Raw genomic sequence first — 112,399 nt, forward strand, 5'->3', positions numbered from 1 at the left:
CCAGACCATGGAAGGCGTGAGCCCCGAGGCCGTGTTCCTGCTGGGCAAGGACTTGAACTCGTTCAAGGAAATCGCCCAGGGCCTGCTCGACGGCAGCCCCGAACTGCGCCTGGCCGCCACCAAGGACGCGCAGACGCGCGAGCAGCTTGACGGCCTCGTGAAGCTGTACGAGCAGACCCGTACGCAGGCCAGCGCCATTCTGGGCAACCTGCAAGGCCTGGTGTCCGCCCGTGAAGCGCAATCCGCCATCATTGCCGACAGCGAACCGCTGCGCCGCCAGCTCGAAGGCCTGCAGACCAAGCTGTCCGCCCAGACCGGCCTGGGTGCCGGCCAGATCGCTGCCCTGGGCCTCGCCGGTCTGTTCGTGCTGCTGTGCGGTATCGGTATTTCGCGCGTTCAGCTGCTCGACAGCCGTGGCCGCCAGGTCGCTGCCGAATCGCAGCAAAAGGACGCCAAGCGCCAGGAGCAGGAAGCCAAGCGCGTCAACGACGCCAACCAGGCCGCCATTTTGCGTTTGATGAACGAACTGCAGTCGGTTGCTGAAGGCGATCTGACCCAGGAAGCCACCGTGACCGAGGACATCACCGGCGCCATTGCCGACTCGGTGAACTACACGGTGGAAGAGCTGCGCCAACTGGTGGGCAGCGTGCAGAACACCGCGACCCGCGTGGCGCAGACGACGGCCCAGGTGGACTCCACCTCGACCGAACTGCTCGCGGCCTCGACCGAGCAACTGCGCGAAATTCGCGAAACCGGCCGCTCCGTTCTGGACATGGCGACCCGAATCAACGAAGTGTCCACGCAAGCGCAAGAGTCGGCCACTGTGGCCCGCCAATCGCTGCAAGCTGCCGACTCCGGTCTGCAGGCCGTGCAGAACGCCATCGGCGGTATGAACTCCATCCGCGACCAGATCCAGGACACCTCCAAGCGCATCAAGCGCCTGGGCGAATCCTCGCAGGAGATCGGTGAAATCACCGAACTGATCTCGGACATTACCGAGCAGACGAACGTGCTGGCCCTGAACGCCGCCATCCAGGCCGCATCCGCTGGTGAAGCCGGCCGCGGCTTCTCGGTGGTGGCGGAAGAAGTGCAGCGCCTCGCTGAACGCTCCGCAGACGCCACGCGCCAGATCTCGGCACTCGTGAAGGCCATTCAGACCGACACGCAGGATGCCGTGGCCGCTATGGAACGCTCCACGCAGGGTGTGGTGGAAGGGGCCCGCCTCTCCGACTCCGCCGGTACCGCACTGACCGAAATCGACCGCGTGTCGCGCCGCCTTGCCGAGCTGATCGAGCAGATCTCCTCCTCCACCTCGCGTGAAGCCGTTCTGGCCAACGAAGTGGCCGACAACATCCAGCACATTTTTGCCGTGACGGAGCAGACCGGAGAAGGTACCCGTACCACGGCCCAACAGGTGCGCGAACTGTCGCACATGGCCGAAGAACTGCGCCAGTCTGTCGCCCGTTTCAAGATCGCCTGAGGCGATCCGTAGTCATCAACCAGCTGGCTCATTGCAGCCGGGGACGAACCCATGCCATCTATTGATGTCAAAAATGCACCGGCCGCAGACTGGACCCAGGGAGATCAGGACCTGGGTCCTTTGGCTTGGGTGCTCGACGAACTGCGCAAATCCCTGGGCGGTGCCGTCAAATCCATGCGCCGTTTTGTGCGCGACACGGAAACCGCGAGCGAATCCGATCTGGCGGCCCTCGATGCCGGCGCCCTGCGCATCGCGCGCCAGCAACTGCACCAGTCCAGCGGTGCGCTCGAAATGGTGGGCATGGGCCCACCGGCCCTGGTGCTGCGCGCCATGGAAGCCGCTGTCCAGCGCTTCGTGCAGCGCCCCGAGTTGTGCACCGACGAGGCCACCAACACCATTGAAAAAGCCAGCTTCGGCCTGATCGAATACCTGGAGAGCGTGCTGGCGGGCAAGGGTGTCTCGGCCGTCGCGCTGTTTCCCCAGTACCGCGATGCCCAGGCCCTGGCCGGTGCCGAGCGCGTGCACCCGGCCGATCTGTGGCCCGTGGAACGCCGTTTCCGCGAGCCCGAAGTCACCATCCCGGCCGAACCGCTGCCCTATGGCCCGCAGGCGCGCGCGCTGCTGGATGCCGCCGTGCTGCGCATCGTCAAGACAGGTGATGCCAAGGCCGCCCGCAGCATGTACGAGACCTGCCTGGGCTTCGTGGCCGCCCAGCAGGACCGCCAGTCGCGTGCGTTCTGGAAGATCTGCGCCGCCTTCTTCGAGGCCTTTGCCGGCGGCCTGCTGCCGCCCGACGTGTATGTGAAGCGCGTGGCCTCCCGCGTGCTCATGCAGTACGCCACCCTGGCCAAGGGCGACAACACCATCGCCGACCGCCTGGTGCAGGACCTGCTGTTCTTCTGCTCGCAGACCACAGTGCCCGCAGGCGCCGCCGACAAGTTCCCCGCGCTGATGACCGTGCGCCATGCGTTCAGCCTGGACCGCTTCAAGCCCGTGGAGTACGAAGTGGCGCGCTTTGGCCGCTTCGACCCGGCCGTGCTGGCCCAGGCCAGGAAGCGCATCGCTGCCGCCACCGAAACCTGGTCGGCCCTGGCCGGCGGTGACCGCAACAAGATCAAGCCCGCAGCCGACCAGTTCAGCCTGGTCTGCGATTCGCTGCGCAAGCTCAGCCCCGGCAGCGAGAAGCTGGCGGTGGCGCTCACGCAGGTGATGGATGCCACCATCAAGTCCGGCGAGCCGCCATCGGCCGAGTTGGCCATGGAAGTGGCGACCTCGGTGCTGTACCTGCAAGCCGCCTTCGAAGAACTCGATTCGGCCGAAGAGCAGATGGCCGAGCGCGCCGCCCGCCTGTCCGAGCGGCTTGCTGCGGTGGGTGCCGGCGCCGAGCCCGAGCCCCTGGAAGCCTGGATGGAAGAGCTGTACCGCCGTGTCAGCGACAACCAGACCATGGGCAGCGTGGTGGACGAGTTGCGTGCCACCCTGGCCGAGGCCGAGAAGTGCCTGGACCTGTTCTTCCGCGACCCCAAGGACGTCTCCGTGCTGGCACCGGTTCCGGGCCACATGGCGCAGATGCGCGGCGTGCTGTCCGTGCTGGGGCTGGACCAGGCCTCGATGGCCGTGGTGCGCATGCGCGACACCGTCGACCGCCTGCTGATCAACGACATTCCCGAGGAAGAACGCCAGCCCGCGTTCGAGAAACTGGGCAGCAGCATGGGAGCCCTGGGCTTCCTGATCGACATGCTGAGCTACCAGCGCGCCATGGCGCGCAAGCTCTTTGTCTACGACGAAGAGCAGGGCGAGCTGCGCATCCTCACGGGCCGCACCCGTTCCCGTGCCACCGACAACACCCAGGAAGCCACGCCCGCCAAGCTCGAAGAGCGCGCGGCCGTTCCGCTGCCCGACGTGGTGCCGCGCTTCCCGGTCGAAGAGCCGGAGAGCGCCCCGACCGACTTCTCGCCCCTGCCCGGCGAATTTGCGGAACCTGCCCCCGCGCCTGCGCCGGTGGAACAGCTGGCTCCCGATATCGGCTTCGGCCATCTGGGCGCGGCCCCTGCCGCTCCCGTGGCCCCTGCCCAGGCCGCCCCGGCACCGGTACCGGTGGCGGTGACTTCGGGCCCGGTGGTGCGCCCGCCCGTCGAGGTCGAAGACGAGCTGCTCGAGATCTTCCTCGAAGAAGCGCGCGAAGTCGTGGCCACCGGCCTGGCGGCCATCGCCACGCTGCGCCATGAACCCGGTGAGCTCAGCGAGCAGACCACGCTGCGCCGTGCCTTCCACACCCTGAAGGGCAGCTCGCGCATGGTGGGCCTCAACGACTTCGGCGAAGCCGCCTGGTCGATGGAGCAGGTGCTCAACGCCTGGCTGGCCGAGCAAAAGCCCATGAAGGCGCCGCTGCTGCAGCTGTCCACCGACACCCTGAACGCCTTTGGCGACTGGGCCGACAGCCTGGCAACCGGCAGCCCCACGCACTGGCAGCCCGAGGCCTTCCGCAAGGCCGCAGAAGCCATGCGCCAGGACGGCACCCTGCTGCCCCTGACCTCGGCCGCTGCCGAGCCCGCTGCAGCTCCTGCACCGGCACCGGCCGAAGAAGTGCCGGCCCTGATCGACGTGCCTGCCGACATCGTGGCCGAGGTGCCTGCCGAGCTGCCCGAGGCCGTGCCCCAGCCGGTGGAGGTGCCGGAGCTGATCGAGATTCCCGCCCTGGCCGAGCCGGTGGCCGAAGCCCTGCCGCTGGAAGAAGAAGAGATCGTCCACGTCGACTTCGAATCCACCGAAGTCCCGGAAGACGCCATCGAGCCCGAAATCGTCGCGCTCGAAGCACCCCAGGAAGTGCCCGACACCAGCTCCACGGTCACCGAAGAGATCGACTTCGCGGTGTTTGCCGACGCGGTCGCCCAGGTGCCCGAGATTCCCGAAGTGCCCCAGGCCATCGAGCTCCCCCCGGTGGCCGAGCCCGTCGCCGCCGCTCCTGCGGTGGACTTCGACCTGCCGATGCTCGACAGTTTCGAGGCCGCGGCAGAGCCGGCCCCAGCACCCGTGCCCGAGCCCGTGGTGCCGGCCGTGGTCGACACGCCGTTCGAGTTCCAGCTCGACGACCAGTTGCTGGAAGCCGGTGCCCCGGCCCCTGCACAGCCCGAGGCCGTGCCCGAACCCGAAGCCCTGCTGGCCGCCTTTACCCCCGAACCTGATCTGCCGCCCGCGGCCGTGGTGGACGCGCCTGCGCCCATGGCCCCAGCCGCACCAGAGCCGCTGCCCGAAGTGCTGCCCGAGCCCGTGGCCAGCCCCGTGGCTCCTGCGGTCGCTGCCGTGCCCGAAGAGCCACCGTTCGACGAGGCCGTCAAGGTCATCGAGACGCTGCGCATCGGCATCCCGCTGTACAACGTCTACCTGAACGAAGCCGACGAATGGTCGCGCCGCCTGGCCACCTGCCTGCAGGAATGGTCGCTGGAACTGCACGAACCCCTGCCGGACACGGCCGTAGCGCTGGCCCACTCGCTGGCGGGCAGTTCCGCCACGGTGGGCTTCACGGCCCTGTCCGAGCTGGCGCGCGTGCTCGAGCACGCCCTGCAGCATGTGCAGCTGCAGACGCGCGGCACCAAGGAGCAGGCCCAGGTCTTCCTGGATGCGTCCGAAGACATCCGCCGCCTGCTGCACCAGTTCGCCGCCGGCTTCCTCAAGGAGCCGAGTCCCGACGTTCTGGCCGCGCTGCGCCAGATCCTCGAGACCGAGGTCGACAACACCCTCACACCCGCCGAGGACGAAGTCGACGCTGAAGTCGAAGTCGAAGCGGTGGCCGAGCCTGAGCCCGAACCCCAGGCCGAACCGGAGCCCGAATCCGTGCCGGAGCCCGAGGCCGTGGTGGCCCCGGTGGTGGTGCCCACGGGCCATGTGGCGCCCGCGCTCTCGCCGGTGGTGCACGACGACGACCACGACTACGCGCATGAGCAGCAGGTGGACGATGCCATCGCCCGCGCGGTGGAGCACGCCTCCGACATCGATGACGACATCGACGCCATCGACGTGATCGACCCCGACCTCTTCCCGATCTTCGAGGAAGAGGCCCAGGAACTGCTGCCCCAGCTGGGCGGCGCCTTGCGCCAGTGGGCGTCGCGCCCCGACAACCTGGGTGCCCGCAGCGAAGTGCTGCGCGCCCTGCACACCTTGAAGGGCAGCTCGCGCCTGGCCGGTGCCATGCGCCTGGGTGAAATGGCCCACCGCCTGGAATCCGCCATCGAGCAGCTCGATGTGGAAACCGTCACCAGCGCCGAGATCGAGCCGCTGCAGGCCAGTTTCGACGGCCTGGAGGCCAACTTCACGGCCCTGAGTGCCATTGGCCAGAGCCCGGCCGATGCGGTCGTGCCCCTGCCCGTGCCGGCCCGTGCCGAAGCCGCTCCGGTCGCTGCGGCGCCCGCCCCCGCTGCAGCCCCGGCCGCTGCCGCTGCTGTACCCACCGAGCAGCGCGCTGCGCCTGCCGCCCTCGTGGCCCCGGCCGTGCGCCTGCCCGGCCCATCGCAACTGGCCCCGCTGCGCGTGGCGGCCAACCAGTCGGTGCGTGTGCGCGCCCAACTGCTCGACCGCCTGGTCAACCAGGCCGGCGAGGTCATGATCAGCCGCTCGCGCCTGGACGTGCGCCTGTCGCAGTTCCGCTCCTCGCTGACCGACCTGTCGGGCAACCTGGACCGCCTGCGCCTGCAGCTGCGCGACATCGAGGTGCAGGCCGAATCGCAGATGCAATCGCGCCTGGCCCTGTCCAAGGACTCGGCGGCCGGCTTCGACCCGCTGGAGTTCGACCGCTTCACCCGCGTGCAGGAACTCACGCGCATGATGGCCGAGTCGGTCAACGACGTGGCCACCGTGCAGCGCAACCTGCAGCGCACCATGGAAGGTGCCGAAGACGACCTGATCGCCCAGGGCCGCCAGGCGCGTGAACTGCAGCGCGACCTGCTGCGCACCCGCATGGTGGAGTTCGAAGGCATTGCCGAGCGCCTGTACGCCGTGGTGCGCCAGGCCTCCAAGGAAACCGGCAAGCAGATCAAGCTCGACATCACCGGGGGTTCCATCGAAATGGACCGCGGCGTGCTGGACCGCATGACCCCGGCCTTCGAGCACCTGCTGCGCAACTGCGTGGCCCACGGCATCGAGAACCCCGAAACCCGCGTGGCCGCCGGCAAGCCGGCATCGGGCACCATCCTCGTGGACCTGCACCACGAAGGCAACGACGTGTCGGTGGAGTTCCGCGACGACGGTGCCGGCCTGAACCTGCCGCGCATCCGCGAGAAAGCCATTGCCCAGGGCCTGATCGAGCCCGGCCTGGAGCTCAGCGACGCCGACGCCGCCAACCTGATCTTCACGCCCGGCTTCAGTACCGCCAGCGAAGTGACCGGCCTGGCCGGCCGCGGCATCGGCATGGACGTGGTGCGCTCCGAGATCAACGCCCTGGGGGGCCGCATCGAGACCACCACCGAAACTGGCAAGGGCGCGGCCTTCCGCATGGTGCTGCCGCTGACCACCGCCGTGACGCAGGTGGTGATGCTGCGTGCCGGCGAGCTGTCCATCGGCGTGCCCGCCAACCTGGTGGAAATCGTGCGCCGCACCTCGGTGCCCGACCTGCAGGAAGCCTACAAGGCCGGCCACTTCGACGACGGCATGGAGCAACTGCCCTTCTTCTGGGCCGGTGCCCTGCTGCAGGCCTCGGCCCGCAGCCACGAGACGGTCGGCAAGACACGCCCCGTGGTGATCTTCCGAAGCGCTTCGCAGCGCATCGCCATGCACGTGGACGAAGTGCTGGGCAACCAGGAAGTCGTGGTGAAGAACCTCGGGCCGCAGCTGTCGCGCCTGCCCGGCCTGGCCGGCATGTCCGTGCTGGCTTCGGGTGCCGTGGTGCTGATCTACAACCCGGTGGCCCTGTCCACCGTGTACGGCGACCAGGTGCGTGCGGCCAGCGAAAACCTGCCCATGGTCACCGACAAGGTGGAGGCGGGCGGCCCGAGCAGTACGCCGGTGCCGGCCGGTGTCAACCAGGTGCCGCTGATCCTGGTGGTGGACGACTCCATCACCGTGCGCCGCGTCACGCAGCGCCTGCTGCAGCGCGAAGGCTACCGCGTGGCCCTGGCGGCCGACGGCCTGCAGGCGCTGGAGCGGCTGCAGGAAGAGCGCCCCACGGTGGTCCTGTCGGACATCGAAATGCCGCGCATGGATGGCTTCGACCTGGCGCGCAACATCCGCGCTGGCGGGGCCCTGCGCGACCTGCCCATCATCATGATCACCTCGCGGATCGCTGAAAAGCACCGCGAGCATGCGATGGAGCTCGGGGTGAACCACTACCTGGGCAAGCCTTACTCGGACGAGGAGCTGCTCAGCCTGATCCAGCACTACGCCCGCATCGCCGCTGCCGCCGAAGCCTGATCCCACCGCCGAACGCCTGCATCCTCACCGGTGCAGGCGTTGGTGTTTGGGGGCCTGGCAAAGCGGCTTTTTCGTGTCCCACTGCCTAACCAGAGATACCGATGGAGCCGACTTCCTCCGCTGCCGACAGCCGCCTGCTTGCCTGCCTGGCCCTCGTGGCGCGCGAAGGCGCGTCCGATCTGTTCCTGCTCGCGGGCGCGTCGCCCACAGTCAAGCGCCAGGGCCTGTACGTGCCCATCTCGCGCCAGGTCATGGGAGCCGACGACATCCGCGTGATGGCCTACTCGGTGATGCGCAAGGCCCAGCGCGAAGAGTTCGAGGCCACCATGGAGTGCGACCTGTCGTACACCACGCCCGACGGTGAGCGCTTTCGCTTCAACATCCACATGCAGCGCGGGCAGGTCGGCATTGTGGTGCGGCATGTGGTCTCCAACATCCCGCAGCTCGAGCAGCTCGGCCTGCCTCCGGTGCTCAAGCAGTTGGCTTTTCTCAACGGCGGGCTCATCCTCACCGTGGGTGCGGCCGGCTCGGGCAAGACCACCACGCTTGCGGCCATGCTGGACCACCGCAACGAGCACGCCAACGGCCACATCCTCACCATCGAGGACCCCATCGAGTACCTGCACAACCACAAGAAGTCGCTGGTGACCCAGCGCGAGGTGGGCCTCGATACCCTGTCCTACGACGAAGCGCTGCGCCGCGCCATGCGTGAGGCGCCCAGCGTGATCCTGATCGGCGAGATCCGTGACCGCGCCACCATGCAGCATGCGCTGCACTACGCGCAATCGGGCCACCTGTGCGTGTCCACCCTGCACGCACACAACGCCAGCCAGTCGGTGCAGCGCATCCTCAACTTCTTCCCCGAGACGGCGCACCAGCAGCTGCTCATGGACCTGTCGCTGTGCCTCAAGGCCGTGGTCGCGCAGCGCCTGATCAAGGGCGTCAAGGGCCACCTGGTGCCCGCCACCGAGGTCATGCTGCTCACCCCTTTCGTGGCCGATCTGATCCAGAAGGGCCAGATCGACGAGCTCAAGACCGCCATCATCCGCGGCAGCGAGCAGGGCATGGGCAGCTTCGACCAGTCGCTGCTGGCCTTGGTGGAAGCCGGCTCCATCACCCCGGCCGAGGCCGTGGCCAATGCCGACAACCGTACCGACGTGACCCTGCGCCTGCGCCTGGCATCGGGCGGCAATGCCATGGCCATTGACGATGGCGGCATGCAGATGGCCGAGAAGCCGCGCGACCCGATTTCGAAGTTTTGACCGCGGCCTGCGCGAGCGGGTGTGCAGTCAGTCGGCGGCGGTCTTCACCACCGCATAGCGCTGCAGCGTGCGCTCGCGCGCCTCGTCGTGCGCCACGATGGGGTGGGGGTAGTTCTCGCCCAGCACCACGCCGGCCGCCTGCAGCTCCATGGGGGCGGCCTTCCAGGGCGCGTGCAGGGCCGCATCGGGCAGGCCGGCCAGTTGCGGCAGGTACTTGCGAATGAACTGGCCCCGGGCGTCGAACTTCTCGCTCTGGCTCACCGGGTTGAAAATGCGGAAATAGGGCTGCGCATCGCAGCCGCTGGAGCTGGCCCATTGCCAGCCGCCGTTGTTGGCCGCCAGGTCGAAGTCGTTGAGGTGGGTGGCGAAGTACTGTTCGCCCCAGCGCCAGTCGATCCCGAGGTCCTTCACCAGAAAGCTCGCCACCACCATGCGCAGGCGGTTGTGCATGTAGCCCGTCTGGTTGATCTGGGCCATGGCCGCATCCACCAGCGGGTAGCCGGTGCGGCCTTCGCACCAGGCGGCGAACAGTTCCTGGGCTGCGGGGCCGCTTTCCCAGCGAATAGCGTCGTAGGCCGGCTTGAAGCTGTGCTCCACCACATGCGGGTGGTGCGCCAGGATCTGGTGGTAGAAGTCGCGCCAGATCAGCTCGCCCAGCCAGGTGGCCGCACCCGCGTTGCCCTGCAGCATCAGCGCATGCGCCGTGCGCGCCAGCAGGCGCGGCGAGATGGTGCCAAAGCGCAGGTGCACGCTCAGGTAGCTCGGGCCCTTCACGGCCGGAAAATCGCGCGCCTCGCCATAGCGCGCGATGCGCTGGCAAAAGTCGTCAAACAGCCGCTGCGCTCCGCTGGCCCCCGTGGGCAGCGCCTGCTGGTTCAGTCCTGCAGGCTCGAAACCCAGGGCCTTCAGCGTGGGCACGGCAAGCGTGTGCGCCTTGGGCCGGGCCGCCAGGCGGGCGGCGTAGCGCTCCACCGGGTAGCTCTTGAGGTAGAAGGCGTCGATCTTCCGGAGCCAGGCGTTCTTGTAGGGCGTGAACACGCTGTAGGGCTTGCCGGTCTGGGTCAGCACCTCGCTGCGCTCGAAGAGGGTGTGGTCCTTGGATGTGTGAAAGGCCAGCCCGGCGGCCGCCAGCCGCGTGCGCACCTGGCTGTCGCGTGCCAGGGCCTGGGGCTCGTCGTCGTGGTTGGTGTAGACGGCCTGCACGCCCAGCTCCCGGGCCAGGGCCGGGATGGCATCGCTGGCCACCGCGTGCAGCACGATCAGCCCGCCCGTGGCATGGCCCGACAGGGTGCGCAGCCGTTCGTCGAGCTCGACCAGCGACTCGCGGATGAACTCCACGCGGCGGTCCTTGCGCGGCAGCGCATCCAGGATCTCCGTGTCGAAGACGAAGGCGCAGTGCACCTGGCGGCATTCGGTCAGCGCGTGGTAGAGGGCCGCGTGGTCGGTGGCGCGCAGGTCGCGCCGGAACCAGACGAGTCCGGTGGAATAAGAGGGCTCCATGTTCACCGTTAAAATTGGGCAATATGCCTATCGATTCTGCGCCCATCAACCTGACGCACCATTTCCTGATCGCCATGCCCGGTCTGGAGGATGCCTCTTTCGCGCGCAGTGTGGTCTACCTGTGCGAGCACAGCGAGCGTGGCGCGCTGGGGCTCATCATCAACAAGCCCACGGACATCACCTTGAAGGGCCTGTTCGACAAGGTGGACCTGTCCCTGCGCCGCGAAGACCTGCGTGCCGAACCTGTCTTCTCGGGCGGCCCGGTACAGACCGAGCGCGGCTTCGTGCTGCACGAGCCCATGCTCATGGACTCGGCCGAGACCGAGGAATCGGCCTACGCCTCCACCATGACCATCCCCGGCGGCCTGGAGATGACCACCTCCAAGGATGTGCTCGAAGCCCTGTCCACGGGGGCCGGCCCGCGCCGCGTGCTCATCACCCTGGGCTACTCGTCCTGGGGCGAGGGCCAGCTCGAATCCGAGCTGGCCGAGAACGCCTGGCTCACCGTGGGGGCCGACCTGTCGGTGATCTTCGACACCCCCGTGACCGAGCGTTACGACCGCGCACTGGCCCTCCTGGGCCTGCAGGCCTGGATGCTTTCGCCCGAGGCGGGGCACGCATGACCGGCTTGCCCGTTCAGCCGGCCGTTCCTGCGCATTTCCAGACTTTTCTTGCATTCGATTTCGGACTCAAGCGCACGGGGGTGGCCACGGGCAACCGCATGCTGCGCAGCGCCAGCCCGCAGCAGACCATCCAGGCCGAGGGCGCCGACGCCCGCTTTGCGCAGGTGGCGCAGCGCATCAAGGAATGGCAGCCCGACGCCCTGGTGATCGGCGTGCCCTACCACCCCGACGGCGCGAGCCACGAGAACACCGAGCGTGCCCTGAAGTTCGGGCGCCAGCTGCGCGGCCGCTTCGGCCTGCCGGTGTTCGAGGTCGACGAGCGCTACAGCACCACCGAGGCCATCGCCGGTGGTGCCAAGGATGCCGATGCCGCCTCGGCCTGCATCATCCTGGAACAGTTTTTGAGGAATCTCCCATGACCACGCCCACCCCACCGTCACCGTCCGGCAGCCTGGTGCTCGACGCCGAGGCCCTGTACCGCGAGCTGCTGCGCGGCGTGCGCAGCATGATGACCAACCCCGGCACCACCTACCTGGCGGGCATCGCCTCGGGCGGCGCCTGGCTGGCCGAGCGCCTGCAGAAGGACTTGGGCCTTGATGGCGCGCCCGGCGTGCTCTCGTCGGTCATGCACCGCGACGATTTCGCCCAGCGCGGCCTGGCCGCGGGTGCGCAGACCTCGCTGCCCTTCGACGTGAACGGCGCCGACATCATCGTGCTCGACGACGTGCTCTACACCGGCCGCACCATCCGTGCCGTGCTCAACGAGCTGTTCGACTATGGCCGCCCCGCCAGCGTGCGTCTGGCCGTGCTGGTGGACCGCGGCGGGCGCGAGCTGCCGGTGCACGCCGAGTTCGCTGCGGCCCGCGTGGCGCTGCCGGCCACGCAATCGCTGGCCCTGGCGCGTGACGCGCAAGGCGGCTTCCAGTTCCAAGTCCACCAAGCCCGGGAGGCCTGACCGTGCTGCACAAGCGCAACCCCCAACTCAACAGCCACGGCGAGCTGGTCCACCTGCTGTCCATCGAAGGCCTGCCGCGCGACATCGTCACGCACATCCTCGACACCGCCGCCAACTTCGTGAGCGTGAACGACCGCGAGGTCAAGAAGGTGCCCCTCTTGCGCGGCAAGAGCGTGTTCAACCTGTTCTTCGAGAACAGCACGCGCACCCGCACCACCTTCGAGATCGCGGCCAAGCGCCTGTCGGCCGACGTCATCAACCTCGACATCGCGCGCAGCTCGGCCAGCAAGGGCGAGTCGCTGCTCGACACCATTGCCAACCTCTCGGCCATGGCGGCCGACCTGTTCGTGGTGCGGCACAGTGAATCGGGCGCGCCCTACCTGATCGCCCAGCATGTGGCGCCCCATGTGCACGTGATCAACGCGGGCGACGGCCGGCATGCCCACCCCACGCAGGGGCTGCTGGACATGTACACCATCCGCCACTACAAGAAGGACTTCAGCAACCTCACGGTGGCCATCGTGGGCGACGTGCTGCACTCGCGCGTGGCGCGCTCCGACATCCACGGCCTGACCACCCTGGGCTGCGCCGAAGTGCGCGTGGTGGGCCCGCGCACCCTGGTGCCGTCCGACATGTCGCACATGGGTGTGCGCGTGTGCCACACGCTCGAAGAAGGCATCAAGGACGCCGACGTCGTCATCATGCTGCGCCTGCAGAACGAGCGCATGAGCGGCGCGCTGCTGCCCTCGAGCCAGGAGTATTTCAAGAGCTTCGGCCTCACGCAGGAGAAACTGCAGCTGGCCAAACCCGACGCCATCGTCATGCACCCCGGCCCCATCAACCGCGGCGTGGAGATCGACTCCGCCGTGGTCGACGGCAAGCAGAGCGTGATCCTGCCGCAGGTCACTTTCGGCATCGCGGTGCGCATGGCCGTCATGTCCATCGTTGCAGGAAATGAGGCGTGACCCCCCTGAGCCGCTTCGCGTCATCCCCCCAAGGGGGGACGCCACCCCTGGCCCGGCAAAGCCGGTTCCACGGTGGCACTGGCATGGCGCCTGCTGCGGTGCAGGCCGCGCTGGGGCTAGTCGCCTTGAAGTCTTGTTCTGTTTTTATCACTGCGGGTGGGGCTTGCCCAACCGGCAGTTTTCTTGGTTTTGCATCATGAAGATATTGATCCAGAACGGTCGTGTCATTGACCCCGCATCCGGCTTCGACCAGACCTGTGACATCGCCCTGGCCGCGGGCCGCATCGTCGGCATCAACCGCGTGCCGCCGGACTTCGCGCCCAACCGCGTGGTCAATGCCGCCGGCTGCTACGTGCTGCCCGGCCTGGTGGACCTCGCCGCGCGCCTGCGCGAGCCCGGCCACGAGCACGAAGGCATGCTCGAATCCGAAATGGCCGCCGCCGTGGCCGGCGGCGTGACCAGTCTGGTCTGCCCGCCTGACACCGACCCCGTGCTCGACGAGCCTGGCCTGGTGGAGATGCTCAAGTTCCGCGCCGAAAAGCTGCACCAGAGCCGATTGTTCCCGCTGGGCGCGCTCACGCGCAACCTGGCCGGCGAGGTGCTCACCGAAATGGCCGAGCTCACCGAGTCCGGCTGCGTGGGCTTCAGCCAGGCCGAGGTGCCGCTGGCCAGCACCCAGGTCACCCAGCGCGCGCTGCAGTACGCCTCTACCTTCGGCTACACCGTGTGGCTGCGCCCGCAAGAGCTGCACCTGGGCAAGGGCGTGGCCGCCAGCGGCCCGCTGGCCACGCGCCTGGGCCTCTCGGGCGTGCCCGTGGCGGCCGAGACCATTGCCCTGCACACCATCTTCGAGCTGCAGCGCAGCACCGGCGCCCACGTGCACCTGTGCCGCATCAGCAGCGCCGCGGGGGTGGACCTGGTGCGCCGCGCCAAAGCCGAGGGCCTCAAGGTCACGGCCGACGTGAGCATCAACTCCCTGCACCTCACCGACGTGGACATCGGCTTCTTCGACAGCCGTGCCCGCCTGTCGCCCCCACTGCGCCAGCAGCGCGACCGCGATGCACTCAACGCCGCGCTGGCCGACGGCACCATCGACGTGCTGGTGAGCGACCACACCCCCGTGGACGAAGACGCCAAGACCCTGCCGTTCGCCGAGGCCGAGCCCGGTGCCACGGGCCTGGAGCTGCTGCTCAGCCTGGCCCTCAAGTGGTCGCAGGACAGCGGCGTGCCGCTCCAACGCGCGCTGGCCGTCGTCACCAGCGAGCCCGCACGCGTGCTTGGTGCGGCCCTGGGCACGCTGCAGGCCAGCGTGGGCAAGATCGTCGAGGGCGGCGTGGGCGACCTGTGCATCTTCGACCCCGCCGCCGCGTGGACCGTGCAGGGCGACGCCCTGCGCAGCCAGGGCAAGCACACGCCCTTCCTGGGCTATGAGCTGCCCGGCCGCGTGCGCACCACCCTGGTCGGCGGGCAGATCGCCTTCGACCGCGGCGGCTGAGCCGCACAGCAGAATGCGGACCTTGCCGTCACCATGAAAGCGCTGCGCGCCGCCTGGCGCTTGTGGCGCATGCTCGGCCATATCCTCAAGGGCATGGCCATCGTGGCGCTGCGCTTTCCCGCGCTCTCGCCCGACCAGCAGCACGCGCGCGTGCAGGCCTGGTCCATGGAGCTCCTGGCCAAGGCCGGCATCACGCTGCGCCTGCTGGGCCAACCCCCGGTGGCCGGCCCGGTCATGCTGGTGGCCAACCACATCTCCTGGCTCGACATCCCGGTCATGCACGCGGCGCGCCACTGCCGCTTTGTCTCCAAGTCCGACGTCAAGGCCTGGCCCCTCATCGGCGGCCTGGCCACTGCCGCCGGCACCCTGTACATCGAACGCGCCTCGCGCCGCGACGCCCTGCGCATGGTGCACACCATGCAGGCGTCGCTGGAGCGCGGCGAGGTGCTCGGCGTCTTCCCCGAAGGCACCACGGGCGACGGTCGCGAGATCCTGCCCTTCCACGCCAACCTCATCCAGGCCGCCGTGGCCGCCAATGCCCCGGTGCAGCCCGTGGGCCTGCGCTTTGTCGACCGCAGCACCGGCGAGTTGAGCTTCGCCCCCAGCTACATCGGCGACGAAACCCTGGTCGGCTCCATCTGGCGCACCCTCAGCGCCCCGGCCATCGAGGCCGTGGTGCACTATGGCGAGCCGCAGCTGCCCGCAGGGCGGGACCGGCGCGTGTTCACGCAGGATTTGCAGGGGGCGGTGGATCGGTTGCGGCGGGGGTGACGCGCCCTGGCACCCTTCTGCAGGAACTCCCCGGGTGCCTCGAAAAGGGTTGTTGTCCGACTTCGAGCGGGGTCCACGAGTGCGACACTCGGCGCATCCTTGATGGAGGCAGCCTCTATGCAATTCGTTCAACACCTGAGCGTGTGGGCCGTCCTGACCCTCAGTTCCATGGCCGCCGTGGCCCAAGGCGTCAACACGCCCGCCATCGTGCCCGGGCTGCGGCCGTCCATGCCTGCATCCTCGCCCTACCAGTCCCCGGTGCCCCCCACCAGCACCACGCCGCAGCAGACCCCTGCGCCCCCGCCCAGCCAGACGCCGGCCCAGACGCCGGAGCCACCGCCTGCCCAATCGCCTTCCGAGACGCCACGCGAGCCGGTGGCTGCGCCGCCCGTGCAGGGTGAGTGACAGACAGGGGGTGCGAGGGCCGCGTCACCCTGCCGCCTGAACCCTTTTGCGCGTGCTGGCTGCGGCGCGCACACCGTGTTTGGTGCGCGAGCAATGGCTGCATTAGAGTGCGGTGATGCTGCTGATCTTCTTGCGCACATGCACCCGGGCGATGGCGGTGCTGGCGGTGGCGCTGGTGCCGTCGTTTGGTTGGGCCTTCAAGATTGTGGGCGATGTCTATTTTGATCCGGGCTCGTCCGTCCTCTCGGGCGAGCAAATCGACTATCTCGACCAGCAGAAATGCAAGGCGGGGTCGGAACCGCTGAAGGAGATGGTGGTCATTGGACATGCATCGCCACGGGAGCGGAATGCGAAAGACTTGTCTTTGGCCAGGGCGCTCGCCGTGAAGGAATGGTTGGTGGCCAATACAGGGTGGGACGCGAACAGCATCCACGCCGAGGGCAAGGGCGCACGCCAGCCTGTGGCGGACGATGCCACTGACGTTGGCAGTGCGAAGAATCGCCGGGTAGAGCTGGAGTCGATCTCCGACGGAAGGTATCGCTACTCGCCCCCTTCCCCGCAGTGTCGCCTTGTCAGGTGGGAAGCCGCCTTCCTCGCAACGGAAGGCGACTCTGCAATGGTGGTGGCCCGGTCGCTGGCCCGAACGGGCTGGGTACGGGCTCCTACCCTGTACCGTTCAGCGCTGCAGCACCGGCGCGACGACCTGTTCACCCGGTTGCCCCATGCAGGCATCGCCACCACCCGCATGCAGCGGATCGAGATTGCCGGGATGGCCCTGGCCTTCGGCAAGTTCGATTACTTCACGGACTGGCTGCGCCGCGAGGGCCGGGTCCTTGACGTAAAGCAACGGGACGCGCTGCTGCAGGCCGCATGCAAGGGGGAGGGTAGTGCGGCCGGGCGCGCTGAGGTCATCCGGTTGCTGCACGCGGCGGGGGCGGAGTCCCGCACGCCGGCGGGGCTTCAATGTGCGGTGGCCGGAATCGATCAGGCCCAGGTGGTCGACGCCTATCTCGCGGGTGGGGCCCAGCGGTTCATCGATGCGGACATGGTGGTCGCCGCTGGCCGAAGCCCCGCCGTGCTGGAACGCCTGCTGGCCTGGGGCGGCAATCCGGCCAGCCGCCCCGTGCAGGGCGCCACGCTGTTCCACACCTCCCGGTTGAAGACGGTTGCCGATGTGCAGCGCCTGCTCGGCTGGGGCCTGGATATCAATGCCAAGGGGCGTATCTTTCCGTCCAGCCCAGAGACCACTCCCCTGCGGGAAGCGCTGGGCTATGCCAGCGTGGAGGTCCTGGATTTCATGAAGCAGGCCGGTGCCGATATCGGCGGCGAGGAGGGCAAGGAGTTGCTGTGGGAGACCCGGATCATCGCCAACCAGCTTTGGCTCCTGCGCAACGGGGCACCGCTGCTGAACGCGGGCGATGCCGTGGTGTCCGTGGCACGGCAGGGAGATGTGGCGCTGCCCGTGCTGGAGGCTTTGCACGAACGCGGCGTGGATCTCGGTGCGACCGATGAGCGAGGGATGAGTGCACTGGGCGTCGCCATCGAACGGTACGCACCCGCCCTGGTGCGGTTTCTGGTGGCACAGGGCGTGTCCCTGCAGGTGCGCACGTGGCAAGACGCAGCGTTTCGGCCCGCCCTGGAGGTGGCAGAAGACCTGTCGGAGGTGGTTCCGCAGCTTGCCTGCATGTCCCATGGCCCATGCCATGCCGTGCCGTTTCTGTCCGTTGTGGACCCGGAGCGCCAGCGCAAGAAAAACGAGATTCTGCGGATCCTGGGCGCTGTGGCCTCGTGAGATGCCGTCGGTGATGCCTGCAGCGCAGCGCCGGCCGTTCATTCACCCGGGGCATCCACCATCGCAGCCACCAGCCGCTGCCCGAAGTGGTCGAACACATGGCGGAAATCAAGAACGCCCTCCTGGTACAGCGCCAGCACGCGGTTGTCTTCATCGGTGAGCCCTGGGCCGGACTGTGGGGCCAGCGCCGATGTCAGGTGGGCAATGTCATCGGCCCGCTTTGCCAAGGGCCGGTCGTCGAGCTGTTGTTTCACGTCGGCAACGCAGGCTTGCAATGCCAGTACCTCGGTCGGAACCAGCTTTCCCTCCGTGTCGTGGCTGAATTTCATGGCCCGCTCCCTCGGCCGCCTTCGCGGGACTGCGGGGCGGATTTTCGGTGCCACTGTATCGCTCGCCGCGATTCCTGCAAGCCGGCCCCGTTTGCCCGCTCCCAGACAGCCGGAGTAGCCTGCCTGCCCGAAACCGTGCATATTCCACATTTGCGGCGCGAGGGAGCCGGGATGGGGTGTGGAAACCCCTGCAATTGCCTTATCGTCCGCACCAGTTGACCAGCCAGCCTGCCTGCCTCCATGTCGAGGGCGCAGGCGTCCATTCACACTGCCGGGAGGGCACCGCCATGAACCTGATTGAACGCGTCAAGAACATTCTTCTCAAACCCAAGGAGGAGTGGTCCACCATCGACGCCGAGCCGGCCGATGTGGCGGGCCTGTACACCCAGTACCTGATGATCCTGGCGGTCATCCCCGCGGTCTGCGGCTTCATCGGCATGTCGCTGGTGGGCTTTGGCGGCTTCGGCTTCACCGTGCGCGTGCCCATCCTTTCGGGCTTGATGAACATGGTGGTCTCGTATGTGCTGAGCCTGGTGGGCGTGTTCGTGCTGGGCCTCATCATTGACGCGCTGGCCCCCACTTTCGGCGGGCAGAAGAACCAGATCCAGGCGCTCAAGGTGGCGGTCTACGGGAGCACGGCGGCGCTGCTGGGCGGCATCTTCAGCCTGTTGCCGGCCCTGGCCATGCTGGGCTTTGTGGCGGCGCTGTACTCCATCTACCTGGTCTACCTCGGCCTGCCGGCGCTGATGCGAAGCAACCCCGACAAGTCGATCGCCTACACGGCCGTGGTGATCGTCGCGGGCATCGTGGTGGGCATCATCATCGCTGCCGTCGGTTCGCTCTTCACGCCCCGTGGCCCCGCCCTGTTCGGCGGCGCCGATGCACCCGCGATCTCCGTGAACACCCCCGGCGGCAAGGTCACCATCGACACCGCCGGCCTCGAAGCCGCGAGCAAGAAGATGGAAGAGGCCGCACGCCAGATGGAAAAGGCCCAGAAGAGCCAGGACCCTGCCGCCATTGCCGCCGCCAACAGCGGCGCCGTGGCGGCTGCCGCCGGCATGATGGGTGGCGGCCAGGCCGTGGCGGCCCAGTCGCTCAAGGCCGCGCTGCCCGAGAAACTGGCCGACCTGCCCCGCACGGGCTTTGACGTGCAGGACGGCGCGGCCCTGGGCCTGCCCACCAGCCAGGCCAGCGCTTCGTATGGCAGCGGCGACAAGCGCGTGCGCATCGAGATCATCGACATCGGCGGCCTGGGCCAGATGGCGGCCCTCGCCATGGGCATGGGCCAGGGCGAAAAGGAAGACCAGACCAGCGCCGAGAAGACCTGGCAGGAGAATGGCCGCACCCTGCACCAGAGCTACCAGAAGGACGGCAGCCGTGCCGAATTCAAGACCGTGCTCAAGAACGGCCTGGTGGTTGGCATCGAAGGCGACGGCGTGGGCGTGAAAGACCTGCGCGGCATGCTCTCGCAGGTAGACCTCAATGCGCTTGAGGCCCTGCAGCGCAAGCCCAAAGGCTGAGGCAAACCACCCCTTTGATACGGATTTGCGTTCAATCGTATAACTAGGCGGGAAGCCGCAGACAGTGCTGTAGCACGGCAAGGCGAACCAACGACGTTAGACGGTTGAACGCAAATTCGTATGAGGCGTGCGCGGGCTCCGGCCCGCTTTTTTTGCCTGCACACCAAGGCGGGTAGACTGGGCCAACACAGGCCTTTGTCCTGGATGCAAGGTCCCATGAACGACACCATTGCCCCTGCCGCACCCGCCACGCTGTACCAGCGCGTGATGGGCGGCGATTTCGACCGGCTGTCTTCCCCTGTGGCGCGTTTCCACCGGCTGGCCGGGCCGCAGGTGCTGCATGGCCAGGTGCAGGTGCAAGCACCTGCATCGCTGCTGGGCCGGGTGCTGGCCTGGGGCCTGGGGGCGCCGCAGCAGGCGGGGCAGGGGGCGATACGCTTCGAGCTCGATGCCACGCCCAGTGCCGAGGTGTGGACGCGCATCTTCCCCACGCGCACCATGCGCTCCACCTTGCGCGAGGCGCCGGGCTTTGTGGAGGAGCACATGGGCGCTGCGCGGCTGCTGTTCGGCCTGTCGGCGGTGGAGGGCGGCCGGCTCGAGATGCGCCTGGTGCGCATGCGCTTTCTGGGCCTGCCGTGCCCGCGCTGGCTGCAGCCCGCCATCGTGGCGCGCGAGACGGGGCAGGGCGACGATGAGCTGCACTTCGAGGTGCAGGCCACCGTGCCCTGGATCGGCCGCGTGGTGGCCTACCAGGGGCATCTGCGGGTGCCGGCTTAGCCACCATGATTGCCGTCTTCGACGCTGCGCACCGATGATTGTCGTCTTTGATGGCAAGTGCCTGCTGTGCAACGGCTGGGTGCAGTTCCTGCTGCGCCATGACCGGCAGGGCCGCATCCGCTTTGCCTCCATGCAGGGCGAGCAGGGCGCGCGCCTGCTGAACGGGGCGGGCCTTTCGGCCGGTGAGGGGCTGCAGACGCTGCTGGTGGTCGAAGGCGGGCGCAGCTGGCAGCACACGGCCGCCATCCTGCGCATCCTGCACCGCCTGGGCTGGCCCTGGCGGCTGGCCTGGGTGGGCTGGCTGGTGCCCGCGCCGCTGCGCGATGCGCTGTACCGGCTGGTGGCGCGCAACCGCTACCGCATCTGGGGGCGGTCCGAGGTCTGCATGGTGCCCGCCCCGGAGCACGCGGGGCGGTTCCTCGACTAGGGGCGTTTGGGCGCGATCAGATACGTGCCTTGACGTGGAACTGGGCGGTGCGGCCTTCGGATTCCGGCGTGGAGGCAAAGCTGTATTCCAGCGGCGCGCTGGCGTCGCGCGCAATGGTCAGCAGGCCCAGGCCGGCGCCCTTGCTCAGGGTGTCGTTGGCGTTGTGGTCGGCATTGCGCAGCTGCTCGCGGTAGCTTTGCTTGATCTCTTCGAGGCTCATGGCGCGCAGCGTGTCGAGCTTGTCGGTGAGCCGCGGCACGTGGGCGATGTCTACCGCGTTGCTGCACACGATCCAGTACTGGGCGGGCGCGGCCTCGGCAGCCTCCTGGCCGTTGTCAGGCAGGTCCTTGCCCACGCCGATGGCGCCTTTGGGGCCGGGGGCCGCATCCGCCGCCAGCGGCGCAGCGCCATCGTCCTCGGGCGGCACGGCATAGTGCAGGATGTTGTGCGCCATTTCCACAAAGGTGGAGAACAGCTTGCGCTTGGCCGGGCCCGAGGCGTCCTCGGTGGCCAGGCGCTGCTTGAGCGAGTCGGCCGCTGCGGCCACCACAGCGGGCGTGAACTCCCCCGCGTAGTAGAACAGCACGCCGCAGTCCTGCGCGTTGGCCTGGAAGCGTTCGAAATCGGGGCCGTTCATGCGGCGGCTCCAGCGGGGGCGAGGTCAGGGGCGCCGCCGGCCGCCATGGCCGGGCGCGGGTCGAGGAAAGGCATGCGGGTAGAACCGATGATGCTACGAATTGCAACCGATTCTTGCCGCCCTGCATGACGGCGCCGTGACGTTTTGATGATGCAGCGGCTCTGGCAGCCGCTGCGCTGCCCGTTCAGGCCGCGCTGGCCGTGGCTGCCGTCTCGCGCGGGAAGGTCACCACATGGTCGGCCTCGGCACGGATGCCGATCCACTCGCCCACCGCATGGTCATGGTGGCTGGGCACATGGGCCAGCATGGTCTGGCCGTTGGCCAGGCGCAGGGTGTACAAAAACTCCGAGCCGCGGAAGGACTTGCGCACGATCTGCGCCTGCACCGGCGAGGCGTCGTCGTGCACGATGTCGTCGGCGCGCAGCAGCACATCGCATTCGCCGCCCGGGTAGCTCGCGGGCAGGGGGCATTCGGCCAGGTCGGTGAGCTCGCCCACGGGCGTTTGCGCCACCACGTTGCTGCCGCGCTGCACCAGCGTGGCGGGCGCGAACACGCCATGGCCGATGAAGTCCGCCACGAAGCGCGTGGCCGGGCGGTGGTACAGGGTGTAGGCATCGTCCCACTGGTGCAGCTGGCCTTCGTGCATCACGCCGATCGCGTCGCCGATGGCAAAGGCCTCCAGCTGGTCGTGCGTGACGAACAGCGCCGTGGCGCCCGCCGCCTTGAGGATGCCGCGCACCTCGTGCGCCAGGCGCTCGCGCAGGTCCACGTCGAGGTTGGAGAACGGCTCGTCCAGCAGCATCAGCTGCGGGCGCGGCGCCAGCGCACGCGCCAGCGCCACGCGCTGCTGCTGCCCGCCCGAGAGCTCGTGCGGAAAGCGCTGCTCGCTGCCTTCCAGCCCCACCAGGGCCAGCACCTCGGCCACGCGCGCGGCCTGCTCGGCGCGCGGCAGCTGGTGGATGCCAAAGGCCACGTTGCGCCCCACCGAGAGGTGCGGAAACAGCGCATAGTCCTGGAACACCATGCCGATGCGCCGCTGCTCGGGCGGCACGCTCACGCTGGCGCTGCTGACCACCTGCCCGGTCAGGCTGATCTGCCCGCCCGACACGGGCTCGAGCCCGGCCACGGCGCGCAGCAGGGTCGTCTTGCCGCAGCCCGAGGGGCCGATGAGCACGCCGATATCGCCCGCGCGCAGGCCCAGGGACACGTTCTGCACGGCGGCGCGGGGGCGGCCGGCATAGCGCACTTCGAGTTGGGTGACCTCAAGAAACATGGCCCCATTTTAGGTGGCCGGGGCCAAATGCTTAAAATTCGCATTTGCATTCCCTGGCCTGTCTGGTGCCTTGCCAGCGGCGGCAGCCGGCGTGCCCTGTCCCTACTGCCGAGTCCCCTGCCTTGCGCCGCACACCGTTTCGCCTTCACACCCTTCCCCTGGTCCTGCTTGCAGGCGTGCTGGTCCTGCCCGTGCTGGCGGTGCTGGCCTCGTGGCTGCCCTTTGGCCACACCGATGTGCAGGCCGGCGCCATCCTGCGCGAGATGGCGTCCACCGTGCTGCCCGGCTACGTGGTCACCACCCTGTGGCTGAGCGTGCTGGTGGCGCTGGGCGCGGCCATCGTGGGCACGGGCGCGGCGGCGGCCGTGACGCTGTTCGACTTTCCGGGCCGGCGCACCTTTGAATGGCTGCTGCTGCTGCCCCTGGCCATGCCCGCCTATGTCACGGCCTATGCGTACACCGACTTCCTGCAGTTCAGCGGCCCGCTGCAGGTGTGGCTGCGCGCCAGCTTCGGGCTTGAAGGCCGGCTGCTGCCCGAGGTGCGCAGCCTGGGCGGCGCGGTCTGGGTGTTCATCTTCTCGCTCTACCCCTATGTCTACCTGCTGGCACGCACCGCGCTGGGCGAGCGCGCCGCGCACCTCATGGAGGCCGCGCGCCTGCTCGGTGCGCCGCTGCCGCGCCGCATCCGCACCGTGGCCCTGCCGCTGGCGCGCCCGGCCGTGGCCGCGGGCGTGGCCCTGGTGCTCATGGAAACGCTGGCCGACTTCGGCGTGGCCAGCTACTTCGGCATCCAGACCTTCACCACCGGCATCTACAAGGCCTGGCTGTCCATGGACAACCGGCTCGCCGCCGCGCAGCTGGCCACCATCCTGCTGGTGGTGGTGATGGCCCTCTTGCACCTGGAGCAGCGCGCGCAAAAGCGCATGCGCTTTGCCGCCGGCCTGGGCCGCGCGGGTTCGGCCGAGGCCCAGCCCATGGTGCTGCGCGGCAGCGCGCGGCTGCTGGCCTGGGCCGTGTGCGGGCTGCCGGTGCTCATGGGCTTCGTCGCGCCCGTGGTCTTCATGCTGCGCCCGCTGGCGGCCGACTGGTCGGTGCTGCCCTGGGCGCGCTTCATCGAATGGGCCGGCAACAGCGTGCGCCTGGGCGCCATCACCGCCGTGCTGGCCGTCATCGTGGCGCTGGCCCTGGCCTTTGCCGTGCGCCGCAGCGCCGACGCGGTGGCGCGCGGCGTGGTGCAACTGGTGAGCCTGGGCTATGCCGTGCCCGGCGCCGTCATCGTCGTGGGCCTGCTGCTGCCCGTGGGCTGGCTGCAGGCGGCCATGCCCCAGTGGGGCCTGGGCGCCCTGGTCACCGCTACTGCCACCGGCATCGTCTGGGCCTACCTGGTGCGCTTTTGCGCGGTGGCGCTGCAGTCCATGCAAAGCGGCTATGCGCGCATCCCGCAAAGCCTCGATGACTCGGCGCGCATGCTGGGCACCGGCGGCGCGGGCCTGCTGGCGCGTGTGCACTGGCCGCTGCTCAAGCGCTCCACCGCGGCCGCGGCGCTGCTGGTCTTTGTGGACGTGATGAAGGAGCTGCCCGCCACCATGGTGCTGCGCCCCTTCAACAGCGACACCCTGGCCGTGGTGGCCTACCAGCTCGCGCGCGACGAGCGCCTGGGCGAGGCCGCGCTGCCCTCGCTGGCCCTGGTGGCCGTGGGGCTGGTGCCGGTGATACTGCTCAGCCGCACCCTGCGCTCCGGCAAGCGCTGAGAGCGGCTCAAAAAACTCTTCTGGCGTCGTTGCCGCGTCTTGTCGTACTGCTCGTACTGCCTGCGACGCGGCGCCTAGCCAGAACCGCTTCGCTGAGTTTTGTGAGCCGCTTGAAGCCGTGCATCTGCAGCACTTGGCGGCAAACCGGGTAACCTGCGCCCCATGCACGCCCGAGTTCTCCGCTACCTCGACGAAGTGGTGCGCCGCGGTTCCATCCGCAAGGCGGCCGAGCACCTGCACGTGGCGCCCACTGCGGTCAACCGCCAGATCCTGGACCTGGAGGCGGAGCTGGGTGCGCCGCTGTTCGACCGCATCCACAACCGCCTGCGCCTCACGCCGCTGGGCGAGATGGTGCTGGCCCATGTGCGCAGCACCCTGCGCGAGCATGCCGCGCTGCGCGAGCGCATTGCCGAGTTCAAGGACGAGCGCCGCGGCGAGATCACCGTGGCCACCACGGCGGGCCTGGCGGGCTCGCTGCTGCCCTCGCTGGTGCATGCGTTTCGCCAGCGCTACCCGGGCATCGCGGTGCGCGCCATCGACCTGCCCATCACCGAGATCCCGGCCGCCGTGGAGCGTGGCGACGCCGAGCTGGGCCTGGGCTACGACCTCTCGCTCAAGCCCGCGCTGCGCACCCTGTCGGCCAGCGAATGGCCCATCGGCGCCGTGGTGCCGCCCAGGCACGCGCTGGCGCGCCAGTCCTCGGTGCTGCTCAGCGACTGCATCGGCCACGCGCTCATCCTGCCGGCGCCGCAGCTCACCATCCGCACCTTGCTCGACGAGGCCTTTGCGCGCAACGCCATCACAGTGACGCCCGTGGCCGAGTCGACCTCGATGGCGCTCATCTTGCGCCTGGTGGTGCTGGGCGAGGGCATTGCCCTGCTCAACCCGCTCGATGTGATGGAAGAGCGTGCGCGCAATGCCCTGGTCTTCGTGCCGCTGCGCGACCCCCACCTGGCGCGCCAGACCCTGGTGCTGGCGGCGCGTGCCAAGGGGCAGCTCAGTCCCGCGGCCGAGCTCATGGCGGCCAACATCACGGATGCGCTGGCGCGGCTGTTCGCCACGGCACGCTGAAACCAGGGCATCTTGGGTGTCCACATTTTGTGGACACCGCAAGCGCAATTCGGCGCTATCGCCAAGGCGCCAGCGTTCCTAGACTGGCGGCATTGAATTTGCCAAGAATGAGAAGCCGCCCCATGAGCACCCTGATCGCCCTGAACGCCGATGTCCTCGTCACCATGGACGCGCAACGCCGCGAGATCCGCGATGGCGCCCTGGTGGCCGAGGGCCCCGCCGTGCAGTGGGTGGGCCCCACGGCCGAGCTGCCGCACGAGTACCGCCGCATGGCCGACGAGGGCCGGGCCCAGGTGCTCGACATGCGCGGCCGCGTGCTGCTGCCCGGCCTGGTCAACACCCACCACCACATGTACCAGAGCCTCACGCGCGCCGTGCCCGCAGCGCAGGATGCCGAGCTGTTCTCGTGGCTGACCAACCTCTACATGCTGTGGTCGCACCTCACACCCGAGATGGTGTACGTGTCCACCCAGACGGCCATGGCCGAACTCATGCTCTCGGGCTGCACCACCACCAGCGACCACCTGTACCTCTACCCCAACGGTGCGCGGCTCGACGATGCCATTGCCGCCGCGCAGCAGATGGGCATGCGCTTCCATGCCGCGCGCGGCTCCATGAGCCTGGGGCGCAGCAAGGGCGGCCTGCCGCCCGATGCGGTGGTCGAAGAAGAAGAGGCCATCCTGCGCGACAGCCTGCGCCTCATCCAGCAGTACCACGACGCCTCGCGCCACGCCATGCTGCGCGTGGTGCTGGCGCCCTGCTCGCCGTTCTCGGTGACGCGCGGGCTGATGCGCGAGTCGGCCCTGCTGGCGCGCGCGCACGGCGTGTCGCTGCACACCCACCTGGCCGAGAACGACAACGACGTGGCCTTCTCGCGCGAGAAGTTCGACATGACCCCCGCGCAGTACGCCGAAAGCCTGGGCTGGGTCGGCCGCGATGTGTGGCATGCGCACTGCGTCAAGCTCGACCCCGAGGGCATCGCCCTGTTCGCGCGCACCGGCACCGGCGTGGCGCACTGCCCCTGCTCCAACATGCGCCTGGCCTCGGGCATCGCGCCCGTGCGCAGCATGCGCGATGCCGGCGTGCCCGTGGGCCTGGGGGTGGACGGCAGTGCATCGAACGACGGCGCGCACATGCTGGGCGAGGCGCGCCAGGCCCTGCTGCTGCAGCGCGTGGGCCACGGCCCGGCCGCCATGGGTGCGCGCGAGGCGCTGGAGATCGCCACCCTGGGCGGCGCGCGCGTGCTCAACCGCGACGACATCGGTGCGCTGGCACCCGGCATGTCGGCCGACTTCGTGGCCTTCGACATGGCGGCCGTGGGCTATGCCGGCGCGGGCCATGACCCGGTGGCGGCCCTGGTGTTCTGCACCCCCGCCAACGTGGACACCAGCGTCATCAACGGCCGCGTGGTGGTCGAGCGCGGCCGCCTGCTCACGGCCGACCTGCCCGTGGTGCTGGGGCGGCACAACGCGCTGGCGCAAACGCTGTTCGAGCGGGCCTCGGCCGGCCACTGAGCGTTCGATTCACCCATCCTCCACCGGGCTGCCCCTTTGCGGCCGGCCCGGTTCACCCTGGGCGCATGCCGCCCGCCACCGTACCCAAGGAGCTGCTGCCAGACACCCGACGACCCCGTACCGCGCATCCCTCACATGACGACAAGTGCCCGCAAAAAAAGGGCCAACGGACAAGGAGACAAGACATGGAACAACAACTGCTCTACCAGGTGGAGGACCGGCCCCCGGTGCTCGCCACCGCGGTGCTGCTCTCGCTGCAGCACCTGCTGGCCGCGCTCGGCGGCATCATCGCCGTGCCCCTGGTGGTGGGCGGCGCGCTCAAGCTGCCGGCCGACCAGATCGTGGCGCTGGTGAACGCCGCGCTGCTGGGCTCGGGCATCGTCACCATCATCCAGTGCAAGGGCGTGGGGCCGGTGGGCATACGCCTGCCCTGCGTCATGGGCACCAGCTTCGCCTTTGTCGGCGCGGGCATCAGCGTGGGCCTGGAGCATGGCGTGGCCGGCATCCTGGGCTCCTCGCTCGTGGGCTCGCTGGTGATGATCTTGGGCAGCTTCTTCATGCCGGTGATACGCCGCTTCTTCCCGCACACCGTGACCAGCGTGGTCGTGACCCTGATCGGCCTGTCGCTCACCCCCGTGGCGGTGGACTGGGCGGCCGGCGGCGTGGGCGCGCGCGACTACGGCGCCGTGGGCCACCTGGCCATCGCGGGCTTTGTGCTGGCCCTGGTCATCGCCTTCGTGCAGTGGGGCAAGGGCATCGTCTCGGCCAGTGCCGTGGTGCTGGGCATCGCCAGTGGCTATGTGCTGTGCCTGGCGCTCGGGCTCATCGACTTCACCCAGGTGCGCGAGGCACCCGTGTTCGCCATCCCGCAGCCGCTGCACTTCGGCATGGCCTTCCCGGTGTCGGGCATCGTCGCCATGTCCATCGCCTTTCTGGTCACCATCGTCGAGACCACGGGCACCTTCATGGCGCTGGGCGCGGCCACGCAGACGCGCATCCCGGGCAAGCGCCTGGCCAGCGGCATCCTGTGCGACGGCGTGGGCTCGGCCTTCGCGGCCGTGATGTCCAGCCCGCCGCTGTCCACCTTTGCGCAGAACGTGGGCGTGGTCTCGCTCACCGGCGTGGCCAGCCGCCATGTGGTCACGCTCACGGGCGTGCTGCTGTTGCTGGCCGGGCTGTTCCCGGTGCTGGGCGCGCTGGTGGTGACCATTCCGCAGCCCGTGCTGGGCGGCGCGGGGCTCATGATGTTCGCGATGATCGTTGCGGCCGGCATCCGCATGCTGGCCGGCACCGCGCCCTCGCGCCGCAACACGCTGATCATCGCCGTGTCGTTGGGCTGCGGCCTGGCCGTCACCGTGCGGCCCGACCTGCTGGCGCGCATGCCGGCCTTTGTGCGCGAGGTCTTCGGCTCGGGCATCACCGTGGGCGCGCTGGTGGCCGTGGCGCTGAACCTGCTGCTGCCCGGGCGCGAGCACGAGGAAGACGAGCCCGCCTGAAGGGCGCGCTCAGCCCTCCTGCCCGTTGCGCTGCGCAAAGTAGCGCGCGGGCGAGGTGCCGAATGCGCGGCGGAACATGGCGATGAAATTGCTCGGCGTGGCATAGCCCAGCGCGTCGGCCACCTGGGCCACCGGCTCGCCGCGCGCCAGCGCCTCCAGCGCATGCACCAGGCCGGCCTGCTGGCGCCACTGGGCAAAGCTCGACCCGAGTTCGGCCTGGCACAGCCGGCTCAGCGTGCGCGGCGACAGGCCGGCCCAGTCGGCCCACTGCTCCAGCGTGCGCGCGTCGCCCGGGTCGGCCAGCACGGCCTTGGCGATGCGCAGCAGGCGCCGGTCGGCCGGCATGGGCAGGTGCAGGGGCTCGTGGGGCGCGCTCTTCATCTCGTCGAGCAGCACGGCCGCCACGCGGCGCTGGGGGGCCGTCAATGTCTCCTGGTGCGTCCAGGCCGCGGCGCGGCGCACCAGGGCGCGCAGCAGCTCGCTCACCCCGAACACGCAGGGCGTTTGCGGCAGGCCGCGCGCCGCCTCGGGGGTGATGACCACGTTCCAGCCACTGGTCACGCCGCTGATGTGGGCCGTGTGCTCCTGGCCCGGGGGAATCCAGCCCGCGCGGTGCGGTGGCATCAACCACGAGCCCTGGCGCGTGCGCATGTGCACCAGCCCGTTCTCGATGCAAAACAGCTGGCCGCGCAGGTGGCCGTGCCAGCCGGTCTCGCGCGTGCCCAGCTGGAATTCGCTCTCGGGCTGGTGCGTGCCCCACACCGCGATCAGCGCCGGCCCATCGGCGCGCTCGCTCAGGTCGCGAAAGGCCTCGTTCACGGAGATGCGGGAATCAGGGGTGCTGGATGCCATGGCCGGATTTCATTGTTTTACGTCCATATGACGTTATCACTCCAAGCCCCTCCCGGTCGAGACTGCAGGCTTGTTTTTTCGTTGTCGGAGCCTGTCCATGTCTGCCGTTCCCCTCCCCGTATCCCCGCCCGCGCCGCTGCTGCGCCCCCATCTGCCGGCCTGGCTCATCGTCACCATGGCCTGCATCGCCTCGTTCATGGTCGTCATGGACGGCTCCATCGTGAACGTGGCGCTGCCCGCCATCGAGCGCGACCTGCAGCTGTCGCACGCCGCGCTGCAGTGGGTCATCGATGCCTACCTGCTGGCCCTGGGCGGCTGCATGCTGCTGGCTGCGCGTGCCGGTGACCTCTATGGCCGCCGCCCGGTGCTGCAGGCCGGGCTGGCGCTGTTCACGCTGGCCAGCCTCGCTGCTGGCCTGGCGGCCAGCGCCCCCTGGCTGCTGGCGGCGCGCGCCGTGCAGGGCGTGGGCGCGGCGGTGCTGGCCACCTCGTCGATGGCGTTGGTGATGGCCGCCACCCACCACGACAAGGCCGCCCGTGCCCGCGCCCTGTCGCTGTGGGCGGCGCTCAACTCGGCGGGCTTTGCCTTCGGCGTGGTGATCGGTGGCGTGCTTACCGATGCGGCCGGCTGGCGCTGGGTGATGTTCGTCAACGTGCCCGTGGGCCTGGCGCTCATGGCCGGCGTCGCGGCCAGCCTGCTGCCCCCGGCGCCACGCAGCACGCGCCCGCCGCTGGACCTGCCCGGTGCCCTGGTCTCCACGCTGGCCAGCGTGGCGCTGGTCTATGGCATCACCCAGTCCACCGAGCTGGGCTGGGCCTCGCCCACCGTGCTCGGCGCGCTGGCGGCGGCCGCCGTGCTGTGGCCGCTGTTCGTGGCCATCGAGGCGCGCAGCGCCAGCCCGCTGGTGCGCCTGTCCATCTTTGCACTGCCCAACCTGCGCGTGGGCAATGGGCTCATGCTCTGCCTGGGCGCCACGCTCACGGCCTCGGTGTTTCTGGTGTCGGCCCTGCTGCAGCATGGCGCCGGCTACAGTGCGCGCGACACCGGCTTGGCCATGCTGCCCATGGGCGTGGCGCTGGCGGCGGCGCGCCTGGTGTTCGCCGGGCGCCTGGCGCGCAACGGCGCGGCGCGCCTGCCGCTGTGGGGCGCGCTGGTGGCCGCGGCTGGCTTGGCCTGGCTGGCGGCCATGCCGGCCGAGGCGCACTTCCTCACCCAGGTGCTGGGCCCCACGCTGCTGGTGGGCGGCGGGCTGGGCCTGGTGATCCTGGCGGCCACCCACGCCGTGACCTCGGGCGTGCCCCTGCAGGACGCAGGCCTCGCCTCGGGCCTGGCCAACACCGCGCGCCAGCTCGGCGGCGCCCTTGGCGTGGCTGCACTGGCCACGCTGGCCGGGGCTGTGGCCCAGGGCGCCGGCGGTGCACCCCAGGCGGCGCAGCTGGCCGGCTACCACGCCGCACTGCTGGCCGCGGCGGGGCTCAGCCTGGTGTGCGGCCTGGTCTCGCTGGCGCTGCGCCAGCCGGATTGAGGCGCCAGGGCCGCACCAGCCTGCGCCAGCCCACCACCACGCCCGTGAGGCTGAGCACCGCGCCACCCAGGCTTAGCACGATGAGCAGCGCATCCCACAGCGGCCGGTGCGCGAGCAGCGGGCCCCAGTCCCAGCTGTGCAGCAGCGCAAACAGCCAGCGGCTGGCGCGGCGGTGGGTGTCGCTTTTGTCGAGCACGGCGCCGGTGTGCGGGTCGATGTGCACCCAGGTGGCGTGCGCGTCGGCAAACACCACGCGCAGCACGGGCAAGGGCTTGTCGCCCCCGCCCGTCATGGTGTGGGCGGCGCGGCTGTAGTAGTGCAGGTCGTACTCGCGCAGCAGCTCGGTGCGCGCCACCGGGTCGGGCAGCAGGCGCGCGGCGGCGGCCTGCAGTTGCGCCGGGTCGAGGGCCCGGGCCTGTGCGCTGGCAGCGTCCAATACCGCGGGGGCGCCCGTGGGGCCGGCGGCCAGCACCAGCGTGTGGCCCGCATGGCGCACCCAGCGCAGTTCGCGCGTGTTGGGCGATGCCGCTGCCAGCAGGGCCTGCACGCTGGCGGCCTGCGCGGGCAGCCGCAGCGCGCCGCCATGCATGGCCTGGGTGCGCAGGGCCGGTGCGCCGCTGTCGAAAATCTTCCACGGATTCATCGACATCAGGCCGCTGAAGATCCAGGTCAGCGTCACGGCGGCGAACAGCAGGCCGAAGACATGGTGCCAGCGCATCATCAGCCCCCGGTAGGGCGAGCGCGAGCCGCTCTTGTAGCGCTGCGTGAAGCGCCAGCGCATCACGCCCACCACCGTGCCGGTGACGGTGAGCACGATGCCCGCGATGGACAGCCAGTTCACGATGTCGGCCCACCAGGCATTGAACACATTGCCGCGAAACGGGTAGAGCCAGTGGATCCACGCGCCCACATAGTTCCAGCCGCGCTCGCTGCGCGTGGCGTCGCGCACCACCTCGCCCGTGGTGCCCGAGACATAGACCTCGGTGCCTGCCGCATCGCCCAGCGCCAGGCGGTGCAGCGGGCGGTGTGCATCGAGCGCGCGCGAATGGGTGAAGGCGTCCTCGTCCAGCGTACCCAGGTGGCGCGGGGTGCTCTGCGATGCGCCCGCGAAGGCCTGGGCCGATGCTGTGGCCCAGGCCGCGTCCACACCGCGCAGCACCTGGCCCGTGGTGGCGTCGACCACCGTGGCCGGTTTGCGCTTGGGCGCGCCCTCGGGCTGCACCAGGTAGGCCGCGCGCCCGCCGCTGGCCACGGCCAGGCGCAGCTCGGCCAGAGGGCCTGCGATGCCGGCCGCGCGCAGCGCGTCGGCCGGCTCCAGCGCAATGGCGGCCATGCGCAGCGGGGGCAGGTGCTCCAGGCGCTCGGCCGCCGTGAGCTTGGGGTAGCCCACGTACATCATCACCACGCCCGAGACGAACCACATGGCGAAGAAGGCGCACAGCACCACGCCGGCCCAGCGGTGGACCAGGTACAACCAGCGCTTGGCGTGTTGCATGCTGCGGGCCCTCCGTCAGAACGCGGTGTGCAGCGTCAGGTCGGCCGTGCGGGGTGCACCCAGGTAGACCTGGTCGCGCACCTCGGCCGCGTAGGTGCGGTCGGTGGCGTTGCGGATGCGCGCCGTGAGCGTGGTGGCGGAGCCGAGCTTCCAGCCCAGGCCCAGGTCGAGCAGCGTGTACGAGGGCCAGTACTTGGTGTTGGCCGCATTGCCATAGACCTTGCCCACATGGCGCAGCCCGGCGCTGGCCGTCAGCGTGGGCGTGAGGGCATACGACACCCAGAGGTTGGCCACGGCCTGCGGCACCAGGGCCGGCACCTTGCCCGCCATGGACACGCCACCCTGCACGAAGTTCTCATACCGTGCGCGTGTGAGCGCCAGGTTGCCCTGCAGCTGCCATTGCGCGCTGGGGCGCAGGCCGGCCGACAGCTCGATGCCGCGCGAGGATTGCTCGCCCACCAGCAGCGTGAGGTTGGGGTTGGCCGGGTCCTGCGAGGCGATGTTCTGGCGCCGTATCTCGTACACCGCCACCGTGGCGCTGCCCTTGCCGTCCCAGAAGTCGAACTTGCTGCCCACTTCGACCTGGCGGCCCGTGGTGAGCTCGCTGTTGTTGCGCACATCGGCGAACGAGGCCGATGCCAGCGATCCCGAAGGCGGGTCGGCCGCGTTCGAGGCCTGGGCGTACAGGCTGGCGCCGGGTGCGATGTCCCACACCAGGCCCAGGCGGCCCGTGGTAGGGTGGTAGTCGCGGCTGAAGCTGGCGGGCGCGGCCGCCGTCACGGCGCGCCGGTTCACCAGGTCCAGGCCGATGCGCTCGTGGCGCAGTGCGGTGACCAGGTTCAGGCCGGGCACCACGGCAGTGCGGTTCTCTAGGTACAGCGCGGTGGTCGTGGCCTTGTTGTCCTTGTCGGCGCTGTAGACCGGCGAGGTGCCCGGGATGTCGAAGAAATTCTCGGTCGTGAACTGGGTGGGGTTCACGGTGCTGACGGTGGTGGAGAGGCTTTGCGGAAAGCGCGTCTGCTTGTTCACGCTCACGTCCAGGCCAAAGGCCCAGTCGCTCTTCTTGCCCGCCAACTGGCCCTGCCAGGTGCCTTCGATGCGGTTGCCCAGCAGCGTCTGGTCGTGGCGCTGCAGAAAGGGCGCGCTGCGCGCCACGGCCGTGTTGGCGGCGTTGAAGGTGTAGATCTCCACGTTGCGGTAGTCGCGCAGCGCGTCGTAGGCATAGAAGGTGTTGCGCAGCTGCAGCGCGTCGGACACGCGCCACTGCGCCACCGAGCGCAGCCACTGCACGCGGTGCTCGTACACGCCGTCGGCGCTGTTGTAGTTGGCAAAGCGCGTGGCCGGGTTGATGTGCAGCGCCCCCACGGCGGGGTTGAGCACCGGCGTGCCCCAGTAGGGGCGGTCCACATGGTCCTTCTGGTATTCATAGGCCAGGGTGTGGGTGAAGCCCCCGCCCAGGTCCGACAGCAGCGAGGTGGCCAGCTGCGTGGCCTGGGTTTTCGTGCCCGTGGTCCAGCTGCCCGCGTCGCGGTGGTTCAGGTCGATGCGCGCGAAGTGCGCGGGGCCGGCGCCATCGCTGCTGCCTGCGATCTGCCGGTTCAGCCCCACGGAGACTTCCTTGAGCCCGTAGGAGCCGCCGCGCACCTGGCCCTCGGCAAAATGGCCGCGCTCGGCCGTCTTGGTCAGGTAGTTGATCGAGCCGCCCACGCCGCCCGAGCCGTAGAGAAAGCTCGACGCCCCGCCGATGGCCTCCACGCGCTCGTAGATCCAGCTGTCCACCGCGCGCGTGGCGCTGCCGTACTGCGGGTTGATGCCGTTGTACAGCTGGGCCACCGAGTTGGCCGTGAAGCCGCGGTAGCTGGCGGCCATGGAGCCGGGCGCATTGTGCGCGCTGACGCCGGGCACGGCGCGCAGGATCTCCTGCGTGTCCTGCGCGCCGCGCGCGTCGATGGTGGCGCGGTCCACCAGGGTGACCGAGGCGGGCGTCTCGCGCGCCGTGAGGCCCAGGCGGCTGCCCGTGGCCACGGGCACATCGAGCTGCAGCCGGCCATTGGGCTGGGCCGCGGCATCGACCACGTCGACCGGTTGCAGGGTGGGTGTCTGCGCCGCGGCGGCCAGTGGCACCAGGGCCAGGAGGGCGGTGCACAAGGGCGACAGAGGAAAGACGCGGGCGGGCGCGGCAGCACCGGCCAAAAGGGAACGGAACATGGCAAAAAAACTCTCTGGCGGACGGCATGGCACCGGGCTGCCGGTGCGCACCGTCCGCGCGCGGACGACGGGAAAGCCGCGCAGCCCGGGCAGTTCGGGGCCACGCGTGCGGCGGTCAGGTCAGAGAGAAGCCGGAGGCCCGCGCGCGGGCAGTGGCGCCGCGGTGATGGCCGCGATGCGCGCCGCCTCCACGGGCTGCAGGGCATGCGCCAGCGGTTGCGGCAGGGGGAGGGTGGCCGTGCTGGCCGGAGGTGGTGCGCCGACCGTGGCGCACAGCGGGCAGTCCATGCCCATGGCGCCCATCTCCACGGTGCCGTCGTCGGTTTGCACCAGGAGCTTGATGGTGCCCGCGCCCGAGCAGATCACCTCGATGGCCTGCGGGTTCACCAGCGGCGAGGCGATGGCCACGCCCATGGACGCCATGAACCAGGCCAGCACCAGAAGGCGCAGGGCGGCAAAGGTTCGAAGGGCGTGCATGGGGCGCAATTATGCAGGCAAGCCGCCAAAAGCAATCGGGCGCCCGAGGCGCCCGAGGCGCCCGATTGCTGTGTGTCAAGTCAGGACGGATTACGCTTGCGTGTACGCCGTCTTCACCGTGGTGTAGAACTCGGCGGCGTAGCGGCCCTGCTCGCGCGGGCCGTAGCTGCTGCTCTTGCGACCGCCGAACGGCACGTGGTAGTCCACGCCCGCCGTGGGCAGGTTCACCATCACCATGCCGGCCTGGGCGTGGCGCTTGAAGTGCGTGGCGTGCTTGAGGCTGGTGGTGGCGATGCCGCTGGCCAGGCCGAAGGGCGTGTCGTTGGCCAGGGCCAGCGCTTCCTCGTAGTTCTTCACGCGCTGCACGCTCACCACGGGGCCGAAGATCTCTTCGCGGTTGATGCGCATGCCGGGCGTGGTCTCGGTGAACAGGGCCGGACGCAGGTAGAAGCCGGGTGCGCCGTCGGCGTTCTTCTCCAGGGCTTCGCCGCCAAAGGCCAGCTTGGCGCCTTCCTGCTGGCCGATGCCGATGTACTCCAGGTCCTGGGCCAGCTGGCGGTCGTCCACCACGGGGCCGATGTCGGTGCCGGCCTTGCGCGCGTCGTCCACCTTCAGGGTCTTCATCTTCTCGACCATGGCGGCCACGAAGCGGTCGTGGATGCCTTCGGTCACGATCACGCGGCTGCTGGCCGTGCAGCGCTGGCCGGTGGAGAAGAAGCCGCTGTTGATGGCCGCGCCCACGGCGACGTTGAGGTCGGCGTCATCGAGCACCACGAAGGGGTTCTTGCCACCCATCTCCAGCTGCACCTTGGCGCCGCGCGGCACGCAGGCGGCTGCCACGCGCTGGCCCGTGCCCACCGATCCGGTGAAGCTCACGCCGGCGATGCGCTCGTCTTCGAGCAGCACCTGGCCCACGTCCGAGCCGCGGCCCATCACCAGGTTGAACACGCCGGCCGGCAGGCCCGCGCGGTGCAGGATGTCGGCCAGCGCCCAGGCGGAGCCGGGCACCACCTCGGCGGGCTTGAACACCACGCAGTTGCCATAGGCCAGGGCCGGGGCGATCTTCCAGGCCGGGATGGCGATGGGGAAGTTCCACGGCGTGATGATGCCGATCACGCCCAGGGGCTCGCGCGTGATCTCGATGCCCACGCCGGGGCGCACCGAGGGCAGCACCTCGCCGCCGGGGCGCAGCGCCTCGCCGGCGAAGAACTTGAAAATGGCGGCCGCGCGGCCCACTTCGCCAATCGCCTCGGGCAGGGTCTTGCCCTCTTCGCGGGCCAGCAGGTCACCGAGCTCGGCCTTGCGCGCGATGATCTCGTTGCCCACCGCATCCAGCACGTCAAAACGCTGCTGCGGCGTGGACAGGCTCCATGCCGGGAAGGCCGCGTGCGCGGCCGACACGGCTTCCAGCGCCTGCTCGCGGCTGGCCACGGCGTAGTCGCCGATCACGTCGCGGGTGTCCGAGGGGTTGGTGTTGCGGTAGCCGCGGACGCCTTCGGTCCAGGTTCCGCCAATCAGGTTTGCGTGCATGGTGTGGTGCAGGTAGTGGGAAAGTGGTGGCAACAGTGCCGAACGGGCCGCCGGCCCACCGCACGGGCCTGGTCGCGGCAGCAAGGCGCCTGCGCGGAGCAGTGCATTGTGCAGCGGTTGCCGGTGTGCGGTGCTGGGTGGCCCATTCTGTTGCCTTAGAAAGCCGTGCGCACGCCGATCTGCGTGACGCTCTTCTGGCTGATGAAATCCTTGAGTCCGCCGGTGGCTTGCGACGCCGACGCATACAGGAAGGTGTTCTTGGACAGCGCGTAGCGCGCACCCACGGCGACCTTGCCCAGGGTGTCGTTCTGGCCGGCTGCGTTGGCGTACTTCACACGCGTGTAGTTGGCGCCCAGCAGCACGAAGGAGCCCACGGGCACTTCCACGCCGATGGTGCTGCCGTCGCTCTGGTCCATGGCGAAGGTGTTGGTGCCGGTCACCGTGAGGTTGTTGCCCGTGAAGGCGCCGTTCACCGAGGTGGTGGCCAGGTCGCGGTTGCGCTGCACGCCGCCCAGCACCTTGACCACGCCGAAGTTGTAGTTGGCCGCCACCGTGAGCGACTTGTTCACGTTGTCGCCCGTGGTGCGCGAGCGGTTCCATTCGTACGACAGCGCGCTGTTGAACGGGCCCTGGGCGTAGCTGAGCTTGATGCCGTAGAAACGGTCGGCCGTGCCCTCGCCGGGTGCCACCTGGGCGGCCGCCTGGAAGCCGCTGTAGTTCACGGTCTGCACCTGCAGCACATTGTCGGCGCGTGGCGCGTTGAGCCACAGCGGCAGGGCCTTGCCGGCATTGGTCACGCCGGTGCCGGGGTTCAGCGTCAAGGCGTTGGTGAAGGGGTTGCTCAGGCCCATGACCGAGTCTTCCAGGATGTACTGGCGGCCCAGGCGCAGCTCGCCCACCGAGGCGGAGGACAGCCACACGAAGCCCTGGCGCCCAAAGGCCCGGCCGCCCTGGCCGAAGGTGCCGTTGTCGGCATTGAAGCCGTTTTCCAGCAGCACGCCGGCCTTGAGGCCGCCGCCCAGGTCTTCCACGGTGCGGATGCCCCAGCGCGAGCCGTTCAGGCCGTTGGTCGTGCCGTCGTTCATGGACGTCACGCTGCCGCCACCCGAGCGCGCGCCCGCGCTGTAGTGGCTGACGTTGAGGTCGACCAGGGTGAACAGGGTCACGCTCGATTGGGCCTGGGCCGCGGGCGCCGCGGCCAGCAATGCCGCGCAGGCGGCCAGGGACAGCGGGGAAATGTGCTTCTTTTGCATGGTGTTTGTCTCTCTCGTCTCGTCTCTTGTTGTCTTCAGGGTTGATGAAAGCGGGGGATGGTGGAAATGGCGGATGGGCTCCTTGGGGTGGATGGGGCGGGGCAGGGCCCTGCGCCGGTGCGGCGCGGGCCAGCAAAGGCAGAAAAGGAGCGGCGGGTGCTGCGGGGGCGGGTGCCGCGCTGCTCAGCCTGCGGTGGCCGCAAGGGCCGGCGCAGGCAGATGTCTGACCTCACGGGGTCCCATGCCGGCGGGCGGCGCGCATTTCGGTGGGGTCATTGGACACAGGCTCCCAGGCAATGAGGCGTACAAGGGCCTGCGCCGGGCCTTTCGGGTCGGGGCGGTGGCCGTCACATGGTAATTTGTTGTATGTCATCGTACAACAAATTGCCAAAGCGGGTGCTGCGGGTTAGTACTGACGCGCCCGCCTGGGCGGGGCGTCGGCCTGGGGCTTGGGGGTGGAGGGTGGGGCCTGGCCCCGGAGGCTTAGCCTGCTTCGGCCTGGGCGCGGCGGCGGCGCTCGCGGCTGTTGGCCAGGTGGGTGCGCATGGCGGCGCGCGCGCCATCGGGGTCCTGCGCGACGATGGCGTCGTAGATGCTTTCGTGCTCGCCGTTCACGCGGCGCAGGTACTGGCGCAGGTCGCCCTCGCTGTCGCCGGCCTCCAGCCGCGCACGCGGAATGATCATGCTGCCCAACGTGCCCATGAGCTCGGCGAAATGGCTGTTCTGCGTGGCACGCGCAATCTCCAGGTGGAACTGGAAGTCCGAGGCCACCGCATCGCGCCCCTCGTCCACGGCCTTGGTCACGGCATCCAGCGCCACGCGCATGGCGGCCACATTGGCCTCGGTGCGGCGCTGCGCGGCCAGTGCGGCGGCTTCGGTCTCCACGCCGATGCGCAGTTCCAGCACCGCGATCACGTCGCGCAGCGTGCTGAACTGCTCGGGCGTGATCTTGAAGCCCGGGGCCTGGCCCAGGCCCAGCACGAAGGTGCCGATGCCGTGGCGCGTCTCCACCAGGCCCGAGGCCTGCAGCTTGGAGATGGCCTCGCGCACCACTGTGCGGCTGACCTCGAACTCCGCCATGATGGCCGCCTCCGTGGGCAGCTTGTCACCCAGCGCCAGCCGCCCGTCGCGGATGCGATCGCCCAGGGATTCAACCAGCTCCAGGGCCAGGGTACGGGGCTTGCGGCGAAGGGCGATGGCGGTGTTCATTTCTTGGTGTTATCCCTATGTGATCGGGGGGCGCTTGGGAGTACATTGCATTCGCGTTGTACGACAACTGATGACGTGCAACGCAGCATACCGCCACTGTACCAAGAACCACCTGAATTTCCATGCCTTGTCACCCGACACCGATCCGATTCAACCGCCTGCTGCTCACCGGTGCCGCCGGCGGTCTGGGCCGTGAGCTGCGCACCCGTCTGAAGGCCTACTGCACCACCCTGCGCCTGTCCGACATCGCCGAACTGGGTTCCGAGGCCGCGGGCGAGGAAGTGCGCCCCGCCCAGCTGGAAGACGCCGCTGCCATCCATGCACTGCTGGCCGGTGTGGATGCCGTGGTGCACCTGGGTGGCGTGTCCACCGAGCAACCCTGGGACGCCATCCTGCCCGCCAACATCGTGGGCGTGTACAACCTGTACGAGGCCGCACGCAAGCAGGGCGTCAAGCGCGTGATCTTTGCCAGCAGCAACCATGTCACCGGCTTCTACCGCCAGGACGAGGTCGTGGGCCTCAAGGACCCGGCGCGCCCCGACGGCCTGTACGGCGTCTCCAAGGCCTTCGGCGAAGACCTGTCGCGCTTTTACTTCGACCGCTACGGCATCGAGACCGTGTGCCTGCGCATCGGCTCCTCCTTCCCCGAGCCGCGCAACCGCCGCATGCTCGCCACCTGGATGAGCTACGACGACCTGGAGCGCCTGGTCGTGGCCAGCCTGACCGCGCCCGTGGTGGGCCACAGCACCATCTACGGCATGGGCGACAACACCACCACCTGGTGGGACAACACCCTGGCGCGCCATATCGGCTACCGGCCACAGGACAGCTCCGAGCCCTTCCGCGCCAAGGTGGAGGCGGCCGACCCCGCGCCCGACATGGCCGACCCCGCCGTCATCTACCAGGGTGGCCCCTTCGTGCGCACGGGGCCGTTCGAATGAGCGACGCTGTCGAACTGCTGCTGCCCGGGCACCGCGACCAGGTGGGCGAAAGCCCGCTGTGGAGCCCCGCCGAGCAGGCGCTGTACTGGGTGGACATCGAAGGCCGCGCGCTGCGCCGCCTGCGCTGGGCCGACCGCCAGCTCACCAGCTGGGCCACGCCCGAGCGCCTGGCCTGCATCGCCCTGCATGCCGATGGCGGCCTCATCGCGGGCATGGACACGGGCCTCTTTCACCTGCGCCCGGCCGATGACGGCACGCTGGCCTGCACCCTGGTCTCGGCCGTGCAGCACCCCGAGGAGGGCATGCGCTTCAACGACGGGCGCTGCGACCGCCAGGGCCGCTTCTGGGCCGGCACCATGGTGCGCGACATGGCCCTGGCCCGCCCCGCGGGCCGCTTGTACCGGCAGGACGCGCGCGGCCTCTCGGTGCCCCAGGTCGAAGGCCTGGTCACGCAGAACGGCCTGGCTTTCAGCCCCGACGGCGCCACCATGTACCTGAGCGACAGCCACCCCAGCGTGCAGAAGGTCTGGACGCTGGACCTGCATGACGATGGCAGCCTGGGCCCGCGTCGCCTGTTCGTGGACATGCGCGAGCTGCCCGGCCGGCCCGATGGCGGCGCCATCGACGCCGACGGCTGCTACTGGATCTGCGGCAACGACGCCGGCCTGGTGCACCGCTTCACGCCCGACGGCGTGCTCGACCGCTCGCTCGCCGTGCCGGTGAGCAAGCCCTCGATGTGCAGCTTCGGCGGTCCCGACCTCGACCTGCTGTTCATCACCTCCATCCGCCCCGGCCAGCCGCAGGGCGACGACATCGCCCACGGCGGCGCGGTCTTCGTGGCCCGCCCCGGCGTGCGCGGGCTCGCAGAAGCCCCGTACCGCGCTGCCTGAGCGCAGCCGCAGCACCGCACCGTACACCCCCTTTCAACCCAGGAGACAACCACCATGAACGTTCCACACCTCTTTGGCCGCGTGGCGCTGGCCGCCGGCGTGCTGCTCGGCAGCCTGGCCGCGCAGGCCACCGAATTCCGCTCGTCGGACATCCACCCCGAGGACTACCCCACCGTGCTGGCCGTGCGCCACATGGGCGAGACGCTGAACAAGGCCACCGGTGGCAAGCACAGCATCAAGGTCTACGCCAAGGGCTCCCTGGGCATCGAGAAGGACACCATCGAGCAGACCAAACTGGGCGCCATCGCCATGACGCGCGTGAACGTCGCGCCCATGAACAACATCTGCCCCGCCACCATGGTGCCCACCATGCCCTTCCTGTTCCGCGACAAGGAACACATGCGCAAGGTGCTGGACGGCGCCATCGGCGACGAGATCCTGAAGGACTGCGAATCGCAGGGCTTCGTGGGCCTGGCCTTCTACGACAGCGGCGCACGCTCCATCTACACCGTGAAGAAGCCCGTCAAGACCCTGGCCGACGTCAAGGGCATGAAGGTGCGCGTGCAGCAGAGCGACCTGTGGGTTTCGCTGCTCGAAGCCATGGGCGCCAACGCCACTCCCATGCCCTTCGGCGAGGTCTACACCGCGCTCAAGACCGGCCTGGTGGACGCTGCCGAGAACAACTACCCCAGCTACGAAAGCTCGCGCCACTTCGAAGTCGCCAAGTACTTCAACAAGACCGAGCATTCCATGGCGCCCGAGATCCTCTTGTTCAGCAAGCGCGTGTGGGACACCCTGAGCGCCGATGACCAGAAGGCCATCCGCGCCGCTGCCAAGGAGTCGGTGGGCTACATGCGCAAGATCTGGGACGAGCGCGAAGAAAAATCCCTGGCCACCGTGAAGGCCGGCGGCGCGCAGATCGTCGAGATCGACAAGGTCGCCTTCAAGGCCGCCATGAAGCCGGTGTACGACAAGTTCCTCAAGGACCCCAAGCTGCAGGACATGGTCAAGCGCATCGACGCCGTGCAGTAAGCAAAAAAGAAGAGCCAGAGTGAGTCCTGAGGGCAGGCGGCACAGGGAACGAACAGCCCGCCGCCTGCCCCTTTCCAGTTGTTGTTATTGAATGTCCACTATGTACACGCGACTCTGCGCTTTCATTGCGCGCACCTGCCTGCAACTCGGGGTAGGGGGGCTCGTCCTCCTGGTCGGTGCGGTGCTCTACCAGGTCATCGGCCGCTACATCTTCAACGACACGCCCACCTGGGCCGAGAGCGGCGCGGTGCTCCTCGTGCTCTACGTGACCATGCTGGGCATGGCCGTGGGCGTGCGTGACGCAGGCCACATCGGCCTCGAATCCTTTCTGGTGCTGGCGCCCGACTGGCTGCGCGTCAAGCTCGAGCTGCTGATCCACGCGCTGGTGCTGGTGTTCGGTGTCGTGATGGCCTGGAACTGCGGCGTGCTGGCCGAATCGGTCGCGCCCTACAAGATTCCCACGCTCGGTATCTCCGAAGCCTTCAAGTACGTGCCGCCCGCCATGGCCGGCGTGCTGGTGGCCATGTTCTCGCTGGAGCACATCATCGCCATCCTGCGCGGCGTCGAGGTCGAGCCCGCCTGGCATTGATGCACAGCTCCCGAGCCTCCTTTCCGCTCCCTCACGTCCCTACAAAGATTTCCATCATGGCGTTGACCATCCTGTGCGTGACCTTCACGCTATTGCTGCTGCTGGGCGTGCCCGTGGCCTTCTCGATCGGCCTGTCCTCGCTGGCCACCATCCTCTATGAAGGCCTGCCGCTGGCGGTGGGCTTCCAGCAGATGATTTCGGGCATGAACCCGTTCTCGTTCCTGGCCATTCCGTTCTTCATCTTCGCCGGCGAGATCATGATGTACGGCGGCATTGCCGACCGCATCGTCAACTTCGCCAAGAGTGTGGCCGGCCATGTGCGCGGCGGCCTGGGCATGAGCAACGTGCTCGCCTGCACGTTGTTCGGCGGTGTCTCGGGCTCGCCCGTGGCCGACGTCTCGGCCATGGGTGCCGTGCTCATCCCGCAGATGAAGAAAGAGGGCTACCACGCCGACTACGCGGTGAACGTGACCACGCACGCCTCGCTGGTGGGCGCGCTCATGCCCACCTCGCACAACCTCATCATCTTCACGCTGGCCGCCGGCGGCAAGGTGAGCATCGCCGCGCTGATCCTCGCCGGCATCGTGCCCGCCCTGCTGCTGACCATCTGCAACCTGGCGGCCGCCTACATCGTGGCCGTCAAGCGCGGCTACCCCGCCGGTACCTTCCCCGGCTGGGAGATCGTGTGGATCTCGTTCCGTGCCTCCGTTCCCGGCCTGGCCGTGGTGGTCATCATCATCGCGGGCATTCTGTCGGGGGCCTTCACGGCCACCGAGTCGGCGTCGGTCGCGGTGCTGTGGGCGCTGATACTCTCGGTCTTCGTCTACAAGAAGCTCACGCGTGAGCAGTTCCTCAAGGCCGCCTCCAAGGCCGTCAAGACCACGGGCACGGTGCTGCTGCTGATCGGCATCTCGTCCATGTTCGGCTACCTGATCGGCCTGTACGGCGTGGCCGAACTCACAGGCGATGCGCTCAAGTCCATGAGTACCTCGCCCTGGGTGATCTTCCTGTGCGTGAACATCATCCTGTTCATCCTGGGCACCTTCCTGGACATGGCCGCCACCATCCTGATCTGCACGCCGATCTTCCTGCCCATCTGCCAGCAGTTCGGCATGACCACCGAGCAGTTCGGCATCGTCATGCTGATCAACTGCGCCCTGGGCCTGAACACCCCGCCCGTGGGCACCACGCAGTTCATCGGCTGCACCATCGGCGGCGTGTCGGTGGGCGAGGTGATGAAGACCATCTGGCCGTTCTACAGCGCGCTCATCGTGGCGCTCATGCTCGTGACCTACGTGCCGCAGTTCTCCATGTGGCTGCCGGACCTGGTTCTCAAAGGTGGTGGGTGAAGCGCAGGGGGCTCGGCGGCGAGGCCGGCCCCCTGCGTCTTTTTGCAATCACCGATAGCATCCACGAGGCGCCTGCGGGCGCCTCGTTTTCCTTTGTGGGCGCACCTGGCGCCTTGTTTTCCTTTGGACTGAGAGATTTCCGCATGGGGGCTGTTTCCCGTTTCGCCGACCGCAAGGTCCTCGTCGCCGTGGCACTGCTGTGCTGCCTGCTCTGGGGCAGCTCCTACCCCGCCATCAAGACCGGCTACGCCTGGTTCGGCATCGCCAAGGGCGACATCCCCACCCAGCTCGTCTTCGCGGGCTGGCGCTTCGTGGGCGCCGGCTTGATCCTGCTCGCCTGGGCCGCCGCCAGCGGCCGCAGCATCGTCGCACTGGGCGCCGGCGCACCGCGCCAGCTGGTGGTGCTGGGCCTGGCGCAGACCGCGCTGCAGTACGTGTTCTTCTACGTCGGCGTGGCGCACACCACGGGGGTCAAGGCCTCCATCATGAACGCCACCGGCACCTTCTTCAGCGTGCTGCTGGCGCACTGGGTCTACCACAACGACCGCCTGAGCCACGCCAAGGCCTGGGGCTGCGTGGTGGGCTTTGCGGGCGTCATGGTGGTCAACCTGGGCCGGGGCAGCCTGGACCTCGACTTCACCCTGCTCGGCGAAGGCTTCGTGGTGCTCGCCGCCCTGGTGCTGGCCGGCGCCAGCATCTACGGCAAGCAGGTCTCGCAGCGCATGGACTCGGTCGTCATGACCGGCTGGCAACTGGCCATCGGCGGTGCAGCCCTGCTCGCCATGGGCTGGGGCGCGGGCGGCTCGCTCACCGGCTTCACGCTGGCATCCACCACGCTGCTCGTCTACCTGGCCCTGTTGTCTTCGGCCGCGTTCTCGCTGTGGAGCCTGCTGCTCAAGCACAACCGCGTGAGCCAGGTCACGGTGTTCAACTTCACCGTGCCCATCTTCGGCGCGGCCCTGTCGGCCGTGTTCCTGGACGAGGCGCTGTGGGAGTGGAAGAACCTCGTGGCGCTGGTGCTGGTGTGCGGGGGGATCTGGCTGGTGACGCGGGATGTGCCCGCCTCCGGGAGGGCCTAGACTCCCCCTATGTCCCACACCTTCCGCCAGCACTTTTTCTCGCCCGCTCCGCAGAGCCTGTTCCAGCCCCTGAAGGGCTGCCTGGCCGCGGCCCTGCTGTGCCTGGCGTGCCTCGCAGCGCCACAGCCCGGGCGCGCCGCCGAGCTAGACGCCAAGCGCCAGGCCATCCTCACCTCGATGTACCAGCCGGATGCCGTGCTCACCGAGCAGACCCACCGCGACTTCTGGGCCGGGTTTGACAACAGCAACCCCAACGACCCCAACCTGCCCGGTGCAATGGCGCGCATGGCCGCGGCGCTCAAGAACTCGCTGGCATTCGACCAGGCCAAGGCGCGCAGCTACCAGGCCAGCATCCAGCAGCGCAAACCTGTGGTGGATGCTGGCTACGAGCAGGCGCTGCAGGACCGGCTGGAACTGCTGCGTGCACGCAAGCTGTCGCCCGACAACATCCTGGCGCAGGACAAGGAGTTCCGCGAATCGCTGGTCCCCGTCTCCAAGGGCAAGCCGCTGGACGCGCCGGGCGGCGCCAAGGTGCGGATGACCCCTGCGCTGATCGAGCAGCTCCTCAAGAACCTCGACGCAACGCATGTGCGGCTGGAGCGCCTGCTCAACCCGGTGTGGGTGCCGCCTGCAGGCGGTTGAAAGCCAATGGCAAGCCCCATGGCATTGATGGGCATGCCGGTACCCTGGGCCAGAGGGTGGGCATGAGGCCGGCATTGAACGTTACCGCCAGGAACAGGTCGTCCGCCATCGCCACGCACCGCATGCGGTCTGCGGTGGTGGAGTGCCCGTTTTCACCACCAGAGAGGCTGGTCCTGACCCAGGTGGTCCAGGCTTGGCCCCGATAAACTCGACCTATGCCCCACACCCTCCACCGCGACGCATTCCAGCACACCCTGCACGGCCAGCGCACCGACCTCTACACCCTGCGGGGCGAGGGCGGCATGCAGGTGGCCGTGAGCAACTACGGCGCGCGGCTGGTGCAGATTGCGGTGCCCGACGGGCAGGGCGGGTTGGTGGATGTGGCGCTGGGCTACGACAGCCTGCAGGGCTACCTCGATGGGCAGCTCTCCATGGGCGCGCTCATCGGCCGTTGGGCCGGGCGGCTGCGCAGTGGGCATCTGGTGCTGCCGGATGGCGCAGTGCAGCAGCTGCCCACCAACAGCGGCCCTCACCACCACCATGGCGGGCCGCGTGGCAGCCGCTTCCAGGTGTTTGCGGTCGACGGCGTGCAGGCCGATGCCATCACCCTGAGCCATGTGTTCCGCACCGAGGACGATGGCGTTCCCGGCACGGTGCGGCTCACCGTGCGCATTGCCGTCACGCCCGACAACGCGCTGCAGATGGTCTGGAGCGCCGAGGCGGCCGATGCGCCCACCATCGTCAACATCACCGGCCATGCCTTCTTCAACCTGGCCGGTGGTGGCAGCACGCACGGGCACGAGCTGCAGGTGCCTGCTGGCCGTTATGTGCCGCTGGCCCTGGACCTGTGCCCCCTGGGCCAGGTCGATGGGGTGCAGGGCACGGCCTTCGATTTTCGCGAGCTGCGCACGGTGGGCGAGGCCATCGCCCAGCCCTGCGACCAACTGGCCTTGGCCGGCGGGCTGGACCACTACCTGGTGCTCGACAGCGGCGTCTCGGCCCGTGCCCCTTTCGGCCTGCCGGCCGGCAGCCCGGGCCTGCGCCTGGCCGCGCGCCTGCGCGAGCCTGCCAGCGGCCGCAGCATGCAGGTGTGGAGCACGGCGCCCGGCGTGCAGGTGTATGCGGGCCACGGCCTCAAGGCCGACCCGGCGCGCGACCTGGGTCGGGGCGGCAGTGGTGGTGCCGAGCGCTGGCTCTGGCAGCCCGGCGACGGCATCTGCCTGGAGCCCATGGAGTACCCCGATGCGCCCAACCACCCGGCCTTTCCCATGCGCTGGCTGGCGCCAGGCACGGTGGAGCATGGGGCCATCGTGTACCGGTTTTTCTGAGGTATCTCGGGGGCGGCAGCAGGCTGCGCTCACGCAAACGGGTAGGGCCCCTCGAACGCTCCGATGTGGCTCACATGGCTGACCATGCCGTGCACCGGGTCCCACAGGTGCAGCAGGCAGCCCGCGGGGCCGACCACCGAGGCGGGGGCGGCGTCGGGGTGCAGCTGCAGGCAGATCTCGGTGGTGGTGCTCGGTGCCGTGCACACCACCGTGCCCGCCCAGCGCCGCAGCATGCTGCGGTGCACGTGGCCGCACAGCACGCGCTCCACCTGCGGGTGGGCGCGCACCACGGCCTCCAGGCCCTCAGCGTCCATGCAGCGGTAGGCGTCCAGGTAGGGGATGCCGCTCATGAAGGGCGGGTGGTGCAGCATCAGCAGCGTGGGCTTGTTGGGTTGCCGGGCCAATGTGTCGTGCAGCCAGGCCAGTGCAGCCGCATCCACCTGCCCATGGTGCAGGCCGGGGAGGCACGAGTCCACGGCGACGATGCGCACGGGGTGGTCGTCCACGCAGAAGTGCAGGGGGCCTTCGCGCGGCAGGCAGGCCTGGTCGTGGAAGGCCGCGCGAAAGGCTTCGCGCTCGTCGTGGTTGCCCGCCATGGCCAGCCAGGGGATGGTGGTGGTGGCGGCCAGCAGGCGGCGCACCTCGCGGTACTCGGCAGGCCGGCCATGGTCCACCAGGTCGCCGGTCAGCACGATGAGGTCGGGCCGCCGGTCCAGGGTGTCCAGGTGGGCCAGTGCCTGCGCAAACATGCGGTTGGAGTCGACCACGCCCTGGTAGCGCACACCGGGCTCGCGCACATGGGGGTCGGAGAGCTGGGCGATGAGCATGGTGGGTGGTGTTTCTGGTCTTCCGTGCGCGGAAAAAGGCCGGCCGCCGGCTGGTGCCCACAACAGGCGTGGCGGCCAGTATGGGGAATGCCCCTTGCCTGATGAATACGCTGGATGGCGTACCGCGCGGGGGCCGGGGCGTGGTGTGGCCGCCTCACCACCTGCTTGCGCGCCTCGCGCACCCAAGGCGCCTGGGTGCCCAGGTCCTGCAACTGGCCGTTGGTCTCGGGGCCCAGGTACATCAGGTGGGGCGTGCCGTGGCCGTTGACGGCGAGGCCCTAGCCCACGTGGTTGCGCCCGGCCTCGTCGAAGCGCTGCCTGCCCAGCGCGGGAAAGGGGGTCTCTTTTGGACCGCAAGGGCGTGGATGAAGATGTCCGAATTCGGCGAGCCAAACCGCCAGCTTTTGCAGACACTTCGCCTGTCCATTCAAAGCGGAGGCAGCCGTGGCGTACTTCTCTCACACCCTTTTGCTCAATGTCGGAGCTGACAAGGCCTGGGATGCACTTCGTGACGTAGGCAACCTGCACACCCGCCTGGTGCGGGGCTTTGTGGTCGAGTGCGAGTTCGACGGCAGTGCCCGCCTCCTGACCTTCGCCAATGGGGTGAGAGCAACCGAGCGAATCGTCGCCATCAGCGAGCCGGACCGGCGCGTCTCCTGGTCGGCGATCAGTGAGCGCATTGCACACCACAATGCCTCTGCCCAGGTGGCGCCGGAAGGCCCGGGGTCTTGCCGGTTCACTTGGTCCGTGGACGTGCTGCCCGATTCAATAGCTCCCAGCATCGAGGCCATGGTGCAGGCGGGCCTCCAGTCCATCAAGCGGACTCTTGAGCAAGAAGGTGCCGCTTGATCCGTCGCTGTGCTAACTCCCATCGGCGTGACACCCGGGCCGCTCAGTCCACGGCAATGCCCAGTCGAGCAACCGACAGGTTTGCAGGGGGAGGTGCTGCGAGGTTCGCCGTTGCAACACGCCAATTGCTACAGTGCAGGTTTTCGTACACTAGCGATTCGCAGCCATGCCGCCCTTGGACATCAACGGTTGCCCGGTGGAAGTCGGCACAACGGTCCGGATCCTTTCCCTTTCCGGCCAGTGGTTCGATGATTTGCCGGCAGATGAACGGGACGACGTTCAGTCGATGATCGGCGAAGTATTCACCGTCGAGGAGATCGACAAGTACGGCCAGCCGTGGGTGCGCAAATCCTGGCCCAACGAGGCCGAGGGCCGGTGCCACTCCCATTCGGTTGCGCTGGAGCCGCACGAGATGGCGGTGGTGCAAAATTCTGCCTAGCGTTTCGCTGCGCAGCCCCCAGAAGAAACCTGTGTCCAAAGTATCCACTCGCCGCATCCATCCCGCAGGGGCCGCACAGCACATTGCGCGGGGCTGAACTGATGCAAGAGCGCCGGGACGTCTATGCGTACTTTTGGGTCGAGGGCTACTTTGTCTCCCACGCCGACATATCGGCTCGCCTTGGCCTCACGCCAAGCTCCACCCGCAGCCTTGGCGAGCAAGGACGCTACGGTGCACCGGCACGGGCCAACGGGTGGGAGCTGCTGAGCCCGCTGGCGCGTGGGGAGGGGCTTCTTCAAGACTACCTTGACTCGCTCCTGGATCTTTTGGAGAGTCGCGCAGCCGCTGTTCGCGAGCTGGCTTCCGACTACTCCGCTGGCATCAACTGTGTCGGGTACTACCACGGTGCCAACCCCGGCCTGCACCTGTCCCGCCGATTGATCGCGCGCCTGGCCGCACTGAATTTGCCAGTGGACTTTGACCTGTACAACTACGGTCACGACCGGACTGCGTGACGCGCTGCGGCACCCGGCATCCGCACGGACCGCAAGAGACGGCAAGCCGCCTTTGCCCGGCCAGAACCACTTCACCGAATGGCTCCAAGCGCCTAAGTTTCGCCTAAGTTTCCACCCAGAAACTGCCTTCCATCACAGCAAATCCCTTGCTAGGAAAGGCAGATTCACCATGGATACCTCCAGCTTTGTCGCATCCACTCCCCGCCGCCTGATCGCCGCGCTGGTGGCCGCAGGGGCCCTGGGCGCCGCGAGCGTCGGGCTCATCAGCGGGCACCAGGCGCGGGCCTCGGCACCCGCGCCGGCGCCCGTGGTGGCGCAACAGGCCGCGCTGCCCGCGGGCGTGGCGCTGCCCAGCTTTGCGCAGATCACCGCGCAGAACGGCCCGGCCGTGGTCAACATCAGCGTGACGGGCAGCACCCGCGGCGCCTCCCTGAACGGCGACGACGATGACGAGCAGCCCACCGCGCGCCAGCAAAAGCGCCAGGCGCCCGGCCTGGACCCCGATGATCCGTTCTACGAATTCTTCCGCCGCTTCGGCGTGCCCGGTGCGGGTGGTGGTGCGCAGCCCAATGTGCCCACGCATGGCCAGGGCTCGGGCTTCATCGTCAGCCCCGATGGGCTGGTGCTGACCAATGCCCACGTGGTCAAGGGCGCGAGCGATGTCACCGTCAAGCTCACCGACCGGCGCGAGTTCCGCGCCAAGGTGCTGGGCGCCGACCCCAAGACCGATGTGGCCGTGCTCAAGATCGACGCCAAGAACCTGCCCACGGTGCGCCTGGGCAGCACGCGGGACCTGCAGGTGGGCGAATGGGTGCTGGCCATCGGCTCGCCCTTCGGCTTCGAGAACAGCGTGACGGCCGGCGTGGTCAGCGCCAAGGGCCGCTCGCTGCCCGACGACAGCCTGGTGCCCTTCATCCAGACCGATGTGGCGGTGAACCCCGGTAACTCGGGCGGCCCGCTGTTCAACGGGCGTGGCGAGGTGGTGGGCATCAACTCGCAGATCTACAGCCGCTCGGGTGGCTACCAGGGCGTGTCGTTCGCCATCCCGATCGAGCTGGCCGACAAGATCAAGTCGCAGATCGTCGCCACCGGCAAGGTGCGCCATGCGCAGCTGGGCGTGGCCGTACAGGAGGTGAACCAGGCGTTTGCCGAGTCCTTCCAGCTCGACAGGCCCGAAGGCGCGCTGGTGGCCAGCGTCACCAAGGACAGCCCGGCCGACAAGGCCGGCCTGCAGGCGGGCGATGTGATCCGCCAGGTGGACGGCCAGCCCATCGTGGCCTCGGGCGACCTGCCGGCCTGGGTGGGCCAGGCGCAGCCCGGGCAAAAGGCGCGCCTGTCGGTATGGCGCCAGGGCAAGCCCGTGGAGCTGACCGCCACCCTGGGCGATGCCAGCGACAAGGGCAAGGCCGTGGCCAAAGCCGACGAAGCCGTGGGCAAGGGCCAACTGGGCCTGTCGCTGCGCCCGCTGGACGCCGATGAACGCCGCGAGACGGGCCTGGGCGCGGGCCTGGTGATCGAGCAGGCCCGCGGCCCGGCCGCCGCCGCCGGCGTGCAGCCCGGCGACGTGCTGCTGGCCATCAACGGCGCGCCGGCCAAGGACATCGAGCAGGTGCGCGCGGCCATGGCCAAGGCGGGAAAATCTGTCGCTTTGCTCATCGAGCGCAATGGCGACAAGATTTTTGTCCCCGTCCGTCTGGGTTGATCGCTCCCGCGTGAAAGGGGCTGCTTCGGCGGCCCCTTTTTTCATCCATTCTTTCGCTATGCTTGCCGCACCATGCGACTGCTGCTCGTTGAAGACGACCCCATGATCGGCGAGGCCGTGCAGGACCTGCTGCGCGCCGAAGGCTATGCCGTGGACTGGGTGCGCGATGGCGATGCCGCCGACACAGCCCTGCGCGCCAATGCCTACGACCTGGTGATGCTGGACCTGGGCCTGCCCAAGCGCGACGGCATCGCCGTGCTGCGCGATCTGCGCACACGCAAGGACCGCACGCCCGTGCTGGTGGCCACCGCGCGCGACGCCGTGGCCCAGCGCATCGAGGGGCTGGACGCCGGGGCCGACGACTACGTGCTCAAGCCCTATGACCTCGACGAGCTGCTGGCCCGCATCCGCGCGCTGCTGCGCCGCGCCGCGGGCCGGGCCGAGCCGGTGTACGAGCACAAGGGCGTGAGCATCAACCCCAGCACGCGCGAGGCCAGCGTGAACGGTGTGCCCGTTGTGCTCTCGGGCCGCGAATGGGCGGTGCTGGAGCCCCTGCTCGCGCGCCCGGGCCTGGTGCTGTCGCGCCAGCAGCTCGAAGACAAGCTCTACGGCTGGGGCGACGAGGTCAGCAGCAATGCGGTGGAGGTGTATATCCACGGGCTGCGCAAGAAGCTGGGGGCCGACATTCTGCTCAACGTGCGCGGGGTCGGCTACCTCGTACCGAAAGCATGACGGTGACGACCACCACGCAGCCCAGGTCCTGGCGCACGGCGCTGCTGCCGCGCTCGCTGCGCGCGCAGCTGCTGGTCTTTCTGCTCGCGGCCATCCTGCTCGCGGGCGCGGTGCAGGGCGCGCTGGCCTACCGCAGCGCGCTGGACGAGGCCGACACCCTGTTCGACTACCACATGCAGCAGACCGCGCTGGCCCTGCGCTCGGGCCTGCCGCCCGACATGCGCGAGCTGGGCCAGGGCCTCTCGGGCGAAGACGAGAACCACGAATTCATCGTGCAGGTGTGGACCAACGAGGGCCTGCGCATCTTTGAATCGGCCGTGGGAGCGGCGCTGCCGCAGATTGCCGTGCTGGGCTTCACCAACGTGCAGGCGCGCGGCGGCACCTACCGCGTGTTCTCGCTGCAGACGCGCGCCCAGGTCATCCAGGTGGCGCAGAACATGGCCGTGCGCAGTGGTATGGCGCGCACCCTGGCCCTGCGCACGCTAGCCCCGCTGGCGGTGATGGCGCCGCTGCTGGTGCTGGCCGTGTGGTGGGGCGTGAGCCGCTCGCTCGCCCCCGTGGAGCGCGTGCGCCGCCAGCTCGCGCGCCGCCAGGCCGACGACCTCTCGCCGGTGAGCGACGAAGAACTGCCCGACGAAGTACAGCCCCTGGTGACCGAACTCAACCTGCTGTTCGAGCGCGTGCAGGGTGCCTTCGCCGCGCAACAGCACTTCGTGGCCGACGCCGCGCACGAACTGCGCTCCCCCCTGGCCGCGCTGCGCCTGCAGCTGCAGGGCCTTCAGCGCGCAGGCCAAGACGACGCGGCGCGCGCCGTAGCGGTGGAACGCCTGTCCGCCGGCATCGACCGCGCCACGCGCCTGGTGGAACAACTGCTCACCCTGGCCCGGCAAGAGGCCGCCGGTGCCGCCAGCCCCAGCGATGTAGTGGACCTGCGCGCCGTGGCCCAGCTCGCCCTGGCCGACGCCGCCCCCGCGGCCCAGGCGCGCGGCATGGACATGGGCCTGCTCGACTCCGAGGCCGCGCCCATCCCCGGCCGCCCCGAAGCCCTGCGCATGCTGGTGCGCAACCTGCTCGACAACGCCGTCAAGTACACGCCCGAAGGCGGCCAGGTGGACCTGCAGATCCAGCGTGCCGCCGATGGCGCGGTGGAACTGGTGGTCGAAGACAGCGGCCCGGGCATCGCTCCTGAACACCGCGAGCGCGTGATGCAGCGCTTTGTGCGCGAAACCGCCACCGCCGACAGCGCCCCGGGCAGCGGCCTGGGCCTGGCCATCGTGCAGGCCATCGCCCAGGCGCATGGCGCCACGGTGGCGCTGGATGCTTCCGCGCGGCTGGGTGGGTTGCGGGTGGTGGTGCGGTTTCCCGCGGCGGCTGCTTCCGTCGCATAGGCAGCAGCCACGGCGGCTGCATGGCCCCACAATGCGCCTCAACATCAAAGGGGGCTGCATCGTATGAACTTCATCGTGTTGGGCGCAGGCGCCATTGGCTGCTATGTGGGTGGGCGCCTGGCGGCGCAAGGCCAGAACGTCTGCCTGGTGGGCCGCCCCCACGCCATGGAGCCTCTGGCACGCGAGGGCCTCACCGTCACCGACCTCGACGGCTACCGCGCCCTCGTGCCCGCCGCGCAGTTGCGCCTGGCCGGCACCTTGGCCGAGGCCGCGCCCGGGCCCGATACCGTGATTCTGCTCTGCGTGAAAAGCGGTGCCACCGAAAGCGCTGCGCGCGAGCTGGCCGCCGCGTGTGCGCCCGGCACGCCCGTCATCTCGCTGCAGAACGGCGTGGACAACGTGGCCCGCATCGCAGCACAGGCCCCCGCCTTGAAGGCCCTGGCCGGCATGGTGCCCTACAACGTGGTGCTGCGCGGCGCCCAGGTGCACCGCGCCACGGCCGGCGCCATCCAGCTGCAGCGCGATGCCGCCACCGAGCCCGTGGCCGCAGTCTTCAACGCCGCCGGCCTGGCCACTGCGCTGCCCGAAGACATCCGCGCCGTGCAGTGGGGCAAGCTGCTGCTCAACCTGAACAACCCGGTCAACGCCCTGTCCAACCTGCCGTTGCGCGAAGAACTGCTCGACCGCGACTGCCGCCAGGTTTTTGCCGCCCTGCAGACCGAGGCCCTGGGCGCGATGGCACGCGCCGGCATCACCCCCGCGCAGGTGACCGCCGTATCGCCCCAGATGCTGCCCAAGGTCATGCGCCTGCCCAACTGGCTCTTCACCCGCCTGGCCAAGCGCATGCTGCAGATCGACGCGAGCGCCCGCTCCTCCATGTGGGATGACCTGGAAGCCGGCCGCGTGACCGAGATCGATGCGATCTGCGGCGCGGTGGTGCGCCTGGCCGCGCAGCATGGGGCGCAGGCGCCGCTGAGTAGGCGGATGTGCGAGCTGCTCAGTGGGCCGCGGTTGCGGTTGACGGGGGTGGAGATGAAGAGGGCGCTGGGGCTCTGACGATGTCCAGTCGCAAGAGGCATTTCGATCTTTCGTAGTCGATGGCATGGCGGCCTGGTGACCAGATTCATGCGCTGCGCATGACCAGCCCGCCGCGTTCGGCCATAACCGGGTTGGAGCCCCTGCCCTTCTCCACTACGATGGTTGCCATCGCACGCAGTTGGTGCCTCTGCCGCTGCTGCAATCCGGTCGCACCCCTTGCGAGAAGCCCATGATCCGTTTTCTGTTCGTGTTGGCCCTGTGCTGCATGCCGCTGCTCGCATCGGCTGCAGACATCACCATCTCCTGCATCGGCCCCGAGTCCGACGACTGTCCTGTGGCCGTCGATGTGGTGCTGCACAGGGAGACATTCGTTGCCTCGTTTGACCAGCGCGCAGCAGACGGCAAGTGGTTGCAGCGCCAGGAGGTCTTCTGGTGCAAGGGCATGGGTGTCGACAGCCCGTACCGCTGGCTGCATCCCGCGTGGGGCATCTGCGAACCGACGGGCACCTTTCGCACCCTGAATGGTGAATTCACCAAGCGGCAGCTGGCAGAGAACGGGGTCAGTTTCTCGACCCGGCAGGTGCAGGCACGGTGCGAGCCCGGCGACCTCTCCAGGCCGTCGTGCGGACCGACCGTGTGGCCGCCGACCAATGAACGGTTGCGCCTGTCCTGTATCGGGCCGGACACCGATGACTGCCCGGTGGCGGTCGACGTGAAGCTGCAGGGCGACGGGCTGCTCGCCACCGTCTCCACAGAGCCCGGCGGGGGTGGCCAACGGTCCTTCTTCGAATGGTGCACCGGCTTCTCGATCACCGGCGATGCGCCCCTGCGATGGTGGGCCTCCAAGGGCTTTCCGTGCCTCTTGTGGGGGACCTCCCGGCCGCTCAACGGCGAACTGACCAAGCGCCAGTTGGCCGACGCCTATGCCATGTTTGAAACCCGCACCGTCGAGGCGGTGTGCCAGTTCGGAGGCTCCGGGCTGACCAGCAGGCAGCCGGCTTGCACCAAGGTGCAGCGCTAGGGCGTGCCCCGGGCAGGTGCGTGGTAGCGATGGACTGCCAGAGTGCTGCGCCATCGAGCGCTGTCCTTCTGGCCAGCCTGGCCAGGCCGCAGGTGTGCATTCAGCGAACTCGACAGGGGCGGTGGCGCCGCCTTCAACGCGGCGTATAGCACTTGCCCCCCGCAATCGCCGCAGTGACGGCCAGCCCCAGGCTGGTCACATCGGGGTAGGACGATGCGGCCGCACTGTCCTCCAGCAGGCACAGGTGGTTGGCCTTGCGCACCAGCACCACCGGGCGCGGCATGCTGACGGCCCTGGAACTGTAGGTTCCCCAGTAGCCCACCAGCTCGCCGCTGGCGCTGGCTGCGCTGCGCAGGTCGGTGATCGAGAAGGCGCCGGCCAGGGGGCCCGTCATGGGGGTGCCCGGGCCGCTGCACTGCGCATTGCGGTAGCTGACCCCGCCAGCGCCTATCGACAGCGATGTCGGCGTGGCGTGGGAGACGCGCCACATGTCCGTGAGGGCGATCCCGTCCGGCGTCACGTTGCACTGGTCGCGTTCCCACTGCCCGTCGGCCAGGGCGCCCTCGGGCACGCAGCGCACGGCCACGGTGTCCACCACGGCGGCGGTGACCGTGCCTGCGCCATCGCGCACCACGCAGCCCAGCCCCTCGGGCCGAGTCTTCACCGTGACGGCATAGGCCGCACCGGCGGCCAGTGGTGTGGCAAAGGTGAAGCTGCCATCGGCCTGCAGGGCCAGGTCTTCGCTGCCGTTGCGCAGCACCACCGCCTGGCCCGCGGGCACGCCGCTGATGCTGCCTCCCAGGGTGTTGCGCTCGCCCGGCAGCACCACGCAATCGACCAGCACCGAGGCGTTGGCCGTGGCCAGCGTGCCCGTGTTGCGCGCCACCGTGCAGCGCTGGCCCGTGGGCTGCGTCTTGACCGCGACCGCGTAGCTGCTGCCCAGCGGCCAGCTGGCCGCCGTTGAAACGAAGCCATTGGCGCTGACGATGAAGTCGTCTGCACCGTTGTTCTGCAGCACCAGGCTCTGGCCCGTGGCCAGCCCGGCCACCGAGATGCCCAGGGGCCGATAGTTCTCGCCGGGCGCCGGCGGTGTGGTGGTGTCGGGGCCGTCACTGCCGCCGCAGCCAGCCAGGACAAGGGCCGCGGCAAGCCCCAGTGGCGCAAGGCGCCAGGTCGCGGGAGAGGCCAGGATGGACAGACGGCAGGCAGCGCGGGGCGCACTGCAAATTGCAGCAGCAACGGGCATGGAAAGCTCCTCTCGAAGTGGTGGACGCGTCGAACGCGCGTCACCTGGTTGGTGTGCTGTCAGTGTGTCGTTGAATGGCCGTGCAGGCGTGTGATGGGTGTCACCGGTACCGCGTGGGGCGACGCCGTCAACGTATCCAGATGTTCCGGGGCCACCTCTTTTGCGGGGTGCGTGTCGTGCTCCGTCGCAGCCCGGCGCCATCGGCTCGGGCGAACGAGTGAGTGAATGAATGAGTGAGCGATACTGCACATCACCATGAGCCTGTTGCATGCGCTTCGCCGCGACCGCACCCTGCCGCGCTGGCTGTCTCCTGCGCCATGGATGCGCACTACCGCCAAGGCCCTGTGGGCGGTCTTCAGCTGCCTGTTCGGCATGGGCTTGGCTGCGCTCGCCCCATTTGCGCCGTTCGGTGGCTTGCTGCTCGTGCTGGTGGGCGCTGCCATCGCCATGGATGGTGCTGAGGGCATCGGAGCGCGGCTCTACGGCGCGGCGTGGTTGCTTGCGGGCCTGGCCTTGCTGGCACGCCATTGGCTGTGATGCGCCTGCGCGCGCGCTGCCGTGCTGCCATTGCGACGGACGTCACCGATCCCACCCCAAGGCCTTCCCCGACTTGTTCAGCACGTCCTGGCAGCCGGCGGCCACGTCGTGCACGCCCAGCATCTTCAGCAGGTGCGCGGCAATGTCCGGTCGCATGCCCATCGCGGGGATGCCGTGCTTGGATACCTGCACGGTCTTCACCGCCGTGTAGGCGTCGAAGGATTCGCGCACGATGGCCTCGTGCAAGGACGCCACATGGCCCGAGCCGCAGGTGCCCGACACCCGGTCGATGGTGAGCGGCAGCATGTCCGTCGGCACCTGGCCCCAGGCGGGGCCGGACAGCCAGGCAGCCCGTGCGGCCCGCAGAAGCTACGATGGCGGTGAGCGCACGCGGGGAGCCGCTCAACTGTCTCTCGCACATTTTTTCAAGCGGCCTGTCGATATCCCACTGCTTCGTTCGTCGTAGGTTCAGGCGCGCACGGCATCTGCCGGGCGCAGCGCCTGCCTTCCGACCAAACCCCATCCACCCAGGAGACCATCCCATGCCCGACTCCAGCGCCAGCCCCGTCAAAGGCCCCGCCTCGTACTTCCCCTCCATCGAGGCCAAGTACGGCCAGCCTATCAGCCATTGGATGGAGGTGCTGCGCGCGGCCGGTGCGCGCAAGCACATGGAGTATGTGGCCCTGCTCAAGACCGACCACGGCATGGGCCATGGCCATGCCAATGCGCTGGTGGCGGCGTTCCTGGTGCAGGCGAAGTAGCGGCAGGGGGTTGGCCGCGCAGCGGGCTGTGCGTCCCGGGGCCGCCGCTACTGCAGGTACAGCTGGCCGTTGAACTCCACGATGTCGTTGGCATAGCACTGCCCGCCCACCCGGTAGATGGCGCGGCCCGCAACGCTGTCCGACACCATGTGGAAGTAGTGCACCAGGTTGATGGCGTGGGTGCCCTTGGGGCTCACGTTGCACTCGCCGCTCAGGTAGGGCTTGATGCCATCCATCTGGAAGCCGACGTACAGGTAGTTGCCCGACTCCTCCACGAACATCAGGCCCTGCGCCAGCGCCGCGGGGGCCTTCATGGCCTGCGACCAGTCCGGGTAGCGGGCGCCATCGTCCGCACCGAATCGGTCCACGCGCAGCGCTGTGAAGTAGTCTGCCAGGCGCGCAAAGTCCGCCCCCGGCGGGGTGATGTGGGCCTTGAGCCTGCGGTACAGCGCCGAGCGCGCCTTCTTGCCCTTGATGCGCAGCTTGAGGATGAGCCCGTCGCGGTCGGTGTGGCGGGTGAGGAAGTTGCTCCAGTGGTCCACCTCCACGGCCTGCCGCTCCTTGTGCGCCGCAATGCGCGCCTGCGCCGCCGGCACATCGTCGGCCCACAGTGCCAGCACGGCTTGGGGCATGCTGGCCCACCAGGTGTCCTCGGCCTCCCGCTGGTCGTGCGCGGGGTCGCTGCTGCCCTCCCAGAAGACCGAGCGGGCCCAGGTGCCCGCGCCGTCGTTGAAGGCATAGGTGTCGCAGCCGTCCTCGTGCGACAGCAAGGCCCAGAACTGCGGCGTGGTGTTGTTGTGGTTGTTGCTGCTGCCCGCCTCGCGCAGCAGCGCGAGCAGGTCTTCGCAGGCGTCGCCGAAAAGATCCAGCTGGTAGAGGTCCTTGGCGATCTTCTTGCTGGTGAGGGTGGTTGCCCTGTCCAGCGCGCCGGGTTTGTGCACGGCCGGGCTGCCGAAGACACCGGCCAGGGTAGCCAGTATGGCGGCATCCAGCGTGCCGCTGGCCTGCGCCAGCCGGGCGCCGGCCTCGCTGTCGGAGGTTTTGGCGATGATTTGCAGGGAGATTTCGGGCATGGGGGTGTGGGGGCAGAGGGATCGATGGGCCGAAGGCCGATAGGCCGGTGCATGCAGTCTAGGGCTGGTGGTGGCTGGGGCACTGGACAGGTTGTCCATGACGCCGGCAGGCGGCTCTTTGCCCTTGGCGCCGGGATGGCGATGGGCGTCTCGCGGCCACCCCGGTACACAGCCGATTTCGCGGTTTTGATGGATTAGGTCGGCGTGTCGCTGAAGGGCTCCGCCGCTACCTGGTGCTCGTCCTCGTAGACGATGTAGCCAGGTCGCTTCGTCCTCAGCACCTGAACCGCCACGTCGTGCTCGGCAAGCAGGGTGGACATGCGCCGCATCTGGCGGATATGTTCGACGGCAGAATCCTTGAACCAGCTCAATGCGACTTTCTTGGCATGGGGCCGCGCAGCCCGCGCGAAGCTGCTCGGCTGCTTCAGGTGGTGCCGGAACCAGTCCCTCAGTTCCTGGTAGACGCCTTGGTGCGGACCTTGCAGCAGGCCACTTTCGTCCAGGTCGGCCAGCGCCTGGAATAGACCCTGGCGTCGCCCGGAGTCGTTGTCATAGGCGTGAATGACAAATCGCGTGAACATCGTGGACCCATTGTGGGCCCATCCAAATTCGGCCCAAGGGACCATGTAGCGGAAGGCTATCCATGGGATGGATCCGTGGCATCGTGCGCTGGTGCCAGCGGGGCCAAGGCCAGGAGCAGTTCCTGCGCAAGGCGCCGAGGCAATTCCCAGGCTGGGTGGCGCATGTCTGCGAGCGAGGCATCCGCTGTTGGAGCACCGCGCCTGGCTTGCAGTGGCACCTGGCTGATGCTGTGCCGAAGTCGCTCTACGGCCAACTTCTGTTGCGCAGTCATCAGCCCCGCGGGTCATCGACCAATTGGGTGGGCTGCAGCAAGAAGTAGAAGAGCTCGCCTGCGACGAGGTAATTTCCTTGGTCGATGCAGCAATCCTCCGGACCCATCGCGAGGGAGCGGACGTGGCCCACGTACCAGTCCAAATCACTTTGGAACGATTCCAGCGCGGGAGAGGCGTGTGGCGACGGGTTGTTCATGGGGGTGTACGGCAGAGCTGTCACGTGTCGTAGTGAGTTGCCTGGTCGAGTGCGACTTCTTTGAAGAGCGCCCACGGGCAGGACGCCGCGAAGGCTTCCAATAGTGCTGTGGCCTTGACGGTGCTTCCAGCCTTGAACAGATCATCTGCCTGGATGATGGCAGCCATCGTTGCCTTGTTCCAAGCGCTTTCATTGCGCCTGAAGCCAACGACGGCTTGTGCAAACTCACTGGGGCTGAGCAAACTCGGTAAGGGATAGTTTGGCGTGCTGAGGGCTACATGCATTTGCAACTACGCAATGTTCTGTGGCGACGCGAGCTTGATCAACGCATCTTCTGGCTGCTCTGCCAAGTCGTGGAACCATTGGGTAAGACCATCTCGCTGCGTCATTGCTTTTCAGTCACTTCCTGGTGTTGCTCTTTGCCCGCACTCGCGCTTTCCCACGGGGCGCTCCATGTGGGCGTTGCCCTCGGCCAAGCCCCGGCCGCAGTATGCGGTACATGGCCCTCAGCTCCAAGCTGGGCGTTGGATCTCACAGGGCCGCGCGCCGGCCGGCCCTGGTACGCGGTGGCGATACCGCAGCCCTGCGGGTGTTCTGAACGCCTACTGCGCCAGCAACTGCGTGGCTTCCACCGCCAGCGCAATGGCCGCAACGGCCTGCAGCAGCCGCAGTGCACCACGGATCTCGCCCAACTGCCGCCCCGCGCGCAACAGAAAGCGCTGGATGCGCCGGGAGCGGGGCGCAAGCGAGGCGACCAACAGCACCAGCACGGGCGCCATCAGCGCGTAGAAGGCCTGCTCCGTCGGGCTGTGCACAGGGTTGCCGTCGATGCCTGCAGGCAGCTTGCCCATCACGAACATGACATTCCAGGCCAGCAGGGCCGCGACCAGGGCCTTGGTGCGCACGGGAAAGCCGCGCGCGGGCGTGGGCACGGCCGGGCGGCCGGTGGTGAAGCCGGCGTCGCGCAGCGCCTGCAGCAGCGCGCCTCGGGCACGCGGGCTGCAGTACAGGACAAACATCTCCGGGTAGTCCGCGCGGTGGTGGTGTATGCGCACACCCGTTGTCAGCAGGGGCAGGTCGCCCACGGCCTCGACCGTCAGCACATCGGCAGGCGCAAAGCGGTACTGCCCGAGAAAGCCGACGCAGAGCATTTCAGGCGATACCTCGGCGCGGGCCAGCGGCCAGGGCGCGATGATGCCGCCGACAAAGGCGCCGCCGCGCAGGGACATGGTGGTGGTGTGTTCGGTCATCGTCATCGTCCTGCCCTCCGCATGGTGTCGTCGATTGCGCGCCGCATGCCGTGCGCACTGCGCCAGTTGCCGTTGCGGGCGCGGGACCATTGGAGCATGGGCCCCCCGCTGCCGGGTACAAGACCGCACGTGCTGATGGCACATTGCGCCTGCGGGGGCGGACTGTCAACGGGGTTGGGCCGGGGCTCGTCGCGCTGCGCCCCGGAAGCGCCCGCCCGCACCTGGCCGCTGGCCGGCAGTGTCAGCAGGAGTTTCATGGACGGGCGCGGTGACAGAAGCAGCAGCGGACGCAGGGCGCCGATAGCGCTCACAGAGCGGCTAGACTGCAGCAATCATCGGCCAGCATGGACCCCGGAATACCACCATGGAAAAGTTCATCAAAAGGGTTCGCAAGGACATCGCCAACCATGGCTGCTCCGTGATCGCCGTGGGGGACGAAGAACCGCCTTTCGCCTATACGGTGGGGCTGTGGTCGCGCTTCAAGCACCCTGAACTCATTGTGTTCGGCCTGCCCACCGACCTCACTGCGGACCTTCTGAACGCCATCACCGCGAAGATCGCAGCGGGGGCCGAGTTCAAGGTGTTCAGCCGGCTTCACGACGTGGGCGGAAAGTTCGGGCTGCAGGTCAAACCCCTGCATGGCATGCACCTGGACCGTTACTTCGGCTTCGGGCTCCGCTTCCACGGGCAGGAGTTCCCCATTGCCCAGGTGGTCTGGCCCGATCGGGCGGGGCGGTTTCCCGAAGAGCCCGGCCATGACCAGTCCTACGCGGACCTGCAGCCCGTGCTGTCGGGGGCGCCGCCTGCCCCGTAGTCAGGTAGCGCCCCAGTCATTTTGAAGAGCCCCAACGCGCGAAGGAACAAGGTCTGTGCGACACATTGCAGCAAGTGCCGGACCCCGAAATGTCGGCGGGCGCAGCGGGCCCCCGCAAGGTATGGTGGGCTGCGTGGCGCCGCTGATGCGTCCGGCAGCAGAAGGTGGAGGGCCGCGCCGATGACGAACGCACTGCTTGCCACCCTCCAGGCGCTCGAGGTGGAGCTGCACCACCCCGGCGTGCGCTGCGATGCCCAGCGCCTCGATCAACTGCTGCACCCCGACTTTCATGAAGTGGGCCGCTCGGGCCGAAAGTACGACCGGGCCACCGTCATGCGCTTTCTGGGCGAGCAAGTGACGCCTCCTCCGGTCATCTCGGAGCACTTCGCGCTGCAAGCGCTGGGGGCGGGCATCGCCCTGCTGAGCTACCGGTCGGCGTTTCGCCGGCCAGATGCCACGCTGGAGAACCACACCCTGCGCTCCTCGGTCTGGGTGCTCCACGGGGCCCGGTGGCAGCTCATCTACCATCAGGGCACACCCGCGGCCGAGGCGTGGTAGCCAAGCCGCCTACGCCGGCCCACCTCCACCCAGCGGCACCTGCAACCCCGCCTTCAAGCACCCCAGCGACACCGATGTGCGAAACCGCCGCACGTTGTCGTCACCCTCGAACAGGCGGCGCGTGAGGGCCTCGTAGTCGGCCATGGAGGCCACGTTCACCACCAGCAGGTAGTCGGCCTCACCAGTCACGCTGTAGCACTGCTGCACGGCGCCCTCGGCCGCAATGCGGCTGCGCAGCGGAGCGGTGCGGTCCGGGCGCTCGTTCTCCAGGTGCACCTCGACCATGATGGTCAGCGGCAGGCCCACCTTCTCGGGGTCGATCACGGCCACGTTGGCACGGATCACGCCGGTCTGCTGCAACCGCTGGATGCGCCGCTGCACCGCGGGCGCCGACAGGTGCACGGCCTGCGCGATGGCGCGCTGGGGCGTGGTGTTGTCGCGCTGCAGGATGTCGAGGATGGCCAGGTCGAACGAATCCAGGGCGGGCAGGGCAGGCATGGGTGGTTTGGGCTGCGTTGGCGAGCGAAAGTTGCGTGAACAGCATGAATTTCGAGCCAAAAGCACGCCGCAGTCAAACTATATTTTCAGCCATGTCTTCCTTGCTGCTCCGCTACCAGCGTTTCGTTCCCTTCCTCGCCGTGCTTGGCGCCGTCACGGCCCTGGGCATTGGCACCTCGTGGGCCAAGCACACCCTGTTCCCCCTGGTGGGTGCGCAGGGCACCACGGCCGTGCGCGTGGGCTTTTCGGCGCTGCTGCTCTTGCTGCTGTGGCGGCCCTGGCGCTGGCAGCTGTCGCGCACCGACCTGCGCGCCACCATGCTCTACGGCGCCATGCTGGGCGCTACCAACCTCACGTTCTACATGTCGCTGCGCACGCTGCCCTTCGGGCTGGCGGTGGCCATCGAGTTCTCGGGCCCGCTGCTCATGGCCGTGCTGTCCTCGCGCCGCGCCATCGACTTTGTGTGGGTGGCCCTGGCCGTGGTGGGCCTGGGCATGCTGCTGCCCCTGGGCGGCATGAACGGCAGCACGCTGGACCCCACGGGCGTGGCCTACGCGCTGGCGGCCGCCACCTTCTGGGCGCTGTACATCGTGTTCGGCAAGCGCGTGGGGCATCTGCATGCCGGGCACTCCGTCTCGCTGGGCCTGGTGGCTGCGGCCGTGGTGGTGGTGCCCGTGGGCGTGGTGCATGCCGGTACCGCGCTGCTGTCGCCCTATGTGCTGCTGGTGGGCGTGGGGGTGGCGGCCATCTCCAGCGCAATCCCCATCTCGCTGGAGATGATGGCCCTGAAGCGCCTGCCCAAGGAGGCCTTCGGCATCATGATCAGCATGGAACCCGCCGTGGCCGCCCTGCTGGCCCTGGTCCTATTGGGCGAGGTGCTCACGTTCAACCAGTGGCTGGCGATTGCGCTCATCATGTCGGCGTCGATGGGGACGGCGATGACGGCGCGGCGCAGCGAGCAGGGCAAGCTGCAGCCGGCCTGACCTGGGCGGAGCCCCGTCGGTCAGCCGCGTTCCATACTGCCGCCCGCTACCCCTTGGCCTTGCGGCGCCCCAGCAAGTCCTTGACCCAGGTGGCGATGAACAGTGACTCGTCGCGCGTGGGCCCCAGTTCGTGTTCCTGCACCTCGTAGCCCAGGGCCTGGCGTATGCGGGCGGCCTTCCAGCGGGCTGGAGCGCGCAGGTCCCAGGTGCCGTGCCACAGGCGGAGCAAGGCCCACAGCAGCAAGAAGGGCGAGGCCACGGCCAGTGCCCATGCGGCCCAGACCGCGGCCCGTTCTTGGCCCATTGCTCGGGGTAGCGGTCCCAGAGGAACCACAGCAGGAACAGCGCCAAAGCGATGTAAACCGCCGGGCCTTCGCCGACGAAGCGTTGGAGCAGCCCAATGGACATCAGGACCTGGCTCACGCCCAAAAGTACACCGGCAATCCAATCCATACCCTGCTCCCCCTTCCTGTGCGGATGGTGCGCCAGCCGTCCCGGGGAGGGCGCGAAGGGCGCTGAGAACGCAGCCTGTCTCAATTTGCGTGGCGGTGCCAGCGGCCGCCCGGCGCCGTTCCTGCCGCCGGACTGCCGTATGCTGATTCCTCTGTACTGAGGCTTGAGCCTGCAAAATGAAACTCCGCAACATCCTATGGCCCTTGCTGTTCCTGGTTTCGACCCATGCGTGTGCAAGCCGGGACCCGTGGGCCTTGGAGGCATTTGACAGGGCGTCCCTGGCGGTGAAGATGGTCTATTTCGAGGGGGCGATGCAGCAGCACTGTGCCTTGATTCGGGACCCTGGCGGGTACATTCACCGGGTTTGCAAGGGCGACTACCTCGGAAAAGAGTTTGGCCGGGTGGTTGAAGTTTCGAAGCGCAAGGGGATTCGCATCGTTGAGACGATCAAGGAAGGCGATGGGGAATGGGTGCAGCGCGAAGCCTGGATTCCTTTTGAAAAGCGGTGAGGTGGCGCTGATGGCGCCGCCGGCCGCGACAATGCTGCAATGAGCTCCCACCTACTCCTGATCCTGGGCCTGCTGTTCCCGCTGATCAGCTGGCTCACCCTGGCGGGCAGTTGGTGGACGGCGCGGCGCTCCGGTGGCCATTCCTCGCCGGTGCTGGTGCCCTTTGTCGGCCCGCTGGTGCTGACCTGGTGGCTTTGGCAGCAGGGGGCCCGGGGGTGGACTTTTGCCCTGCCCTGGGTGCTCGATATCGGAACTGTGATGTTCCTCTACGTGCTACCCCGGCTGGTGGCTGAGGAATGGCGAACGAGCCGTTTCACGCGCGTCCTCGCATTGACGGGATCGCAGGGCGTGGCGCAGGTCCGCATCTCGCTCCACTCCGGCGGGCACTACCTCTTGAAGAAGCGGTGGAACCGGGCCCCGGGTGAACTGGGGACGATCGCCCTGAGTGAGCCGGGGACCTATGTCCAAGGTGCCGCGGGCTCGCTGGAGCTGCGCAGCCATGCGGGCAAAGTCCGGCGGTTGGCGCTGGACGCAGACCACGGGTATCTGGTGTCCGACCCGGGCGATGCGGGTGACCGGAGCCTGGATGGCTGGCGGCTGCAGGCCAGCGTCGAGCGCAGTCCGTGACTACGGGCATGCCTTTCGTGGAGGCAGGTGTGTCGGGCCACGAACGGTGAACAGGCGTTCATGATGGCTCACTCCACCTGCATCACCACCTTGCCAATGGTCTGCCGCCCCTCCAGCGCGCGGTGGGCCTGCGCGCCGTCGCGCAGGGCAAACCTGTGTGCAATGCGCAGTTGCACATCGCCCGTCTGGATCCATTCAAACAGCTGCTCCGCGCGCGAGCGGCGCTCCTGCGCGGTGGTGAGCACGTTCCACAGGTCGCCACCCACCAGTGCCAGTGAGCGGTCCATGAGCAGGCGCGGGTCCACCGGCGCGGGGTCGCCCGCGGCCATGCCGTAGAAGACCACGGTGCCGCCGGTGCGCGCAGCGGCCAGACTGTCGGGCAGCGTGGTGCCCACAGAGTCGTACACCACATCCGCCCCGCGCCCACCGGTGATGGCCTGCACGGCCTGCAGCCAATGCTCGGTAGGGAGCACCTCGTCCACCCCGAGCCCACGCACCGCCTGGCGCTTGGCCTCGGTCGACGCGATGGCAATGACCCGTGCACCCAGGCGCCGCAGCATCTGCACGAGCAGCAGCCCCACGCCGCCCGCGGCCGCATGCACCACCGCCCAGTCCCCCGGGCGCACCGCGTAGCTGTCGCGGCACAGGTACTGCGCCGTCAGGCCCTGCAACAGGCTGCCCGCGGCCGTGTCGAACGAGATGGCGTCGGGCAAGGGGATGAGCCGGTCCACATCCACCGCGCACAGCCCGGCATTGGCAAACGGACTGTCGGCAAAGCCCACCCGCTGGCCCGCCTGCAGGCCGCTGCCCGGGGGGGCGCTGACGATTTCGCCCGCGCCCTCATAGCCCAGGATCCACGGCGGCGATCCGGCCAGGTGGTAGTTGCCCTTGCGGCGGTAGATGTCCGCAAAGTTCAGCCCCACGGCGCGCATGCGCACCAGCGCCTGCCCGGGCGCTGGAACCGGGTCGGGCACCACTTCATGGCGCAGGACATCGGCATCGCCGAACTGGTGGAAGACGAGTGCGTGCATCGAGGGGCCTTTCTGTGACGGATGGCAGATGGCAAGAGAAAGTATTTTTTCTCCTGCGATGGGAAGAGGGTTCCAACCCACTGTGCGGTGCCGCTGCATCGCGGACCGCGGCTTATGAAAGCAGTCAGGTTAGCACCGGCAGACTGGCGCGGCGAGGGGCTGGGGCTGCATTCAGTCGGTAGAAAAACTGCTGGCTTGGTGGGGCTTGCGCCAGTGAGGCAGTGGATATAAACTGAACTTAATGGTTCAGTATTCGGACGCCCACCTCGATGCCGCCTTTGCTGCGCTGGCCGATTCCACCCGGCGTGGCGTGCTGCAGCAGCTCGGGCGCGCCGATGCGTCCATCTCCGACCTGGCGGCCAAGTTCGGCATGACCCTCACGGGCATGAAAAAGCACGTCGGCGTGCTGGAGCAGGCGGGGCTGGTCACCACGCAGAAGCTCGGGCGTGTGCGCCAGTGCCAGTTGGGCCCGCGCCCGCTGGAGGTACAAGCGCTGTGGATCGCGCAGCACCGCCAGCTCTGGGAGGCCCGCTTCGACGCGCTGGACCAGGTGGTCGAGGAATTGCAACACCAGGAGAAAACCGATGGACGCAGGAAACACATCTAGCCAGCCCGCCGCCCCGCAGCATCGCCTGTCGGTGGAGCGCCAATCCGAGCGTGAATTGGTCGTCACGCGCACCATCAAGGCCCCGCCGCGCACCGTGTTCAAGGCCTGGACCGATGCCGCGCTGTTCCAGCGCTGGTGGGTGCCCCAATCCTTTGGCCTGGCGCTGCTGTCGTGCGAGCTCGACGTGCGCGTGGGCGGCAGCTACCGCCTGGTGTTCAGCCACCCCGACGCGCCTCAGGGCATGGCCTTCCATGGCCGCTACCTGGAAGTGGTGCCGCCCGCGCGCCTGGTCTGGACCAATGACGAAGCCGGCGGCAGCGGCCAGGTCACCACCGTCACCTTCGAGGAACAGCCCGCGGGGCACACGCTGCTCACCGTGCACGACCTCTACCCCAGCAAGGAAGCGCTCGACGCCGAGATCGCCGCCGGCAGCACGGGCTGGAACGACGAGACCTTCGACCAGCTCGACGCGCTGGTGGGCCCCATGGGTTGAGCCCAGCAGGCCCGGCGGGGCAGGCCGCCCCTACTCCTTGATATTGACGCTCTGCACCACCTTCAGATTGCGGGCGTATTCGGCCTGCACGAAGCGGGCGAGGTCCTGGGCCGAGCCGCTGCCCGGCAGGGCGCCTTGCTCCTGCAGCTTCGTGCGCACTTCAGGGGTGCTCAGCACGGCGTTGAGTTCCTGGTTCAGGCGCGCGACGATGGGGGCGGGGGTTTGCGCGGGGGCGAACAGGCCGGTCCAGGCCACCGGGGCGTAGCCCTTGAGGCCGGGCATTTCGTCGAAGGTGGGCACGTTGGGCAGCGCTTCGAGGCGCTTGGTGCCGGTCACGCCCAGGGCCTTGAGCTTGCCGCTTTGCACGTAGCCGGGCACCGCGCCGGCGCTGATGAGCATGGCGGTGTCGACCTGCTCGCCGATCACGTCGGTGGCGATCTGCGCTGCGCCGCGGTAGGGGATGTGGGTGACGTAGATGCCGCTGCGCTGCTTGAGCAGCTCCATGGACAGGTGCAGCACCGTGCCCACGCCCGAGGTGGCGTAGCTGGTCTTGCCAGGCGAGGCCTTGGCGAGCTTGACGAAGTCGGCATAGCTGGCCACGCCCAGGCCGGGCCGCGCCACCAGCACCATGGGGGCAGTGTTCACCAGGCCCACGGGCGCCAGGTCCTTGAGCGGATCGAACTTGTACGCGGCGGGGTTGACCAGCTTGCCGATCGCAATCGTGCTGTCGGGCGCGGCCACGAGGGTGTAGCCGTCGGGCGCTGCGGCGGCGGCCTTGGCCACGCCGATGGCGCCGCCGGCACCGCTCACGTTCTCGATCACCACCGATTGCTTGAGCCGCTCCGACAGCCGCGTGGCCACCATGCGCGCCACGAAGTCCACGCTGCCGCCGGCGGAGTAGGGCACGATCAGCGTGATGGGCTTGGCCGATGGCCAGGCCGCAGGCGCCGGTGCCTGCGCATGCGCCGGGCCCAGGGCCAGCAGGGGGAGGGTGGCGGCGAGCAGCGGGGCAGCAAGGTATCGCATGGTGTCAAGGTCTCTCGGTGGGGGCTGTGCGGAGGGGGTGGTGTGCGAAGGGGGCGTCAGGCCAGGCCGTGCGTGGCGCGCAGCGCATCGAACTGTGCGCTCCATTCGCCCGCCCAGCGGCGGCGCTGGGTGTCGTCGATCCAGGCGCCGTCCAGGCCGTTGTGCATGAAGCCGCGCAGGTCGTCGAGGCCAAAGCCGAAGTCGCGCACCATCTTGAGCCAGGCCCCGGTGGGCGTGACCTGGTGCAGCGTGGGGTCGTCGGTGTTGGGGTGGATGCGCAGGCCCAGGGCCGGCATGTGGCGGATGGGGTGGTCCAGCGCCCAGCGCTCGGGCGCCAGCGTGCGCAGGTAGTAGGAGTTGGTAGGCACCACGGTAAAGACCACGCCGCGCTCGGCGCACTCGCGCGCGAAGGCCGGGTGGTCGACCACCGTGTAGCCGTGGTCGATGCGGTCCACCTGCAGCACATCGAGCGCGGTGCGCACGTTGGTCCAGGGCATGCCGAACTCGCCGGCGTGCGCGGTGGTTTTCAGGCCCGCGCGCTGCGCGTCGCGGTAGGCCTGCAGAAACAGCTCGGGCGGGCGGTCGTTCTCGCGGTAGTCGATGCCGATGCCGACCACCTCGTCGCAGCGCTGCGCCGCCACCCACTGCACCATCTCCACCGCAGCCTCGGGCGATGCCTCGCGGTCCACCGCCGCAATCAGCCGGCCGGTGATGCCCCACTGCTGCTCCGCGTCGCGAATGGCGCGCACGATGGCGCCCTGCGCCAGCGGGTAGGCAATGCCCGAGGCGTGCACCGTGCCGGTCGGGTTCCAGGAGAACTCGGCATGGCGCACCGTGTGGGCCGCGGCGTCTTCCAGGTATTCAATCGTCAGCTGGTACAGGTCGTCGGCGCTGCGCACCAGCTGCGCGTCGAGCGCGCGCAGCACGCGCAGCACGCCCACGGGCTTTTCGCCGCGCGTGTAGAAGCTTTCGACCTCCTCCTCGGCCAGCGGTGCGCCGGCGCGGCGGTTGAGCGCGGCAAAGGTCGCCTGGCGCACCGTGCCGAACAGGTGGCAGTGCAGCTCTACCTTGGGGATGGCACGCAGAAAGGCTTCGAGGGGCGCGCCGGCGTCGGCGTCAGCGGGGGCGGAATGCGGGCTCATGCCGAAAGTCTAGGTACACCCCGCAGATAAGGAAAATTTCAAATTTCTATATATTCATTCATTGGATCTATAACCGCCGATGCAATGAAAGCCAAGCCATGGGCACCACCACCGCACTCCACGCGCTCACCTTGCGGCAACTGCGCTTTTTCTCCGTGCTTGTCGAAGAAGGGCATTTCGGCCGGGCGGCGCGCCGGCTGTCCATCACCCAGCCGGCGCTGAGCAACGCCATCAAGCAGATGGAGCGGCTGGTGGGGGCTGCGCTGCTCACCCGCTCCACGCACCAGCTCGAACTCACGCCGCTGGGCGCCGAGGTGCTGGCGCGCACCGACTTCGTGGTGCACACGGTGGACAGCGCCTTGAAGGACATCGACAACACCGTGCAGCGCGGGCGCGCGCTGGTGCGCATCGGTGTCATCCCTTCGGCCAGCGCGCGCGTGGTGGCGGCGGTGGGGGAGTTTCTCGCAGAAGAAGGGGAACAGCCGCAAGATGCGGCTGCGCCGGCGCAGCAGCGCAGCCGCATGGACCTGGCCTGGCGCGATGCCCCCTCCACCACGCTGCTGGCCGAGGTGCGCAGCGGGCAGCTCGACCTGGCGATTGCCGCCATCACCGAGCCCCCGGGCAGCCTGGTGTGCACCGACCTGTTCCGCGACCCGCTGGTGCTGGTGCTGCGCCGCGACCACGCGCTGGCCCAGGCCGAGGCGCCCGTGGCCTGGCAAGACATCGGGCACGAGCGGCTGGCACTGTTCGAGAGCGGCAGCATGCCGGCGCTGGGCGAGTCGGCCCGCGCGCAGTTTGCCCAGCATGCCGAGCCCTACCGCGTGAGCTATGCCGAGACACTCTACGCCCTGGTGCGCGGCGGCATGGCCTTGGGCCTGATGCCGCAGCTGTACACCGCCACGCTGCGCGACCCGGACCTGGTGGTGCTGCCCCTGGTCACCCCGCACATCGAGCGGCGCGTGGTGCTGGTCTACCAGCCCGGCCCCATGCGCAGCCAGGTGGTGCAGGCGCTGCGGGCGTTCTTGCAGGCGCGCCTGGCTGCAGCCCCTGCGCCCAACAAGCCGGCGCGCCGGGCGAGGCGCGCGCAGTGATCACGGCCTGCGGAACGTAAAAAAGTGCGTCTTTCGGGCGCTCCATGTCGATCTGGCGGGTTCTCGTTCGTCGAGTGCTTACGGGGTGCCCATGGAGGGCACGCCGAATGGTCGTCAACCCAACAGGAGTCAAGACATGTCCTACATCGATGGTTTCGTGATCGCCGTCCCCACCGCCAACAAGGAAAAATTCGCCGCGCACGCGCGCCAGCTCGACCCGATCTTCATCGAGCTGGGCGCCATCCGCGTGATCGAGGGCTGGGGCGACGACGTCCCCGACGGCAAGCTCACCGACTTCCGCCGCGCGGTGCAGGCCACGGCCGAGGAGACGGTGGTGTTCTCCTGGGTCGAATGGCCCGACAAGGCCACGCGCGACGCAGGCATGAAGAAAATGATGGAAGACCCGCGCATGGACCCGTCCAACCCCGCCAACCCGCCCATGCCCTTCGATGGCAAGCGCATGATCTTCGGCGGTTTTGAGCCGGTGGTTGAAGTGAGGGCGTGAGCAGGGTATGGGATAGTCTGTCGGCGGGACCGTTGCGCATCCCGCCGTGCCTGCCTGCCCGCCGCGCCGAGATCCGAATCCCATGACCGCCCACGCCAATCCCCACAGCAGCCCCGCCGCCCCGCCCCTGCAGGGCCTGCCCTCCCTGAAGGCGCTGCACGCCTTCGAGGCCGCGGCGCGGCACCTGAACTTTCGGCTTGCAGCCGAGGAGCTGGACGTGACGCAGGGCGCCGTGGCGCAGCAGGTGCGCGCGCTGGAAGCCGAGCTCGGGGTGCGCCTGTTCGAGCGCCGTGCGCGCGGCCTGGCACCTACCGAGGCTGGCAGCGCCTATGCGCTGCGCGTGCGCCGTGCGCTGGAGGAGATTGCCGACGCCACACGCCAGCTGCGCCCGGGCGAACGGCAGGTCACCATCAGCGTCGCGCCGACCCTGGCCGCCAAGTGGCTGCTGCCCCGCCTGCCGCGCTTTGCCGAGCGCCACCCGGGAGTCGAGCTGCGCGTGCTGGCCTCCGAGCGCGTGTCACGCTTCCATGCCGAGGGGGTCGATCTGTCGATCCGCTATGGCCAGCCGCCGTTCGGGCCGGGGCTGCATGTCGAGCGGCTGCTGGAGAACACCTTGATCGCCGTGGGCAGCCCGGCGCTGGTGGGCGCTGCGGGCGCGCTGACGCCCAAGCGGCTGGCCAGGCTGCCGCTGATCCACGACGCCCATGGCTCCTGGCCCGCGTTCTTTGCGCAGGCGGGCTTGCCGGTGCCGCCGCCGGGCGGCACGCGCTTCAACCAGATCGGCCTGGCCATTGACGCGGCCATCGCCGGCCAGGGGCTGGCGCTGGCCAGCCCGTTCTTCGTCGCCCCCGACATCGCCGCCGGCCGGTTGGTGCGGGTGCTGCCGCAGGTGGCGCTGCGCACGGGCATCGACTACCACCTCGTGTGGCCGCAGCGGGCGCGTGGCGGCGATGTGCCTCTGGACGAGGTCACCGCATGGCTGCTGGAGGAGGCGGCGCGCTAGGCGCCTGCGGCCCCGCGCTGCTGCCCCGAGATCGACTTTGAACGCCACCACCCGGACGCACTGCACCCATGCGCACTCAGCCGAACCTGACGACCAGGGTTCTCCACGCCCAATGCTCGGCGTCCGCTTACGACGCGTGCTACGAGATGGCCTTCGTGTATTGCCAGGATCCAGCCCAGCGTTACTGTTTCTCGCTGACCCGCTATCCTGAACGGGACGAGATGGAGCTGATGGTGAGTGATCAGGTGCTCACCCAGGTGAACGATCTGGATCTTTCTCTGGACGGGAGCGTCCTCACGGCGCGCCTGGATGCAGGGGTGGCCGACCAACTTGACGGAACCGGGCAGTACGTCATCCACCTGGAGGCCTCCGACGAAGAATTGCAGCAGCTTGTGCTGGCGCTGGAGAAGATCTTCGAGGGCAAGCAGGGCTTCAAGCAGGTGCTCTAGCAAGGCCAGGTGCTCGGGCTGGCTTCCACCTGGGGCTGCCTGTTCGCCGTGCAGCGGCAGGAAGGCTGGGGCGGGCTTTGTCCCCGGCATGTCCCCAACAGCAGTTTGAAACTCGTAAGTCGTTGATTCGTAACGAGTAGGGTGGTCCCCTCGACAGGAATCGAACCTGTATCTAGCGCTTAGGAGGCACTCGTTCTATCCATTGAACTACGAGGAGGACGCAGGCGCGCATTGTAGGGGCAGTGCAGGGTGGTCCCGGTGATGCCCGCTTTTTTGCTCCATGCGCCCTTTCCTCAGTCGTATTTCACGGTGTAGATGATGTCCACTGCACTCTGCGCCCCCGTCTGCCCGCGCAGGGTGAGCCGGCGCGACAGGTCATAAAAGATGTACAGCGTGCCCAGCGTGCCCGACAGGCTGCGCTCATACGTCACGTACAGGTCGGTGGACAGGCGCTTGCCGAAGGTGAGCGCTGCGCCCGTGGCGTCCTCCCCCGCGCCGGGGCCCTTGAAGCCGATTTCGTCCAGGCCCAGGCGGCTGGCCATGTTGGCGGTGGGGCCGGCGCCGCCCTTGCGGCCGAGCAGGGCCAGGGCGGCCTGTTGGAGCACGGCGGCTTCGGCTCCGCCGGCGGCGGCGTCGCGGCCCAGCACCACCCAACTGAGCTTTTCGGCGTCGGGCAGGTCGGGGTCCGAATACAGGCGCACGCGCGGCGCCAGGGCCGAGCCGCTGACCTGCACGCCCGCGCGCACGCTGATGTTGGGGCGCAGCGCCAGGATGTCGAGCGAGGGGTTGTTGTACGGGCCGCTGAAGCGGATGAGCCCCGTCTCCACGTCCAGCACCTGGCCCCAGGCGCGGTAGCGGCCCTGCTCGGTGCGCACCTCGCCGATCACGCGCGGGGGCGCGCCGGGCACGGGGCTGCTGCGCACGTCGAGCTCGCCGGTCAGCCGCGTGGTGATGCCGTGGCCCTGCAGCGCGAAGTCGCGCCCCAGGTTCAGGGTGATGGCGATGTCGGGCGGCTTGGCCGTGGTGGGGGCCGTGCTGGTGCCCGCGGGCTGCTCGGCCGCCTGGTTGGCCTTGGCGATGGCCTGGGCCTTGGCCTGGGCTTCGCGGTCCTTGGCGGCCGAGCGCACCACCACATCGCTGCCCAGGCTGGGCGCGGTTTCGTCGGGCAGGATGATGGTGGCGCGGTCGGTGGTGAGGTTGCCGCGCACGCTGAACTGGCCCTGCTGCAGTTGCGCCTGCAGCTTGCCCGACACGTTGACCTGCCGGTCGGCCCGGCCCAGCACCTGCAGGGCCTGGGCCTCGGCCTGGAAGTTCATGGCCAGGCCTGACGCGGTGTCGCTGCCCGCGCCCCAGCTCACGCGGCCCGTGCCGGTGAGGGTGCCGCCGTCTTGCGGGGCGCTGGTGCGGTTGCCGCTGTAGCCGGGGATGCGCGCCTTGCTGCCCGTGCCGCCGCGCAGGCGGAACTCGGTGATATCCAGCTGGTTGCCATTGAGCGCCGCGCGCAAGCGCCCGCCCTGCAGGTCCACCCCGTCGAGGATGGAGCGCACGGCCAGCTCGTCGGCCCCCAGCGTGCCGGCCCAGCGCGGCGCGGCGCGCGTGCCCGACAGGGTGGCATTGGCATCGAGCGTGCCGCGCACGCGCCAGCCGGGCGGCGCCAGGGCCGACCACACGCCCACATCGGGCAAACGCGCGCGCAGGGTGCCGGCCAGTGGTGCGTCGGGCGCCAGCGTGGTGGCGCCCAGCGTGCTGCCCAGGGTGAGGCGGGTGCTGGCCGTGGCGTCCACCTCGCCCGCGCGGGCGCTGGCCCACACCAGCTTGGCGCGCAGGGCATCGCCCTCGGCCTCCACGCTCAGCTCGGCCTGGCGCACGCCGGCATTGCTGCTGCTGCCGGGCTCTTCGGTCACCGTCGCCTTGGGGCTGCCCGCGCCCGCGCCCTGGCCGCTGCTCTGCACGGTGGTGATGGGGGCCGAGTCCACCGCCAGAATGCGCAAGTCGCCCGAGGCGCGGCGCACGCTGGCGCTGGCGCGCAGCGGGCCGCTGGTGGTGTCCACATTCCACTGCCCATCGAAGACGATGTTGCCGGCCAGGCCCAGGCGGGCCAGCAGGGGCTGCTGGGCGGGCTTGCCGGTGGCCGGGTCGGCGGCACCGCCGGCAAAGGCATCCACCCAGGCCATGGGCAGGCCCTGCAGGCTGCCCTGGGTCTGCAGGCGCAGCGGGCCGCCGCCACCGCCTGCATAGCTCACGGGCTGCCAGCGCAGCGTGACGGTGCCCACCACCGGCCCAGTGATGCGCGCCTGGCCCGCCGAGGCCTGCACCGACAGGGCGGCAGCGCCGGTAGTGGCTGGGCTGGATGCCGCGGTGGCCGGTGCCGGGGCAGAAGCGCCCAGGCGCAGCTTCACGTTCACGGGCTCGGCCAGTTGCACGGCCCAGGGGCCGGGCAGCTGGGTGTCTTGCGCCTGCAGGCGCAGCTCGCTCACCTGGGCCTGCCATTCGTTGGCGGCGCTGGTGCCGCCCGACAAACGCGTGCGCAGCGTGGCGCGCTGCGTGCCGGTGCGGGCCTCGCCATCCAGCGCCAGCGTGGCCTGGGCGAGTGAGCCCGAGAGCTCAGCATTCACGCCGCGCAGTTGCACGTTGGACATCGGGCCTGTGCCGCCCTGGCCCGGGGGCAGGGCCACGTCGAGCTGCGGCGTGTTCAGCCGCGCCTGCAGGGTGAAATTGTTGTTGCCGCTAGAGGTGGGCACCGCCTTGCCGGCCAGCAGCGCCTCCACCTGGCGCTGGGCAGTCTGCCAGCCGCCCGTCCAGCGGGCGTTCAACTGCGCCTGGCCTTTGGCAGCCACGCCCTTGGCCACATCGGCCAGGCCCGGCAGGCTGGCCAGCCAGGCCTGCACGCGCTCGGCATCCGAGAGCTGCACCTGCAGCTCGCCCGCGCCCTGGGTGGGGGCCACCTGGCCATTGGCGTTGAGGGTGGCACCGGGCACCGTGGCGCGCAGCTGGCCCTGGGCCGATTGCGCGCCCAGGGCCACGCGCAGTTGCGTGGCCTCCACCTTGGCCTGCAGGGCGTCGAGCAGCAAACGGTCCAGCTGCACCGTGCCGCCGCCTGCCTGCGCCAGGTACTGGCCCTGGGTGGTGAAGGTGTTGATGCGCAGCAGGGGCTGTGCGCCCTTCTTGCCGGGGGCTGTTGCTGCGGGCTGGGCCGGTGCAGCACCGGTGGCGCGGATATCGGCGGTAAAGCGCACGGCCTGGTCGGCTTGGCCCTGGGCGGTGATGCGCCCGCCCAACGGGGCTGCGGCCAGGGCCGTGTGCAGCGCATCGGGCCGCAGGTTGCGCAGCTCGGCCTGGCCCTCGGCCGCGCCGGTGGCGGGGGTGAACTGGCCCTTGAGCGCCACGCTGCCCGCGGCCTTGCCGGTGCCGATGGTGGCCGTGGCTTCGGGCACATCCCAGCGCGTGCCGTCAAAGCCCGCGCGGGCCTGCAGCGCGGCCAGGGGCAGGTGGCGGGTGTCCCAGGGGCCGGGCAGGTCGTTGCGCAGGTCGGCGGCGATGTTCCAGCCGGCGATGGCAGAGAGGGAGGCGGGTGGTACCGTGGCAGCGGTGGTGGATGCATCCACCGGGTCCACCTTCACCGTGCCGTGCAGCAGGGTGCGCGGCGCCTGCGGCCACAGGGTGGCCAGGTCCAGCGCCTTGAGCGTGGCGTTGGCCTGCTTGAGCGGCTGGGGCACCCAGGGGAGGATGGTGGCCTGCACATCGGCCTGCATGGGCTCGGTAGGGGCGGCGGGCGTGTTCTTGCGCTGCCCGCTGGCGGGGGCCGATGCCGCAGGCTCTGCCGCCACGGCCACCACCACCGGCTTCAACTGCGCCGCCGCCTGCAGCTGCGCGGCCGCCGTGGCCAGCGTGCCTTGCACGGTGGCATGCGCGGCCACGCGCAGCGGGTGGCCGCCGCCGGGTGGCGTGGTGGCCACCGTGCCGTCCAGCGTGGCGTCGATGGCCATGGGGGCCTGGGCCTGCAGCTGCACCTGGGCGCTGTACTGGCCCTGGGCCAGCTCCACGTTGGCTATCTTCAGGTGGTGCGCGGTGCCGTCGTAGCGGTAGTCGCCGGCCAGCCGCTGGGCTTGCACGGCCGGTTCGCCTGCCAGGCTGATCTGCTGCTCGGGCGAGCCCGCCCACTCCAGGCTGTCCACCTGGAAGGGCACGTTGATCTGCACGGGCAGCAGCAGTTGTTCCAGCGGCTTCATCGGCTCGGTGCTGGCGGGCGCCGTGGCCTGGGGGGTGATGCGCACGCGGCTGGCATGCACCTCGCCCAGCTCCACCTTGCGGTTGAGCAGCGGGGCCAGTTGCCAGCCGATGCGCGCGCCATCCACCTCCACCACCAGGGCCGGGCTGCTCCAGCGCAGCCAGCCAATGCGGCCGCCCGTGCGCAGCGAGCCGCTCACGTCGCGGCTCTCCAGCTTCTGCTCCGCCGGCAAATACTGCGCCGCGCGTGCCAGCGCCAGGGCCAGCGAGGTGCTGCTGCCCGCCCACCACCACAGCGCGCCGGCCGCGGCCAGCACCAGGGCCAGCAGGCCCAGCAGCAGCCAGACCAGCAGCCGCAGCCCGCTGCGCCGGCGCGGGCGGGGCGGCGGCGGGGCCGAAGACCCGGCGCTGAAGTCGGGCGAACGCTTGGCGGTGGGGGCGGGCGGATGGCGAGAAGGCATCAATCAACAAGTCAGGAAATCAGGGGGTGCGAAGGGCCGGCCGTGCGAATGGCGTCAGAACGTAAAGCCCAGCCGCAGGTGCAGCCGCAGCTCCTTGGCCTTGACGCCGTAGGCCAGGTCGGCCTGCAGCGGGCCCACGGGGCTGCGCCAGCGCACGCCGGCGCCCACGCCCACGCGCGGGTCCAGGTCGCCCAGCTTGTCGGCCACGGCGCCGGCATCCACGAACAGGGTGCTCTCCCAGTCCGTCATGGCGCCCTTGTAGACGATGGGGCGCTGCCACTCCAGGCTGCCCACGGCCAGGTAGCGGCCGCCGTAGAGCTGGCCGTTGTCGGTGCGCGCACCGATCTTGCGGTAGCCATAGCCGCGCACCGTGGTGTCGCCACCGGTCAGAAACAGCTGCGTCACCGGCAGCTGCGCGCCCTCGCGCGCCAGCACCGCGCCGCCCTCGGCACGCACGGCCAGGCGCGCCGCGCGCGAGCTGCCGTCGTCGGCCTGCACGCGGCCCGCGGGTATGAAGCTCTGCCAGCGCAGCAGCGTGCGCACAAAGGGGTCGCGCTCGGGCGTGAGCGTGGTGCCCACGCCCAGCTCGGCCGCAATGCCGTGGCCGCGCGTGGGGGCCGTGTTGTTGTTGAAGTAGCGGCCCGTCCAGCCGTAGTTCACGCTCACCGCCGTGCCCGAGGGCGGCGCGTTCAGCCCCTGGCTCTTGGCATAGTCGTACTGCACGAAGTAGTTGCGGTCGATGTTCTTGGTGCTCTTGCTGCGGCCGCCGCGCCAGCGGGCGCTGTTGGTCTCGTAGTCGCCCGTGTCCTCGCGCTGCACCTGGCCGCCGGTGAACCAGCGCCAGCCGTTTTCGCCGGGCAGGTCGGTCCACTCGGTGGAGAGCAGCTTGTTCTTGCGGTCCAGCGAGAGCTTGCTCACCGCGCGCCAGCCCAGGCCCGGCATCTGGTTGTGGATGTGGTCCAGCGTCAGCCGCGGCCCGCTGTCGGTCGACAGGCCGGCGCCAAACACCACCTTCTGCAACTGCGCCTCGCGCACCTGGGCCACCACGGGCGCGGCCAGCGGGTCGGTGCCTTCGGTGTCCAGCGTCAAAAAAACCGCGTCGTAGTAGCCGCTGCTGGCCAGGCGCAGCTGCGCATCGAGCAGCTCCGCTTCGTCGTAGATGGCGCCCGTGGGCAGGCGCGCCAGGCGGCGCGCGCCGTCGGGGTCGTAGCGCTCATTGCCCTGCACGCGCAGCGCGCCAAAGCGGTACAGCGGGCCCGTGTCATAGGCCACGCTCAGGCTCGCCTCGTGCGTGTCGGCATCCACCTCGGCGCGGCTGTTGGTGATGCTGGCCGTGGGGTAGCGGCGCACCTGCAGCTGGCGCAGGCCATCGTTCTTGGCCCCGTCCCAGGCCGACTGGGTGAAGGCCTTGCCCGGCGGCAGGCCCCAGCCGTTCTGCACGCGGCGCAGCTGGCGCGCGCGGCCCTCGCCGTCCTGCGTGGTGTTGTTAGCGCCGGCGGCCTCGGCAAACGTGATGTCGGCCTTGGCGATGTGCGTTTGCGGCCCGGGGTCCACCGTCACCACCACGGTGCGCGGCGCCAGTTTGGCGTTGGGCGTCTCGGTCAGCTCCACCGTGATGGTGGGCGAAAAATAGCCCAGCGTGCCCAGCAGCTCGCGCGCATTGGCATCGGCCGCGCCCAACAGGCGCTGCAGCTCGCTGGCCTGCAGGTCGGGCAGCTGGCGAAAGCGCTGCAGCTCCAGGTGCTTTTCCAGCGTCTCGCGCACCGCGTCGGGCGCGCGCACCTGCACGTCGAACGAGGGGCTGCCATCGCTGTCCGCCGCAAGGGGGCTCGACGCCGCATCGCGCGGCGCCTCTTCGCCCCCGCGCCCGGGCAGCAGGCTGCAGCCCGGCAGCAGCAGCAACGCGCCCATGGCACTGCAAAGCAGCAACGCCGACCATCGGGCCGGCGTTGCGGAAGGGGCGGCAGGGGGCGGCAAGAGGGGGCGACTACGGGGCACGGCGGCAGGCTTGGGTTGGGGTGGCGGTCATGGTACGGCATGGCGCAGGCGGCCACGGCGGCAGCAACAGCAGCAGCGCCGTGGGCGGCCCAGGGCCGGCCTGCGAGGCCCCACTATCGCCGCAAAAACCGCGAATCCTTGTAAGACAGATTCCCGCAGCGTATCGGGGTGTGACAGCGCGCTCAGAGGGCCGTAGGCCCGCCTTCAAGTGTTTGTCTCTAACAAACGCTGCCCTTGTGAGATCTCACTTGTCCCAATGGGCGGAGCTGCCGACACTGGCGTCTCTTTAGGAGATGCCTTATGACTCTTGCCCGACGCCTCATCCTGGCTGCGGCCGCTGCCCTGGTGCTCATCGCCCCGCAGGCCGCCCTGGCGGCGGACTTTCCCAGCCGGCCCGTCAAGATCGTCGTGCCCTACCCGGCCGGGGGCTCCACCGACGTGCTGATGCGCGTGATGGCGCCCGTGCTGCAGGGCCAGTGGGGCGTGCCGGTGGTGATCGAGAACCGCCCCGGCGCGGGCAGCGTGATCGGCGCCACGGCCGTGGCCAAGGCCGCGCCGGACGGGTACACCCTGGGCATTGTCGCCAACGCCTTCTCGGTGGCGCCCAGCCTGCGCGATGTGATGCCCTACGACACCCTCAAGGATTTCACGCCGCTCACGCAACTCACCTTCACGCCCAATGTGCTGGTCACCAGCCCCGCCGAAGGCTTCAAGTCGATGAAGGACCTGCAGGACGCCGCCAAGGCGGGCCGAAAGGACCTGTCCGCCGGCTCCATCGGCAACGGCACGGCCGCGCACCTGGCGCTGGAGAAATTCAAGGCCCTGTCGGGCATGAAGATCCTGCACGTGCCCTTCCAGGGCTCGGCCCCGGGCCTCACCGCGCTGATCGGCGGGCAGACCCAGCTGCTGATGGCGCCCCTGCCCGATGTGCTGCCCTTTGTGCGCGGCGGCAAGGTGCTGGCGCTGGGCGTGGGCAGCGCCGCGCGCGTGCCGCAGCTGCCCGAGGTGCCCACCTTCATCGCCTCGGGCTACGCGGGCTTCGAGTCGGGCGCCTGGTTCGGCATGCTGGCCCCGGCCGGGCTGGAGCCACGCCTTGCCGCGCGCATCAGCGCCGACTTCGTGGCCGCGCTGGCGGCCCCTGCCGTGAAGGAAAAGCTCACCCTGCTGGGCCTCACGCCCGTGGGCTCGTCGCAGCAGGATTTTCAGAAGCTGCTGGCCGCCGAGGTCAAGGGCAACGGCGACATCGTGCGCAGTGCCGGCATCCGCATCGACTGATGCATCTCTCTTTCTCCCAACGCATTTCCATGAACGACAACCACAACGATCCCAACGACCTGCTGCAACCCGGCCTCTCTGGCGCCTTCGTGCGCGATGGCTTTGGCGCCTTGCCCTTCACCCCGGCCATCGCATCGGCCCAGCTCGCGGGGCTCACCCTGTCCGTCAAGGACGTGTTCACCGTGCAGGGCCTGCGCACCGGCGCCGGCAACCCGCTGTGGCGCGATGGGCAGCCCGTTGCCACCACCAGCGCCAGCGCGGTCACGGCGCTGCTGGGCGCCGGTGCGGCCTGGGTGGGCAAGACGGTGACGGACGAGCTGGCCTACAGCCTGGCGGGCAACAACATCCACTACGGCACGCCCGTGAACCCCATGGCACCCACGCGCATACCGGGGGGCTCATCCTCAGGCGCCGCGGTGGCGGTGGCGGCGGGCCACTGCGACATCGGCCTGGCCACGGACTGCGGCGGCTCGGCCCGCCTGCCGGGCAGCTACTGCGGGGTGTGGGGCATTCGCCCTTCGCACGGGCTGGTGGGCGGGGTGTCGGGCTTTCCGCTGGCGCCGGGGTATGACACGGTGGGCTGGTTCACCCGCAGCGGCGCGGTGATGCAGCGCGTGCTCGACGTGGTGGCGCCGCACGCACCGCAGGCGCGCGACTTTGGCTGGTGGGCCGCGCACGACGCGCTCGACGCCTGCGACCCGCGCGTGCAGGCGGCCTACCGCCAGCTCGTGGTACGGCTGCAAGAAGGCCGTGCCCCCGTCCCCTGGCGCGCGGCCGGCAGCCTGGCGCTGCACGACTGGGCCGTGGCCAACCGCACGCTGCAGGGCGCCGATGTATGGGCCCAGCACGGCGCCTGGGTGCAGGTGCATGGCCACTCGCTGGCGCCCGCCATCCGCGAGCGCTTTGGCCACATCGCCAAACTGCAGCCCGACCAGGTGCTGGCCGCCGAGGCCGTGCGCGAGCACGCCCGCAGCACGCTGGCCCACCTGTTCGCCCAGCACGGCCTGCTGGTGCTGCCCACGGCGCCTGGCATCGCGCCGCTGCTCACTGCAAGCGACGAGGTCTTCACCGCTACGCGCGAGCGCTGCCACCTGCTGCTGGCGCCCGCCGCGCTGGCTCGGCTGCCCCAGGTCACGCTGCCCTGGATCACGCTCGACGGTGCGCCCGTGGGCCTGTCGGTGCTGGGCCCCCGGGGCCACGACAAGAGCGTGGTGGCCGCCGCGCGCCAGCTCGAAGCCCTGCTGGCCACGCAGCACGCGCCGGCGCTGGCGGCATGACGATGGTGGCGAACATGAAAGAGCCCACCCCCATGCCCACGACCACCGCCGTGAAGTACACCACCGACTACCGCCACCGCGTGGCCGAAACGCCCGACTACTGCATCACCGAGTACAAGGTCAGCCCCGGCCAGCAAAGCCCCTGGCACTCGCACACCGCCACCACCGACCTGTTCTACGTGCTGCACGGCCGGCTGGACATAGGGCTCGCCGCGCCCGACGAGGTGGTGCCCCTGCGCGCCGGCCAAAGCCTGCAGGTGGCCAGCGGCCGGGTGCACCGCTTCACCGCGGGAGAGGCGGAGGAGGGCAACGCCGGCGGCGCCCACTACCTGCTGATCCAGGGCGTGGGCAAGCCCGACTTCATCGCCGTGGCACCGCCCGCCCCGGGCGGTTAACCTCGCCCCCATGCACTACAGCCTCACCGACCTGCGCCTGTTCCTGGCCATTGCCGAAGAGGGCAACCTGTCGCGCGGGGCCGCCCGCTGCCACCTGTCGGCCCCCTCGGCCAGCCTGCGCATCAAGGACCTGGAAGAGCGCATGGGGCTCACCCTGTTCATCCGCGGCGCGCGCGGCGTCACGCTCACCACGCCCGGCACCGTCATGCTCGACCACGTGCGCCGCTGCATGGCGGGGCTGGAGCAGATGCATTCAGACCTGCTGCCCTACACCCAGGGCCTGACCACGCACCTCACGCTGTTCGCCAACAACAACGCCATCAACTCCTTCTTGCCGCAAGACCTGGCGCGCTACTTCGCCGCGCACCCCACGGTGCGCATCACGCTGGAAGAGCGCATGGGCCACGAGATCGTGGCCGCCGTGGCCCTGGGCCGGGCCGACGCGGGCGTGGTGGCCATCGACATCGGCCACCCCGAGTTGGATTTCATTCCCTACCAGGAAGACCAGTTCGTGCTCATCACACCGCTGGCGCACCGCCTGGCGGGTGCGCCCTCGGTGCGCTACGCCGACTGCCTGGGCGAGACCTGGATCTGCCTGCAAAGCGGCTCGGCCCTGCACACCTACCTCGTCAACAAGGCCAACGAACTCGGCGGCCGGCTCGACGTGAAGGTGCAGGTCGCCGGCTTCGACGCCATCACCCAGCTCGTCGCCGCGGGCGCGGGCGTGGCCGTGGTGGCGCGCACCGTGATCCCCCAGGCGCTGCTGGGCCGCATCGCCACCGTGCCCCTGGCCGAAGCTTGGGCCCAGCGCCACCACCGCGTGTGCGTGCGAAAAGGCGCGCTGGCATCGAACACGCAGCTGGCCAACCTGGTGGCCATGCTGTGTGAGGGTGAGGGCTGAGTGCCTGCGTATGAGGCCGGGCCCGGCTGCACACGCCCCCACCACCATTGCCACCGATGATGCGCAAGATCACCGTCGCCGTACTGCTGTTTCCGCGCTTTCAGCTGCTCGACCTGTCGGGCCCGAGCGATGCCTTTGCCGAAGTCCAGGTGCTCAGCCAGGGCGAGTGCGTGTACGAGATCCTGACCATCGGCACCACGCAGCCCCATTTCGACACCGTGCTGGTACTGGGCGGGCTGGGCGTCTTCGACCGCCTGGAGGATTCCACCGTTTCCTCCAACCTATCACTGTGTCCGAAAAAACTTGACCAGTACGGGGCAACGCCCACAAAGTTGTAACAGCAGGCACAAGGTCCCACTGCGCCATGGAACGGCTCAGTGGTCCAAACGGTGGGGACTCTGCCGTTTCTATCTCATGCGATAGAAGAAGCTTGCTCAGCCTCGCCAAACTGCGCGCAATCGAGCTGGTTGCAACTCGATCAAGGGGACAACACATGAGTGGAGTTTGCTGGATTTTCTTTTTTCTGCTGGGTGCCTTTCTTGGAGGCCTGCTGCTGTGGTGGCTGAACCGACGGCGCCCCATCGCTCCCCTTCCCGTGCAGCCATCCGGGGAGGCCATGTCTCCGCAGATCCTTTGGCTGACGCTCGCATGCAAAGAGGCTCTTGGCGAATGCGCGAAACTCCAGAATCTCCGGCGGATGGACGCCGCAGGAATTGCGCGCCGCCTTTTTAAGAGAGCCTTCCCCGCCCAAGAGGCCTACCCGCTACCGTGGCAGTATGCAACGTGGCCCAAGCAGGCTCAGTTGATCTTTGATTGCGAGTTTGGTGCGCTTCACGAATACCAAGATTCACTGCGCGAGCAGGAGCGGGAGCGCAAGAAGACCGAGGCCGGCTCGTCGCTACCCCAGGCCGGGCCCTCTTCGACAGCGTCGGACACTGCGATCGAGACGAACGCGGACTGGTTAAGCCTCACGCTTCTGACCATTCTGGCCGTGGCAACTCTGATCACCCTCCTTCTCGCTTCGAACAATCAATGGTGCGCACCGGCTACGTGCCCGGTTGTTGTGCAGCCGCCAACGAAAGAGCGGTTCGTGATCGAACTACCAGCGGAGCAATTGTTCGACTACAGCCTCGGAATAATCCAGCCTGAAGCGCATCGCAGCAAGGTCAAGAGTGATTGGAAGCGCGTCTTCAGTCGCTACGAGATGATCAAGGTCCAGCGTATCGTGGCCAAGACCGACCCGATCGGAGGCAGCAGCTATAACTCCAGACTGGCGAAGGAGCGTCAGGCCGACGTCCTTGCGATGCTCAACGAGATCAGGACGGAAGTCCCCGGGTCGTCAGGGCCTGATTCGTTTGTTGTCGAAGGCGCCACGAATGATTCGACGGCAGCGATCGAGCAGTTCCAGCATGACATCTGGTCGCAGTGCAAGCGGCGCTACAACGACGAACTGCAAGAAGCCTGGCTGCGGCCATTGGTGCCATGTAAGGACTGCGAGTCCACGGTACCGCCGGCCGCTTCCTGGAACTATGGCGAGCACATGCTCGCGTCCTACAGAGTTGTCGCTCAGTCGGCAGGATGGTCGACGCGGAATGTCGTTGAGCTAATGCAAAACGAGCGCTACCTCATCAGTTGCCTTGCGCCCATGCGCCGCGTCATCCTCGAAATCGAGGGCACGCCTAGAACCGTTCCATCCACCGCAGCTACTGCGCCCGCCTTCAATCAGGGGAGCAAGCCATGAGCGTTCTCAAGACCGTCCGGGGAGAGGTGATCACCCAGAGTGAGGAATTCGCCTGCGTGGTCATAGCGCTGAAGGAGCGTTATACCCCCAGGAAACCGACTCAGAGTTCACATGCAACACAGCCTGCAAGCGGGATAGCTCCGGCGATTGCGTCTGCGCCGATGATTCCCTTCATCGTCATCCTGACGTACGAAGAGCGATACCAGGCCCCGTTCGCCAAGCGTCTGTACGCAAAACTCAGGCCGTTGCTGGAGTCGTTGGCAAAAATCGCGAGCGGACTTGGTGGCGTTGTCGGCGCAACCGGTGCGACTCTCGCCGTGCTGCTGCAGAAGGTGACCGATGCGGATGACAAGCTCTCGCTGAAAGAGCTTCTCCAGGTCTTCAGGACCTCCCGCGAAAATGCGCCGAGCTTCGAGGATGTCAAGAAGCAGTTGGAAGCCTGGAAGAAGGATGGAGTCACCATCGACCCGTCGCAGATCAAGCAGGCAGATTGGGAGCAATTTTGGAAGGATCTTGAGACCCAGGCGGGCGAAATCGATGACAACGAGATTTCTCAGGACAAGACGCCGTTCTCATTGACTCAGGTCACTGGCTGGCTCGATCCTGAGGGCCAGGTTAGTGTGGCGAATTCGGGCTTCAAGCAGTATGGGTTTACGCTGCAAGGAGAGTTGCAATTCGAAAGTGCCGAAATCCGTGACAACGCCCGTTTCGACATTCTCGGTCCCGACGGAAGCCAACTTGCCACGGCGTGGCTCGATGGCAAGACGGTAAAGGCGTTGGTTGAGGACCCGCTTCCCGATCCGATACCGGTCGATGGTTCGTCAGACCTCCGGCGGGCATTGTCGCGGGTCGCAGAAGTCCAGACCGAGGCCCAGCGGCTGGCCCACTACAAGAAGGAGGCGAACGGGCGGATCTGGCGCAGCGATGGCATCCCTATCGGTCAACGTTCTCTCGCGATATTCGCACCGCCCGCGTTTGCTCGACCAGTCGATCCTGAATGCTTGATCAAGACGATCCAGACGCCAAACAGTGGTGCGGAGACCCCACAGCCTGACGAGGACAACGACGATTGCTGTTCCTCGACAAACGACTCGCTGATCGGCCCGATCGTCGAAGCGCCGCTAGCCATTGCCTTCGCCACCACGGACGAAGCTGGTTACTTCACTTTTTCATACGAAAAGAATCTCTTTGACAAGCGAAAATTTCGCCATGTCCTGCTGCACATCTCCGGCGTGCGCACAAGCATCGCGATCAAACTTTTACCAGGGGATCACCCGTTCCCTGTAAGGATCCTGCTTCCGATCGACGCGGACCTGTTTGAACCGGAGACTGACCGCGACGCTATCACCTGGGTCGATGGCGAGCAGGTAAAAGAGGACAGTTGCAGCGGCCGAAACTTCACCGAGGCGAACCGGGTACTCGACGAGTTCGATTTTCCGCTGGTGGTCCGAACCACGGACCCACTGATTCGGCGTGGGGCACTCTTCGGCAAGGATACGCCGGTTCCGGCGATTGCATCTCTGTTCCGCCATCCAATGGACCGAGGGCATCAGATCCAGTGGGATGAAGAGCCGGTGATCACACAGGCAGTCACGATTTCGCACGGGCGTATCCTGACGATCAAGCAGAAATGGCGGTCGGACGGCTACTCTCTCGGCGACCTGCTCTATTCGCTACCTTTGGCACCCCTGCAAAAAAAGAACATCGCCATCGTCGACTGGAACCGTGTCGACCTCAATCGTCTGGACGTCCGCCAGACCGACGCCCAAGATCTCAACAACTTCGTGGGGCGAGAGCGCGACATCACTGAAATCGTGAACTCGTCGCTTAGCGAGTCAGTTCGCGGACGCTCCGAATCCAGTGGTTCTGCCTCGTCGGGTGGGGTGGGAGGATTCTTTGGCTCACTCTTTGGCGGAGGATCTTCCGGCTCGTCGAGTGCTTGGTCGACCTCTTCGCAGGAATCGACGAGGGCACTTGCCGCATCGATGGTCAATCGACTGCGCGACAACACCATGCAGGCTGCCAGCGCCTACCGATCTCTGCGGACGACATCTGTGCAGCAGGCGTCGCAATCGGAACGGTCGACGGCGTTCAGCGAGACCGTCGCCAACCGCAATGCATGCCACGCTGTGACCATCCAGTACTTTGAGGTCCTGCGCCACCTGCGGATCGATTTCGAACTTGCATCGGTACGTGAATGCCTGTACATCCCGTTGCCGATCGAGCCGTTCAACGAGGCCAAGATCTTGCGCTGGGAAGGATCCTTGCGCCCGTTCCTGCCACCTGCTCAAGTGGAGGGAATGGATGCGATGCTGCGGATCAAGAACGCATTCAACTATCCGGGGGCGCGGTATGCGGATGAACCGGTGACGCATCTCGAAGGCGAGATGCAGATGTTGATCGACCTGCCGTTGCCCAGTGCTCTGTTGGCGCAAGGCATGAATGAGTACAAGTTACCGGAGGACTACAAGATCCTCCAGGCCGCCCTGGGCATCCTGCCCGTCCTGTTCAGCACACCGATCTCGCGACGCGACGCATTCTTCACACAGAACATCGCCCCGGTGATAGCACGCCGTTTGGTCGCCGGCCTCAAGTTCTTTGTGGGGCCCACCGAGTTGCCTGTCGAAGCGACGTTGACCAGCAACTATCAACGGGGAGGGCTGCATGCGATCTCGCTGCGGTGGACCGGCAAGCCCTCCGGCCTCAAGCGCTCCGATATCGGCGCGGTCCATATCCGAAGCACCGAGCAGGTCCCGGTGCAGTCTTTGTTGATCGTGAAGTCGGCGTCCATGCGTTATCGGACCGCACACTACGAGGGATCGCTTTTCGACCGAACCAACGAAAACAACTCGATTCGCTGGAGCAGCACCGCACAGAACTTCGGGGACGATGCAACGATCAGTACCCCCTGCACCGTCGACGAACTACGCAATCCGAAGGAAGAAGATGTGCTCGCAGCCGCTCGCCTGAAAGCCCATCTCGATGAGTTCGTGGAGCGCTACCACAAGGTGATCTGGGCGACGATGGATCCAGACCGTCGTTTTACCCTGCTCGACGGATTCATCGCGCCCAACGCCGGCGGGCGCAGTGTGGCCTCGGTCGTGGAGAACCGGGTCGTCGGCATCGTCGGAAACTGTCTGGTCATGCCGGTCGCACCTGGATTGCGACTCGACTACTTCACCGACATCCGGGAAGACACCGAGGCCGCCGAAGGAGACCTGCTTTCCCTGTACCAGCCGCTTGTCCCGAATCCGTCGCTCGAGATCGCCATCCCCACCAAGGGCGTATTCGCTGAGTCCGTCATGGGCGGCTGCAACGCCTGCGAAAAGATTGACGACTCGCGCAACTGGCGCTATTGGGAGCATCCTCTGCCTGACGAGCCAACCCCAATCGATGCCCTGTCGCTGGGTACAAGGGATCGCCCAACGACGCCCGTCGTACCAAACGTCCCGGCACCGATGGTTCAGCAGGCCGTCTCCCAACTTCCCGCAGCACCCGATCCAGGTGGCCTTGCGAATGCCATTGGCGCGGTGTCGAACGGCGCAGCATTCCGCGATGCGACGGGACTGGCGGGAACGCAGCAGAATGCGCGCGAGGCGTTGGCCGACTCATTCGCGACGACGCAGGCGTTTGGATCGCTTGCCGCGCAACTGCAGATGAAGGCCATGGAGCTGATCGCCACGGCATTGGGGGGCGTGCCGGTCAGTTCGGATCCCGCAAAGGTAAAAGAGTCGATTGGACGGGATGCGAAGGCTGGCCGCATCACCAAGGAACAGGCGCAGAACGCGATCGCCAAGGTCAACGACTCAATGGCGGAGAACCTTGCTGCGCAACGCAATAGCGACGTGTTGAACTACCCTGATGTGGCCGCGGCCATCGCGACCGGCGTCGAGCGCGGGTCGGCTCTTTCGTTGCGGCGCGGCAATACGTCTGTGGAGGTCGGTGAATCGAGATCGGCGCCCGAAGAACAGATCACTCCGGTCCGAACTGCGCGATCGCGCTGGCCTTGGTCGCTCCTTCGTCCTTCGGAGGCGGAGGCCAGCGTGAGCGACGCGCAGCGGGACGCGCAGTTCTTTGCGGCGATGTGGAAGAAACGTACCGACATCGAGATGGTCTATCTGAAAAGCCACGAAATCTACGCATCGAACATCATTCAAAAGCATGCAACGGATCGGCATGAGGATGGCACCAGATATCTCAACATGTGTGCGACGCGAATTTCCATCGTGCTGCACGAGGTCGGGCTGGGCCACCTTTTTGTGCGCCCCTATTCATTCAACGGAAAGACCTCTCCCACCGACAAGACGCTGCGCCCCTACATCGCGGGCGCAGAAGATTTGGCCGCCCGACTGACCCAAAAGGTGGGGCCTCCCCTCAAACTGCTAACGAAAGCTGATCGGGCCAACTATCGGCGCTTGCTGGATGGCAAACAGGGCATCGTGTTGCTGCAGAACTACTATCCGGCCATACGGGAAAAGGACGGCGATCATATTGAGCTGTGGAACATGGACCATTTGCCAAAAGAATACTGGCACCCCGAGCAGCAGGAAGCCTATCCAAAGTGCGATGCGATCTTGCTCTGGACCGCGTCGGCGCTGAGGAAGAAGGCTCGCACGCGTTGAACCCTCCGCTGCTGAGCGGTGGGCTACGCCCCCTGTTCCGCCTCCTCGATCTGCCGCCACCGTATCTCCACGCTGGCCGCCTGGTTCGGCGCCGTGATCCGCTGCTCCGCGTTGGCGGTGTTGATGCCTTGGATGTCGAATTGAGCCCCCTGCGCCGCGTCCTCGTCGCAAAGGACTTGGGCCATCGAGAATTGCGGCCTTTGTTCCGCCCCACCGTGCCATGCTTGGCACCCGCGCCACTTCGGTGCACCCAGGCCCGCGCCTGCACCAGCATATGACCGCAACGGCCCTTCGCCGGTCTGGGCCACGCCCCAGCGTCGCGCCGCTGCTTTGTCCTGAATGGTCGGGCTGGTCGAAATCTGCCATTCCACCACCTTTTTGCAGGGCCATACTGCGAGGTCGTCAATCCATGCCTGCATCGTCTGCCGCATCGGCCAGCGCGCGGAGAACGGGCCGGCAGCGGCACGCAGGGTGCGCCGCGTGCTGGGCGTGCTGGTGGTGGCCACCTCGTTCGGGGTGGCGCTCTACAACATCGCCAAGGCGCTCGTGCCTGCCGTGGAGCTGGGTGACCTGGCCTTCACGCTGGTGGGTGCTGCGCTGGTGCTGCTGATTGGGGGCGCTGTGGGCCTGGGGCAGCAGGGCGCCAGGGCCGACTGACTAAGGCACGTTTGTCTGGCGCAAACAGGCCCTTCCAATCTTCCAACTTGTGGTGGCGGGCCTTGTCGCCAAAGATCAGGGCGTCCATCGACAACGTTCAATCACCCCTCCTTTCCCTCCATCCATGCAAAAAGCAATCTCTCCCATGGCGCGACTCGTTCAGCAGTGGATCGTGCGGCTGGCCGCCATCGTGCCCGCCGCGGTGGCACTCGGCATCTCGGGCGCCGCCAGCGCCGCACACAACGACACCCCGCTCAAGATCGTCGTGCCCTACCCGGCAGGGGGCAGTGGCGACGCGGTGGCACGCATGCTCACCGATGGCCTGCGCGAGCACCTGGGCGGGCGCACCGTGCTGGTGGACAACCGGCCCGGCGCCAACGGGCGCATCGCGCTCATGGCGCTCAAGGCCGCGCCGGCCGATGGCTCCACCGTGGTGCTGGCCTTCAGCGGCGTGCTGGTCAACTCCATCATTTTCCAGAACTCCAAGGAGTTCAACTTCCGCACCGACTTCGCCCCCATCGCCCAGGTGGGCGCCATGCCCGCGGCCCTGGCCGTGCCCGCCAGCCACAAGGCCAACAGCATCGAAGAGTTCGTGCAGCTGCGCCGCAAGGAGGGCGACTTCACCTACGGCATGCAGGGCTCGGGCTCGGTGTCGCACCTCACCGGGCTGCGCTTTGCCACGGCCGCCAAGATGAACGCCAACCCCGTGGGTTACCAGGGCGGAGCGCCCATGGCCAACGACCTCATGGGCAGCCAGCTCGATGCCGGCATCGACACCGCGGGCGACTTCGTCGAGCGGCACAAGGGCAAAAAGCTCAAGGTGCTGGGCGTCTTCGGCGCCAAGCGCTTCCCGCTGCTGCCCGATGTGCCCACGCTGGCCGAGCAGGGCTACCCGGGCCTCGACGCCGAGGTGTGGCTGGGCTTCATCGGCAGCAGCAAGCTGCCCGCCGCGTGGAGCCAGAGTTTTCAGGACGCGCTGAAGAAGACCCTGGACAACCCCGCCACCAAAGACAAGATCGCCAAGCTGCTGGCCGTGGACTACAAGGGCAGTGAGGACTTTGCCAAGGTGATGGCCAAGGACTTCGAGGTGTGGACGCCCGTCCTGAATTCCCTGGGCCTTATCAACAAGTAATGCGAATGCAGTCCCCGGCGTCTGCCTAGTCGGGGGTATAGCCCGATGCCTTGATCGGCCGCTCCCAGCGCTTGAGGTCGCCGGCCTGGATCTCGGCCAGCTGCGGGCCGCTGGCGTAGTGGGGCACAAGGCCCAGGTTGCGGATGCGGGCCTGCAAGTCGGGCGACTTCAGCGCCTCGTTCACCGCGTCGGACAGGCGCTTGGCCTTGTCGGCCGGCACGTTGGCCGGGCCGTACAGGCCGAAGAAGGCCTCGGCCGTGGCGTCGATGCCCGACTCCTTGAGCGTGGGCACATCGGGCAGCGCGGCCGAGCGCGCGGGCCCGGTCACCGCCACGATGCGCAGCCGCCCTGCGCGGTGGTGCTCGATGGTCTTCGAAGCGGTGTCCACCATGATGGGGATCTGCCCGCCCAGCAGGTCTTGCACGGCCGGCGCGCCGCCCTTGTAGGGCACATGCATCAGCGGCACGCCCGAGGCCTGCGACAGCAGCACGCTCGCAAAGTGGGGCACCGTGCCCGGGCCCGAGGTGCCGTAGTTGGCACGGTCGGGGTGGGCCTTGAGCCAGGCCATCACCGCGCGGATGTCGCCCGCCGGGATGGCCGAGCCCGCCGTCACCGCAAAGTCGAAGGTGGCCACGCGCGCGATGGGCGCGAAATCCTGCGTGGGCTCGTAGCCCAGGTTCTTGTAGATCCAGGGCGAGATCACCAGCGCGCCGCTGGGCGACAGCACCAGGGTGTTGCCATCGGCCGGCGCGCGCTTGACCTCACCGAGCACCAGGCGCCCGCCGGCGCCGGGCTTGTTCTCCACGATCACGGGCTGGTCCAGCAGCGGGCGCAGGCGCTCGGCCAGCAGGCGGGCCACCACATCCACCGAGCCGCCGGGCGCAAAGCCCACCAGCAGCCGCAGGGTGGGCTTGTCCTGTGCCAGGGCACCCAGCGGGGTGAGCGCGCAGGCCAGGGCGGCTGCGGCGGCCATCATGCTGCCAGCCAGGCGACGGTTCATCTTCTTCATCATCATGGGAATGCTCCTTTCCACAAGTGCAGGGGGCGAGGGGCCGCGCGGGGCTCAGAAGCCGAACACCCGCTGCGCATTGCCCGAGCGCACCGCGTCGCGCTGCGCGGCGGGCAGCCGCTCGGTGTTGGCAAAGGCGCCGCTGGTGTCGTGCACCCAGTGCGGCCAGTCGGTGCCGAACATCACCTGCTCGGCCCCCACCACCGAGATCAAAAACTCCAGCGACGCAGGGTTGTACGAAATGCAGTCGTAGTAGATGTGGCGCAGGTAGTCGATGGGCTTGCGCTGCATCTTGCGGCGCTGCGCCAGCTCCACCTCGTCGCCCTTGGTGAAGCGGCCCGCCAGGTAGGGCAGGGTGCCGCCCGCGTGCGAGGCGATGATCTTGAGGTGGGGGAAGCGGTCGAAGAAGCCATCGAAGATCATGCGCGTGATCGCCAGCGTGGTGTCGAACATGAAGCCCACCGACCAGCTCAGGTCGAACTGCGTCATGTCCATCAGGTCCACGCCGGGTGGGTCGGTGGGGTGCACCAGCACCGGCAGCGCGCGGCGGTCGATCTCGGCCCAGATCGGCGCGAAGGCCGCTTCGGTCAGGCTGCGGCCGGCAATGTTGGCCAGCACCATCACGCCACTGGCGCCGTTGTCGCACGCGCGTTTCAGTTCATCGAGCGCGCGCTCGGGGTACTCCCAGGGCAGCGAGGCGAACCAGCGCAGCCGGTCCGGGTAGGTGCGGCGGGCCTGGGCCAGCGAGTCGTTGGATTCGCGCGCGGCCTCGCAGCTGGTTTCCTCATCGCCCCAGAACACGTTGGGGCAGGTCAGCGACATCACCGAGATGTCGATACCGGCCTGGTCCATGTGCGCTATGCGCAGGTCGTAGTCGAAATGCCCCTTCTGCGGAATCACCACCGGCGTGTTGCCGCGAAAGATCTCGCGCTGGCCATCGGGCCGCACCTGGATGTTGTAGCTGCCGCCGCGGCGCTGCAGCAGGTCGAGCCAGGGGTGGGTGAAGATGTGGGTGTGGACGTCGATGACGGGCATGGGGGTCTTGTCTCCGGGTGGGGGCTTGATGGGTGGGTAGGTAGGTGGATTGCTGCAGTCCACTGTAGCCAGATGGCATAGGCGAATTGATCTAATTCTTTATGTTTGCATAATCGAATGCTTATGCAAGAACGCACCACCGACCGCCTCACCCACACCGCCCTCGACACGCTGGACCGCCTGCGCTCGCGCCTCAAGGCGCGCCACCTCAACCTGCTGGTGGCGCTCGACCAGTACGGGTCCCTGTCGCGCGTGGCCAAGGAGTGGGGCGTGACCCAGCCCTACCTCACGCAGGCGCTGGGCGAGGTCGAGTCCATGGTGGGGGCCCAGCTCTTCACGCGGGCACGCGGCGGCGTCACGCCCACGCCGCTGGGGGCCATTGCCGTGTCGCGCGCGGCGCGCCTGCTGGCCGACCTGGAGGACTGGGCCAACGACATGGCCGCCACCCAGCTGGGCTACAGCAAGCGGCTGAACATCGGCGTCATCCACTACCTCTCGGGCCAGCTGCTGTGCGACACGCTCACGCGCACGCGCGAGCAGATCGGGGCCTTCGTCTTCTCGGTGGAAGAAGACACCAGCGCCCGCCTGCTGCAGGGGCTGCGCGAGCACCGGCTGGAGGCCGTGGTCACCCGCGCCTGGGGCGCCGAGCAGGTGCGCGACCTGCACTGCGAGATCCTGTTCCACCAGCGCCCCGCACGGGTCTGCCACCCCAAGACCGCGCGCCAACTGGGCAAGCGCCCGCTCGACTGGCACGAACTGGCCGGCATGGACTGGCTGCTGCCGCCGGCTGGCACCTCGCTGGGGGTGTCGGTGCTCGACATGTTCCTGCGCGCCGACGAAATGCCGCCCGTGCCCGCCATCGAGACCCACTCGCTCAAGGTCGTGGGCCGCATGATCGAGCGCAACCCGAGCATGGTCGCCCTGGTGCCCGCCGACGTGGCGCAAGACCTGTCGGCCCGCGCCCAGGTCGCCAGCGTCGCCTGCAACCTCGACTGGCCCCTGCCCCCCGTGGCCCTGTACCGCCGCCAGGGCGTGCCCGACTCGCCCACCATGGAAGCCTTTGTGCGCACGCTCAAGGGGCTGTGCCGGGAGCGCTTCGAGGCGGGGTGAGGGGCGGGCGTGGCGAGTGACCCCCAGACCCGCTCACAGCACCACCCACAGCACCACCCCCATCACCGCGGCCGCCAGCAGCGCGGGCGCCGCCACCGACCAGTCCTGCGTGGACGGCACACTCGCCCCAAACGCCGAGGCCGCCAGCCAGGCATGCAGCCAGTACACCGCGCCCGATCCGGCCCCCGGCAGAAAGGTGGTGGCCCACCAGAAGGCCAGCGGCGCCAGCGCCACCGGGGCCAGCGCAATCGGCAGCGAGCGCAGATACCCCGCCTGAAAGCGCACCGACCCCAGGCGCCAGCCCAGGGCCGTGCGCTGCGGCACCAGGTTGGGCATGGTGGGCTTGGCACCCAGCAGCGCAGCCACCACCCAGTGCATGGCCTCGTGCAGCGCCGTGCCCGGCAGCACCGCCAGGCAGTAGGCCCACATGCCGATGTGCACGCACAGGCGCTGAAAAAGCAGGATGCCGCCCAGCACCAGCCAGTCCCGCGCACCCAGCGCCTGGGCGCGCGCGCTGGCCCAGGCCAGGGGGTGGGCGAGGGCGTCGGTGAGCATCATCCCTGCGGTGCTGCTGTCCATGGGCGGTCAATGGTTTGTTCGTTGAAGAGGCGCGAGAGGTGCGGGTGCGCCAGGGGCCTGGCACACAGAGGCCATTGTCACGATGAAATCGGGGCCGCGTGTCGGAGGGGATGCCTTGTGGGGCGCAGGTTTGCGCGCAGGCAGGCCGGGTTCGCGATTCAGCGATCCTCACATCCGCCCCGAGCCCGCTCCGGCCACTGCTACGATGCCGGCCACCGGCCCAGCCCCAAGGCCTGGCAAGGCGCTCCAGCCGGCCCGCATTGCCCCCTCTCCACAGGACGTCAGGCGACAAACAACAACATGCAACCTTGGCACGATTTCCATATCACCGGCTATGCGGTCAACGGCAAGCGCCGCGAAATGGTCTTTGAGCTGGAGTGGCCCCATGGCACAGGCGCCGATCCGCAGCGAGCGAAGCTGGGGTTTTCGGGGGTCGAGTGCTACTACCTGGAGCACGACCTGGGCAGCAACATCGTGTACTCGTTCGCAGAGAGACCCCTGCAGGAGTTTTTGACGGAGTGGACCGATCGCTTCGAAGCGGAGTGCCAATGGGGCTGGCCCCCATTCTGGCGCCCGGTGCGCCACCCGCATCGCCCCGTCGAGGTCGAAAAAGAAGAGGCGTTTCGGGCGCTGACGGCCAAGCAGGTCCGGTGCATCGAGCTGTCCAGCTCCTATGGATTGAGCGGGTGGATTCTGGCGGTGGATAGCCACCATGAAGCCAGTCACGGAAACTGATCGGAAGGGCCCAACGTGATGGCACAGAACGCCGCACTGACAAAGGCTGTCCCGAGCAGCTTCGCTGCATCCAGATCGATCGATTCGATGGCTGCCTCCTGAAGCAGCTCTCCTGGCCCGTGAGAATGGCTCTGGCCCTCGGCGTGGCGGGCGCAGCCTATGCCATCGCAGAGGGCTTTGTCCCGTCCTTGCGGAATGGGCCGAACGAGGAAAAGCGGGCGGCATGCACGGAGTTGGCCGCTGCAGGTTCCATCGCGGGCGTGAGTGCACTGGCGAAGGCGAGGAGCATGCCGCTATCGATGGCTTGCGCAGAACTGGCCATCACGCTTGGCGGGGGATGCGTGTGCGCGCTTGGCGTTGCGCAGGACCGCGTGGCGCACCATCGGGTGATGTGCAGCGGATGAGCTGCCCTGCAGCCCCTGCGCCGTACATTACGCGCAGGGCGTCGGGAACCCCGCGATGGGGAGGCGCCGCCCCTGGCGCCACCGGCGCGCCGCTCGCCACGCACCTTGACAGGAAGAGACACCATGGGACTTCTCACCTTCAGCATCAACCTCACCCTCGATGGCTGCATCGACCACCAGGAGGGCATTGCCGACGAGGAAACCCATGCCTTCTTCACCCGCCTCATGGACGCACACGGCGCCATGCTGTGGGGCCGCACCACCTACGAGATGATGGAGGGCTACTGGCCCGCCGTGGCCCGCGGCGAGGTGCAGGCAACGCCCGCGGTGCGCGCATGGGCGACCCAGCTGCAGGCCAAGCCCAAGTACGTGGTGTCTTCTACGCGCACGCACTTCCCGTGGGCCCACAGCCACCTGATCGCCGGCGGTGACGGCCTGCGCGCGGGCATCCAGGCGCTCAAGGACGCGACGCCCGCCGGCGTGCTGCTGGGCAGCGGCCTGCTGGCCACCGCGCTGGACCGGCTGGATTTGATCGACGAGTACCAACTGCTCGTGCACCCCCGCATCGCCGGCCACGGCCCGACGCTGTACGCCGGTGGGCTGCCCGCCACGCGGCGGCTCGATTTGATCTCGACCACGCCGCTGCGCTGCGGCGCGGTGGCCATGCACTACCGGCGTGCGGGGTGATGGGGCGAGGGTTCATGTCCGAAGCCACGGATCGTGCGCGGGCGAGAAACTGCTACTGCCATCTTTGGGATACCGCGCCATCGGTTCTTGAAGATGCGGGCGTGCCAGCGGGCTACTGCGGCATGTGCGTGGACTGTGGCGCGCCAGAGCACTTGCGGCACGGGCCAGGCGCCATGCCCGCCACGCTGTCCTGGTGTGACTGGTGCTACCGCAAGGTGGCCATCGCCGCGTGAACCCGTGGGCTGTCCATCTGGCTTGCGATCGGTGCGGCGGCGTGGGGTGCATGGATCGTCGTGGCGGCTGCGGGGCTGGTGTGGGCTGCAGTCACCTGCTGGGTGGTGTGGTCGAACCTGCGCAAGACGCCGGCTTGATCCTTCGGTTCCCCGACCCACATGGCGGGATACTGTTGCACGAGTTCAGCCAAGCTTGTCATGGTGGAGGCAAACCCCCCGATCTGAACCACTGAAAATACGCTGCAGCAAAGTGGTGGACGAACTCCAGCATGGCTTCCTGGTTCTCCTGAGACACGCCATTGGACAGGAGCGAAACGGCCAGCAGGTGGGGACGGTCGGCGCTCAGGTGCCCTAGCACCGCCTTCCACTCCGGCGAGTTCGACCCCGCGAGCACCTGTGCGTTTTGCGCCTGGGCACCGTCCGGCAAGACAACGCAGCTGAACAGCTGCTGCCCATTGATGCTGAAATGGCAGCGGCCAGGAACGCACTCGACACGCCATGCGGCCAACGGTCCGTGCAGGTTCATGGCAACGATGGGCCCTGCCGCCAAGATTTCTTCGCAGTACGCGAGCCATTTGGCCGAGAGCCTGGATGCCTGCATGTCCCAGCGGCCCACCAGCTCTCCATCGACAGTGCAGAAAGTCACCCCGAATGAATCCACCTACTTCTCCTTCAATGCACGGTGTGGGGCATTCTGCCTTGCAATGCATGTCGCCCACGGGTTGGCGATATCGCTGGCCCGCTGCCAGGTGTGTTTCACCCGAATGGCGAGCTGAAGGGCTTCATCCGCGCAGCGCGGGGTCGCCTGTTTGGGGGACAGAGGGCACGGGCACAACCCGCTAGACTTCTGCCACCGGGCCAGGCGCAGCAGCGCCCGGTACGGCAACAACGGGTACGGCAGCCGGGATGAATGAGGCCATGAATTTGATTGCTCGCACTTTGGCGGTGGCCGGTTTTCTGCTGTTGGTGGCATGCTTCGCTGGTGCGGGCAATGCGCAGCAGGCCCAGGTGTCGCGCAACCAGATCACCGACGCCGTCGAGCTCGCGCTTCCGAGCGGCTGGCGGGTTGCCACCCCAAAGCAAGTCGTCAACTTCGAGAGAGAACGAAAAGACATCTACTCCCGGGCCGGGCTGGAGCCCAAGGTCAACCCCGGCGATACGGTGACCTTTCAGGCGGAAAAATCGGAGGGAGCAGATTCGATCATGATTGGCGTGACGGTCATGCCCGGAGAGGCGTCCCAAGCAGAAGTCGCCCAGCTGTCCGAGCAACGGATTGCGCGGATCGGCGACGCCTTCGCACAACAGTTTCGCAGCATGGCCGCGTCCGCCGGCGTCACCAATGTCGCGTTCACGCCACCGGTGCTCCAGCGCGTTGGCGACAAGCTCGCGATCGGGTACTCGAACACGTTCACCACGGCCGACGGGGTCAAAAGAACTGGCGTCAAGTACCACGTGTACATGCGCAACGCGACCGTCGTGATTTCGGCGACGGGCGCTGATTCGATCCGCAAGTCGCTGCGCGACGAAGCCAGCGCCTTGATCCAGGGCGTTCGGCTGAATGAGCGTTGACAGGGATCGCCGCTCCCTGGCCTCGAGGTCGGTTCCCGAGCGTGACTGGACACTCGCCGGTACAAGCCAGGTTCTACACCTGGAACAGCTGTTCCAGCTTCACCAGCAAGGCCCTGTTGACACCTCCACCTTGCGCAGTCTTTGCGCGGCACCCGCATGAGGGACACCAATATCGACCACTTGTTGGAGGTTGGCGCTGCCCGGTTGGCTCTCCAGCTTGGCAAGGGTGCGCGCAAATACGGCTGGAACAGGAAATCCGTTGGCTGTGCAGCGACGGACTCCAGCGGGCAGTGGGTCTGGGTCAAGGTGTTTGGCAAATGTTCCGACTCGACCGAGTCCAAGCTCTGGGATGGCGAAATCCTTGCAAGCGAGGTGTTCCGACAGGTGCACAAACCAAAGGTTCTCAGCCACGTAGATTGGTGCGACAGCGGGTGGACCTGGCGATGCCTTGTGATGGAATTGATTCAGGAGCCCATGCTCTCGGAAACGCCGAATTTGCCGCCGTGGTCGGTGTTGCCTGAGGGGTGGGCAGGGCGCGTGTTTTCGGCAATGCAACAGATTGCCACACACACCACAGAGCGGGTGGGTGTGAGACAGGATCTTGTCACGCGGCGGATTGCCGAGACGTTTGGGGCCCAGGTGCCTTCCAAAGTGGAGAGCTGGGTCGCGGGGCACAACGACCTTCATTTTGCGAATATTTCCGCCCGAACGGCATGCATCCTGGATTGGGAGTCGTGGGGAACCGTTCCCCAAGGATTCGATGCGGCCTGGTTGTACTGCAACAGCCTTGCAAACCGCCACGCATCGCGTGCGATCTACGAAGCATTGGAACCCTTGCTGGTCGGGTATTCCGGCGCGCTCTCTCTGCTTTTTGCTGCGGCTGAGCTCAAGCGCATGTACCAGCTGCATGGCGAGCATTCGGCAATCCAGCGTTCCCTGGAGCAGGTTGCTGAGCAGGCCCTTCGAGAGCTTGCTTGACGGTCAACCGCAAGGCCACGCAGGCCGTCACGGACCTTGCACCTGCTGCGCTTCGTAGTACGACCCACCTTCCACCGCACCCGTTGCCAGCGCAACGGTGAAGGGGTGCCAGGTGCCATCGAACATCCATGCCTCGCCCTTCAGCTCGTCGCCCTGCAGCGACAGGTTGCGAAAGCCGTCCCAGGAGATGCGGCGTGAGCGCCATACGGCACGGCCGCCCGTCCGATGGAGTTCAACGTCCGTGGGGCTAAGAAACACCACACAGCCCATGCCAGGCACGTCGATGGCCGATTCGATATCGCCCCCGAACTCGCCCAGCAGCGCCCCGGTCACCACGTTCACCCTGTAGCCTTGGCCGCCGGCGAGCACGGTGGCTTCCCGCCCTCCCGCATCGGTGAACACAGCCGAGAACCGCGTGCCCCCGGGCTGGAAGTTGCCGACCCAGCGCGCGCTATCTTCATCTACGCCAAACTCCACGACCAGGCCCTCGCGGTGCGTGCCTTACCCGGTGGCGCTGAACTGGCGTGGGAGGCTGCCCACGCCGGGCAGCCCGGGGAGGATTCTGGCGGCATTCAAGGAGTCCATCAGGTGCTTTCTATCGAGTCTGCGGGGCGCAACTTGCGCGTGGCGCGCTGCAGGCAGCCCAGCAGCTTCTCGCATGCAGCACAGTCAAAAGGCAGGGTGTCATGGAGTGTTGTTCGCACGGCGTGGCATGAGGCCCGTCAGCGCCTCCACGCGGCGACGTATCGAGGCATCGGACTGCTCCAGCCAGACGATGCACGACTCGGGATTTCCCTCGATGCCTGCGTTGGCCGCATCCACCAAGGGCGCGGGGACGTAGCAAAGCAGGTAACGGCGTGCGGAAAACCGGGGATGGCTGTTCTCGACAAAGAACGACACCCAGGTGTCACAGGCCGGCAGGTTGTCCACATCGAAGAGCCCGCCCGAGACGGATGCTGCGTAGCCGTCCGAAAGGCTCTCTTCCGGAAAGAACAGCATGAACCTTCCGGTCGCGATGACGGGTGATCCGTGCTGGACCGGCAGTTTTCTGTAGCGCAGCTGCTGCTGCCGACTTTGGCCGAGATTGCAGACAAGCTCGTTCGGGCCATCGTGGAACAGGCTGGGCCTGAGCGCCTCGGACCTGAGGTCGGCCAGTGTGGTGAGCGCATCGCACCAGGCGACGGTCTCGGCCAACCGCGCGCGCAGATGCGCGTCGTCCAGGCCTGGCGTGCCGGTGCTGAGACGTTGCCATACATCCAGATTGGAGGGGCTTTGATCCAAGGTGATCGTGGAGTCGGGCTGCACAGCTGGCCGCCTTTTTCTCAGGATTCCAAACACGAAACTCTCCCTGGCGCTCGGGCGCGCATGGCGCTAGCCTACATCAAGGACGCCTTCAACAACACGCCTCCCCCGACGACGAGACACACGCCTTCTTCACCCACCTCACGGGCGCGCACGGCGCCATGCTGTGGGGCCGCGCCATCTGCGAAATGATGGGGGAGGGCTGCTGGCTCGCTGTGGCCCGCCGTGGCCCGTGGCGATGACCAGCGATTCTCTGCGCGCGCTTCGTGCATCGCTGGTGTTAGCCGGTCATCGCCTTCAGCGCCGCCACCAGCTTGTCCATATCGCCCTCGGTCGTATAGAGCGCCGGTGAAATCCGGATGCACTGGCCCTTGGCCACGCCGGCACGGCGCACCGAGAAGATGCCGTGCTTGTCGCGCAGCTCGGCGACGATGGCGTTGTTGTCCGCCGCGCTGGTCTTGCCTGCGAGGCGGAACGAGGTGATGCCCGCGGCCATGCCCGGCTCGTCGGGCGTGAGGATTTCCAGGCCCTTGAAACCACGCGCGCGGCTGACCCAATGGTCGCGCAGATGGCGCAGCCGCGCCTGCTTGGCGCGGGCACCGATGTCCTGGTGCAGCTTGAGCGCGGTGGGCAGCGTGAGAAAGGTCGCAAAGTTGGCGGTGCCGGTGTGCACGCGCGAGCGGATGTCGGTGGGCGGAAAGTCTTCGTCGCCCAAGGCGCGGTCGATGTCGGGCAAACGGTCCTTCTTGATATACATGAAACCCGCGCCCAGCGGAGCGCCGATCCACTTGTGCAGGTTGAAGCCCACGAAATCGGATTGGAGGTCGCGCACATTGAAGTCGATCTGGCCCCAGGAGTGGGCCGCATCCACCACCACGTCCACGCCGCGCGCGCGGGCCATGGCTGCGATTTCCGCCACCGGAATCACCAGGCCGGTGCGGTGGCTCAGATGCGTGAGCAGCAACAGGCGCGCCTTGGGGTGGCTTTCGAGCTGCTTTTGATAGGTCTGCAGTACGGCTTCGCGCGTTGCGGGCTCGGGGATGGCAAAGCGCACCACGTCGACACCGCGGCGATCCTTCAGCCAGTTCATCGCGTACTGCATGGAGTCGTAGTCCAGGTCGGCGTACAGCACGGTGTCGCCGGCCTTGAGCTTGTTGTAGCCGGCGATCAACAGCTGCAACGCTTCGGTGGCGCCCCGCGTGAAGGCGATTTCTTCCACGGAGCAGCCCACGGCGGCGGCCAGTGCGGCGCGGATCGGCTCGATCTCGCGGCCGTAGGCGTTGCGCGCATAGAACGAGTTGTCGCGGTTCACCATGTCGGTTTTGGCAAGGTACTCGCGGCGCACCGGCTCGGCCATGACGCCCCAGTAGCCGTTTTCCAGATTGACGATGTCCGGCGTGACCGCGTAGAGGGAGCGCACTGCCGCCCAATAGTTGGCGTCAGTCGCCAGGGCCTGGCCCGGCGCGGCGGGCAGGGTCACCAACGAACCGGCCGTTTGTGCAACGGCGCGGCCCACCGAGGCCACGGTGGTGGCGGTGGCCGCCAGACCCAGCATGAAGCCACGGCGTTCGGAGGACGTGATCATGGGTTTTTTTCCTTCGTCAAAATGGGGTGTGCCTGCGGTTGTAGCAGGCTGGCATGACAGAAGTTTTTGCCCATCAGAGTGGCTAAGAACGTAAACACGTTCTAGCACCACCGATCCACGAAGCGTGCGCAGATGGTCGCTGCCGTCAATTGCAGCAGCGCTTGTTTCTCCCCCTATTTTTTCTCGGCGACCGAGAAGCCGTAGATTGTTTCGGTCACACGCTTCTGGATGCTCTGCCACTCTGGCAGCAGGCCACGGCGATATATGACCCTGGCTTCCGCGTGCATCACCGGCTCCAGGCTGAAATCGTGGCGGCACGGGGCGGAGGCTAGGGGCCGGTTGCTGCACTTGATGACCGCAATGCGGCTTTCGTCTTCGCCTGCGCCGTCACCACCCGCCCCGCCCGCCAACTTTCCGATGAAGACATCGTCCGCATGCGTGTGCTCGCGGTAGGGCTTGCCATTGGCGGGGTCGATGCCCTTGGGGGCATACACCTCCAGGTCGAATTCCCGGTCGGCCAGCTTCTCGTACAGGTAGGGGGGCTTCGATGCGGGATCGAGCATGCTGCGCAGCGAGTTGTCCCTGAGGCGGATGACGGCTCCGGCGCCCGAGTACATGTCGGCAGCGTTGATCCCGACCGATATCCAATGGGTCGTTGCGATTTTCCGGTCCCGGTAGTCCTGCCAGTGGGCCAGGCTGTCTCTGCCGACCATCTCGGGGTAGCGCACGTGGAAGCCAAAGCTGCCCAGCTTCGACTTGGGCGTTATCACGGGCCGGGGGCCTTTGGGGGCATCGCCCAATCCCGGGTCGCCCTCGTACTGCACATAGTTGGCAAAGTGCGCGGGTATGGCCACCAGCATCCCGCCCAGGTCGCCGCGCACGGTCTTGGTCGCAAACTGGGCCGCCGCCATCTGGGGCGGCTGGAACCCATCGGCAAAGCCCTGCGGACGTGGCTGTGTGGCCCAGGTCCACAGCACGCCGAGCAGCGCCACGGTGAGGGCGATCAGCAACACGGGGACCGTCCACTGCAGCGGTGTGATGGGGGCTGGCCGCGTTGATTTTTCTTTCTTCTCTTTTTCTTTTTCTTTTTCTTCCACCATGGGGCTCCTGCGTGTGCATCCTCCATCCGATCATGCCACCGGGTCTGCGCACCATGCCCGATTCAGCCGCGGCCGCGGCGGCGCCGGTGCTTACAACTGCACACAGCAGGGCGCCCCGCACCGCCCGTGCAAGGTGATGACCATCACAAGCCCGCGGCGCAGCCCTCGGCACAATCGATTCCCATCGCAGGCCGGCCACCGCGTCGGCCCTGCCTGCCTGCACTGCACTGCCTTCACTACCTGTCCGGCCACGGCCCGGTTCATCTTTCAAGGAGCCTGCATGACGATGACGACGACCATCCTTCGCCCCTCCCGCATCGCCCTGGCTGCCGCGCTGGCGCTGCTGGGCGCATCGGCCGCCACGGCCCAGGTCAAGGCCCTGGCCGCCATGGAGGGCGAGCTGCAGGCCAGCCGCCTGGTGGTGGATGTGCGCGACTTGCCCACCCCGGGCCCGGCCGCTTCGCCGGCAGAACAGCCCACGCAACTGTGGTTTGCCGTGCTGCACAAGGGGCAGCTGTACTTCCATGGCGGGGCTGCGGGCTTCGCGGCCTTTCAGTGCCCGGGCGCGTGCAATGCACCGGCCTACAAGACGGCGGCGTCGGGGCACGAGACCATCGTCGTCAACGGTTGGGACGCGAGCGGTGCGCTCGGCGCCAAGCTCTACGTGGGCTGGGGCCGCTCGTTCGGCGAGATGGTGGACAACACGCAGATGCTGGAAGTGCACACGGTGGAGCCGCCTTCGTCAGACCCGCTGTCGCGCGTGTACAGCGGCATCTACGCCTGTGGCAAGCAGGCCACGGGACCCAAGGACATGAGCATCAAGGCCACCGTCACCGCGGCCGAAGCCACCGTCGTGCTGGGCCCCAGGGGATCCCGTTGGTTCGGGGTTCGCCATTCGCCCATCGCCACGCTTTCCGCGGTCAATGCCGCCACCAACCCCACCTTGTTCTGGTACTTCGAATATGCCAATGGAATGTCGCCGCCCTGGGGTGTGACCGCGCAATTCACGGCGCCTGCCCGCCCCGACGCGCCCGACTCCCGGGGCGGCTTGCTCCTGACATTGAGGGGCGCCGGGGACATTCTCTACAACGAGGTCTGCGAGAAGATGTGACGCCGCCGCTGCCGCTGCCGCCGCGCAGCGCTCGTCGCGCCTGCAGCAACGCGCCACCCGGCCCCTGCGGGCGCTGCTGGCCTGCGCCCAGCCGGCAAGACAAGGCCATCCATCGGCTATGAATGGGACAACACATGCCACGGCAGGCCATGGCGTGGCATGGCGCATCGCATGGCAGTGGGCCAAAGGCACGCAGATCCGGCGCTTGCCAGCAGGCCTTGCCGATGAAGTTGCCTGCCAGGTTCAAGTGGCCCGGACGTGCAGAAAAATGGCAGCGCCAAGCATCAACAAGCCTGGCGATAGATTACCCACCCAGACGGAAGCCCGCGAGGTCGAGCGGCTCATGTAGCGGGACTCGGCCAGCAGCCAGGCCTGTCCTTCAGGGGTCAGCTGCCACCACACCATCACCCCGCCACCGGCCAGGCAGCCCACCCCCACCGCGCCCAGCAGCGCAATGAAAATGCTGCCCGTGGTGCTTGCCGCCGGCACGATGGCAAGCAAGGCCACAAAGGCGGTAGCGGCGGCCTGCCATCTCTCTGCGCGAGCAAAAGCGTCCATCGAGCACTCCCATCAAACGATTCATCGGCCCTTGGGCCTTGGATACGTACCATGCCCCCCGCATTGGCTACCTGAACCGTTCAACACGCAAGATAAACCTGGCCAGGCCCCGGGGGGGCCTGTCCATGCCTGCCCCGCAGCGGTGGCCCCAGTGTGCTGTGCCCTCAGGCCGGGCCGCATGCCCGATGGCTTGATTGGTGGGGTTCAGCGGCCGCGGCGGCGCTGCTGCTGCTCCTGCCTGAGCACCCGCACCCCCACCCAGGCCACGCCAGCGCCCAGCGTGGCCCAGAGCAGGTGGTACACGACCCAGCCGGCGGGCGTGCCCAGTGCGGCCTGCAGTGCCTGCGCCATGGCGCCCCGCAGCAGCGATGGGGTGGGCGGTGGTGCGGCCAGGGTGAGGGCGCCCCAGGCGCTGAAAACGAACACGCCGCCGCCGACAACGGCGAAGAACCACGCCAGCCACCTTGCCTCTCGCATACCTTCTTCCCTCCTTGTCGTCGTGATGGCTGCCCGCCATGGGGACCTGCCGTGGGCGGGCCCGGACCGCGCTTGCTGGCAAGCCATAGTTTGCCGCACAGGCGCAGCCCAGCCCGCGGCTGCTGCTGCTGCTGCTGCGCCGGTGCTTACAACTGCACACAGCAGGGCGCAGCGCTGTGGCCGCGCTGGTGACCGGCGTCACGCGCGGTAAAGCCCCCTCGCCAGCACACTGGCCCACCACACCAACCAGGTGGAGCCAGGGCTGCCATGCCATGCCACGCATGGGCCATGCACCGCGAGCTTCCACCCCATCGAGAGGAGCTTTTGCATGTTGTCCATTCCATCCCTGCTGGCGCCGCGCGCCCTGCCTCTGTCCCGGCCTCGGTCCGCACGCGCTGTGCGGCGCATCGTGCCCCTGGGCCTGGTTGCTGCTGCTGCCGCCGCCTTGCTGAGCGGCTGCGGCGGCGGGGGCGGTGGCGACACGGCGCCCCCACCCGGCGCGACCCACCAGACGCTGGGCCTGTCGGTCACCGGGCTGGCGGCGGGCCAGAGCGTGGTGGTGCAGAACAATGGGGCGGACGATTTCGCCGTGGCCGCCAATGGCCTCGTGCGCACCGCCGCCAGCTGGCCGCTGGGCAGCAGCTATGCCGTCACCGTCAAGACCCAGCCCACGGGCCAGCGCTGCACCGTGGCGCGGGGCACGGGCACGCTGGCCGCGGACAGCCCTGCGGTGCTGGTGGACTGCGCGCCGTTGCCAAGCGACCGCACCACCCTGGGCGGCAGCATCAGCGGCCTGTTCAACGGCAGCACGGTGGTGCTGACCACCGGGGGTGAGGACCTGGCCCTCACCGCCGACGGCGGCTTCACTTTCCCCACCCCGCTGGCCACCGGCGCGGCCTATGCCGTCACGGTCAAGTCCAAGCCCGTTGGCCTGGGCTGCGTGGTGCGCAATGGCGCGGGCACGATCACTGCCGCCGCGGTGAACCCGGTCGCGGTGAGTTGCGCCAGCTTGGGATCCCTGGCCTCCGGCTTCTGGGAGCAGGACCAGTGCCTCCCCGGGGCAGGCGGCACCGGGCTGAAGAACGGCTGGCGCCTGTCGCACGGCAGGCCCGCCCTGCTGACCTTCGACGCAGGCTCGGTCAGCTACCGCAATGCGCAGTGCACCGGCGTGGGCACGGTCGCGGCGGGGCCATTGCCTGGTGGCTTCACGACCATCATGATGGACCAGGATATGGACAGCGAGCTCTCGGCCACCTGGGTCTCCGGCGAGCTCATGAGCCCCCCCAGCAAGCCCATGGTGCTGGTGCGCAAGGACAACCACCTGTGCCTGCTGGACAACACGGCCACCCCCTCGGCCTACCCCAACGCGGCCAGCACGGCCAACGCGGTCACGGCCGCCATTGCCGCAGGCACCTGCTACACGCCGCGCTGAGCCTGCGGCCTGCGTGCTGCAAGCGCACGCTGCTCCCTGCCGCTGCGGTGGGTTCGCAACGGGGGCAGCGCAGCGTGCGTCACGGCCGTCCTCAGGCCTTCGGGTCTGCAGGCTGCGCCATGGCCTGCTGCGGGTCGCCAGCAGGCGGTAGCGTCGCCTTCGCCGGCCTTCGGAAAAACACCGCGCGGATGGCGAGAAAGGCCCCCAGCACCACCAGCAGCACCCACGATAGGACAGGGCCCCAGCCGTTCTGGATGGCCGTGTACTTGCGGGCCTTTTCTTCGTAGCCAAACCAGGTCTTCTCCGCGTTGCTCAGCTCGTAGCACAGGTCGCCACCGCCCATGGAGGCCGGCGCCATGAGCAGCGCCACCTGCTGGGTGCGAAGGTGCTCGGCGTATTGGTCGTTCAGGCGCACGTCACTTTCGTCCAGGCAGTTGGACGTGGACGACGTGCCCAGTGCGCAGCTGCATTGGTGAACTGTTCCGTCCGCGCTGCGCACCCGGGTGGAATACTGCGAACGCTTGTTCGGCGCCGTGTCGTAACGCGCCAGCAGCCGCCCTTCCACGCGGGTGAGCTGGTTTTTGGGAGGGATCTCCACCAGGCTGGTACGCACCCCGTAGACGACCAGCAGCATCACCAGCACGAAGGGAATGCACTGGAGCCCGCCCACCAACGGGGTCAGCAACCAGACCACCCAGCTGAACAGGCCTTTGGTGCTTTTCACAACCAGGTTTTGCATGTCTCTTGGCGTGCTCCCGCGCTCACTTTTCGTGCTCCAAGCCCTGACCCGGGCCTTTCAATAAACCGGCCACGGCAACCCCCAGGTCCGGCACCAGCACCTTGTGAAAGCGCCCCGCGCGCAGCATTGCGTCCACGCCGCTGCCACAGCCGATGAACCCGCGTAGCTCCCTCAGACGGGTCGCATGGGTCAGGTGCAGGTCACCAGCCCTGTGCCACGCAGGGCCCTTGTCATACAGCGTGGGCGCGCAGCCAGGCAACGATGTCGGCCGTCACCTCATCGCGGTTCGTCTCGTTGAGGATTTCGTGGCGGGCGGCCGGGTACAGCTTCACCGTCACATCGGCAATGCCGGCATCGCGGTAGCGCTGGCCCAGCAGCTCGATCAGCGCACCGCCACCGGCCAGCGGATCGGCGTCGCCCGAGGCAATGAGGAGGGGCAGGTCGCTGCGGATGCCGGCCAGCAACGCCGGGTCTGCCAGCCGGGCGGCGGGGGCGAAGAGCGAGGGGATCACATCGCCCGGCACCTCCCACCCGCACCAGGGGTCGGCCACATAGGCATCGACCTCGGCGGCGTCGCGCGACAGCCATTCGTACCCCGTGCGGTGCGCAAAGCCTGCATTGAAAGCCGCCAGCCCCGACGGCGCATCGGCCGGTGCATTGGCCATGGCAGCGGCCAGCGCATCGAGCGCGGTGGAGCCCGAGAGAATGGCCCCTGCCCATATCGATGCGTGGTCCAGAAGCGCGGCTTGCGCTGCAAACGAACCCATCGAATGCGCGAACAGAAACACCGGCAGGCTGCCATGCTGCGCACGCAGCGCCGAGCCATACTGGGCCACATCGGCAATCAGCCCGCCGAAACCCGCGGCACCGAAGTCGCCCAGGCGCCCCGCTGCCGTACGCCCGTGCCCCCGGTGGTCGACCGCGTGCACCACAAACCCCGCCGCATTGAGCTGCTGGGCAAAGCGGTCATAGCGCGCACCATGCTCGGCCAGCCCGTGGGCAATCTGCACCACCCCGGCCGGCTGGCCCGCAACCTTGGCCCAGGTGTAGGTAGCCACCTGGGTGCCGTCTGCGTTGGAGAGGAAGGAAGCGGTGGACGTGGTGCTCATGCTTTCATTCTGACACGCAGGGGGCTGCAACGACGCCAGAAGAGTTTTGTTGGCCGCTCTCAATACGATGGCGTCAGCGCTCCCAAATCCGGCCCCAGCTCCAGCACCTCGCGAAAGCGCCCTGCGCGCAGCATCTCGTCCACGTCGCTGCCATAGCCGATGAACAGGCGCAGCCCCTCCAGGCCCGGGCCGTCCAGGCGCGGCAGCAGGGTGAGGGGCAGGGCCTGCGCCTCGCTGCTGAGCTGCGCATTGCTGGCCAGGGCCGGCACGGGCCAGCCCAGCGGGCTCCAGTGGCCTTGTGCGTCGAGCTGCAGCCAGGTGCTGCCCGGGCGCGGCACGCCCAGGGTGGCCAGGGCGTACACATTGGCACCGGCCGGCGTACCCGCGCTGCCAAACACCTCGCCGTTGAAGGCCAGGCTGCGAGGGTTGCCCGCCAGTGCCATGTTCACGCGAAACGGCGGGCGCTGGCCGGTGCCGTTGCCGGCCGTGGTGGGCACGTTGGGCGTGGCGGGGGCCAGATCCAACTCGCCCCGGCCGGCCTCGCCTGCCACGGGCACGGGCTCGGCCACGCTGGCGTAGGCGCCTGTGCCCAACTGCCCATAGCGGCCTTGGCCCAGGGCCCACACCGTGCCATCGGCCAGGCGCAGGTGCACCGAGCCGCCGCGCTGGGCGTAGGTGACGATGCCAGCCTTGTCCTCGTCCATTCCCATGGACACCGCCACGATCGGCGCGTGCATGCGCAGGCGCCGGCCCAAGTGGTTGTTGAACAGCTTGCCATAGCACTGGGCCGTGCCGTCCTGCAGCACCGCGCAGGCGTTGAACTCGCCGCCGTGGATGGACACCGCCTTGCCCGGCATGGGCAGCACGATGGGATCCATCACCAGCCACTCGGCCGAGGGCAGCGCGCGGCCATCCACCCCGGCAATGCCGCTGTTCATGCGGTTGCCCCAGAACCACACCTGGCCCGCTGCATCCAGCGCATACGAGGCGCCGTAGCCATCGTCCACCGTGGCCACCTGCACGATGGTGCTGGGCAGGCCAATGATCTTGACCGGCGTGTACCGCCATACGGTTGCGGCTGGGCTCAGGATATCGGTGCCGGGCGGCAGGTAGCCCGTGCCGCCATTGCTGCCAATGCGCCACACCGACCCATCCACCCCCAGGATGAGCCCGCGCCCATTGCCGCCCACCGCCACATCGCGCGCCAGCGGCATGCCCGACGCTTCGCCCACGATGACCGGGCGCCTGTGCGTGATGGGCCATATGCCCCAGCCGCCCGAGCTCCACACCTTGCCATTGGCGTCCACCGCCAGCCACTGGCCCAGCGCCGTGGCCAGCTTTTGCACGGCCACCGGCGTGGGCAGCACCACCTGCGTGGGCACCTGCGGCGGAATGCCCGCGATGAAGTTGGCGCTCGGGTCGTACTGCGTGGCCCCATCGCCCCAGGCAAAAATGCGCCCGTCCTGCAGCAGCGCATGGCTGCCCGTGCCGCTGGCGTGCACGCTCACCGCGGGCCCGGGCAGCGCCACCTTGCGCGGGCTGGCGGCCGACTCCAGCTCGCCCGCCGGCGTGGCCAGGTGCCCGCCCGTGTTGGAGCCCAGCGCATGCAGCTTGCCATCGCGCGTGATGTACATGATGACCGAGGCCAGGCCCCGCTGCTCCGTGCGGGAGCTGCTGGCATCCACCACATTGCTCGCCAGCTTGCGCAGTGCAATCTGCCAGCCCGGCGTTTCGTACGGGCTCACATTGCGCCACTCCCACAGGTCGCCCTCGGCCGTCAGGCCCAGGTAGCCATCGCCCCCCACCATGATGGTCTTGATCTGCACCCCGGCGCGCAGCATGTCCGGGTGCACCGTGTCACGATAACGGTCGAACGGGTCATACGCCGTGCTGGGCTGGCGCACGGGCGGGCAATACGTCTTGGGTGGTGGCGGCAGCGTGGTCTGGCTCGGGTACACCGGGTCGGTGCCCCAGGTCCACAGCGTGCCATCGGCCGTCTTGGCCGTGATGCGCGACACCGGCCGCTGGTTGGGCAGGTAGTTCCACCGGTCCGACACCGGGGCCGATGCAGACACCAGCAAATCCACCACCGGCGGCACATCGCGCATGGCCACCGGCTGCGAATAGCCGGGCGACGCCGCACACGCCACCCCCTCGCCCCAGGACCAGACCACGCCCTGGTCGTCCAGCGCCACCGTGGTGAGCCCCTGCTGCTGCACCCGCACCAGCCGCGCCGGCACGCGCGTGGTGGTGGCCCGCTGCGGCACAGTGGCATCCACCGGGGTGTTCACGCCATTGGGCAACGGCCCCCACCACCAGGGCTGGCCGTCTTGGTCGATCACGAACGAAGGCCCCCACTCCCCGCCGTTGGCGATGAACGTTGCCCCGCGAAAGATGATTTGCGGCACAGACCGGTCGGTGTGCGTGCCATCGCCTAACTCACCCCGCAGATTGGTGCCCCAGCTCCACACATTGCCATCGGCATCCAGCACCAGGGCCGAGGTGCGGTTGGTGCGCACCATGGTGGCCTTGGCCGGCAAGGCAATCTCCCGCGCCTTGGCCGCATAAATCGTGCGCCCCTGGCCCAACTGCGCCTGCCGGTTGTCGCCCCAGGCCAGCACGCTGCCATCGGCCTGCAGGGCGAGGCCGTGGCGGGCGCCGGTGGAGAGGGTTTGGGCTTGGGCCTGCAGTGAGGGGAGGGTGGCTGCGCAGAGGAGCAACAGGGCGGGGGCGAGCAGCGGTAGGCTGTGCCGCCACGCGCGGGCGCGGTGCTGCTGTTCAGGCGGTAGTCGCCTTGGGATGGTCGTCGCTGTCGTCATTGCCTCGCCTCTCTGTCGCTGTGTTGTGGCGGCCATTGTGAGGTGCAGGCAGAGGCGAGGCGGTGATAGCCGTCACGTGTT

At 68.3% G+C, this 112,399-nt stretch carries 104 protein-coding genes and 1 tRNA gene (1 of these 105 cut by a window edge); 64 read left to right on the forward strand and 41 right to left on the reverse strand.

Annotated elements, in window-relative coordinates; all coding sequences use genetic code 11:
- The 3 genes from HNP48_RS12935 to HNP48_RS12945 all read left to right on the forward strand — a co-directional run.
- A protein-coding gene (locus tag HNP48_RS12935; RefSeq protein ID WP_184857421.1) for a methyl-accepting chemotaxis protein crosses the window boundary here: on the forward strand, positions 1-1,480 show its 3' portion. The gene continues 806 nt to the left of window position 1, outside the view; the window shows 1,480 of its 2,286 coding nt (coding positions 807-2,286); the start codon falls outside the window, past its left edge; its stop codon occupies positions 1,478-1,480.
- 51 nt (positions 1,481-1,531) lie between these two features.
- Positions 1,532-7,882 carry an Hpt domain-containing protein gene (locus HNP48_RS12940; RefSeq protein WP_184857423.1) on the forward strand — a complete coding sequence of 2,117 codons (6,351 nt, stop codon included), beginning with the start codon at positions 1,532-1,534 and terminating at the stop codon, positions 7,880-7,882.
- A gap of 101 nt (positions 7,883-7,983) precedes the next feature.
- A complete protein-coding gene (locus tag HNP48_RS12945; RefSeq protein ID WP_184857425.1) occupies positions 7,984-9,144 on the forward strand; it encodes a PilT/PilU family type 4a pilus ATPase in 1,161 nt (386 codons plus the stop codon).
- 27 nt (positions 9,145-9,171) lie between these two features.
- On the opposite strand, the gene HNP48_RS12950 is transcribed toward HNP48_RS12945, so the two are convergent.
- The gene (locus HNP48_RS12950; protein ID WP_184857427.1) at positions 9,172-10,644 is read right to left on the reverse strand and encodes a deoxyribodipyrimidine photo-lyase; all 1,473 of its coding nucleotides are present in this window, start codon (positions 10,642-10,644) and stop codon (positions 9,172-9,174) included.
- A gap of 23 nt (positions 10,645-10,667) precedes the next feature.
- Here HNP48_RS12950 and HNP48_RS12955 point away from each other — a divergent pair, with 23 nt between their 5' ends.
- The 8 genes from HNP48_RS12955 to HNP48_RS12990 all read left to right on the forward strand — a co-directional run bounded on the left by HNP48_RS12955 (position 10,668) and on the right by HNP48_RS12990 (position 17,650).
- Entirely contained in the window at positions 10,668-11,267 is a 600-nt protein-coding gene (locus tag HNP48_RS12955) for a YqgE/AlgH family protein (protein WP_184857429.1), read from the forward strand.
- A complete protein-coding gene (gene ruvX / locus HNP48_RS12960) occupies positions 11,264-11,686 on the forward strand; it encodes a Holliday junction resolvase RuvX (protein WP_184857432.1) in 423 nt (140 codons plus the stop codon). Before HNP48_RS12955 ends, ruvX begins: the two co-directional genes overlap by 4 nt.
- Positions 11,683-12,222, forward strand: coding sequence for a bifunctional pyr operon transcriptional regulator/uracil phosphoribosyltransferase PyrR (gene pyrR / locus HNP48_RS12965; protein ID WP_184857434.1), 540 nt, complete (start codon positions 11,683-11,685; stop codon positions 12,220-12,222). The genes ruvX and pyrR overlap by 4 nt, the downstream gene beginning before the upstream one ends.
- A 2-nt stretch (positions 12,223-12,224) precedes the next feature.
- Entirely contained in the window at positions 12,225-13,187 is a 963-nt protein-coding gene (locus HNP48_RS12970) for an aspartate carbamoyltransferase catalytic subunit (RefSeq protein WP_184857436.1), read from the forward strand.
- A gap of 196 nt (positions 13,188-13,383) precedes the next feature.
- On the forward strand, positions 13,384-14,682 hold the full coding sequence (locus tag HNP48_RS12975; RefSeq protein WP_184857438.1) for a dihydroorotase: 1,299 nt from the start codon (positions 13,384-13,386) through the stop codon (positions 14,680-14,682).
- Positions 14,683-14,715: 33 nt separating this feature from the next.
- Complete coding sequence (locus tag HNP48_RS12980) at positions 14,716-15,453, forward strand: 1-acyl-sn-glycerol-3-phosphate acyltransferase (protein ID WP_184857440.1); 738 nt, start codon at positions 14,716-14,718, stop codon at positions 15,451-15,453.
- A 117-nt stretch (positions 15,454-15,570) separates the two neighbouring features.
- A complete protein-coding gene (locus tag HNP48_RS12985; protein ID WP_184857442.1) occupies positions 15,571-15,858 on the forward strand; it encodes a hypothetical protein in 288 nt (95 codons plus the stop codon).
- Between the two features lie 115 nt (positions 15,859-15,973).
- Positions 15,974-17,650 (forward strand): OmpA family protein, encoded by a 1,677-nt coding sequence (locus HNP48_RS12990; protein WP_184857444.1) that lies wholly within the window; start codon positions 15,974-15,976, stop codon positions 17,648-17,650.
- A 38-nt stretch (positions 17,651-17,688) separates the two neighbouring features.
- On the opposite strand, the gene HNP48_RS12995 is transcribed toward HNP48_RS12990, so the two are convergent.
- Positions 17,689-17,979, reverse strand: a complete 291-nt coding sequence (locus HNP48_RS12995) for a hypothetical protein (RefSeq protein ID WP_184857446.1) — start codon at positions 17,977-17,979, stop codon at positions 17,689-17,691.
- A gap of 287 nt (positions 17,980-18,266) precedes the next feature.
- Here HNP48_RS12995 and HNP48_RS13000 point away from each other — a divergent pair, with 287 nt between their 5' ends.
- The 3 genes from HNP48_RS13000 to HNP48_RS13010 all read left to right on the forward strand — a co-directional run bounded on the left by HNP48_RS13000 (position 18,267) and on the right by HNP48_RS13010 (position 20,703).
- On the forward strand, positions 18,267-19,499 hold the full coding sequence (locus HNP48_RS13000) for a Yip1 family protein (protein WP_184857448.1): 1,233 nt from the start codon (positions 18,267-18,269) through the stop codon (positions 19,497-19,499).
- A 216-nt stretch (positions 19,500-19,715) separates the two neighbouring features.
- Positions 19,716-20,276: a DUF4166 domain-containing protein gene (locus HNP48_RS13005; protein ID WP_184857449.1), complete on the forward strand. Its 561-nt coding sequence runs from the start codon at positions 19,716-19,718 to the stop codon at positions 20,274-20,276.
- 34 nt (positions 20,277-20,310) lie between these two features.
- Entirely contained in the window at positions 20,311-20,703 is a 393-nt protein-coding gene (locus tag HNP48_RS13010) for a thiol-disulfide oxidoreductase DCC family protein (protein WP_184857451.1), read from the forward strand.
- 16 nt (positions 20,704-20,719) lie between these two features.
- Here the strand turns inward: HNP48_RS13010 and HNP48_RS13015 are convergent, their stop codons facing one another.
- Complete coding sequence (locus HNP48_RS13015) at positions 20,720-21,340, reverse strand: DUF6272 family protein (RefSeq protein WP_184857453.1); 621 nt, start codon at positions 21,338-21,340, stop codon at positions 20,720-20,722.
- 184 nt (positions 21,341-21,524) lie between these two features.
- A complete protein-coding gene (locus HNP48_RS13020; protein ID WP_184857456.1) occupies positions 21,525-22,613 on the reverse strand; it encodes an ABC transporter ATP-binding protein in 1,089 nt (362 codons plus the stop codon).
- Between the two features lie 122 nt (positions 22,614-22,735).
- Between HNP48_RS13020 and HNP48_RS13025 the strand changes: the two genes are divergently transcribed.
- The 4 genes from HNP48_RS13025 (at position 22,736) to HNP48_RS13040 (ending at position 28,445) form a co-directional block, all read left to right on the forward strand.
- Positions 22,736-24,364 carry an iron ABC transporter permease gene (locus tag HNP48_RS13025; RefSeq protein WP_184857458.1) on the forward strand — a complete coding sequence of 543 codons (1,629 nt, stop codon included), beginning with the start codon at positions 22,736-22,738 and terminating at the stop codon, positions 24,362-24,364.
- Between the two features lie 162 nt (positions 24,365-24,526).
- Complete coding sequence (locus HNP48_RS13030) at positions 24,527-25,435, forward strand: LysR family transcriptional regulator (protein ID WP_184857460.1); 909 nt, start codon at positions 24,527-24,529, stop codon at positions 25,433-25,435.
- A 122-nt stretch (positions 25,436-25,557) separates the two neighbouring features.
- Entirely contained in the window at positions 25,558-26,949 is a 1,392-nt protein-coding gene (locus HNP48_RS13035) for an 8-oxoguanine deaminase (RefSeq protein ID WP_260420217.1), read from the forward strand.
- Positions 26,950-27,134: 185 nt separating this feature from the next.
- A complete protein-coding gene (locus HNP48_RS13040) occupies positions 27,135-28,445 on the forward strand; it encodes a nucleobase:cation symporter-2 family protein (RefSeq protein ID WP_184857464.1) in 1,311 nt (436 codons plus the stop codon).
- A 9-nt stretch (positions 28,446-28,454) separates the two neighbouring features.
- On the opposite strand, the gene HNP48_RS13045 is transcribed toward HNP48_RS13040, so the two are convergent.
- Positions 28,455-29,297, reverse strand: coding sequence for a helix-turn-helix domain-containing protein (locus HNP48_RS13045; RefSeq protein WP_184857466.1), 843 nt, complete (start codon positions 29,295-29,297; stop codon positions 28,455-28,457).
- A 97-nt stretch (positions 29,298-29,394) separates the two neighbouring features.
- Between HNP48_RS13045 and HNP48_RS13050 the strand changes: the two genes are divergently transcribed.
- Positions 29,395-30,822 (forward strand): MFS transporter, encoded by a 1,428-nt coding sequence (locus HNP48_RS13050; RefSeq protein ID WP_184857468.1) that lies wholly within the window; start codon positions 29,395-29,397, stop codon positions 30,820-30,822.
- Here the strand turns inward: HNP48_RS13050 and HNP48_RS13055 are convergent.
- The 6 genes from HNP48_RS13055 to HNP48_RS13080 form a co-directional block, all read right to left on the reverse strand.
- A complete protein-coding gene (locus HNP48_RS13055) occupies positions 30,773-32,317 on the reverse strand; it encodes a PepSY domain-containing protein (RefSeq protein ID WP_184857470.1) in 1,545 nt (514 codons plus the stop codon). The genes HNP48_RS13050 and HNP48_RS13055 overlap by 50 nt on opposite strands.
- Before the next feature lie 15 nt (positions 32,318-32,332).
- Positions 32,333-34,525, reverse strand: a complete 2,193-nt coding sequence (locus tag HNP48_RS13060) for a TonB-dependent siderophore receptor (RefSeq protein WP_184857472.1) — start codon at positions 34,523-34,525, stop codon at positions 32,333-32,335.
- 120 nt (positions 34,526-34,645) lie between these two features.
- Positions 34,646-35,002 (reverse strand): DUF2946 family protein, encoded by a 357-nt coding sequence (locus HNP48_RS13065; protein WP_184857474.1) that lies wholly within the window; start codon positions 35,000-35,002, stop codon positions 34,646-34,648.
- Positions 35,003-35,092: 90 nt separating this feature from the next.
- Positions 35,093-36,532: an aldehyde dehydrogenase family protein gene (locus HNP48_RS13070; RefSeq protein ID WP_184857476.1), complete on the reverse strand. Its 1,440-nt coding sequence runs from the start codon at positions 36,530-36,532 to the stop codon at positions 35,093-35,095.
- Between the two features lie 155 nt (positions 36,533-36,687).
- Positions 36,688-37,785, reverse strand: coding sequence for a porin (locus HNP48_RS13075; RefSeq protein ID WP_184857478.1), 1,098 nt, complete (start codon positions 37,783-37,785; stop codon positions 36,688-36,690).
- A gap of 483 nt (positions 37,786-38,268) precedes the next feature.
- Positions 38,269-38,994 (reverse strand): FadR/GntR family transcriptional regulator, encoded by a 726-nt coding sequence (locus HNP48_RS13080; RefSeq protein ID WP_184857480.1) that lies wholly within the window; start codon positions 38,992-38,994, stop codon positions 38,269-38,271.
- Positions 38,995-39,116: 122 nt separating this feature from the next.
- Between HNP48_RS13080 and HNP48_RS13085 the strand changes: the two genes are divergently transcribed.
- From HNP48_RS13085 to HNP48_RS13120, 8 genes are all read left to right on the forward strand, one after another.
- Complete coding sequence (locus tag HNP48_RS13085) at positions 39,117-39,935, forward strand: NAD(P)-dependent oxidoreductase (protein ID WP_184857482.1); 819 nt, start codon at positions 39,117-39,119, stop codon at positions 39,933-39,935.
- Positions 39,932-40,825, forward strand: a complete 894-nt coding sequence (locus tag HNP48_RS13090; protein WP_184857484.1) for an SMP-30/gluconolactonase/LRE family protein — start codon at positions 39,932-39,934, stop codon at positions 40,823-40,825. The genes HNP48_RS13085 and HNP48_RS13090 overlap by 4 nt, the downstream gene beginning before the upstream one ends.
- Positions 40,826-40,879: 54 nt before the next feature.
- Positions 40,880-41,857 carry a TRAP transporter substrate-binding protein gene (locus tag HNP48_RS13095; protein ID WP_184857486.1) on the forward strand — a complete coding sequence of 326 codons (978 nt, stop codon included), beginning with the start codon at positions 40,880-40,882 and terminating at the stop codon, positions 41,855-41,857.
- A 100-nt stretch (positions 41,858-41,957) separates the two neighbouring features.
- Positions 41,958-42,446, forward strand: coding sequence for a TRAP transporter small permease (locus tag HNP48_RS13100; RefSeq protein WP_184857488.1), 489 nt, complete (start codon positions 41,958-41,960; stop codon positions 42,444-42,446).
- A 56-nt stretch (positions 42,447-42,502) separates the two neighbouring features.
- The gene (locus HNP48_RS13105) at positions 42,503-43,795 is read left to right on the forward strand and encodes a TRAP transporter large permease (RefSeq protein ID WP_184857490.1); all 1,293 of its coding nucleotides are present in this window, start codon (positions 42,503-42,505) and stop codon (positions 43,793-43,795) included.
- A 143-nt stretch (positions 43,796-43,938) separates the two neighbouring features.
- Positions 43,939-44,874 (forward strand): DMT family transporter, encoded by a 936-nt coding sequence (locus HNP48_RS13110; RefSeq protein ID WP_184857492.1) that lies wholly within the window; start codon positions 43,939-43,941, stop codon positions 44,872-44,874.
- Between the two features lie 9 nt (positions 44,875-44,883).
- Positions 44,884-45,516 carry a hypothetical protein gene (locus tag HNP48_RS13115; protein WP_184857494.1) on the forward strand — a complete coding sequence of 211 codons (633 nt, stop codon included), beginning with the start codon at positions 44,884-44,886 and terminating at the stop codon, positions 45,514-45,516.
- A 215-nt stretch (positions 45,517-45,731) separates the two neighbouring features.
- Positions 45,732-46,844, forward strand: a complete 1,113-nt coding sequence (locus HNP48_RS13120) for an aldose epimerase family protein (RefSeq protein ID WP_184857496.1) — start codon at positions 45,732-45,734, stop codon at positions 46,842-46,844.
- 29 nt (positions 46,845-46,873) lie between these two features.
- Here the strand turns inward: HNP48_RS13120 and HNP48_RS13125 are convergent, their stop codons facing one another.
- The gene (locus HNP48_RS13125) at positions 46,874-47,671 is read right to left on the reverse strand and encodes a phosphodiesterase (protein ID WP_184857498.1); all 798 of its coding nucleotides are present in this window, start codon (positions 47,669-47,671) and stop codon (positions 46,874-46,876) included.
- A 444-nt stretch (positions 47,672-48,115) separates the two neighbouring features.
- On the opposite strand from HNP48_RS13125, the gene HNP48_RS13130 reads away from it, so the two are divergent.
- From HNP48_RS13130 to HNP48_RS13165, 8 genes are all read left to right on the forward strand, one after another.
- Positions 48,116-48,520, forward strand: a complete 405-nt coding sequence (locus HNP48_RS13130) for an SRPBCC family protein (protein WP_184857499.1) — start codon at positions 48,116-48,118, stop codon at positions 48,518-48,520.
- Between the two features lie 175 nt (positions 48,521-48,695).
- Positions 48,696-48,959 (forward strand): hypothetical protein, encoded by a 264-nt coding sequence (locus HNP48_RS13135; protein ID WP_221480189.1) that lies wholly within the window; start codon positions 48,696-48,698, stop codon positions 48,957-48,959.
- 101 nt (positions 48,960-49,060) lie between these two features.
- Positions 49,061-49,474, forward strand: a complete 414-nt coding sequence (locus HNP48_RS13140) for a DUF4279 domain-containing protein (RefSeq protein WP_184857504.1) — start codon at positions 49,061-49,063, stop codon at positions 49,472-49,474.
- A 169-nt stretch (positions 49,475-49,643) separates the two neighbouring features.
- Positions 49,644-51,176, forward strand: coding sequence for a DegQ family serine endoprotease (locus tag HNP48_RS13145; protein ID WP_184857506.1), 1,533 nt, complete (start codon positions 49,644-49,646; stop codon positions 51,174-51,176).
- Positions 51,177-51,248: 72 nt separating this feature from the next.
- Positions 51,249-51,908 (forward strand): response regulator transcription factor, encoded by a 660-nt coding sequence (locus HNP48_RS13150; protein WP_007853042.1) that lies wholly within the window; start codon positions 51,249-51,251, stop codon positions 51,906-51,908.
- Entirely contained in the window at positions 51,905-53,296 is a 1,392-nt protein-coding gene (locus HNP48_RS13155; RefSeq protein WP_184857508.1) for an ATP-binding protein, read from the forward strand. Before HNP48_RS13150 ends, HNP48_RS13155 begins: the two co-directional genes overlap by 4 nt.
- Before the next feature lie 63 nt (positions 53,297-53,359).
- Positions 53,360-54,352: a 2-dehydropantoate 2-reductase gene (locus tag HNP48_RS13160; RefSeq protein ID WP_184857510.1), complete on the forward strand. Its 993-nt coding sequence runs from the start codon at positions 53,360-53,362 to the stop codon at positions 54,350-54,352.
- Between the two features lie 211 nt (positions 54,353-54,563).
- Positions 54,564-55,355: a hypothetical protein gene (locus tag HNP48_RS13165; protein ID WP_184857512.1), complete on the forward strand. Its 792-nt coding sequence runs from the start codon at positions 54,564-54,566 to the stop codon at positions 55,353-55,355.
- Between the two features lie 133 nt (positions 55,356-55,488).
- Here HNP48_RS13165 and HNP48_RS13170 read toward each other — a convergent pair whose 3' ends face one another.
- Positions 55,489-56,601 (reverse strand): hypothetical protein, encoded by a 1,113-nt coding sequence (locus HNP48_RS13170; RefSeq protein WP_184857515.1) that lies wholly within the window; start codon positions 56,599-56,601, stop codon positions 55,489-55,491.
- A gap of 255 nt (positions 56,602-56,856) precedes the next feature.
- Between HNP48_RS13170 and HNP48_RS13175 the strand changes: the two genes are divergently transcribed.
- Positions 56,857-57,138, forward strand: a complete 282-nt coding sequence (locus HNP48_RS13175; RefSeq protein WP_184857517.1) for a hypothetical protein — start codon at positions 56,857-56,859, stop codon at positions 57,136-57,138.
- 42 nt (positions 57,139-57,180) lie between these two features.
- On the opposite strand, the gene HNP48_RS13180 is transcribed toward HNP48_RS13175, so the two are convergent.
- A complete protein-coding gene (locus HNP48_RS13180; protein WP_184857519.1) occupies positions 57,181-57,444 on the reverse strand; it encodes a hypothetical protein in 264 nt (87 codons plus the stop codon).
- 236 nt (positions 57,445-57,680) lie between these two features.
- On the opposite strand from HNP48_RS13180, the gene HNP48_RS13185 reads away from it, so the two are divergent.
- Positions 57,681-57,899 (forward strand): DUF4287 domain-containing protein, encoded by a 219-nt coding sequence (locus HNP48_RS13185; RefSeq protein ID WP_184857521.1) that lies wholly within the window; start codon positions 57,681-57,683, stop codon positions 57,897-57,899.
- A gap of 47 nt (positions 57,900-57,946) precedes the next feature.
- Here the strand turns inward: HNP48_RS13185 and HNP48_RS13190 are convergent, their stop codons facing one another.
- From HNP48_RS13190 to HNP48_RS13210, 5 genes are all read right to left on the reverse strand, one after another.
- Positions 57,947-58,972, reverse strand: a complete 1,026-nt coding sequence (locus HNP48_RS13190) for a hypothetical protein (RefSeq protein WP_184857523.1) — start codon at positions 58,970-58,972, stop codon at positions 57,947-57,949.
- A 194-nt stretch (positions 58,973-59,166) separates the two neighbouring features.
- Positions 59,167-59,553 (reverse strand): hypothetical protein, encoded by a 387-nt coding sequence (locus HNP48_RS13195; RefSeq protein WP_184857525.1) that lies wholly within the window; start codon positions 59,551-59,553, stop codon positions 59,167-59,169.
- A 271-nt stretch (positions 59,554-59,824) separates the two neighbouring features.
- Positions 59,825-60,022 (reverse strand): hypothetical protein, encoded by a 198-nt coding sequence (locus HNP48_RS13200; RefSeq protein WP_184857527.1) that lies wholly within the window; start codon positions 60,020-60,022, stop codon positions 59,825-59,827.
- A 20-nt stretch (positions 60,023-60,042) separates the two neighbouring features.
- Positions 60,043-60,189 carry a hypothetical protein gene (locus HNP48_RS13205; protein WP_184857529.1) on the reverse strand — a complete coding sequence of 49 codons (147 nt, stop codon included), beginning with the start codon at positions 60,187-60,189 and terminating at the stop codon, positions 60,043-60,045.
- A gap of 435 nt (positions 60,190-60,624) precedes the next feature.
- Positions 60,625-61,272, reverse strand: a complete 648-nt coding sequence (locus HNP48_RS13210) for a hypothetical protein (RefSeq protein WP_221480190.1) — start codon at positions 61,270-61,272, stop codon at positions 60,625-60,627.
- Positions 61,273-61,636: 364 nt separating this feature from the next.
- Here HNP48_RS13210 and HNP48_RS13215 point away from each other — a divergent pair, with 364 nt between their 5' ends.
- Both HNP48_RS13215 and HNP48_RS13220 read left to right on the forward strand, forming a co-directional pair.
- Positions 61,637-62,086, forward strand: a complete 450-nt coding sequence (locus HNP48_RS13215) for a DUF4262 domain-containing protein (RefSeq protein ID WP_184857533.1) — start codon at positions 61,637-61,639, stop codon at positions 62,084-62,086.
- Positions 62,087-62,266: 180 nt separating this feature from the next.
- Positions 62,267-62,644: a DUF4440 domain-containing protein gene (locus HNP48_RS13220; RefSeq protein ID WP_184857535.1), complete on the forward strand. Its 378-nt coding sequence runs from the start codon at positions 62,267-62,269 to the stop codon at positions 62,642-62,644.
- A 9-nt stretch (positions 62,645-62,653) separates the two neighbouring features.
- On the opposite strand, the gene HNP48_RS13225 is transcribed toward HNP48_RS13220, so the two are convergent.
- Positions 62,654-63,142, reverse strand: coding sequence for an Lrp/AsnC family transcriptional regulator (locus tag HNP48_RS13225; protein ID WP_184857537.1), 489 nt, complete (start codon positions 63,140-63,142; stop codon positions 62,654-62,656).
- Positions 63,143-63,234: 92 nt separating this feature from the next.
- On the opposite strand from HNP48_RS13225, the gene HNP48_RS13230 reads away from it, so the two are divergent.
- Positions 63,235-64,125, forward strand: a complete 891-nt coding sequence (locus HNP48_RS13230; RefSeq protein ID WP_184857539.1) for a DMT family transporter — start codon at positions 63,235-63,237, stop codon at positions 64,123-64,125.
- A gap of 46 nt (positions 64,126-64,171) precedes the next feature.
- Here HNP48_RS13230 and HNP48_RS13235 read toward each other — a convergent pair whose 3' ends face one another.
- Positions 64,172-64,429 carry a hypothetical protein gene (locus HNP48_RS13235; protein ID WP_184857541.1) on the reverse strand — a complete coding sequence of 86 codons (258 nt, stop codon included), beginning with the start codon at positions 64,427-64,429 and terminating at the stop codon, positions 64,172-64,174.
- A 325-nt stretch (positions 64,430-64,754) separates the two neighbouring features.
- On the opposite strand from HNP48_RS13235, the gene HNP48_RS13240 reads away from it, so the two are divergent.
- Together HNP48_RS13240 and HNP48_RS13245 are read left to right on the forward strand one after the other, a co-directional pair.
- Entirely contained in the window at positions 64,755-65,087 is a 333-nt protein-coding gene (locus tag HNP48_RS13240) for a pilus assembly protein PilP (RefSeq protein ID WP_184857543.1), read from the forward strand.
- A 39-nt stretch (positions 65,088-65,126) separates the two neighbouring features.
- A complete protein-coding gene (locus tag HNP48_RS13245; RefSeq protein ID WP_184857545.1) occupies positions 65,127-65,714 on the forward strand; it encodes a hypothetical protein in 588 nt (195 codons plus the stop codon).
- 68 nt (positions 65,715-65,782) lie between these two features.
- Here HNP48_RS13245 and HNP48_RS13250 read toward each other — a convergent pair whose 3' ends face one another.
- A complete protein-coding gene (locus HNP48_RS13250; RefSeq protein ID WP_184857547.1) occupies positions 65,783-66,745 on the reverse strand; it encodes a quinone oxidoreductase in 963 nt (320 codons plus the stop codon).
- Between the two features lie 241 nt (positions 66,746-66,986).
- On the opposite strand from HNP48_RS13250, the gene HNP48_RS13255 reads away from it, so the two are divergent.
- Together HNP48_RS13255 and HNP48_RS13260 are read left to right on the forward strand one after the other, a co-directional pair.
- The gene (locus tag HNP48_RS13255; RefSeq protein ID WP_184857549.1) at positions 66,987-67,352 is read left to right on the forward strand and encodes a helix-turn-helix transcriptional regulator; all 366 of its coding nucleotides are present in this window, start codon (positions 66,987-66,989) and stop codon (positions 67,350-67,352) included.
- A complete protein-coding gene (locus HNP48_RS13260; RefSeq protein ID WP_184857551.1) occupies positions 67,330-67,845 on the forward strand; it encodes an SRPBCC family protein in 516 nt (171 codons plus the stop codon). The genes HNP48_RS13255 and HNP48_RS13260 overlap by 23 nt, the downstream gene beginning before the upstream one ends.
- A 30-nt stretch (positions 67,846-67,875) precedes the next feature.
- On the opposite strand, the gene HNP48_RS13265 is transcribed toward HNP48_RS13260, so the two are convergent.
- Entirely contained in the window at positions 67,876-68,871 is a 996-nt protein-coding gene (locus HNP48_RS13265; protein ID WP_184857553.1) for a tripartite tricarboxylate transporter substrate binding protein, read from the reverse strand.
- Between the two features lie 56 nt (positions 68,872-68,927).
- A complete protein-coding gene (locus HNP48_RS13270; RefSeq protein WP_184857555.1) occupies positions 68,928-70,013 on the reverse strand; it encodes an adenosine deaminase in 1,086 nt (361 codons plus the stop codon).
- Positions 70,014-70,111: 98 nt separating this feature from the next.
- Here HNP48_RS13270 and HNP48_RS13275 point away from each other — a divergent pair, with 98 nt between their 5' ends.
- From HNP48_RS13275 to HNP48_RS13290, 4 genes are all read left to right on the forward strand, one after another.
- Positions 70,112-71,104, forward strand: coding sequence for a LysR family transcriptional regulator (locus HNP48_RS13275; protein WP_184857557.1), 993 nt, complete (start codon positions 70,112-70,114; stop codon positions 71,102-71,104).
- A 136-nt stretch (positions 71,105-71,240) separates the two neighbouring features.
- Positions 71,241-71,609 carry a DUF1428 domain-containing protein gene (locus tag HNP48_RS13280; RefSeq protein ID WP_184857559.1) on the forward strand — a complete coding sequence of 123 codons (369 nt, stop codon included), beginning with the start codon at positions 71,241-71,243 and terminating at the stop codon, positions 71,607-71,609.
- 82 nt (positions 71,610-71,691) lie between these two features.
- Positions 71,692-72,612 carry a LysR substrate-binding domain-containing protein gene (locus HNP48_RS13285; RefSeq protein ID WP_184857561.1) on the forward strand — a complete coding sequence of 307 codons (921 nt, stop codon included), beginning with the start codon at positions 71,692-71,694 and terminating at the stop codon, positions 72,610-72,612.
- A 68-nt stretch (positions 72,613-72,680) separates the two neighbouring features.
- Positions 72,681-73,061 (forward strand): transcriptional repressor, encoded by a 381-nt coding sequence (locus HNP48_RS13290; RefSeq protein WP_184857563.1) that lies wholly within the window; start codon positions 72,681-72,683, stop codon positions 73,059-73,061.
- Positions 73,062-73,203: 142 nt separating this feature from the next.
- Here the strand turns inward: HNP48_RS13290 and HNP48_RS13295 are convergent.
- The 3 genes from HNP48_RS13295 to HNP48_RS13305 form a co-directional block, all read right to left on the reverse strand.
- Positions 73,204-73,278, reverse strand: a tRNA-Arg gene (locus HNP48_RS13295).
- Between the two features lie 76 nt (positions 73,279-73,354).
- Entirely contained in the window at positions 73,355-77,749 is a 4,395-nt protein-coding gene (locus HNP48_RS13300; protein WP_184857564.1) for a translocation/assembly module TamB domain-containing protein, read from the reverse strand.
- Between the two features lie 54 nt (positions 77,750-77,803).
- Positions 77,804-79,660 (reverse strand): autotransporter assembly complex family protein, encoded by a 1,857-nt coding sequence (locus HNP48_RS13305; RefSeq protein WP_184857566.1) that lies wholly within the window; start codon positions 79,658-79,660, stop codon positions 77,804-77,806.
- 387 nt (positions 79,661-80,047) lie between these two features.
- Here HNP48_RS13305 and HNP48_RS13310 point away from each other — a divergent pair, with 387 nt between their 5' ends.
- The 7 genes from HNP48_RS13310 to HNP48_RS13340 all read left to right on the forward strand — a co-directional run bounded on the left by HNP48_RS13310 (position 80,048) and on the right by HNP48_RS13340 (position 89,958).
- Complete coding sequence (locus HNP48_RS13310; protein WP_184857568.1) at positions 80,048-81,022, forward strand: tripartite tricarboxylate transporter substrate binding protein; 975 nt, start codon at positions 80,048-80,050, stop codon at positions 81,020-81,022.
- A 29-nt stretch (positions 81,023-81,051) separates the two neighbouring features.
- A complete protein-coding gene (locus tag HNP48_RS13315) occupies positions 81,052-82,299 on the forward strand; it encodes an amidase (protein ID WP_184857570.1) in 1,248 nt (415 codons plus the stop codon).
- Positions 82,300-82,331: 32 nt separating this feature from the next.
- Entirely contained in the window at positions 82,332-82,694 is a 363-nt protein-coding gene (locus HNP48_RS13320) for a cupin domain-containing protein (RefSeq protein WP_184857572.1), read from the forward strand.
- 10 nt (positions 82,695-82,704) lie between these two features.
- Positions 82,705-83,595 (forward strand): LysR family transcriptional regulator, encoded by an 891-nt coding sequence (locus HNP48_RS13325; protein WP_184857575.1) that lies wholly within the window; start codon positions 82,705-82,707, stop codon positions 83,593-83,595.
- 56 nt (positions 83,596-83,651) lie between these two features.
- Complete coding sequence (locus HNP48_RS13330; RefSeq protein ID WP_221480191.1) at positions 83,652-83,933, forward strand: hypothetical protein; 282 nt, start codon at positions 83,652-83,654, stop codon at positions 83,931-83,933.
- Between the two features lie 92 nt (positions 83,934-84,025).
- Positions 84,026-85,336, forward strand: coding sequence for a hypothetical protein (locus HNP48_RS13335; protein ID WP_184857579.1), 1,311 nt, complete (start codon positions 84,026-84,028; stop codon positions 85,334-85,336).
- Entirely contained in the window at positions 85,333-89,958 is a 4,626-nt protein-coding gene (locus tag HNP48_RS13340) for a T6SS effector amidase Tae4 family protein (protein ID WP_184857581.1), read from the forward strand. Before HNP48_RS13335 ends, HNP48_RS13340 begins: the two co-directional genes overlap by 4 nt.
- Positions 89,959-89,981: 23 nt before the next feature.
- On the opposite strand, the gene HNP48_RS35185 is transcribed toward HNP48_RS13340, so the two are convergent.
- Positions 89,982-90,143, reverse strand: a complete 162-nt coding sequence (locus HNP48_RS35185) for a hypothetical protein (RefSeq protein ID WP_221480192.1) — start codon at positions 90,141-90,143, stop codon at positions 89,982-89,984.
- Positions 90,144-90,297: 154 nt separating this feature from the next.
- On the opposite strand from HNP48_RS35185, the gene HNP48_RS35190 reads away from it, so the two are divergent.
- Positions 90,298-90,615, forward strand: coding sequence for a hypothetical protein (locus tag HNP48_RS35190; protein ID WP_221480193.1), 318 nt, complete (start codon positions 90,298-90,300; stop codon positions 90,613-90,615).
- Between the two features lie 145 nt (positions 90,616-90,760).
- Positions 90,761-91,747: a tripartite tricarboxylate transporter substrate binding protein gene (locus HNP48_RS13355; RefSeq protein ID WP_184857587.1), complete on the forward strand. Its 987-nt coding sequence runs from the start codon at positions 90,761-90,763 to the stop codon at positions 91,745-91,747.
- A 25-nt stretch (positions 91,748-91,772) separates the two neighbouring features.
- Here HNP48_RS13355 and HNP48_RS13360 read toward each other — a convergent pair whose 3' ends face one another.
- The gene (locus HNP48_RS13360; RefSeq protein WP_311773824.1) at positions 91,773-92,762 is read right to left on the reverse strand and encodes a Bug family tripartite tricarboxylate transporter substrate binding protein; all 990 of its coding nucleotides are present in this window, start codon (positions 92,760-92,762) and stop codon (positions 91,773-91,775) included.
- A gap of 48 nt (positions 92,763-92,810) precedes the next feature.
- Positions 92,811-93,791, reverse strand: a complete 981-nt coding sequence (locus HNP48_RS13365; protein WP_184857589.1) for an amidohydrolase family protein — start codon at positions 93,789-93,791, stop codon at positions 92,811-92,813.
- 123 nt (positions 93,792-93,914) lie between these two features.
- Between HNP48_RS13365 and HNP48_RS13370 the strand changes: the two genes are divergently transcribed.
- Positions 93,915-94,901 carry a LysR substrate-binding domain-containing protein gene (locus HNP48_RS13370; protein WP_184857884.1) on the forward strand — a complete coding sequence of 329 codons (987 nt, stop codon included), beginning with the start codon at positions 93,915-93,917 and terminating at the stop codon, positions 94,899-94,901.
- 33 nt (positions 94,902-94,934) lie between these two features.
- Here HNP48_RS13370 and HNP48_RS13375 read toward each other — a convergent pair whose 3' ends face one another.
- A complete protein-coding gene (locus tag HNP48_RS13375; RefSeq protein ID WP_184857591.1) occupies positions 94,935-95,480 on the reverse strand; it encodes a hypothetical protein in 546 nt (181 codons plus the stop codon).
- A 300-nt stretch (positions 95,481-95,780) separates the two neighbouring features.
- On the opposite strand from HNP48_RS13375, the gene HNP48_RS13380 reads away from it, so the two are divergent.
- Positions 95,781-96,215: a hypothetical protein gene (locus HNP48_RS13380; RefSeq protein WP_184857593.1), complete on the forward strand. Its 435-nt coding sequence runs from the start codon at positions 95,781-95,783 to the stop codon at positions 96,213-96,215.
- 527 nt (positions 96,216-96,742) lie between these two features.
- Positions 96,743-97,306 (forward strand): dihydrofolate reductase family protein, encoded by a 564-nt coding sequence (locus tag HNP48_RS13385; RefSeq protein ID WP_184857595.1) that lies wholly within the window; start codon positions 96,743-96,745, stop codon positions 97,304-97,306.
- 429 nt (positions 97,307-97,735) lie between these two features.
- Here HNP48_RS13385 and HNP48_RS13390 read toward each other — a convergent pair whose 3' ends face one another.
- On the reverse strand, positions 97,736-98,200 hold the full coding sequence (locus HNP48_RS13390) for a hypothetical protein (protein ID WP_184857597.1): 465 nt from the start codon (positions 98,198-98,200) through the stop codon (positions 97,736-97,738).
- Positions 98,201-98,457: 257 nt separating this feature from the next.
- Here HNP48_RS13390 and HNP48_RS13395 point away from each other — a divergent pair, with 257 nt between their 5' ends.
- Complete coding sequence (locus HNP48_RS13395; RefSeq protein ID WP_184857599.1) at positions 98,458-99,108, forward strand: hypothetical protein; 651 nt, start codon at positions 98,458-98,460, stop codon at positions 99,106-99,108.
- A 156-nt stretch (positions 99,109-99,264) separates the two neighbouring features.
- Positions 99,265-100,086, forward strand: a complete 822-nt coding sequence (locus HNP48_RS13400; protein ID WP_184857601.1) for a hypothetical protein — start codon at positions 99,265-99,267, stop codon at positions 100,084-100,086.
- Between the two features lie 27 nt (positions 100,087-100,113).
- On the opposite strand, the gene HNP48_RS13405 is transcribed toward HNP48_RS13400, so the two are convergent.
- From HNP48_RS13405 to HNP48_RS13420, 4 genes are all read right to left on the reverse strand, one after another.
- On the reverse strand, positions 100,114-100,563 hold the full coding sequence (locus tag HNP48_RS13405) for a hypothetical protein (protein WP_184857604.1): 450 nt from the start codon (positions 100,561-100,563) through the stop codon (positions 100,114-100,116).
- A 207-nt stretch (positions 100,564-100,770) separates the two neighbouring features.
- Positions 100,771-101,391 (reverse strand): hypothetical protein, encoded by a 621-nt coding sequence (locus tag HNP48_RS13410; protein ID WP_184857606.1) that lies wholly within the window; start codon positions 101,389-101,391, stop codon positions 100,771-100,773.
- 277 nt (positions 101,392-101,668) lie between these two features.
- Positions 101,669-102,973, reverse strand: coding sequence for an aminotransferase class V-fold PLP-dependent enzyme (locus HNP48_RS13415; RefSeq protein ID WP_184857608.1), 1,305 nt, complete (start codon positions 102,971-102,973; stop codon positions 101,669-101,671).
- Positions 102,974-103,146: 173 nt separating this feature from the next.
- Entirely contained in the window at positions 103,147-104,073 is a 927-nt protein-coding gene (locus HNP48_RS13420; RefSeq protein WP_221480194.1) for a hypothetical protein, read from the reverse strand.
- A gap of 280 nt (positions 104,074-104,353) precedes the next feature.
- Here HNP48_RS13420 and HNP48_RS13425 point away from each other — a divergent pair, with 280 nt between their 5' ends.
- Positions 104,354-105,184, forward strand: coding sequence for a hypothetical protein (locus tag HNP48_RS13425; protein ID WP_184857612.1), 831 nt, complete (start codon positions 104,354-104,356; stop codon positions 105,182-105,184).
- A 243-nt stretch (positions 105,185-105,427) separates the two neighbouring features.
- Here HNP48_RS13425 and HNP48_RS13430 read toward each other — a convergent pair whose 3' ends face one another.
- Positions 105,428-105,742: a hypothetical protein gene (locus tag HNP48_RS13430; RefSeq protein WP_184857614.1), complete on the reverse strand. Its 315-nt coding sequence runs from the start codon at positions 105,740-105,742 to the stop codon at positions 105,428-105,430.
- Positions 105,743-105,946: 204 nt separating this feature from the next.
- Positions 105,947-106,219 (reverse strand): hypothetical protein, encoded by a 273-nt coding sequence (locus HNP48_RS13435; RefSeq protein WP_184857616.1) that lies wholly within the window; start codon positions 106,217-106,219, stop codon positions 105,947-105,949.
- A 328-nt stretch (positions 106,220-106,547) separates the two neighbouring features.
- On the opposite strand from HNP48_RS13435, the gene HNP48_RS13440 reads away from it, so the two are divergent.
- Positions 106,548-107,651 (forward strand): hypothetical protein, encoded by a 1,104-nt coding sequence (locus HNP48_RS13440; protein ID WP_260420218.1) that lies wholly within the window; start codon positions 106,548-106,550, stop codon positions 107,649-107,651.
- 91 nt (positions 107,652-107,742) lie between these two features.
- On the opposite strand, the gene HNP48_RS13445 is transcribed toward HNP48_RS13440, so the two are convergent.
- The 3 genes from HNP48_RS13445 to HNP48_RS13455 all read right to left on the reverse strand — a co-directional run bounded on the left by HNP48_RS13445 (position 107,743) and on the right by HNP48_RS13455 (position 112,219).
- Complete coding sequence (locus HNP48_RS13445; RefSeq protein WP_184857618.1) at positions 107,743-108,375, reverse strand: hypothetical protein; 633 nt, start codon at positions 108,373-108,375, stop codon at positions 107,743-107,745.
- 245 nt (positions 108,376-108,620) lie between these two features.
- Complete coding sequence (locus tag HNP48_RS13450) at positions 108,621-109,499, reverse strand: alpha/beta fold hydrolase (RefSeq protein WP_184857620.1); 879 nt, start codon at positions 109,497-109,499, stop codon at positions 108,621-108,623.
- Positions 109,500-109,558: 59 nt separating this feature from the next.
- On the reverse strand, positions 109,559-112,219 hold the full coding sequence (locus tag HNP48_RS13455) for a hypothetical protein (protein WP_184857622.1): 2,661 nt from the start codon (positions 112,217-112,219) through the stop codon (positions 109,559-109,561).
- Positions 112,220-112,399: the final 180 nt, after the last annotated feature.

The sequence above is a fragment of the Acidovorax soli genome, assembly GCF_014207955.1.
GTDB classification, from domain to species: domain Bacteria; phylum Pseudomonadota; class Gammaproteobacteria; order Burkholderiales; family Burkholderiaceae_C; genus Acidovorax; species Acidovorax soli_A.

Bases quoted from the DNA above. Each gene is read 5' to 3' on its own strand.
- HNP48_RS13105 (WP_184857490.1), top strand. From the start codon at position 42,503: ATGGCGTTGACCATCCTGTGCGTGACCTTCACGCTATTGCTGCTGCTG.
- HNP48_RS13010 (WP_184857451.1), top strand. From the start codon at position 20,311: ATGATTGTCGTCTTTGATGGCAAGTGCCTGCTGTGCAACGGCTGGGTG.
- HNP48_RS13300 (WP_184857564.1), bottom strand. From the start codon at position 77,749: ATGCCTTCTCGCCATCCGCCCGCCCCCACCGCCAAGCGTTCGCCCGAC.
- HNP48_RS35185 (WP_221480192.1), bottom strand. From the start codon at position 90,143: ATGGCCCAAGTCCTTTGCGACGAGGACGCGGCGCAGGGGGCTCAATTC.
- HNP48_RS13160 (WP_184857510.1), top strand. From the start codon at position 53,360: ATGAACTTCATCGTGTTGGGCGCAGGCGCCATTGGCTGCTATGTGGGT.
- HNP48_RS13100 (WP_184857488.1), top strand. From the start codon at position 41,958: ATGTACACGCGACTCTGCGCTTTCATTGCGCGCACCTGCCTGCAACTC.
- HNP48_RS13380 (WP_184857593.1), top strand. From the start codon at position 95,781: ATGCAACCTTGGCACGATTTCCATATCACCGGCTATGCGGTCAACGGC.
- ruvX (WP_184857432.1), top strand. From the start codon at position 11,264: ATGACCGGCTTGCCCGTTCAGCCGGCCGTTCCTGCGCATTTCCAGACT.
- HNP48_RS13200 (WP_184857527.1), bottom strand. From the start codon at position 60,022: ATGAACAACCCGTCGCCACACGCCTCTCCCGCGCTGGAATCGTTCCAA.
- HNP48_RS13095 (WP_184857486.1), top strand. From the start codon at position 40,880: ATGAACGTTCCACACCTCTTTGGCCGCGTGGCGCTGGCCGCCGGCGTG.
- HNP48_RS13375 (WP_184857591.1), bottom strand. From the start codon at position 95,480: ATGGACAGCAGCACCGCAGGGATGATGCTCACCGACGCCCTCGCCCAC.
- HNP48_RS13170 (WP_184857515.1), bottom strand. From the start codon at position 56,601: ATGCCCGTTGCTGCTGCAATTTGCAGTGCGCCCCGCGCTGCCTGCCGT.
- HNP48_RS13240 (WP_184857543.1), top strand. From the start codon at position 64,755: ATGAAACTCCGCAACATCCTATGGCCCTTGCTGTTCCTGGTTTCGACC.
- HNP48_RS13000 (WP_184857448.1), top strand. From the start codon at position 18,267: ATGAACCTGATTGAACGCGTCAAGAACATTCTTCTCAAACCCAAGGAG.
- HNP48_RS13120 (WP_184857496.1), top strand. From the start codon at position 45,732: ATGCCCCACACCCTCCACCGCGACGCATTCCAGCACACCCTGCACGGC.
- HNP48_RS12980 (WP_184857440.1), top strand. From the start codon at position 14,716: ATGAAAGCGCTGCGCGCCGCCTGGCGCTTGTGGCGCATGCTCGGCCAT.
- HNP48_RS13155 (WP_184857508.1), top strand. From the start codon at position 51,905: ATGACGGTGACGACCACCACGCAGCCCAGGTCCTGGCGCACGGCGCTG.
- HNP48_RS13425 (WP_184857612.1), top strand. From the start codon at position 104,354: ATGACGATGACGACGACCATCCTTCGCCCCTCCCGCATCGCCCTGGCT.
- HNP48_RS13420 (WP_221480194.1), bottom strand. From the start codon at position 104,073: ATGGTGGAAGAAAAAGAAAAAGAAAAAGAGAAGAAAGAAAAATCAACG.
- HNP48_RS13250 (WP_184857547.1), bottom strand. From the start codon at position 66,745: ATGCACGCACTCGTCTTCCACCAGTTCGGCGATGCCGATGTCCTGCGC.
- HNP48_RS13355 (WP_184857587.1), top strand. From the start codon at position 90,761: ATGGCGCGACTCGTTCAGCAGTGGATCGTGCGGCTGGCCGCCATCGTG.
- HNP48_RS13185 (WP_184857521.1), top strand. From the start codon at position 57,681: ATGCCCGACTCCAGCGCCAGCCCCGTCAAAGGCCCCGCCTCGTACTTC.
- HNP48_RS13020 (WP_184857456.1), bottom strand. From the start codon at position 22,613: ATGTTTCTTGAGGTCACCCAACTCGAAGTGCGCTATGCCGGCCGCCCC.
- HNP48_RS13235 (WP_184857541.1), bottom strand. From the start codon at position 64,429: ATGGGCCAAGAACGGGCCGCGGTCTGGGCCGCATGGGCACTGGCCGTG.
- HNP48_RS13395 (WP_184857599.1), top strand. From the start codon at position 98,458: ATGAATTTGATTGCTCGCACTTTGGCGGTGGCCGGTTTTCTGCTGTTG.
- HNP48_RS13125 (WP_184857498.1), bottom strand. From the start codon at position 47,671: ATGCTCATCGCCCAGCTCTCCGACCCCCATGTGCGCGAGCCCGGTGTG.
- HNP48_RS13305 (WP_184857566.1), bottom strand. From the start codon at position 79,660: ATGGGCGCGTTGCTGCTGCTGCCGGGCTGCAGCCTGCTGCCCGGGCGC.
- HNP48_RS13280 (WP_184857559.1), top strand. From the start codon at position 71,241: ATGTCCTACATCGATGGTTTCGTGATCGCCGTCCCCACCGCCAACAAG.
- HNP48_RS13320 (WP_184857572.1), top strand. From the start codon at position 82,332: ATGCCCACGACCACCGCCGTGAAGTACACCACCGACTACCGCCACCGC.
- HNP48_RS13165 (WP_184857512.1), top strand. From the start codon at position 54,564: ATGATCCGTTTTCTGTTCGTGTTGGCCCTGTGCTGCATGCCGCTGCTC.
- HNP48_RS13140 (WP_184857504.1), top strand. From the start codon at position 49,061: ATGCAAGAGCGCCGGGACGTCTATGCGTACTTTTGGGTCGAGGGCTAC.
- HNP48_RS12995 (WP_184857446.1), bottom strand. From the start codon at position 17,979: ATGAAATTCAGCCACGACACGGAGGGAAAGCTGGTTCCGACCGAGGTA.
- HNP48_RS13040 (WP_184857464.1), top strand. From the start codon at position 27,135: ATGGAACAACAACTGCTCTACCAGGTGGAGGACCGGCCCCCGGTGCTC.
- HNP48_RS13285 (WP_184857561.1), top strand. From the start codon at position 71,692: ATGACCGCCCACGCCAATCCCCACAGCAGCCCCGCCGCCCCGCCCCTG.
- HNP48_RS13415 (WP_184857608.1), bottom strand. From the start codon at position 102,973: ATGATCACGTCCTCCGAACGCCGTGGCTTCATGCTGGGTCTGGCGGCC.
- HNP48_RS13175 (WP_184857517.1), top strand. From the start codon at position 56,857: ATGAGCCTGTTGCATGCGCTTCGCCGCGACCGCACCCTGCCGCGCTGG.
- HNP48_RS13315 (WP_184857570.1), top strand. From the start codon at position 81,052: ATGAACGACAACCACAACGATCCCAACGACCTGCTGCAACCCGGCCTC.
- HNP48_RS13330 (WP_221480191.1), top strand. From the start codon at position 83,652: ATGATGCGCAAGATCACCGTCGCCGTACTGCTGTTTCCGCGCTTTCAG.
- HNP48_RS13080 (WP_184857480.1), bottom strand. From the start codon at position 38,994: ATGAACACCGCCATCGCCCTTCGCCGCAAGCCCCGTACCCTGGCCCTG.
- HNP48_RS12955 (WP_184857429.1), top strand. From the start codon at position 10,668: ATGCCTATCGATTCTGCGCCCATCAACCTGACGCACCATTTCCTGATC.
- HNP48_RS13045 (WP_184857466.1), bottom strand. From the start codon at position 29,297: ATGGCATCCAGCACCCCTGATTCCCGCATCTCCGTGAACGAGGCCTTT.
- pyrR (WP_184857434.1), top strand. From the start codon at position 11,683: ATGACCACGCCCACCCCACCGTCACCGTCCGGCAGCCTGGTGCTCGAC.
- HNP48_RS12985 (WP_184857442.1), top strand. From the start codon at position 15,571: ATGCAATTCGTTCAACACCTGAGCGTGTGGGCCGTCCTGACCCTCAGT.
- HNP48_RS13265 (WP_184857553.1), bottom strand. From the start codon at position 68,871: ATGCGATACCTTGCTGCCCCGCTGCTCGCCGCCACCCTCCCCCTGCTG.
- HNP48_RS35190 (WP_221480193.1), top strand. From the start codon at position 90,298: ATGGTCGGGCTGGTCGAAATCTGCCATTCCACCACCTTTTTGCAGGGC.
- HNP48_RS13255 (WP_184857549.1), top strand. From the start codon at position 66,987: ATGGTTCAGTATTCGGACGCCCACCTCGATGCCGCCTTTGCTGCGCTG.
- HNP48_RS13310 (WP_184857568.1), top strand. From the start codon at position 80,048: ATGACTCTTGCCCGACGCCTCATCCTGGCTGCGGCCGCTGCCCTGGTG.
- HNP48_RS13090 (WP_184857484.1), top strand. From the start codon at position 39,932: ATGAGCGACGCTGTCGAACTGCTGCTGCCCGGGCACCGCGACCAGGTG.
- HNP48_RS13030 (WP_184857460.1), top strand. From the start codon at position 24,527: ATGCACGCCCGAGTTCTCCGCTACCTCGACGAAGTGGTGCGCCGCGGT.
- HNP48_RS13440 (WP_260420218.1), top strand. From the start codon at position 106,548: ATGTTGTCCATTCCATCCCTGCTGGCGCCGCGCGCCCTGCCTCTGTCC.
- HNP48_RS13180 (WP_184857519.1), bottom strand. From the start codon at position 57,444: ATGCTGCCGCTCACCATCGACCGGGTGTCGGGCACCTGCGGCTCGGGC.
- HNP48_RS13260 (WP_184857551.1), top strand. From the start codon at position 67,330: ATGGACGCAGGAAACACATCTAGCCAGCCCGCCGCCCCGCAGCATCGC.
- HNP48_RS13145 (WP_184857506.1), top strand. From the start codon at position 49,644: ATGGATACCTCCAGCTTTGTCGCATCCACTCCCCGCCGCCTGATCGCC.
- HNP48_RS12990 (WP_184857444.1), top strand. From the start codon at position 15,974: ATGCTGCTGATCTTCTTGCGCACATGCACCCGGGCGATGGCGGTGCTG.
- HNP48_RS13365 (WP_184857589.1), bottom strand. From the start codon at position 93,791: ATGCCCGTCATCGACGTCCACACCCACATCTTCACCCACCCCTGGCTC.
- HNP48_RS13060 (WP_184857472.1), bottom strand. From the start codon at position 34,525: ATGTTCCGTTCCCTTTTGGCCGGTGCTGCCGCGCCCGCCCGCGTCTTT.
- HNP48_RS13325 (WP_184857575.1), top strand. From the start codon at position 82,705: ATGCACTACAGCCTCACCGACCTGCGCCTGTTCCTGGCCATTGCCGAA.
- HNP48_RS13205 (WP_184857529.1), bottom strand. From the start codon at position 60,189: ATGGCTGCCATCATCCAGGCAGATGATCTGTTCAAGGCTGGAAGCACC.
- HNP48_RS13430 (WP_184857614.1), bottom strand. From the start codon at position 105,742: ATGGACGCTTTTGCTCGCGCAGAGAGATGGCAGGCCGCCGCTACCGCC.
- HNP48_RS13070 (WP_184857476.1), bottom strand. From the start codon at position 36,532: ATGCACGCAAACCTGATTGGCGGAACCTGGACCGAAGGCGTCCGCGGC.
- HNP48_RS13220 (WP_184857535.1), top strand. From the start codon at position 62,267: ATGACGAACGCACTGCTTGCCACCCTCCAGGCGCTCGAGGTGGAGCTG.
- HNP48_RS13115 (WP_184857494.1), top strand. From the start codon at position 44,884: ATGTCCCACACCTTCCGCCAGCACTTTTTCTCGCCCGCTCCGCAGAGC.
- HNP48_RS13005 (WP_184857449.1), top strand. From the start codon at position 19,716: ATGAACGACACCATTGCCCCTGCCGCACCCGCCACGCTGTACCAGCGC.
- HNP48_RS13385 (WP_184857595.1), top strand. From the start codon at position 96,743: ATGGGACTTCTCACCTTCAGCATCAACCTCACCCTCGATGGCTGCATC.
- HNP48_RS13230 (WP_184857539.1), top strand. From the start codon at position 63,235: ATGTCTTCCTTGCTGCTCCGCTACCAGCGTTTCGTTCCCTTCCTCGCC.
- HNP48_RS12950 (WP_184857427.1), bottom strand. From the start codon at position 10,644: ATGGAGCCCTCTTATTCCACCGGACTCGTCTGGTTCCGGCGCGACCTG.
- HNP48_RS13245 (WP_184857545.1), top strand. From the start codon at position 65,127: ATGAGCTCCCACCTACTCCTGATCCTGGGCCTGCTGTTCCCGCTGATC.
- HNP48_RS13340 (WP_184857581.1), top strand. From the start codon at position 85,333: ATGAGCGTTCTCAAGACCGTCCGGGGAGAGGTGATCACCCAGAGTGAG.
- HNP48_RS13400 (WP_184857601.1), top strand. From the start codon at position 99,265: ATGAGGGACACCAATATCGACCACTTGTTGGAGGTTGGCGCTGCCCGG.
- HNP48_RS12940 (WP_184857423.1), top strand. From the start codon at position 1,532: ATGCCATCTATTGATGTCAAAAATGCACCGGCCGCAGACTGGACCCAG.
- HNP48_RS12945 (WP_184857425.1), top strand. From the start codon at position 7,984: ATGGAGCCGACTTCCTCCGCTGCCGACAGCCGCCTGCTTGCCTGCCTG.
- HNP48_RS13015 (WP_184857453.1), bottom strand. From the start codon at position 21,340: ATGAACGGCCCCGATTTCGAACGCTTCCAGGCCAACGCGCAGGACTGC.
- HNP48_RS13195 (WP_184857525.1), bottom strand. From the start codon at position 59,553: ATGTTCACGCGATTTGTCATTCACGCCTATGACAACGACTCCGGGCGA.
- HNP48_RS13360 (WP_311773824.1), bottom strand. From the start codon at position 92,762: ATGATGATGAAGAAGATGAACCGTCGCCTGGCTGGCAGCATGATGGCC.
- HNP48_RS13190 (WP_184857523.1), bottom strand. From the start codon at position 58,972: ATGCCCGAAATCTCCCTGCAAATCATCGCCAAAACCTCCGACAGCGAG.
- HNP48_RS13050 (WP_184857468.1), top strand. From the start codon at position 29,395: ATGTCTGCCGTTCCCCTCCCCGTATCCCCGCCCGCGCCGCTGCTGCGC.
- HNP48_RS13215 (WP_184857533.1), top strand. From the start codon at position 61,637: ATGGAAAAGTTCATCAAAAGGGTTCGCAAGGACATCGCCAACCATGGC.
- HNP48_RS13150 (WP_007853042.1), top strand. From the start codon at position 51,249: ATGCGACTGCTGCTCGTTGAAGACGACCCCATGATCGGCGAGGCCGTG.
- HNP48_RS13065 (WP_184857474.1), bottom strand. From the start codon at position 35,002: ATGCACGCCCTTCGAACCTTTGCCGCCCTGCGCCTTCTGGTGCTGGCC.
- HNP48_RS13055 (WP_184857470.1), bottom strand. From the start codon at position 32,317: ATGCAACACGCCAAGCGCTGGTTGTACCTGGTCCACCGCTGGGCCGGC.
- HNP48_RS13110 (WP_184857492.1), top strand. From the start codon at position 43,939: ATGGGGGCTGTTTCCCGTTTCGCCGACCGCAAGGTCCTCGTCGCCGTG.
- HNP48_RS13035 (WP_260420217.1), top strand. From the start codon at position 25,558: ATGAGCACCCTGATCGCCCTGAACGCCGATGTCCTCGTCACCATGGAC.
- HNP48_RS13075 (WP_184857478.1), bottom strand. From the start codon at position 37,785: ATGCAAAAGAAGCACATTTCCCCGCTGTCCCTGGCCGCCTGCGCGGCA.
- HNP48_RS13270 (WP_184857555.1), bottom strand. From the start codon at position 70,013: ATGAGCCCGCATTCCGCCCCCGCTGACGCCGACGCCGGCGCGCCCCTC.
- HNP48_RS12975 (WP_184857438.1), top strand. From the start codon at position 13,384: ATGAAGATATTGATCCAGAACGGTCGTGTCATTGACCCCGCATCCGGC.
- HNP48_RS13225 (WP_184857537.1), bottom strand. From the start codon at position 63,142: ATGCCTGCCCTGCCCGCCCTGGATTCGTTCGACCTGGCCATCCTCGAC.
- HNP48_RS13085 (WP_184857482.1), top strand. From the start codon at position 39,117: ATGCCTTGTCACCCGACACCGATCCGATTCAACCGCCTGCTGCTCACC.
- HNP48_RS13210 (WP_221480190.1), bottom strand. From the start codon at position 61,272: ATGACCGAACACACCACCACCATGTCCCTGCGCGGCGGCGCCTTTGTC.
- HNP48_RS13275 (WP_184857557.1), top strand. From the start codon at position 70,112: ATGGGCACCACCACCGCACTCCACGCGCTCACCTTGCGGCAACTGCGC.
- HNP48_RS13435 (WP_184857616.1), bottom strand. From the start codon at position 106,219: ATGCGAGAGGCAAGGTGGCTGGCGTGGTTCTTCGCCGTTGTCGGCGGC.
- HNP48_RS13290 (WP_184857563.1), top strand. From the start codon at position 72,681: ATGCGCACTCAGCCGAACCTGACGACCAGGGTTCTCCACGCCCAATGC.
- HNP48_RS13370 (WP_184857884.1), top strand. From the start codon at position 93,915: ATGCAAGAACGCACCACCGACCGCCTCACCCACACCGCCCTCGACACG.
- HNP48_RS13450 (WP_184857620.1), bottom strand. From the start codon at position 109,499: ATGAGCACCACGTCCACCGCTTCCTTCCTCTCCAACGCAGACGGCACC.